This window comes from Pseudomonas sp. BN411, assembly GCF_029871235.1.
Taxonomy (GTDB): domain Bacteria; phylum Pseudomonadota; class Gammaproteobacteria; order Pseudomonadales; family Pseudomonadaceae; genus Metapseudomonas.
In genome coordinates this window covers 1-95,003 of the sequence record NZ_SSOM01000082.1, presented here as the reverse complement: position 1 = coordinate 95,003, position 95,003 = coordinate 1, and the positions used below count along the sequence as shown (strand labels likewise).

The 95,003-nt window shown below is 59.9% G+C and carries 75 protein-coding genes and 4 pseudogenes; 47 read left to right on the top strand and 32 right to left on the bottom strand.

The features are described from left to right. Positions 1-608: 608 nt before the first annotated feature. From rhlB to E8F06_RS25275, 5 genes are all read right to left on the bottom strand, one after another. Positions 609-2,084, bottom strand: a complete 1,476-nt coding sequence (gene rhlB, locus E8F06_RS25295; protein ID WP_280372048.1) for an ATP-dependent RNA helicase RhlB — start codon at positions 2,082-2,084, stop codon at positions 609-611. 98 nt (positions 2,085-2,182) lie between these two features. Beyond that, complete coding sequence (locus tag E8F06_RS25290; protein WP_280372047.1) at positions 2,183-3,340, bottom strand: dipeptidase; 1,158 nt, start codon at positions 3,338-3,340, stop codon at positions 2,183-2,185. Between the two features lie 108 nt (positions 3,341-3,448). Continuing rightward, positions 3,449-4,387: a GGDEF domain-containing protein gene (locus E8F06_RS25285; protein WP_280372046.1), complete on the bottom strand. Its 939-nt coding sequence runs from the start codon at positions 4,385-4,387 to the stop codon at positions 3,449-3,451. 311 nt (positions 4,388-4,698) lie between these two features. Then, a complete protein-coding gene (locus E8F06_RS25280; protein ID WP_280372045.1) occupies positions 4,699-6,600 on the bottom strand; it encodes an acyl-CoA synthetase in 1,902 nt (633 codons plus the stop codon). A 30-nt stretch (positions 6,601-6,630) separates the two neighbouring features. Then, on the bottom strand, positions 6,631-7,290 hold the full coding sequence (locus E8F06_RS25275; RefSeq protein WP_280372044.1) for an alpha/beta fold hydrolase: 660 nt from the start codon (positions 7,288-7,290) through the stop codon (positions 6,631-6,633). Positions 7,291-7,767: 477 nt separating this feature from the next. Here E8F06_RS25275 and E8F06_RS25270 point away from each other — a divergent pair, with 477 nt between their 5' ends. The 4 genes from E8F06_RS25270 (at position 7,768) to E8F06_RS25255 (ending at position 11,973) form a co-directional block, all read left to right on the top strand. Further along, positions 7,768-8,796 (top strand): amino acid ABC transporter substrate-binding protein, encoded by a 1,029-nt coding sequence (locus tag E8F06_RS25270; RefSeq protein ID WP_151132101.1) that lies wholly within the window; start codon positions 7,768-7,770, stop codon positions 8,794-8,796. Between the two features lie 109 nt (positions 8,797-8,905). Then, complete coding sequence (locus tag E8F06_RS25265; RefSeq protein WP_280372043.1) at positions 8,906-10,093, top strand: amino acid ABC transporter permease; 1,188 nt, start codon at positions 8,906-8,908, stop codon at positions 10,091-10,093. Positions 10,094-10,103: 10 nt separating this feature from the next. Then, positions 10,104-11,201, top strand: coding sequence for an amino acid ABC transporter permease (locus E8F06_RS25260; RefSeq protein ID WP_280372042.1), 1,098 nt, complete (start codon positions 10,104-10,106; stop codon positions 11,199-11,201). Positions 11,202-11,211: 10 nt separating this feature from the next. Next, on the top strand, positions 11,212-11,973 hold the full coding sequence (locus tag E8F06_RS25255) for an amino acid ABC transporter ATP-binding protein (protein WP_280372041.1): 762 nt from the start codon (positions 11,212-11,214) through the stop codon (positions 11,971-11,973). Positions 11,974-12,450: 477 nt separating this feature from the next. Here E8F06_RS25255 and E8F06_RS25250 read toward each other — a convergent pair whose 3' ends face one another. The 5 genes from E8F06_RS25250 to E8F06_RS25230 form a co-directional block, all read right to left on the bottom strand. Further along, positions 12,451-13,227: an ABC transporter substrate-binding protein gene (locus E8F06_RS25250; RefSeq protein ID WP_280372040.1), complete on the bottom strand. Its 777-nt coding sequence runs from the start codon at positions 13,225-13,227 to the stop codon at positions 12,451-12,453. Positions 13,228-13,600: 373 nt separating this feature from the next. After that, positions 13,601-14,050 (bottom strand): molybdopterin synthase catalytic subunit MoaE, encoded by a 450-nt coding sequence (gene moaE, locus E8F06_RS25245; protein WP_280372039.1) that lies wholly within the window; start codon positions 14,048-14,050, stop codon positions 13,601-13,603. 1 nt (position 14,051) lies between these two features. Beyond that, positions 14,052-14,300 carry a MoaD/ThiS family protein gene (locus E8F06_RS25240; protein ID WP_028628601.1) on the bottom strand — a complete coding sequence of 83 codons (249 nt, stop codon included), beginning with the start codon at positions 14,298-14,300 and terminating at the stop codon, positions 14,052-14,054. Positions 14,301-14,302: 2 nt separating this feature from the next. Beyond that, positions 14,303-14,773 (bottom strand): cyclic pyranopterin monophosphate synthase MoaC, encoded by a 471-nt coding sequence (gene moaC / locus E8F06_RS25235; RefSeq protein ID WP_190827388.1) that lies wholly within the window; start codon positions 14,771-14,773, stop codon positions 14,303-14,305. Positions 14,774-14,854: 81 nt separating this feature from the next. Next, a complete protein-coding gene (locus E8F06_RS25230; RefSeq protein WP_190827386.1) occupies positions 14,855-16,246 on the bottom strand; it encodes a PhoH family protein in 1,392 nt (463 codons plus the stop codon). A 418-nt stretch (positions 16,247-16,664) separates the two neighbouring features. On the opposite strand from E8F06_RS25230, the gene yaaA reads away from it, so the two are divergent. The 17 genes from yaaA (at position 16,665) to E8F06_RS25145 (ending at position 37,211) form a co-directional block, all read left to right on the top strand. Next, positions 16,665-17,444: a peroxide stress protein YaaA gene (gene yaaA / locus E8F06_RS25225; protein WP_280372038.1), complete on the top strand. Its 780-nt coding sequence runs from the start codon at positions 16,665-16,667 to the stop codon at positions 17,442-17,444. Positions 17,445-18,283: 839 nt separating this feature from the next. Further along, positions 18,284-19,594 carry a GDP-mannose 6-dehydrogenase gene (algD, locus tag E8F06_RS25220; protein WP_280372037.1) on the top strand — a complete coding sequence of 437 codons (1,311 nt, stop codon included), beginning with the start codon at positions 18,284-18,286 and terminating at the stop codon, positions 19,592-19,594. Between the two features lie 67 nt (positions 19,595-19,661). Then, entirely contained in the window at positions 19,662-21,143 is a 1,482-nt protein-coding gene (gene alg8, locus E8F06_RS25215; protein ID WP_280372036.1) for a mannuronan synthase, read from the top strand. A 29-nt stretch (positions 21,144-21,172) separates the two neighbouring features. Next, a complete protein-coding gene (locus tag E8F06_RS25210; RefSeq protein ID WP_280372035.1) occupies positions 21,173-22,333 on the top strand; it encodes an alginate biosynthesis protein Alg44 in 1,161 nt (386 codons plus the stop codon). Between the two features lie 13 nt (positions 22,334-22,346). Beyond that, positions 22,347-23,708 (top strand): alginate biosynthesis TPR repeat lipoprotein AlgK, encoded by a 1,362-nt coding sequence (gene algK, locus E8F06_RS25205; RefSeq protein ID WP_280372034.1) that lies wholly within the window; start codon positions 22,347-22,349, stop codon positions 23,706-23,708. Between the two features lie 140 nt (positions 23,709-23,848). After that, the gene (locus E8F06_RS25200) at positions 23,849-25,294 is read left to right on the top strand and encodes an alginate export family protein (RefSeq protein WP_280372033.1); all 1,446 of its coding nucleotides are present in this window, start codon (positions 23,849-23,851) and stop codon (positions 25,292-25,294) included. A 41-nt stretch (positions 25,295-25,335) separates the two neighbouring features. After that, positions 25,336-26,883, top strand: a complete 1,548-nt coding sequence (algG, locus tag E8F06_RS25195) for a mannuronan 5-epimerase AlgG (protein WP_280372032.1) — start codon at positions 25,336-25,338, stop codon at positions 26,881-26,883. An 11-nt stretch (positions 26,884-26,894) separates the two neighbouring features. After that, positions 26,895-28,316 carry an alginate O-acetyltransferase gene (locus E8F06_RS25190; protein ID WP_280372031.1) on the top strand — a complete coding sequence of 474 codons (1,422 nt, stop codon included), beginning with the start codon at positions 26,895-26,897 and terminating at the stop codon, positions 28,314-28,316. A 16-nt stretch (positions 28,317-28,332) separates the two neighbouring features. After that, positions 28,333-29,430 (top strand): mannuronate-specific alginate lyase, encoded by a 1,098-nt coding sequence (locus tag E8F06_RS25185; protein ID WP_280372030.1) that lies wholly within the window; start codon positions 28,333-28,335, stop codon positions 29,428-29,430. Positions 29,431-29,673: 243 nt separating this feature from the next. Then, complete coding sequence (locus E8F06_RS25180) at positions 29,674-31,167, top strand: MBOAT family protein (protein ID WP_280372029.1); 1,494 nt, start codon at positions 29,674-29,676, stop codon at positions 31,165-31,167. Positions 31,168-31,179: 12 nt separating this feature from the next. Further along, a complete protein-coding gene (locus E8F06_RS25175; protein ID WP_280372028.1) occupies positions 31,180-32,328 on the top strand; it encodes an alginate O-acetyltransferase in 1,149 nt (382 codons plus the stop codon). A 69-nt stretch (positions 32,329-32,397) separates the two neighbouring features. Then, on the top strand, positions 32,398-33,042 hold the full coding sequence (locus tag E8F06_RS25170; protein ID WP_280372027.1) for an alginate O-acetyltransferase AlgF: 645 nt from the start codon (positions 32,398-32,400) through the stop codon (positions 33,040-33,042). 138 nt (positions 33,043-33,180) lie between these two features. Next, positions 33,181-34,623: a mannose-1-phosphate guanylyltransferase/mannose-6-phosphate isomerase gene (locus E8F06_RS25165; RefSeq protein ID WP_280372026.1), complete on the top strand. Its 1,443-nt coding sequence runs from the start codon at positions 33,181-33,183 to the stop codon at positions 34,621-34,623. Positions 34,624-34,729: 106 nt separating this feature from the next. Next, on the top strand, positions 34,730-35,194 hold the full coding sequence (locus tag E8F06_RS25160; RefSeq protein WP_280372025.1) for a multidrug transporter: 465 nt from the start codon (positions 34,730-34,732) through the stop codon (positions 35,192-35,194). Between the two features lie 159 nt (positions 35,195-35,353). Continuing rightward, positions 35,354-36,184, top strand: coding sequence for an SDR family oxidoreductase (locus E8F06_RS25155; RefSeq protein WP_280372024.1), 831 nt, complete (start codon positions 35,354-35,356; stop codon positions 36,182-36,184). A gap of 100 nt (positions 36,185-36,284) precedes the next feature. After that, a complete protein-coding gene (locus E8F06_RS25150) occupies positions 36,285-36,653 on the top strand; it encodes a hypothetical protein (RefSeq protein ID WP_280372023.1) in 369 nt (122 codons plus the stop codon). A gap of 21 nt (positions 36,654-36,674) precedes the next feature. Beyond that, complete coding sequence (locus E8F06_RS25145) at positions 36,675-37,211, top strand: GNAT family N-acetyltransferase (protein WP_280372022.1); 537 nt, start codon at positions 36,675-36,677, stop codon at positions 37,209-37,211. A 7-nt stretch (positions 37,212-37,218) separates the two neighbouring features. Here E8F06_RS25145 and E8F06_RS25140 read toward each other — a convergent pair whose 3' ends face one another. Both E8F06_RS25140 and E8F06_RS25135 read right to left on the bottom strand, forming a co-directional pair. Further along, positions 37,219-37,539: a cupin domain-containing protein gene (locus E8F06_RS25140; RefSeq protein WP_280372021.1), complete on the bottom strand. Its 321-nt coding sequence runs from the start codon at positions 37,537-37,539 to the stop codon at positions 37,219-37,221. Next, the gene (locus tag E8F06_RS25135; protein ID WP_280372020.1) at positions 37,536-38,441 is read right to left on the bottom strand and encodes a DMT family transporter; all 906 of its coding nucleotides are present in this window, start codon (positions 38,439-38,441) and stop codon (positions 37,536-37,538) included. The genes E8F06_RS25140 and E8F06_RS25135 overlap by 4 nt, the downstream gene beginning before the upstream one ends. 148 nt (positions 38,442-38,589) lie before the next feature. On the opposite strand from E8F06_RS25135, the gene E8F06_RS25130 reads away from it, so the two are divergent. Next, a complete protein-coding gene (locus E8F06_RS25130; RefSeq protein ID WP_280372019.1) occupies positions 38,590-39,462 on the top strand; it encodes an AraC family transcriptional regulator in 873 nt (290 codons plus the stop codon). Here the strand turns inward: E8F06_RS25130 and E8F06_RS25125 are convergent, their stop codons facing one another. From E8F06_RS25125 to purL, 3 genes are all read right to left on the bottom strand, one after another. After that, complete coding sequence (locus E8F06_RS25125; protein WP_190827349.1) at positions 39,463-39,780, bottom strand: YqfO family protein; 318 nt, start codon at positions 39,778-39,780, stop codon at positions 39,463-39,465. 156 nt (positions 39,781-39,936) lie between these two features. After that, a complete protein-coding gene (locus E8F06_RS25120; protein WP_280372018.1) occupies positions 39,937-40,197 on the bottom strand; it encodes a CDGSH iron-sulfur domain-containing protein in 261 nt (86 codons plus the stop codon). A 338-nt stretch (positions 40,198-40,535) separates the two neighbouring features. Further along, on the bottom strand, positions 40,536-44,432 hold the full coding sequence (gene purL / locus E8F06_RS25115; RefSeq protein WP_280372017.1) for a phosphoribosylformylglycinamidine synthase: 3,897 nt from the start codon (positions 44,430-44,432) through the stop codon (positions 40,536-40,538). A 166-nt stretch (positions 44,433-44,598) separates the two neighbouring features. Between purL and mltF the strand changes: the two genes are divergently transcribed. Continuing rightward, positions 44,599-46,062, top strand: a complete 1,464-nt coding sequence (gene mltF / locus E8F06_RS25110; protein WP_280372016.1) for a membrane-bound lytic murein transglycosylase MltF — start codon at positions 44,599-44,601, stop codon at positions 46,060-46,062. 58 nt (positions 46,063-46,120) lie between these two features. Here mltF and E8F06_RS25105 read toward each other — a convergent pair whose 3' ends face one another. The 3 genes from E8F06_RS25105 to E8F06_RS25095 form a co-directional block, all read right to left on the bottom strand. Then, positions 46,121-47,377: an amino acid permease gene (locus tag E8F06_RS25105; protein ID WP_280372015.1), complete on the bottom strand. Its 1,257-nt coding sequence runs from the start codon at positions 47,375-47,377 to the stop codon at positions 46,121-46,123. A gap of 275 nt (positions 47,378-47,652) precedes the next feature. After that, complete coding sequence (gene tadA / locus E8F06_RS25100; RefSeq protein ID WP_280372014.1) at positions 47,653-48,144, bottom strand: tRNA adenosine(34) deaminase TadA; 492 nt, start codon at positions 48,142-48,144, stop codon at positions 47,653-47,655. Positions 48,145-48,151: 7 nt separating this feature from the next. After that, positions 48,152-49,516: a multicopper oxidase family protein gene (locus E8F06_RS25095; protein WP_280372013.1), complete on the bottom strand. Its 1,365-nt coding sequence runs from the start codon at positions 49,514-49,516 to the stop codon at positions 48,152-48,154. 207 nt (positions 49,517-49,723) lie between these two features. Between E8F06_RS25095 and E8F06_RS25090 the strand changes: the two genes are divergently transcribed. After that, a complete protein-coding gene (locus E8F06_RS25090; RefSeq protein ID WP_280372012.1) occupies positions 49,724-50,377 on the top strand; it encodes an intradiol ring-cleavage dioxygenase in 654 nt (217 codons plus the stop codon). A gap of 196 nt (positions 50,378-50,573) precedes the next feature. On the opposite strand, the gene guaA is transcribed toward E8F06_RS25090, so the two are convergent. The 3 genes from guaA to E8F06_RS25075 form a co-directional block, all read right to left on the bottom strand. Next, on the bottom strand, positions 50,574-52,151 hold the full coding sequence (gene guaA / locus E8F06_RS25085) for a glutamine-hydrolyzing GMP synthase (RefSeq protein WP_280372011.1): 1,578 nt from the start codon (positions 52,149-52,151) through the stop codon (positions 50,574-50,576). Between the two features lie 80 nt (positions 52,152-52,231). Next, on the bottom strand, positions 52,232-53,701 hold the full coding sequence (guaB, locus tag E8F06_RS25080) for an IMP dehydrogenase (protein ID WP_179061684.1): 1,470 nt from the start codon (positions 53,699-53,701) through the stop codon (positions 52,232-52,234). 188 nt (positions 53,702-53,889) lie between these two features. Then, complete coding sequence (locus E8F06_RS25075) at positions 53,890-54,441, bottom strand: sugar ABC transporter ATPase (protein WP_280372010.1); 552 nt, start codon at positions 54,439-54,441, stop codon at positions 53,890-53,892. Positions 54,442-54,540: 99 nt separating this feature from the next. Between E8F06_RS25075 and xseA the strand changes: the two genes are divergently transcribed. The 9 genes and pseudogenes from xseA to E8F06_RS25030 all read left to right on the top strand — a co-directional run bounded on the left by xseA (position 54,541) and on the right by E8F06_RS25030 (position 64,511). Continuing rightward, positions 54,541-55,920, top strand: a complete 1,380-nt coding sequence (gene xseA, locus E8F06_RS25070) for an exodeoxyribonuclease VII large subunit (RefSeq protein ID WP_280372009.1) — start codon at positions 54,541-54,543, stop codon at positions 55,918-55,920. Between the two features lie 2 nt (positions 55,921-55,922). Next, positions 55,923-56,744, top strand: coding sequence for a peptidoglycan DD-metalloendopeptidase family protein (locus tag E8F06_RS25065; RefSeq protein WP_280372008.1), 822 nt, complete (start codon positions 55,923-55,925; stop codon positions 56,742-56,744). A 108-nt stretch (positions 56,745-56,852) separates the two neighbouring features. Then, positions 56,853-57,518: pseudogene (locus E8F06_RS25060) on the top strand (mechanosensitive ion channel family protein); the annotation flags it as partial. Between the two features lie 79 nt (positions 57,519-57,597). Then, complete coding sequence (locus E8F06_RS25055) at positions 57,598-59,049, top strand: site-specific integrase (protein WP_280372007.1); 1,452 nt, start codon at positions 57,598-57,600, stop codon at positions 59,047-59,049. Beyond that, positions 59,015-60,910: a hypothetical protein gene (locus E8F06_RS25050; protein ID WP_280372006.1), complete on the top strand. Its 1,896-nt coding sequence runs from the start codon at positions 59,015-59,017 to the stop codon at positions 60,908-60,910. The genes E8F06_RS25055 and E8F06_RS25050 overlap by 35 nt, the downstream gene beginning before the upstream one ends. After that, a complete protein-coding gene (locus E8F06_RS25045; protein ID WP_280372005.1) occupies positions 60,907-62,883 on the top strand; it encodes an integrase in 1,977 nt (658 codons plus the stop codon). The genes E8F06_RS25050 and E8F06_RS25045 overlap by 4 nt, the downstream gene beginning before the upstream one ends. A 43-nt stretch (positions 62,884-62,926) precedes the next feature. Then, positions 62,927-63,349: a hypothetical protein gene (locus tag E8F06_RS25040; protein WP_280372004.1), complete on the top strand. Its 423-nt coding sequence runs from the start codon at positions 62,927-62,929 to the stop codon at positions 63,347-63,349. Between the two features lie 359 nt (positions 63,350-63,708). Continuing rightward, positions 63,709-64,068, top strand: coding sequence for a histone-like nucleoid-structuring protein, MvaT/MvaU family (locus tag E8F06_RS25035; RefSeq protein WP_280372003.1), 360 nt, complete (start codon positions 63,709-63,711; stop codon positions 64,066-64,068). Between the two features lie 116 nt (positions 64,069-64,184). Next, complete coding sequence (locus tag E8F06_RS25030; protein ID WP_280372002.1) at positions 64,185-64,511, top strand: hypothetical protein; 327 nt, start codon at positions 64,185-64,187, stop codon at positions 64,509-64,511. Between the two features lie 422 nt (positions 64,512-64,933). Here E8F06_RS25030 and E8F06_RS25025 read toward each other — a convergent pair whose 3' ends face one another. Next, the gene (locus E8F06_RS25025) at positions 64,934-65,635 is read right to left on the bottom strand and encodes a glutathione S-transferase (RefSeq protein WP_280372001.1); all 702 of its coding nucleotides are present in this window, start codon (positions 65,633-65,635) and stop codon (positions 64,934-64,936) included. A 138-nt stretch (positions 65,636-65,773) separates the two neighbouring features. On the opposite strand from E8F06_RS25025, the gene E8F06_RS25020 reads away from it, so the two are divergent. Then, positions 65,774-66,352 carry a TetR/AcrR family transcriptional regulator gene (locus E8F06_RS25020; protein ID WP_280372000.1) on the top strand — a complete coding sequence of 193 codons (579 nt, stop codon included), beginning with the start codon at positions 65,774-65,776 and terminating at the stop codon, positions 66,350-66,352. A 279-nt stretch (positions 66,353-66,631) separates the two neighbouring features. On the opposite strand, the gene E8F06_RS25015 is transcribed toward E8F06_RS25020, so the two are convergent. Beyond that, complete coding sequence (locus tag E8F06_RS25015; protein WP_280371999.1) at positions 66,632-67,288, bottom strand: hypothetical protein; 657 nt, start codon at positions 67,286-67,288, stop codon at positions 66,632-66,634. 667 nt (positions 67,289-67,955) lie between these two features. Here E8F06_RS25015 and E8F06_RS25010 point away from each other — a divergent pair. Continuing rightward, the gene (locus tag E8F06_RS25010; RefSeq protein ID WP_348532268.1) at positions 67,956-68,588 is read left to right on the top strand and encodes an HAD domain-containing protein; all 633 of its coding nucleotides are present in this window, start codon (positions 67,956-67,958) and stop codon (positions 68,586-68,588) included. Here E8F06_RS25010 and E8F06_RS25005 read toward each other — a convergent pair. The 8 genes and pseudogenes from E8F06_RS25005 to E8F06_RS24970 form a co-directional block, all read right to left on the bottom strand. Then, positions 68,586-68,989, bottom strand: a pseudogene (locus E8F06_RS25005) (AbrB family transcriptional regulator); the annotation flags it as partial. The gene E8F06_RS25010 and the pseudogene E8F06_RS25005 sit on opposite strands and share 3 nt — an antisense overlap. Before the next feature lie 49 nt (positions 68,990-69,038). Beyond that, positions 69,039-70,481, bottom strand: a complete 1,443-nt coding sequence (gene gabD / locus E8F06_RS25000; RefSeq protein WP_280371997.1) for an NADP-dependent succinate-semialdehyde dehydrogenase — start codon at positions 70,479-70,481, stop codon at positions 69,039-69,041. 62 nt (positions 70,482-70,543) lie between these two features. Then, positions 70,544-72,187 (bottom strand): acetolactate synthase large subunit, encoded by a 1,644-nt coding sequence (locus tag E8F06_RS24995; protein ID WP_280371996.1) that lies wholly within the window; start codon positions 72,185-72,187, stop codon positions 70,544-70,546. A 70-nt stretch (positions 72,188-72,257) separates the two neighbouring features. Continuing rightward, positions 72,258-73,529 (bottom strand): annotated as a pseudogene (locus E8F06_RS24990) (OprD family porin). 568 nt (positions 73,530-74,097) lie between these two features. Then, entirely contained in the window at positions 74,098-74,811 is a 714-nt protein-coding gene (locus E8F06_RS24985) for a TerC family protein (RefSeq protein ID WP_280371995.1), read from the bottom strand. A 158-nt stretch (positions 74,812-74,969) separates the two neighbouring features. Next, a complete protein-coding gene (locus E8F06_RS24980; RefSeq protein WP_280371994.1) occupies positions 74,970-76,274 on the bottom strand; it encodes a citrate:proton symporter in 1,305 nt (434 codons plus the stop codon). 105 nt (positions 76,275-76,379) lie between these two features. Beyond that, the gene (locus tag E8F06_RS24975) at positions 76,380-77,108 is read right to left on the bottom strand and encodes an ABC transporter substrate-binding protein (RefSeq protein ID WP_280371993.1); all 729 of its coding nucleotides are present in this window, start codon (positions 77,106-77,108) and stop codon (positions 76,380-76,382) included. Between the two features lie 11 nt (positions 77,109-77,119). Continuing rightward, complete coding sequence (locus tag E8F06_RS24970) at positions 77,120-78,166, bottom strand: Ldh family oxidoreductase (RefSeq protein WP_280371992.1); 1,047 nt, start codon at positions 78,164-78,166, stop codon at positions 77,120-77,122. A 191-nt stretch (positions 78,167-78,357) separates the two neighbouring features. Between E8F06_RS24970 and E8F06_RS24965 the strand changes: the two genes are divergently transcribed. The 9 genes from E8F06_RS24965 to mmsB (E8F06_RS24925) all read left to right on the top strand — a co-directional run bounded on the left by E8F06_RS24965 (position 78,358) and on the right by mmsB (E8F06_RS24925) (position 90,589). Next, positions 78,358-79,245 carry a LysR family transcriptional regulator gene (locus E8F06_RS24965; protein ID WP_280371991.1) on the top strand — a complete coding sequence of 296 codons (888 nt, stop codon included), beginning with the start codon at positions 78,358-78,360 and terminating at the stop codon, positions 79,243-79,245. 918 nt (positions 79,246-80,163) lie between these two features. Beyond that, complete coding sequence (locus E8F06_RS24960; RefSeq protein WP_280371990.1) at positions 80,164-81,786, top strand: MFS transporter; 1,623 nt, start codon at positions 80,164-80,166, stop codon at positions 81,784-81,786. A 108-nt stretch (positions 81,787-81,894) separates the two neighbouring features. Next, positions 81,895-83,412, top strand: coding sequence for a CoA-acylating methylmalonate-semialdehyde dehydrogenase (locus tag E8F06_RS24955; protein WP_280371989.1), 1,518 nt, complete (start codon positions 81,895-81,897; stop codon positions 83,410-83,412). 233 nt (positions 83,413-83,645) lie between these two features. After that, a complete protein-coding gene (locus E8F06_RS24950) occupies positions 83,646-84,908 on the top strand; it encodes an OprD family porin (protein WP_280371988.1) in 1,263 nt (420 codons plus the stop codon). Positions 84,909-85,796: 888 nt separating this feature from the next. Further along, positions 85,797-86,771 carry a quinone oxidoreductase gene (locus tag E8F06_RS24945; protein ID WP_280371987.1) on the top strand — a complete coding sequence of 325 codons (975 nt, stop codon included), beginning with the start codon at positions 85,797-85,799 and terminating at the stop codon, positions 86,769-86,771. 57 nt (positions 86,772-86,828) lie between these two features. Continuing rightward, positions 86,829-87,749, top strand: a complete 921-nt coding sequence (locus tag E8F06_RS24940) for a LysR family transcriptional regulator (RefSeq protein WP_280371986.1) — start codon at positions 86,829-86,831, stop codon at positions 87,747-87,749. 382 nt (positions 87,750-88,131) lie between these two features. Then, positions 88,132-89,046, top strand: a complete 915-nt coding sequence (locus tag E8F06_RS24935) for a LysR family transcriptional regulator (protein ID WP_280371985.1) — start codon at positions 88,132-88,134, stop codon at positions 89,044-89,046. A 158-nt stretch (positions 89,047-89,204) separates the two neighbouring features. Beyond that, positions 89,205-89,492, top strand: a complete 288-nt coding sequence (locus tag E8F06_RS24930) for a YciI family protein (RefSeq protein WP_280371984.1) — start codon at positions 89,205-89,207, stop codon at positions 89,490-89,492. A gap of 176 nt (positions 89,493-89,668) precedes the next feature. Beyond that, positions 89,669-90,589 (top strand): 3-hydroxyisobutyrate dehydrogenase, encoded by a 921-nt coding sequence (gene mmsB, locus E8F06_RS24925; RefSeq protein WP_280371983.1) that lies wholly within the window; start codon positions 89,669-89,671, stop codon positions 90,587-90,589. 302 nt (positions 90,590-90,891) lie between these two features. Here mmsB (E8F06_RS24925) and E8F06_RS24920 read toward each other — a convergent pair whose 3' ends face one another. Continuing rightward, positions 90,892-91,815, bottom strand: a complete 924-nt coding sequence (locus tag E8F06_RS24920) for a LysR family transcriptional regulator (protein ID WP_280371982.1) — start codon at positions 91,813-91,815, stop codon at positions 90,892-90,894. A 169-nt stretch (positions 91,816-91,984) separates the two neighbouring features. On the opposite strand from E8F06_RS24920, the gene mmsB (E8F06_RS24915) reads away from it, so the two are divergent. The 3 genes and pseudogenes from mmsB (E8F06_RS24915) to E8F06_RS24905 form a co-directional block, all read left to right on the top strand. Further along, positions 91,985-92,908, top strand: a complete 924-nt coding sequence (mmsB, locus tag E8F06_RS24915) for a 3-hydroxyisobutyrate dehydrogenase (protein WP_280371981.1) — start codon at positions 91,985-91,987, stop codon at positions 92,906-92,908. Further along, complete coding sequence (locus E8F06_RS24910) at positions 92,901-93,188, top strand: DUF1330 domain-containing protein (protein ID WP_280371980.1); 288 nt, start codon at positions 92,901-92,903, stop codon at positions 93,186-93,188. The genes mmsB (E8F06_RS24915) and E8F06_RS24910 overlap by 8 nt, the downstream gene beginning before the upstream one ends. Before the next feature lie 619 nt (positions 93,189-93,807). Further along, positions 93,808-95,003, top strand: a pseudogene (locus E8F06_RS24905) (aconitate hydratase B); the annotation flags it as partial.

Genomic DNA, 95,003 nt, shown 5'->3' with positions numbered 1-95,003 from the left:
CCCGCAAGTGGGAGAGGGGCAGTTCGAGCGTGGGCCCAGCGCCGCGCATCCGACCGTAGGTTGTGGCAGAGCTACGCGAAGCCCAACATGTGGAGTCACGCTCAACCTCGTTGGGCTTCGCTGCGCTCTGCCCAACCTACAAGAGCCCCTCCCCCCAAACCTCTCCCGCAAGTGGGAGAGGGGCAGTTCGAGCGTGGGCCCAGCGCCGCGCATCCGACCGTAGGTTGGGCAGAGCTGCGCGAAGCCAAACATGCGGAGTCACGGTCAACCTCGTTGGGCTTCGCTGCGCTCTGCCCAACCTACAAGAGCCCCGCCCCCCAAACCTCTCCCGCAAGTGGGAGAGGGTGTTGTAGGTGCCAGCGCGCAGCCTTGGCACTTTCCCTGTGGGGGCGAATTCATTCGCGAGATGGATTGGCACCGAGCCCACCGACATCCCCCCGCCCCAGCCCTCTCCCTCAATGGAGAGGGAGCTGTCCGAGCGAGCTCCAATCGCAGTGTTCTGCCTGTAGGGGCGAATTCATTCGCCAAGGAGGCCGCAGGTCTCCCCTTCCCTGCCCCAAAGAAAAAGGCGAAGCACCTGGCTTCGCCTTTTTTCATTCCACTCGACCTCAGTGGTGCTTGCGCGGCACCGACTTGAGCAGTTCGGTGGGGGGCATTTCGCAGTTGATCTTGCGGCCCAGCAGCTCCTCGATCGGCGGCAGGGCGAAGGCATCGTCCTCGCCAGCGAAGCTGATGGAGGTACCGCTGGCGCCTGCGCGGCCGGTACGACCGATGCGGTGCACGTAGTCGTCCGGGTCTTCCGGCAGGGTGAAGTTGATCACGTGGCTGATGCCATCGATATGGATGCCACGGCCGGCGACATCGGTGGCCACCAGGACGCGAATCTTGCCTTCGCGGAAGCCTTCCAGAGTCTTGATGCGCTTGTGCTGAGGCACGTCACCGGACATCTGGGCGGCGCTGATGCCGTCCCTGGTCAGGCGTTCCTCGATGCGACGCACTTCGTCCTTGCGGTTGGCGAAGACCATCACCCGCTCCCAGTTGTTCTGAGCAACCAGGTTGTAGAGCAGCTTGTACTTGTCGCTGCTGGCCACGGCGTAGACGTGCTGTTCGACGGTCTCGCTGGCGACGTTCTCCGGCTCGATCTCGACGATGGCCGGATCGACGGTCCACTGCTTGGCCAGGTTCATCACGTCTTCGGTGAAGGTGGCGGAGAACAGCAGGGTCTGGCGTTCGCCCTTGAACGGCGTCTGGCGGATGATCTGGCGCACCTGCGGGATGAAGCCCATGTCGAGCATGCGGTCAGCTTCGTCCAGAACCATCACCTCGACCATGTCCAGGTGCACTTCGCCGCGCTGGTTGAAGTCCAGCAGGCGGCCAGGGGTGGCGACCAGGATGTCGCAGAAGCGGGATTCCAGCTGCCTGAGCTGTTTGTCGAAGTCCATGCCGCCAACGAAGCTCATGACGCTGAGGCCGCTGTACTTGGTCAGCGCCTGGGCGTCCTTGGCGATCTGCACCACCAGCTCGCGGGTCGGCGCGATGATCAGCGCACGCGGCTCGCCCATATAGCGCTCTTTCGGCGGCGGGGTCTGCAGCAGCTGGGTGATGGTGGAGATGAGGAAGGCAGCGGTCTTGCCGGTACCGGTCTGCGCACGACCGATGGCGTCCTTACCCTTGAGGGTATGGCCGAGGACCTGGGCCTGGATCGGAGTGCAATAGGGGAAACCCAGATCGTGGATGGCGTGCATCAGCGTCGGATCGAGGTTGAAGTCGTGGAAGCGGGTCTTGCCTTCCTGAGGCTCCACCGCGAAGTCTTCGAGCTTCCAGTTATCAACAGGGCGCGCAGCCTTGGCCGGGCGCTCGCGGCGCGGCTTGTCGGATTTGGGCTTGTCGCTGCGGGGCTTTTTCTCACCGCGGGGTGGGCGTTCGCTGGAGCCTTCGGCCTTTTCGCCTGCTTCGCGAGGCGCTTTCTTCGGTGTGGCCGGACGCTCTTCCTTTTCGGCGCGGGCGGGGGCTGGAGCGGTGGGGGCGGGGCTGGCCTGCGGCTCTTCACCCTTGCTGAATATCTTCTTGAGTGCTTTGAGCACGGTGGTCTCGTCGATTGATTAAGGAATGAACGGCCGCCAGTGTAAAGCAAGATGCCCGCAGGGCGAAGAGCTGCGGGCATTTGAGGGCTTGACTTGGACTAAGGAAGCGTCTCCAGCAGCAGTCGGCGGACGTTTCCGCCCATGATGGCGGCGATGTCTGACTCACTGAAGCCGGCTTCCTTCAGGCCCTGGGTCAGTTGCGCCAGGCCGCTGGTGTCGAAGGGCGTATGCACCGCACCGTCGAAGTCCGAGCCCAGCGCCACATGCTGCACGCCGACCTTGTCGGCGACATAGCGGATGGCCTTGACGATGGCCTTGACCGAAGTTTCGCAGACGGCGGTATCCCAGTAGCCGATACCGATCACTCCGCCAGTGGCGGCGATGCGCTGGATATGCGCGTCGGTAAGGTTGCGGGTACCCGGGCAGGTGCCCTCGACGCCGGTATGGGAGACCAGCACCGGACGCTCGGTCATGTTCAGCACGTCGTCGATCAGTGCGCGGGAGGCGTGGGCCAGGTCCACCAGCATCTTTTTCTCTTCCAGGCGGGCGATCACCCGGCGACCGAAGGGCGTCAGCCCGCCCTTCTCCAGGCCATGGGCGGAACCACCCACTTCGTTATCGAAGAAGTGAGTCAGGCCCATGATGCGGAAACCCGCGTCGTACATGCGGTCGACGTTCTCCAGCTTGCCTTCCAGCGGATGCAGGCCTTCGGTGGCGAGGATGGCGGCGACCTGGTTCGGGTCCTTTTCCCAGGCGGCGAGGTAGCGGGCGAAGTCGTCGCGGCTGCGCACCAGGGTCAGCTTGCCCTGGCTGCCGGCGGCGGCTTCCTCGAGCCTCTTGCCCTGATAGAGCGCGCGCTCCAGCAGGCTGTGCCAGGTTGCGCGGGGCCAGCGCTGGGCCATGGCCAGCAGGGTGATGTTGTCGGAGTCGGAACCATTGCGCTCGTAGTTGAGGCCGCGCGGGGTTTTGGTCACCGTGGAGAACACCTGCAGGCCGACATGCCCTTCAAGCAGGCGCGGCAGGTCGCTGTGGCCGAAGTCATGGCGATCCAGCAGGTTGCGGCTCCACAGCAAGGCATCGTCGTGCAGGTCGGCGACGAACAGCGTCTTGTGCAGGTTCTCGGCCTCATCCGAGGCGTGATAGGGCGGCGGCGATTCCACCGTGTTCATCTCGCGGTCGAGTAACACCGGCAAGTAGAAGAAAATCCCCAGGCCAACGGCCACCAGCAATAGCAAAGCGATCAGAAGTTTGCGCATGTCCAGCTTTCCGGCTGTCTTGTAGTGAACGGACTCTAGCAAACAGACGTTTGAGCGGACGGGAAATCCAGGGCCTGCCTCATTTGGGGAAACACCCGCGAGGCTCAGCTACCCGTTCAGTCGATTACGCCCATCGTGCTTGGCCTGGTAGAGCGCGCTGTCGGCCCGAGCGATCAGGCCTTGCAGGCTGTCCGGTTGCTGCATCTCAGCCATGCCGATGGAAACGGTCACGCCGGGCAGCACGCCCAATGGGGAATAGAAGGAGGCGATCTGCTCCAGGCTGGAGCGCAGCCGCTCACCGATAGTGCGCGCCTCATCGCCGTTGATCTCCGGTAGCAGGATGACGAACTCCTCGCCGCCGTAGCGCGCCATGCTGTCCTTGGGCCGCAGCTGGTTGCGCAGGGTGTGGGAGACCAGGCAGAGCGCGTAGTCGCCGGCCAGGTGGCCGTGGCGATCGTTGTAGGCCTTGAAATGGTCCACATCCAGCATGAGCATCGACAGCGGCTGCTCGTTGAAGGCACAGCGGGTGCTTTCGCGCTGAAAGATCTGCTCCAGCCAGCGACGATTGAAGAGCCCGGTGAGGGTGTCGATCTTGGCGTTCTGTTCGGTGTCGAGAATGATCCGGTTGCCCTGGCGCACACGCTCGCAGAGCAACTCCAGCAGGTTCTGCATCAACTGCGGCGACTGCTGGAACAGGCTAACCAGGGACTGCCGGTGCAGGCGCAATACGGTAGTGGGCTCGCTGGCCACCACGTAGGCCGAAGGATGGTCGTTGTCGATGAAGCTGATCTCGCCGGCGCACTCGCCCGCTTCGATGGTGCTCACCGGATTGTTGTCCAGCGAACCGAGATAGACCTTCAGCCGCCCGCTCACCACCAGATAGAGGTGCTGATTGCGGTTGAACGGCGACAGCACAACCTCCCCTGCCTCCAGATCGCAGGCACGGAATTCCTTGAGCAACTGCGCGAGACAGTTCGCGGTGACGTTCTGGAACAGACGCAGTCGGCTCAGCAGAGCCAAGTCTTCTTGCCAGTGGACATGCTTCATGGCTGCAACGCCTCGGATGGCAGTCGAAGCGGACGACACCGCTAACGATCCTTGTCTCAGCTGTAAACCCGGTGTGACAGTATTCCCACACTTTTTACCTGACAATGCCCACCTAAAGTTGGGCCGACAGACGGCAGGATAACGGTAAGGAACGCGACGATTACTGATATTCGCCACAATTTCGCAACAGTTTTCCGGGCGCGCAAAAATGCCCCGAGCCGCTGCGGGCGGTTCGGCGCGAGAGTTGCGAATGTTGCACAGCGCAGAAGGCCGCCCCGTGAGGCGGCCTTCGACAGCCAGTATAGATGGCCTCAGGCCAGCAGGCGGAACTTCACCGCGTAGCCGGCCATGCGGGCTTCCAGCTTGGCCCGCAGCGACTCATCCAGCCCCGGCACGCGGATCTCGGCAACCTGGCCGTGGCGATCGTCGTTGACCACTTCCACCGTCACGCCCGGCGCTATGGCGCCCAGCACCTGCTCCAGCACACGGCGGGTGGCGTCGAAACGCAGTGTCGGCTTGAAGGTCTTGCCCACGGCGGTGACCGGAATGGCGTCGATGATCCAGACATCCTTGGGCACCGCTGCGCGCTCGGGTACATGCTGGGCGGCATGCGCCAGCAGTTCGGCCTCGCTGACGCTGGCGCCGGGCTTGAGCTGCACATAGGCCACCGGCAGTTCGCCGACCTTGTCGTCCGGCTTGCCGACGGCGGCGGCCATGGCCACGGCGGGATGGCGGTGCAGGGCCTCTTCGATCATCTGCGGGTCGATGTTGTGGCCGCCGCGAATGATCAGGTCCTTGCTGCGGCCGGTGAGCCAGATGTAGCCATCGGCATCCATCCGCCCGAGATCACCGGTATTGAACCAGTCGCCATCGACCCAGATGTCCTTGTTCCTGCTGGCTTGCAGGTAGCCGTTGAACACGGTCACGCCGCGCACACAGAGGTTGCCGATCTCGTTCTGTTCGGCATCACGCAAGTAACTACCCTGCTCGTCGAGCACTGCGACCTTCACCTGGCAATAGGGCATGCGCATGCCAATGGAGCCGGGCCGGCGCTCGCCGTGGGCGGGGTTGCCACAGGTGCCGCAGGTGGCCTCGGTCAGGCCGTAGCCTTCGATCAGTTTGAGGCCGGTCTTGGCCTCGAATTGGCGGATCAGTTCCACCGGCATGGGCGCGGCGCCGCATAGGGCATAGCGCAGGCTGGACAGGTCGTGCCCCTCGCTGGGCACCTGCAACAGGCCCGCGTAGATGGTCGGCACGCCGCTGAAGAAACTCACCCGGTAGCGCTCGATGACTTTCCAGAAGTTCTGGATCAGCCGCGTATTGCGATAGCCCTGAGGCGTGGCAATGAGGAATTCGGCACCCGCGAAGATCGGGGCGAGGCCGGTGACCATCACGCCATTGACGTGGAACAGCGGCAGGCCGCAGAGGGTGTTGTCGCCCTCCCCCAGGTTGATGGCGTAGGCCAGGATCATCGCCATGGCCACTTCGTTGCGATGGCTGTGGGGCGCCAGCTTGGGCGTGCCGGTGGTGCCGCCGGTATGGAAGTAGGAGGCGACGTCATCCGGCGCGATCACCCGGCCGCTCTGCAGGTGGTCGGCGGGGAAGCGGTCGAGCAGTTCGTCGAAGTCCAGCACGCCTTCCGGTAGCAGGCCGCGCTGGGCCTTGATGGCGCTGCGCTCGGGCTCGGGCAGCAGGTTGGCCAGGTCGACGGTGACGATGGCCGAAAGCTCCGGCAGCCGGTCACGCAGGCCGGCCACCTTGTCCCAGAGATCGGTGCCGGGGAACGGCGCCAGCGTCACCAGTACCCTGGAGTCAGCCGCATGGATCAGCTCGGCGATGTGCTCGGGCTCCAGCAACGGGTTGATGGCATTGACCACGCCGGCCGCTTCCCCGCCCCAGATGGTGAAATGGGTATGGGGCAGGTTCGGCAGCAGGAAAGACACCGCCTTGCCCGGGCGTACACCTAGATGATGGAAGGCGTTGGCCGCCTGGGTGACTCGCGCCAACAGCTGTGCATAAGTCAGCTCGAACGGCGCCTCTTCGGCATCACCCTGGAGCAGGAAGGTCATGGCGCGTTTGTGCGGATGGCGCTCGGCACTCTGGCGGATCAGCTCATAGGTGCTGTCCGGCATACCGCGTTCTTCCAGCGAAAGGCGTTCGAGTTCTTCGATATCACGCAGGGTGGCGATGGGCGGAGCGGAGGTCTGGGCCATGGTCGGTTCTTGTTCTGTCGGGTTGCGGGATCAGCTGTGCAGGCGCTCCACCAGCCAGGCGCCGATGTCACGGATCTGCTGCGGCAATACCTCGTGGGCCATCGGATAGTCGCGCCACTCCACAGGAACCCCGGCAGCGGCCAGGCGATCGTGGGCGGAGCGGCCCATCGCAGGCAGCACCACGTCGTCGAAAGTGCCATGCAAGCAAAGGACCGGCAGTTGTCGTTTTGTATCCGACAGTTTCATTTCGTCGGCGAAGGTGGGTGCGTAGGTGGACAGCGCCAGTACGCCGCCCAGCTCATCCGCCCAGCGCAGGAAGGCGGTGTGCAATACCACGGCGCCACCCTGGGAGAAGCCGGCGAGGATGATGCGGCGGGGCTCGATGCCGCCGTCGATCTGTGCCTGCACCAGCGCCATGACCTGCTCGGCCGATTCCTCCAGTTGCGCCTCGTTGATCGCACGCTCAGGGCGCATGGCGAGGATGTCGTACCAGGACGGCATGGCCCAGCCACCATTGATGGTCACCGCGCGGGTCGGCGCCTGGGGCAGCACGAAGCGCGTGGTGCCCAGCACTTCCTGCAGGGCCTCGGCCACCGGCAGGAAGTCATAACGGTCCGCGCCCAGGCCGTGGAGCCAGATGACGCAGGCGTCGGCGCGATGTGTGGGCTCCAGGATCAGTGTGTCGCTCATGTGTGGCTCCGTTGTGGTGCTTCTGCACAGTTATGGGGCGATGGCATCAGAAGGGGTGGTTTGATAACTGAAAAAGATGTCGCAAGGCTAAAACTTTACCTATTGACCTATCTGAATAGGCCTACTGGCGTCTTGCTGGTACGGCCTTTGCTAACCAGCAGCTCACTGAAACACAGCCGTGGCACGGTAACACTTGCCCGGTGTGCAACGGGTTGGGCAGCGGCTCCGGCCGAGGCCTTGCAGGCGGTCACCTGGCGTCATTCGTGATGCGAGGGCGGGCGCAAATCCGTCTCCAGCCCATTTGACCAATGGGCAGGGAAAGGTCCGGTGGCGAGCGGAGCAGCGCCAACTAGACTCCTTCCTTAGGTCCGACACCCCGGTTGACCCTTTCCAGTGCATAAAGGGTTGAACCTGCCTCACGAGGGTACGGCGGTGGGATCGAGACTCCAACACCAATAAAAGCAACTGGAGGTTTTAATGAAGATGGTGAAATCCACCCTGGCCGTGCTGACCGCGGCAACCGTTCTCGGTGTCAGCGGTTTCGCGCAGGCGGGCGCCACCCTGGACGCGGTGAAAAAGAAAGGCTTCGTGCAATGCGGCATCAGTGACGGCCTCCCGGGCTTTTCCTATGCCGACGGCAAGGGCAATTACAAAGGCATCGACGTTGACGTCTGCCGCGCAGTTGCCGCCGCCGTGTTTGGCGATGCCAGCAAAGTCAAATTCAGCCCCCTGACCGCCAAGGAACGTTTCACCGCGCTGCAGTCCGGCGAAGTCGACGTCCTGTCGCGCAACAGCACCTGGACCAGCTCCCGTGATGCTGCCATGGGCCTGAACTTCACCGGCGTGACCTACTACGACGGCCAGGGCTTCCTGGTGAACAAGAAGCTCGGCGTCTCCAGCGCCAAGGAACTCGATGGCGCCACCGTGTGCATCCAGGCCGGCACCACCACCGAGCTGAACCTGTCCGACTACTTCCGCGCCAACAACCTGAAGTACACCCCCATCACCTACGACACCTCCGACGAGAGCGCCAAGTCGCTGGAGTCCGGTCGTTGCGACGTGCTGACCTCCGACCAGTCCCAGCTCTATGCACAGCGCATCAAGCTGGCCGCTCCGGACGAGTACGTGGTGCTGCCGGAAGTGATCTCCAAAGAGCCCCTCGGCCCAGCCGTGCGCCAGGGTGACGAGGAGTGGTTCGACATCGTGCGCTGGTCCCTGTTCGCCATGCTCAACGCAGAAGAACTGGGTCTGACCTCGAAGAACGTCGAAGAACAGGCCAAAACCACCAAGAACCCCGACATTGCCCGTCTGCTGGGCACTGAAGGCGAGTTCGGCAAGGACCTGAAGCTGCCGAAGGACTGGGCGGTGCAAATCGTCAAACAAGTCGGCAACTACGGTGAAATCTTCGATCGCAACATCGGTGCCGGTAGCGAGCTGAAGATCGAGCGCGGTCTCAACGCCCTGTGGAACAAGGGCGGTCTGCAATACGCACCGCCGGTGCGCTGACCGTCGCCCGGCGGCCGCATGAAGTGGCCGCCGGGTTCGAGTTCCGTTTCAACGCGAACCCTGGCCGCCGTCCCCCATCCGGGCGGCCAGCGGTTCCCAGAGGGCTGTCATGCAAAAACCTGCCAACGCCCCGCGTGCCCCGAAAGGTTCGTTCTGGACCGATCCCAAGGCACGTGCGTGGCTATTCCAGATAATCGCCGTCATCGCGGTCGTGGCACTGGGCTGGTACCTGTTCCAGAACACCCAGCACAACCTGCAACAGCGCGGCATCCTGTCCGGCTTCGACTTCCTCGAACAGAGCGCCGGCTTCGGGATTTCCCAACACCTGATCGATTACAACGAAAGCAACAGCTACGGCCGCGTTTTCGTCATCGGCCTGCTCAACACCCTGCTGGTCTCGTGTATCGGTATCGTCTTCGCCACCATCCTCGGCTTCCTCCTTGGCGTGGCACGGCTGTCGCCGAACTGGCTGATCCGCAAGCTGGCGACCGTCTACATCGAGACCTTCCGCAACATCCCGCCGCTGCTGCAGATCTTCTTCTGGTACTTCGCGGTGATGCTGCCCATGCCGGGGCCGCGCCAGAGCCTGGCCATCGGCGAGCACTTCTTCCTCAACAACCGCGGCCTGTACATGCCGGCGCCGACCATTGCCGACGGCTTCCTGCCCTTCCTGGTCAGCCTGGTACTGGTGCTGCTGGCGATCATCGCCGTCGCCCGCTGGGCCAAGGTAAAGCGTGAGTCCACCGGCCAGCGCTTCCCGGTGCTGCTCACCTCGATCGTGCTGCTGGTGGTGATTCCCGGCCTGGTCGCCCTGGTCTTCGGCCGCCCGTTCGAGTGGAGCATTCCGGAGCTGCAAGGCTTCAACTTCCGCGGCGGCTGGGTGGTGATTCCGGAACTGATCGCCCTGACCCTGGCACTGACCGTGTACACCGCGGCGTTCATCGCCGAGAACGTGCGCTCCGGCATCCAGGCGGTCAGCCACGGCCAGACCGAAGCCGCGCGCTCGCTCGGTCTGCCCGCCGCCAAGACCCTGCGTCTGGTGATCATCCCGCAGGCCCTGCGCGTGATCATCCCGCCGCTCACCAGCCAGTACCTGAACCTGACCAAGAACTCGTCCCTGGCAGCCGGCATCGGCTACCCGGACATGGTCTCGCTATTCGCCGGTACGGTGCTGAACCAGACCGGCCAGGCGATCGAGGTGGTCACCATCACCATGAGCGTCTACCTGGCCATCAGCATCAGCATTTCCCTGCTGATGAACTGGTACAACAAGCGCATTGCGCTAGTCGAGCGGTAAGGGGCGAACCATGACGACACACGTATTCAAGCCCGACCAGCCGCCACCCCGGATGAGCGTCGGTGTACTGGGCTGGCTGCGCGCCAACCTGTTCTCGAACTGGTTCAACACCCTGCTGACCCTGTTCGCCATCTACCTGGTGTGGCTGGTCCTGCCGCCGCTGATCAAGTGGGCCTTCCTGCAGGCTGACTGGAGCGGCAGCACCCGCGCCGACTGCACCAGCGAAGGCGCCTGCTGGGTCTTCATCAAGATGCGCTTCTCCCAGTTCATGTACGGCTTCTACCCCGAAGACCTGCGCTGGCGAGTGGACCTGGCGGTATGGATCGCCATCATCGGCGCCGCGCCGCTGTTCATCCCGCGCTTTTCGCGCAAGGCGGTGTATGGCCTGAGCTTCCTGGTGATCTACCCGATCATTGCCTACTGGCTGCTGCACGGCGGCTTCCTCGGCATGAGCACCGTGTCCAGCAGCCAATGGGGCGGCCTGATGCTGACCCTGGTGATCGCTGCGGTGGGCATCGTCGGTGCGCTGCCGCTGGGCATCCTGCTGGCACTGGGACGGCGTTCGAACATGCCGGCGATCAAGGTCATCTGCGTGACCTTCATCGAGTTCTGGCGTGGCGTTCCGCTGATCACCGTGCTGTTCATGTCCTCGGTGATGCTGCCGCTGTTCCTGCCTGAAGGCCTGTCCTTCGACAAGCTGCTGCGGGCGCTGATCGGCGTGATCATGTTCCAGTCGGCGTACATCGCCGAAGTGGTGCGTGGCGGCCTGCAGGCGATCCCCAAGGGCCAGTACGAAGCCGCTGCGGCCATGGGCCTGGGTTACTGGCGGATGATGGGCCTGGTGATCCTGCCGCAAGCCCTGAAGCTGGTGATCCCCGGCATCGTCAACACCTTCATCGCGCTGTTCAAGGACACCAGCCTGGTGATCATCATCGGCCTGTTCGACCTCCTCAACAGCATCAAGCAAGCCACCACCGACCCGGCCTGGCTGGGCATGGCTACCGAAGGCTACGTCTTCGCCGCCCTGGTGTTCTGGATCTTCTGTTTCGGCATGTCCCGCTACTCCATGAGCCTGGAGCGCAAGCTGGACACCGGCCACAAGCGTTAGGAGTCATCCCATGACTGAAGCAAGCAAGAAAGTAGCCGGCGAACCGATCATCCGCCTGCAGGGCGTGAACAAGTGGTATGGCCAGTTCCACGTGCTGAAGGACATCAACCTCGACGTGCAGCAGGGCGAGCGCATCGTCCTCTGCGGTCCGTCCGGTTCCGGCAAGTCCACCACCATCCGCTGCATCAACCGCCTGGAAGAGCACCAGCAGGGCCGCATCATCGTCGACGGCACCGAGCTGACCAGCGACCTCAAACACATCGAGGCGATCCGCAGCGAAGTGGGCATGGTGTTCCAGCACTTCAACCTGTTCCCGCACCTCACCGTGCTGCAGAACTGCACCCTGGCGCCGATGTGGGTACGCAAGATGCCCAAGCGCCAGGCCGAGGAAGTCGCCATGCACTACCTGGAGCGCGTGCGCATTCCGGAGCAGGCGAACAAGTTCCCAGGTCAGCTCTCCGGCGGCCAGCAGCAGCGCGTGGCCATCGCCCGTGCCCTGTGCATGAAGCCGAAGATCATGCTGTTCGACGAACCCACCTCGGCACTCGACCCGGAGATGGTGAAGGAAGTGCTCGACACCATGATCGGCCTCGCCCACGACGGCATGACCATGCTCTGCGTGACCCACGAGATGGGCTTCGCCCGCACCGTGGCCAACCGGGTGATCTTCATGGACAAGGGCGAGATCGTGGAACAGAACGAGCCCAACGCCTTCTTCGACAACCCGCAGAACGAGCGGACCAAGCTGTTCCTCGGGCAGATACTGCACTGACAGCCGTTCGCCGCAACGAGAAAGGGAGCCTTCGGGCTCCCTTTTTCTTTGGCTGGTTTCAAAGATTCTCGCGCTGGCCTGACGCGGCCCTCTCCCCCGGCCCCTCTCCCTGAAGAGGAGAGGGGTGACTCTCGGCTCAACTTCGGCGCCCGCACATACCTGTGGGGGCGATTTCAATCGCTATGCAGGGCGCAGCCCTGCCTTTGTAGAAGCGAATTCATTCGCGATACGGCCGAGCACCGAGCCAGCCGGAGCAACCCTCACCCCAGCCCTCTCCCGCAGGCGGGAGAGGGGGCAGACCGTGCAGCGCTCTGACTACTTTCGTCCGGTCCGTAGGGTGGATGGCGCTCTTCCATCCACCAGCGGCGCCAAGCCGGACCTCGAATGGTGGACCGGTGAAGCGTGGTCCACCCTACGACTACCTGCAAAAATGAAAAAGCCGCGCATTCGCGCGGCTTCTTCCCAGCGGCAGATCAATCACTCGCCGTAGATATCGAAGTCGAAGTACTTGGCCTGGATCGCCTGGTACTTGCCGTTCTCACGCAGGGTCTTGATGGCGTTGTTGAACTTCTCACGCAGCTCGTTATCGCCCTTGCGCACAGCAATGCCGGCACCCTCTCCGAAGTACTTCGGATCGTTCAGCACCGGACCGACGAACTCGTAGCCCTTGCCGTTATCGGTCTTGAGGAAGCCTTCGTTGAGCGGGAAGACGTCAGCCAGCACGCCATCCAGGCGGCCGGACAGCACGTCCAGGTAGATCTCGTTCTGGGTGCTGTAACGCACCACCTTCACACCCTTGGGCTCCAGTACCTCGGCAGCGAAGCGGTCAGTGGTGGTGGAGCGCTGGGTGCCGATGGTCTTGCCCACCAGGCTCTTGAACTCGGGGTCGACCACACTGCCCTTCTTCATCACCAGACGCGCCGGGCTGTAGTAGTACTTGCCGGTGAAGTCGACGGACTTCTTGCGCTCTTCGGTGATGGTCATGGACGACAGCACGGCGTCCACCTTCTTCACCTTGAGGGACGGGATCAGGCCATCGAACTCCTGCTCGATCCACTGGCACTTCACCTTCATCTCTTCGCACATGGCATTGCCGATGTCGTAGTCGAAGCCAGAGATCTGGCCGTCCGGCGTCTTGAAGGCGAAGGGCGGATAGGCGGCCTCGATGCCAATGCGCAGGGGCTTGTCAGCGGCGAAAACGCTGGAGGCAAGCAGGCTCAGGGCAAGGCTGCCCAGCAGAACGAGTTTCTTCATGGTGCGACTCCCGCAGTACGGATGGATGCCCGCCACAGGATAGGACGAGCAGGTTCGGAATGGGTTTGCGAGGCAGAAGAAGACACGGCCACGGACGGCCGGGATGGGAATGAGGTGGGTAGCTGGCTGAGGATCATCATGGATGCCGCTAACTTGTACTTATGAGTCCATACTGGACTCAAATGTACAGATCGTCAATCACCCATGAAAAAGCCCGGCGGGTCCGGGCTTCGAGACAACAGGGATAAATATCTGTGGGGGCGAATTTATTCGCGAAAGGGAGCGTAGCTGCCCCTAGGGACTCCAAATGGCAGGCCTGCGGCCTGCTTAGCGAATAAATTCGCCCCCACAGGAAAAGCAGCCCGCACTCGGATTATTCCCAACGCTCGGCGGCGGCCTTGTCGCTGCACCGCCCTTCCACCCAGCGTGGGCCTTCGGCGGTGTCTTCCTTCTTCCAGAAGGGCGCGCGGGTCTTGAGGAAGTCCATGATGAAGTTGCACGCGTCGAACGCTGCCTGGCGATGGGCACTGGCGGTGCCGACGAAGACGATGGGCTCGCCCGGTTCCAGGCGGCCAACACGGTGGAGTATCTCCACGTTGAGCAGCGGCCAGCGTTCCCGTGCCTCTGCCCCGATCTTCTCCAGGGCCTTCTCGGTCATGCCCGGGTAATGCTCGAGGAACATCCCCGCCACTTCCTTGCCGTCATTGAAGTCGCGCACGTAGCCAACGAAACCGACCACGGCGCCAATGCCGACGTTGGCCGCGTGCAGCGCGTTGAGTTCAACACCGGGATCGAAAGCGCCTTCCTGCACGCGAATGGCCATCTCAGCCTCCTGTGACCGTGGGGAAGAAGGCGACTTCGTCGCCATCGGCGAGGGCCTCGTCCAGGCTGCACAGCTCCTGGTTGCGGGCGCACATCAGGTTCTGTTCGGCGAGCACTTCCCACACGCCGCCACGGGCCAGCAGGTGCTGGCGCAGGTCATCCAGTTTCGCGAACGCCGGGTCACAGTTGAGCTGCTCGCCTTCGATGCCGAGCGCTTCACGGTAACGGGCGAAATACTGCACGCGAATCATCATTACTCCCCGGCCTGGTAGTGGCCGCTCTTGCCGCCCAGCTTTTCCAGCAGGCGTACGTTTTCGATGGTCATGCCGCGATCCACCGCCTTGCACATGTCGTAGATCGTCAGGGCGGCGACGCTGGCGGCGGTCAGGGCTTCCATCTCCACCCCGGTCTGCCCGGCCAGTTTGCAGCGGGCGACGATGCGCACGCAGTCGTCCCCTTCCGCCTCCAGCTCTACCTTGACGCTGGTGAGCATCAGCGGGTGACACAGGGGAATGAGGTCGGAGGTCTTCTTCGCCGCCTGGATGCCGGCGATGCGCGCCACGGCGAATACATCGCCCTTGGGGTGGCCGCCTGCCTGGATCATGGCGAGGGTTTCCGGGCGCATGCGCACGCGGGCTTCAGCCGTCGCTTCACGGGAAGTCACCGCCTTGTCGGTGACGTCGACCATGTTGGCGCGGCCTTGGGAATCGAGATGGGTAAGCACTGCACGTCTCCTTGGACAGGAGACAGATTGTATACAGAAACCCGCGTCGGGCGGCAGCTGCCGCCCGACGGGATACTGAGGTCACATATGGGCTTCGGCGAACTCGGCCAGCACGGAACGCGGCACGCCCTGGAGGGTGATGTGCACGCCGTGGGGGAAGTCCTTGAAGCGTTCGGTGAGGTAGGTCAGGCCGGAGCTCGGCGCGGAAAGGTAAGGAGTGTCGATCTGCGCCAGGTTGCCCAGGCAGATCACCTTGGAGCCAGTACCGGCACGCGTGATGATGGTTTTCATCTGGTGCGGCGTCAGGTTCTGGCATTCGTCGATGATGATCAGGCTCTGCTGGAAGCTGCGGCCGCGGATGTAGTTCAGGGATTTGAACTGCAGCGGCACCTTGCTGAGGATGTAGTCCACGCTGCCGTGGGTGTTCTCGTCATCCATGTGCAGGGCTTCCAGGTTGTCGGTGATCGCCCCCAGCCAGGGTTCCATCTTCTCCGCCTCGGTACCGGGCAGGAAACCGATCTCCTGATCCAGCCCCTGCACACTGCGGGTGGCGATGATGCGGCGATAGCGCTTGCTGACCATGGTCTGCTCGATGGCCGCGGCCAGCGCCAGGATGGTCTTGCCCGAACCCGCCGCGCCACTGAGGTTGACCAGGTGGATGTCCGGATCCAGCAATGCGTAGAGCGCCAGCGCCTGGTACACGTCGCGCGGGCGTAGGCCCCAGGCTTCCTGGTGCAGCAGCGGTTCCTGATGCAGGTCGAGGATCAGCAGCTCATCGGCCTTGATGCCCTTGATCCAGCCGACGAAACCCTGCTCGTCGACGATGAACTCGTTGACGTGCACGGCTGGAAGGTTGTCGGTGAGCTGCACACGGTGCCAGGTCCGGCCATGGTCCTGGCGCGTCTCCACCGTGCTCACGCGGTCCCAGAATGAACCCGGCATATCGTGGTAGCCACGGGACAGCAGGGAGACGTCGTCCACCAATTGGTCGGTGTGGTAGTCCTCCGAGTCGATCCCGCAGGCCCGCGCCTTCAGGCGCATGTTGATGTCCTTGGTCACCAGCACCACGGACATGCCCGGCTTGCGGCTCTTCAGTTCCACCAGCTGGTTGATGATCTTGTTGTCGTTGAGGTCTTCAGGCAGCCAGGTGATGGGGGCTGCGCGTTTGCTCATGAGAATCGAGAGGAAGCCGCAAGGGCCGCTTTTCTCTCGCTGGATGGGTACTCCGTGCTCCACTTCCTCGGGGGTTGCGCCACTGAGGATCTTGTCGATGTTACGGATGGCCTGCCTGCATTCAGCGGCAACGCCCTGCTTGCCGGTCTTGAGCTTGTCCAGTTCCTCCAGCACGGTCATCGGAATGGCCACGTGGTGTTCCTGGAAGTTGAACAAGGCGTTTGGATCGTGGATCAGGACGTTGGTGTCGAGCGCGTACAAGGTTGGAGCGGTAGGGCTGGAGCGTCCGTGGTCATCCATACTCGGTCACCTTCTTATAGGGCCAGGCGACGGAATGCCAGATAGGCGCTCCGCCGCGGGGGACCGCCGACCTCCCCGCTCCGGGTCATGCCGGGTAGAGGATGGAGCCAACAAGGTGAGGGCCTATGGCCGCCACCTGTCTGCAGGGTTCGGCGGTCTGTATTTTTTTTACTCCATTCGGGATGACAGAAAAAAGAACTTTTTTGCCTGTTCGGATCTTTTTTCACAGTGCGACAAAAACCCCTTGGCGCGTAGGGGATCGCCCGCTAAAGTCGAAAGTCCCCTCCCTCGAAATTTCCCGAATTTTCCGCCCCAGGCGGTCATTCCGTTCCTGCATCCAGCCTGCCTATCGGCGGGATAGGTGGAGCCAACCGACGCAAATCCCTAGAATCGCCCCGTTCCCGAAGGAGACGATTCGATGCTGTTGGTGATTTCCCCTGCCAAGACCCTGGACTACGAGACCCCGCCGGCCACTTCGCGCTTCACCCAGCCGGAGTTCCTCGACCATTCCCAGGAGCTGATCCAGCAACTGCGCGCACTCAGCCCCGCGCAGATCGCCGAGCTGATGCACCTGTCCGACAAGCTCGCCGGCCTGAACGCCGCGCGCTACGGCAGCTGGCACCCGGATTTCACCCCAGACAACGCCAAGCAGGCCCTGTTGGCCTTCAAGGGCGACGTCTACACCGGCCTCAACGCCGAAGACTTCAGCGAAGCCGACTTCGACTTTGCCCAGCAGCATCTGCGTATGCTCTCCGGCCTCTACGGCCTGCTGCGCCCGCTGGACCTGATGCAGCCCTACCGTCTGGAAATGGGCACCAAGCTGGCCAACGCCCGCGGCAAGGACCTCTACGCCTTCTGGGGTGATCGCATCAGCGGCTGGCTGAACGATGCCCTGGCGGCCCAGGGCGACGACATCCTGCTCAACCTCGCCTCCAACGAATACTTCAGCTCGGTGAAGCGCAAGGCCCTGAACGCCCGCATCATCGACACCGAGTTCAAGGACCTGAAGAACGGCCAGTACAAGATCATCAGCTTCTACGCCAAGAAGGCCCGCGGCCTGATGGCCCGCTACGTGATCAAGGAGCGCCTGCAGGACCCGCAAGGCCTCAAGGATTTCAACTACCAGGGCTACCGCTACTCGGCGGAGCACTCCGGGCCGGACAGCCTGGTTTTCCTGCGCGACGAACCGCAGGAGTGAAATGAGAAAACCCCGCCGACCGGCGGGGTTTTCTTTTTTTGGGGGGCGTATGAGTGGTGTGGCCACCCACGCCAACCCACGACACCTGGAACACGCAACAATTCCCGGTGCCCCGCCCACCGCTTCACCGCCCCTCATCGGCGATCGAAAAATCGCACTCCCCCGCTGGCATCGATCACCGGCCAAACCTGGCACGCATGTTCCGCAAATCCCGCCTCCAAATCGCAAATCCAATATCACTTCAAGATCATTTAGCCTTCAAAACTTACCTTTAGATACTGGCCAACTTAACTTCACGTAGTGGCCAACTTGCAAAATGCAATCACGGAAAAAATTGGAATTTGCACTATCAGGAACTTTTTTAGAACCGCAAAACTCTGAGCATTCCGTCAGAGCGGAATCGTGCGCAGTCAAGATTCTGCAATAAACCAAACCGGGGACGAACGGTAGGAACTATCCGAAAACGCAGATACTCATACCCCCCGATACCTAAATTCCGCACACGTTTTTTCTGTGTGAATTCCAACTGCCTGGATAACTATCGGCGTAAAGCCGAGGGGTAGTTTTTATCTGGTGAAAACCAAAGAAGTTTATTAAGGAGAAGCGCAACAAACTCGACCTACTGGACAAAACCAACGAGCCAGAGCCGTTGCGGCGATCAGCTCAGGACTCTACCCGGGTAAGCAATACCACATACCCAGTTCAGGCGCCCTAAATTTGGCGTCCGGTATTAATCATGCCTGTGCACCGCAAAGTTGCAGTTGCGACATAACGGTGCAAACGGAAGTGACATTTACGTCACATATTAAACAGCGTGCTGAAAGGACGAGGTGAATACGATGCGAATCAGCATCTTTGGTTTGGGCTATGTTGGTGCAGTGTGCGCCGGCTGCCTCTCTGCTCGTGGTCATGAAGTTATCGGCGTCGATGTCTCTCAGACCAAGATCGACCTGATCAACAATGGCAAATCGCCAATTGTCGAGCCTGGCCTTGAAGAACTTCTGCAACAGGGCGTGAAGACTGGCCGCCTGCGCGGCACGACCGATGTTGCCGGTGCCGTGCGCGATACCCAGGTGTCCTTCATCTGCGTCGGCACCCCGAGCAAGAAAAACGGCGACCTGTCGCTGGATTACATCGAAGGCGTCTGCCGCGAAATCGGTTTTGCCCTGCGCGACAAGGCCGAACGCCACACCGTGGTCGTACGCAGCACCGTGCTACCGGGCACCGTGAAGAACGTGGTGATCCCGATCATCGAAGACTGCTCGGGCAAGAAGGCCGGCGTGGACTTCGGCGTAGCGGTGAACCCCGAGTTCCTGCGCGAGAGCACCGCGATCAAGGACTACGACTACCCGCCCATGACCGTCATCGGCGAACTGGACAAGGCTGCCGGCGACGTCCTGGAAACCCTGTACCGCGAACTCGACGCCCCGATCATCCGCAAGGACATCGAAGTGGCCGAGATGATCAAGTACACCTGCAACGTGTGGCACGCGGCCAAGGTCACCTTCGCCAACGAGATCGGCAACATCGCCAAGGCCGTTGGCGTCGATGGTCGTGAAGTGATGGACGTGGTCTGCCAGGACCACAAGCTGAACCTGTCCAAGTACTACATGCGCCCGGGCTTCGCCTTCGGCGGTTCCTGCCTGCCCAAGGACGTTCGCGCACTGAACTACCGCGCCACCTCCCTGGATGTGGAATCCCCGCTGATCGGCTCGCTGATGCGCAGCAACGCCGGCCAGGTGCAGAAGGCCTTCGACATCATCGCCGGCCATGACAAGCGCCGCGTCGCCCTGCTCGGCCTGTCGTTCAAGGCCGGTACCGACGACCTGCGCGAAAGCCCGCTGGTGGAGCTGGCCGAGATGCTGATCGGCAAGGGTTACGACCTCAGCATCTACGACCGCAACGTCGAGTACGCCCGTGTCTACGGCGCCAACAAGGACTACATCGAGTCGAAGATCCCCCACGTGTCCTCGCTGCTCAACAGCAACTTCGACGCCGTGGTGGACAAGGCCGACATCATCGTCCTGGGCAACCGCGACGAGCTGTTCGCCCCGCTGGCGCAACAGGCTCCCGCCGGCAAGCAGGTGATCGACCTGGTGGGCTTCATGCCCAAGGGCACCCAAGGCAACGCCGAGGGTATCTGCTGGTAAGCGCCCTGCCTCCTCCCCTTGCGGGAGGAGGCATGCCCGAAACGACCAGTACAGGACGATCATCCCAATGGAAAAACTCAAAGATGGCCTGCTCGAAGCCTCGGGCTGGCTGTTCTACCTCATCGCGCTGATGCTGCTGGCACTGGCACTGCCCAAGTCCGTCTTCGATCCCGACTCCAAGCATTTCCTGCTGCTGATCGGGGCCGTCGGCATTTGGCGCTACTCCATGGGCGCCCTGCACTTCGCGCGCGGCACACTGTTCCTCTACTTCGTCTACCCCTGGTACAAGCGGCGCCTGGCCAAGCTCGGCAACGCGGCGGACCCGTCCCACGTGTTCCTGATGGTGACGAGCTTCCGCATCGAGGCCCTGACCACCGCCATGGTCTACCGCTCGGTGATCCAGGAAGCCATCGACTGCGGCTATCCAACCACCGTGGTCTGCTCCATCGTCGAGCTGTCCGATGAGCTGCTGGTGAAGAACCTCTGGACCAAGCTGGCACCGCCTGCGCGGGTCAAGCTGGACTTCGTGCGCATTCCCGGCACCGGCAAGCGCGATGGCCTGGCCTACGGTTTCCGCGCCATCTCCCGGCAGCTGCCAGACGCAAACGCGGTGGTGGCGGTGATCGACGGCGACACCGTGCTGGCCGAAGGCGTGGTGAAGAAGACCGTGCCCTGGTTCAAGCTCTTCCCGAATGTCGGCGGCCTGACCACCAACGAGTTCTGCGAGGTACGCGGCAGCTACATCATGAGCGAGTGGCACAAGCTGCGTTTCGCTCAGCGCCACCTCAACATGTGCTCCATGGCGCTCTCCAAGCGCGTGCTGACCATGACCGGGCGGATGTCGGTGTTCCGCGCCAGCGTGGTGACCGATCCGGACTTCATCGCCGACGTGGAAAGCGATCACCTGGACCACTGGCGCCTGGGTCGTTTCCAGTTCCTCACCGGTGACGACAAGTCCAGCTGGTACAGCCTGATGCGCCTGGGCTACGACACCTTCTACGTGCCGGATGCGGCGATCAACACGGTCGAGCACCCGCCGGAGAAGAGCTTCATCAAGGCCAGCCGCAAGCTGATGTTCCGCTGGTACGGCAACAACCTGCGGCAGAACTCCCGCGCCCTGGCGCTGGGCCCGCGCCGCCTCGGCTGGTTCACCACCGTGGTGCTCGCCGACCAGCGCGCATCGATGTGGACCTGCCTGCTGGGCCTGGCCGTGGCCATCATTGCCAGCCTGAAGTACAGCATCGCCTACCTGCTGGTGTACCTGCTGTGGATCGGTCTTACCCGCTTCGTCCTGACCCTGCTGCTCAGCATTACCGGGCACCGGATCGGGCCGGCCTACCCGCTGATCCTCTATTACAACCAGATCGTCGGGGCCCTGGTGAAGATCTACGTCTTCTTCCGTCTCGACCAGCAGTCCTGGACCCGCCAGAACACCAAGCTCAACCGTGACCTCGCCAGCTTCTCGCGCTGGTTCAACACCTGGTCCTCACGCGCCATGACCTTCTCCGCGACAAGCGTATTCATCGCCACGCTGCTGGCGATCGTGTGAGCACAAGGAACCTGACAGGAATCGAAGCCATGAATACAGCCGTCAATCTCAATGTGGTGCATGAATCCGAAGCCCAGCGCCAGCACGCGCGGGTGAAGATCCCCGGCAAAGTCCGCTACATCGCTCGCGGCGAACGCTTCGAAGCGTCGCTGCTGGACGTCTCCGCCGGCGGCTTCGCCTTCACCGGCGGGCGCTCCGGCGCCAACATCGGAGACCACCACAAGGGTCGCCTGATGTTCCAGATCGACGGCCTCAGCCTCGGCCTGGACGTCGAGTTCCAGGTGCGTGCCGTGGATGCGCGCAACGAGCGCGTCGGCTGCGTCTTCCACAGCCTGCAACCGCGCGATATCGCTACCCTGCGCTACCTGATCAGCTCCCACCTTTCCGGCGAGCTGGTCAGCGCCGGCGACCTGCTCAACACCCTGCAGCGCGAGAACTTCACCAAGCCGCGCAAGGGCGGCGCGGGCGGCGGCATGGGCCCGCTGGCGCGTCTGAAGGCGGTCGGCCTCAGCGCCGGCATCTTCGTCGTCGGCGTCACTGCCTTCGGCTACATCCTCAATTCGCTGTACGGCCTGTACTTCGTCACCCACGCCGACTCGGCCATGGTGGCGGTGCCCTCCATGCAGGTCACCATGCCGCGCGAAGGCACCGTGCAGAGCCTGGTGAGCGCCGATGCCACCGTAGAGAAAGGTGCGCCCATCGCGTCCTTCAGCGCCACCATGCTGGAGATGCTCAAGGGCCACCTGACCGACGACCAGCTCACCCCGAAGAACGTCGAAGAGCTCTTCGGCAAGCAGATGAAGGGCACCCTCACCAGCCCGTGCAACTGCAAGATCGTCCGCCAGCTCGTGGCCGACGGCCAGTTCGCCAGCAAGGGCGATGTGATCTTCGAACTGGTCCCCCAGGACACCCAGGCCACCGTCCAGGCGCGCTTCCCGTTCCGCAATATCTCCCAGGCCAAGCCTGGTGCCCGCGTCACCTTCCAGGTGGCCGGCGAGGACCAGGTACGCCACGGCAAGATCCTCAGCAGCAACCTGCACGACGGCAGCATGTCCGCCGACATCCGCACCACCATCCAGCCCGACGAGCCGCTGCCCAGCACCCTCGCCGGCCAGCCGGTGGAAGTCAGCGTCGATCGCGGCCCGTCCCTCGACTGGCTGATCGATCGCGCCCTGGCGACAGGTTTCTGAGGAGGGCGCCGCCATGGCCCATCACGCTACCCCCGTCCTGCTGCTGGCCGCGGCCGTCGCCCTGGCCGGCTGCGCTGGCCTGCCCGACGAGCGCCTCGCCCGCGAAGCCCTGAAGCGCGGTGACAACGCCACCGCCGAGCAGAACTTCCGCCAGCTGGCCGATCTCGGCTATGCCGACGCCGCAGTCGGCCTGGCCGACCTGCAGGTGGCCAGCGGCGACCCCGAGCAGCTCGCCAAGGCCGAGCAGACCTATCGCCAGGCCATGGACCAGTCGCCCCGCGCCAAGGCACGCCTGGGCAAGCTGCTGGCGCGCAAGACCGAGTTGAATCCGGCCGAGCGCCGCGAAACCGCGCAGCTGCTGGAAGAGTCCTTCGCCGCCGGAGAGGAAAGCAGCCTGCTGCCACTGGTGATGCTCTACCTGCAATACCCTCAGGACTTCCCCGAGGTGAACGTGCCGGCGCGCATCGCCAAGTGGCGTGCCGAAGGCCACACCCAGGCCGAGCTGGCGCAGATCCTCTTCTATCGCACCCAGGGCACCTACGATCAGCACCTGGGCGAGATCGAACAGATCTGCACCCGCAACCTGGCCCTGGCCGATGTCTGCTACGTCGAGCTGGCCACCGTCTACCAGAAGCAGGGCAACGCCGATGCCCAGCAGAAGCTGCTGGACCAGCTGATGGCCGGCTACCGCGCCGGGCGCATTCCCGCCCAGCGCGTGGACTCGGTAGCCAACGTGCTGGCCGACGCCGACCTGGGCAAGCCGGACGACGGCAAGGCCAAAGAACTCCTGGAAGCCGTCGCGCCCACCTACCCCGCCGCCTGGGTCAGCCTGGCCAAGTTGCTCTACGACTACCCGGGCCAAGGCGATACCGAACAGCTGCTGGGTTACCTGGAGAAAGGCCGCGCCGCGTCCCTCCCCCAGGCCGAGCTGCTGCTGGGACGCCTCTACTACGAAGGCAAGCTGGTGCCGCTGGACCCGAAGAAGGCCGAGGAACACCTGCTGAAGGCCGCGCCGACCGAACCCCGCGCCAACTACCTGCTGGGTCAGATCTACCTGCGCGGCTACCTGGGTGAAATCGATCCGCAGAAAGCCCTCGAGCGGCTGCTGAGCGCCGCCCGCAACGGCCAGATCAACGCCGACTTCACCCTCGGCCAGATGTATGTCCAGGGCAAGGGTGTCCAGCGCAACCTGGTCAATGCCTACGTCTTCAGCCAACTGGCCCTGCCCAAGAACACCCCGCAGGCCCAGGAACTGGCACAGCAGGTGGCGCAGCAATTGCCACCGGCCGACCGCGCTCGTGCCGAGCAACTGCTGCGTGAAGAGCGCGCAGCTCGTGGCGCTGCAGCTCCAGACACCCAGATGAGCAGCCTATGAATCCCCCTCCGCAGCTCCCCCGCAGGTTGGCGCAGAGCGCAGCGAAGCCCAACAGCGGAGTACGGCAGACGTTGGGCTTCGCACAGCTCAGCCACAACCTACGAAAGGCACGGCTGCGGAACGAGAGAGATGAGAAACCCATGAACAAGAACCCCTGGATCAAGGCAGGCCTCAGCCTGTCCCTGCTAGCCGCAAGCATCGCCCACGCTGCCGAGCCCGACGGCAAGAACTTCGGGCTGGACGTGAAGATCACGGCCCAATCGGAAGACGACCGCGACCTCGGCACCCGTGATGGCGGCGACGTGAATGGTATCGGTCTCGACCTGCGCCCCTGGGTCTATGGCGAGCGCGGCGAATGGAGCGCCTTCGCCATGGGCCAGGCGGTCACCGCTACCGACATCGTCGAGACCGACACCCTGGAATCGAGCGACATCGAAGCCGACGCCGGCCAGCGCAACAACGGCCGCGAGCCGGACAAGAGCTACCTGGCCATGCGCGAGTTCTGGGTCGACTACGGCGGCCTCACCGCCTACCCCGGCGAGCACCTGCGCTTCGGCCGCCAGCGCGTCCGCAGCGAGGAAGGCACCTGGTGGGACACCAACATCGAAGCCCTGCGCTGGAGCTTCGACACCACCCTGTTGCGCGCCCACGCCGGCGTCGCCGAGCGCTTCAGCGACTACCGCACCGACATCGACGAACTGGCCCCGGAAGACGAAGACCGCCAGCACTTCTTCGGCGACATCTCCACCCAATGGCGCCCCGGCCACTGGGTCGGCGCCAAGCTTCACCACAGCCGCGACAACGGCGACTTGCCCAACGTCGGCGAGGAAGTGGATGAACTGGACAAGCGCACCACCGGCGACCTGACCTGGCTGGGCCTGGAAGCCGATGGCGGCTTCTTCGACCGCCGCTCCACCCTGCCGCTGAACTACTGGGCCCAGGCCACCTGGCTGACCGGCGACGTGGACGAGCTGCAGCAGACGCCGGTGGGCAACCAGAACGTTGCCAGCGGCAAGCGCAATGTCGACGTGGATGCCTGGGCGGTAGACCTCGGCCTGCGCTGGAACATCGACGATCAGTGGAAGGTCGGCGGCGCCTACGCCCGTGGCAGCGGCGGTGGCGATAACGACAGCTCCGAGCAGTTCCGCCAGACCGGCCTTGAGAGCAACCGCTCCAACTTCACCGGCACCGAAGCCCGCATGCACCGCTTCGGTGAAGCCTTCCGCGGCGAGCTGAGCAACCTGCAAGTGGCCACCGCCTTCACGTCCTGGCAGATGGGCGAGGACTACGACGCGAGCGTCGTCTACCACCGTTTCTGGCGCGTGGACGACAACCAGGACGTCGGCCAGAGCGGAATCATCGCGCCGCTGGAAGACGGCGAGAAAGACATCGGCCAGGAAATGGACCTGGTGGTCACCCGCTACTTCAAGCAGGGCCTGCTGCCGGCTTCCATGGCCGAGCACATGGACGAGCGTTCGGCCCTGGTGCGCTTCCGTGGCGGCGTGTTCAAGCCCGGCGATGCCTATGCCAGCGGCACCGATTCGGTGATGCACCGCGCCTTCGTCGACTTCATCTGGCGCTTCTGATGGGCATTGGGCGCAAGGGAGGAACAGCCATGAAACGTGGCATGGGAACCACACTGCTGGCGGGGGGCGTCATTCTTGGCGCCCTGCAGTTCGCCTCGCCCTGGGTCCAGGGCGAGGAGCTGACCCAGCAACTCAAGCCGATCAAGAACTACAAGGTGCTCACCGCGCCCGTCGAGCAGTTGCACCTGGACACGCCCAAGCTGCCGGACATGACCGGCTACACGGCCGAGGCCGTGGAAGCGAAGATCGACCGCGGCACCCGCGGCCGCGTGGTGGTCCGACGCATGCTCCAGCAGGATGCGCTGAAGGACTTCATCGGCGGTAACGAGCGCCTGCGCGAATGGGTCCGGCGCCAGCAGGGCATGCCTCAGGCGATCTTCGTCGAGGGCGGCTACGTGACGCCGGAAGACCTGGCCAAGGCCCTGCCCGACAGCCAGTTCAGCGAGACCGAGCCGGGCGTGTACCTCGCCCGCCTGCCGCTGGTGGTGGCCCAGGGCGCGAGCCTGCAGATCGGCAAGGAGACCAAGGACTTCCGCCTCTCCCAGGAGCGCGGCGCCTTCCTGGTCAACGACGGCAAGCTGTTCGTCACCGGTACCCAGCTCACCGCCTGGAACGAAAAGAACAAGTCGCCGGCCTGGTTCCACAAGCCCGAGGAGTTCCGCCCGTTCCTGGTGTCCTGGGGCGGCAGCGAGCTGTACATCGTCGGCAGCAAGGTCACGAGCCTGGGCTACGACAACTCCAAGTCCTATGGCGTCTCCATCACCCAGTACACCCCGGGCCAGGCCAAGCGCCTGAAGCGCACCGCGCCCACCGGCTGGCTGCTGGATTCCGAGTTCGTCGACCACTGGTACGGCTTCTACTGCTTCGAAGCCGAAAACGTGGTCATCAAGGGCAATACCTACCGCGACAACATCGTCTACGGCATCGACCCCCACGACCGCTCGAAGGGCCTGCTCATCGCCCACAACACCGTCTTCGGGACCAAGAAGAAGCACGGGATCATCATCTCCCGTGAGGTGGACGACAGCTGGATCGTTCACAACAAGTCCTACGACAACAAGCTCTCGGGCATCGTCATCGACCGTAACTCGGTGAACAATCTCGTGGCCTGGAACGAGGTGTACCAGAACCATTCCGACGGCATCACCCTCTACGAGAGCTCGAACAACCTGCTGTGGGGCAACAAAATCCTCAGCAACCAGCGCCACGGCATCCGCGTGCGCAACAGCGTGAACATCCGCCTGTACGAGAACCTCTCGGCGGCCAACGGCCTGACCGGCGTGTATGGCCACATCAAGGACCTCTCCAACACCGACCGGAACGTCAAGCTCGACCCCTTCGACACCAAGGTCTCGCTGATCGTGGTGGGCGGCAAGCTCGCCGGCAACGGTTCCAGTCCCCTTTCCATCGACTCGCCGCTGTCGGTCGAGCTGTACCGCGTCGAGTTGCTCGCCCCGAGCAAATCCACCGGCATCAGCTTCGCCGGCGTACTCGGCGAAAAGCAGGACGAAATCCTCGACCTGATGGTGCGCCGCAAGAAGGCGGTGCTGATCGATCCCGTCGAAAGCCAGGCCGAGCTCCAGGACTGAGGTATCCGCCCATGACCAGACTATCCCGCAAGTGGTTCACCCCCTCCGCCCTGGCCGCCGCCCTGCTGGCCGCTGCCCAGGGCGCGCACGCGGCGCCCGAGTACAGCGTGCAGGCGACCGGCCCGCTCTGTGCCGCAGCGCAGAATCCGGCCAACTACAACACCAAGTACCTGAGCTTCTTCACCGCCCTGGTGCAAGGACAGGGCGACTGGCTGTTCCGAAGCGAGAACGACCTGCGTACCGACTTCGGTACCTCGCAGTTCGGCTGGAGCCAGCTGAAGCGCCTGCGCGATGCGCTCAAGACCAAGGGCGTCGAGCTGATGGTGGTCTACCAACCCACCCGTGGTCTGATCGATCGCGAAAAGCTGACCCCGGAAGAGAAGGCTCACTTCAACTACGAGCTGGCGAAGAAGAACTACCTCGCCGCCGTGGACCACTTCCGCAAGGCCGGCATCTGGGTGACCGACCTCTCGCCGCTGTTCGACGAGAAGGGCGTGGACACCGACTACTACTTCAAGGCCGACCACCACTGGACGCCTGCCGGTGCAGACCGCACCGCCAAGCTGGTGGCCGAGACCCTGAAGCAGATCCCCAGCTTCGGCGACATCCCGAAGAAGGAATACGAGAGCAAGGTGGTGGGCCTGCTGCCCAAGGCCGGCACCCTGCACAAGACCGCGGCGCAGTTCTGCGGCACCGGCTACGCGACCCAGTATGTCGACCGCTACGAGACCGAAGCCTCGGGCGACGGCGGCAGTGGCGACAGCCTGTTCGGCGACGAGTCCAACCCGCAGGTGGTCCTGGTGGGCACCAGTAACAGCGGCCCGGCCTACAACTTCGCCGGCTTCCTGCAGCAACACAGCGGCGCCGAGGTGCTCAACATGGCGGTCAGCGGCGGTGGCTTCGAGAGCGCCCTGATGCAGTACATGAGCAGCAAGGAATTCCACGAGAACACGCCGAAGGTGCTGATCTGGGAATTCGCCACCCACTACGACATGGCCCAGGCGAGCTTCTATCGCCAAGCGGTGCCGATGGTGAACAACGGCTGCGAAGGCCGCACCAAGGTCCTGAAGAACAAGATCAAGCTCAAGCCCGGCGCCAACGAAGTGCTGGTCAACAGCAACGGCCTCCCCTTGCGCGGCCGTGACTACCAGGTGGACCTGCGCCTCAGCGATCCGTCCATCCACGAGTTGAAGACCACCGTCTGGTACCTCAACGGCCGTCGCGAAAACTTCAAGCTGGAACAGAGCGACCGCATCGACACCGGCGGGCGCTACGCCTTCGAGCTGCGCAATGAAGCCGACTGGGCCGACCTGAACATGCTCGCCCTGGAAGTCCACAGCCCCGAACCCATGCCCCAGGAACTCAGCGTCGACGTCAGCGTCTGCGCGCGTCCCGGCAATGGCGGCGGCAACCTCACGGCCAACGCCGAGTGAGGAAGAGGAGGTTCCCATGAACACCAGACACTGGCTGATCGCTCCCCTGCTCGCGGGCATGCTGCTCGCAGGGCAAGCCCATGCCGCCGACCTGGTGCCGCCCAAAGGCTATTTCGCGCCCGTCGCGGGCAACGCCAAGTCCGGCGGCACCTGCAAGGCGCCACCGGCGCCCTACACCGCCAAACTGGAGTTCCGCAGCAAGTACGAAGGCTCCGACAAGGCCCGCTCCACGCTCAATCCGGAAGCGGAAAAAGCCTTCCGCGAGAAGACTGCCGCCATCACCGAGATGGAGCGCGGTGTCAGCAAGATGGTCACGGACTACATGCGCAAGGGCCAGCGCACCCAGCTCGAATGCACCCTGCAATGGCTGGATAGCTGGGCCCAGGCCAACGCCCTGCTGAGCACCGAGTACAACCACACCGGCAAGTCCATGCGCAAATGGGCGCTGGGCAGCATGGCGTCGGCCTACCTGCGCCTGAAGTTCTCCGAATCGCAGCCGCTGGCGCCGTACTCCGCGCAGACCCGGGTGATCGAATCCTGGTTCTCACGCCTGGCCGACCAGGTGGTGCACGACTGGAGCGACCTGCCGCTGAAACAGATCAACAACCACTCCTACTGGGCCGCCTGGTCGGTGATGGCCACCGCCGTTGCGACCAACCGCCAGGACCTCTTCGACTGGTCGGTGGCGCAGTTCCGCGTGGCCGCCGGCCAGGTGGACGAGGACGGTTTCCTGCCCAACGAACTCAAGCGCCGCCAGCGCGCCCTGGCCTACCACAACTACAGCCTGCCGCCGCTGGCGATGATCGCCAGCTTCGCCCAGGCCAACGGTGTGGACCTGCGCGAGGAGAACGACGGCGCACTGCGCCGCCTCGGCAAGAAGGTGCTGGCCGGCGTGGATGACCAGGACGACTTCAGTGACAAGACCGGCAAGGACCAGGACATGAGCGAGCTGAAGAAACACAGCAAGTTCTCCTGGCTGGAGCCCTGGTGCTCGCTCTACCAGTGCTCGTCGGAAACCCTCGAACTCAAGGACGAGATGGGCCCCTACAAGACCTTCCGCCTCGGCGGGGACGTGACCCAGGTCTTCCACCCGAAGAAGGAGGGGGGAAGTTGATCCCCGCTCGGACAGCCCCCTCTTTCGCAAGCGGGAGAGGACGCTGAAGCAGCCGGCGCATGTGTTCGGCATGGCACAGATAGCCCCCTCTCCCAAAGGGAGAGGGCTGGGGTGAGGGGAATTGGGCTCTGCACGGAGTTCGGCCCCCTCTCCCCCGGCCCCTCTTCCAAAGGGAGAGGGGAGAAAAAACGCCCCCGCCACCGCAGGCGGGCCTGATATCAAACGTTCAACGGAGAGACTCGGATGGTCTTTTCTTCCAACGTGTTCCTGTTCCTGTTCTTGCCGACATTCCTCGGCTTGTACTACCTGGTCGGGACACGCTACAGAAACCTGCTGTTGCTGGTCGCCAGCTACATCTTCTACGCCTGGTGGCGCATCGACTTCCTGGCGCTGTTCGCCGCCGTGACGGTCTTCAACTACTGGATCGGCCTGCGCATCGGTGCGGCCGGCGTGCGCACGAAAACGGCGCAGAAATGGCTGCTCTTCGGCGTGGTCGTGGACCTCTGCGTCCTCGGCTACTTCAAGTACGCCAACTTCGGCGTCGACAGCCTCAACGCCATCATCACCTCGTTCGGCATGGAACCCTTCGTGCTCACGCACATCCTGCTACCGATCGGGATCTCCTTCTACGTCTTCGAGTCCATCAGCTACATCATCGACGTCTACCGCGGCGACACCCCGGCGACGCACAACCTGATCGACTTCGCGGCCTTCGTGGCGATCTTCCCGCACCTGATCGCCGGCCCGGTGCTGCGCTTCAAGGATCTGGTGGACCAGTTCAACCATCGCACCCACACGGTGGACAAGTTCGCCGAGGGCTGCACGCGCTTCATGCAGGGCTTCATCAAGAAGGTCTTCATCGCCGACAGCATCGCGCCGATCGCCGACCACTGCTTCGCCCTCTCCGACCCGACAACGGGGGATGCCTGGCTCGGCGCGCTGGCCTATACCGCGCAGCTGTACTTCGACTTCTCCGGCTACAGCGACATGGCCATCGGCCTCGGCCTGATGATGGGCTTCCGCTTCATGGAGAACTTCAACCAGCCGTACATCAGCCAGTCCATCACCGAGTTCTGGCGGCGCTGGCACATCAGCCTGTCCACCTGGCTGCGGGACTACCTGTACATCAGCCTGGGCGGCAACCGTGGCGGCACGTTCCAGACCTACCGCAACCTGTTCCTCACCATGCTGCTGGGCGGTCTGTGGCACGGCGCCAACTTCACCTACATCATCTGGGGCGCCTGGCACGGCACCTGGCTGGCCATCGAACGCGCACTGGGCGTGAACGCCGCGCCGCGCGCGCTCAACCCGCTGAAGTGGGCCCTCACCTTCCTGCTGGTGGTGATCGGCTGGGTGATCTTCCGCGCCGAGAACCTGGATGTGGCCTGGCGCATGTACGCCGCCATGTTCAGCTTCGGTGACTGGAGCCTCTCCGAACTCAATCGCGCCCAGCTCACCAGCCTGCAGATCGCCACCCTGGTGCTGGCCTACGTGGTGCTGGCCATCTTCGGCATCCGCCAGTTCTACGCCCAGCCGCTGGCCGGCGCGCCCAAGGCGAAGGCCCGCGATGAGGACGACGGCATCGCCATCAATGCAGACGGCAGCGCCACCCTCACCGTCAGCCGCGTGAAGCTCGGCGCCCTCGCCTTCCACGCCGCCGTGCTCCTGCTGTTCGCCGCCTCGGTGCTGAAGCTCTCGGCGCAGAGCTTCTCGCCCTTCCTGTACTTCCAGTTCTGAGTGGAGCCGACCATGAACAGAACCCTGAACCTGCTCTACATCCTGCTCTTCTCCGCCCTGTTGCTGGCCCTCAGCCTGTGGTCCCTGCGCGGGGTACTGGGCTTCTCCGTGTCCAGTGAAACCAGCGTGCTGGACGGCAAGCTGGCCCAGGCCTTCGAGAAGCGCTACGACGACCAGTTCCCGATCAAGCAACTGGGTACCAACCTCTGGGCGCTGCTGGACTACAAACTGTTCGGCGAAGGCCGCCAGGGCGTGGTCATCGGCCAGGACGGCTGGCTCTACTCGGACGAGGAGTTCGACCCGGTAGCCGAGGGCAATCGCCATGTGCGTGACAACCTGGCACTGATCGGGGGCGTGCGCGACGAACTGGCGCGGCACAACGTGGAACTGGTGCTGGCCATCATCCCGTCCAAGTCCCGCCTCTACCCCGAGTACGTGGGCGAAACCACTCCCACCGCCCTGCGCCAGGACCTCTATGAGCGCTTCCGTGGCGTGGCGCGCAAGGCCGGAATCCTCGCCCCTGACCTGCTCGCCACCCTGGAACAGGCCAAGGACAACGGCCAGGTCTTCCTGCGGACCGATACCCACTGGACTCCGCTGGGCGCCGAAGCCGTGGCCGGCAGCCTGGGCAAGGCCGTGGGCGAGGCCATGAGCCTGCGTGGCACGCCGCAGCAGTACGTGACTGAAATCCAGGGCGAGGATGCCTACAAGGGCGACCTGACCCGCTTCCTGCCCCTGGACCCGCTGTTCGAGAACCTGATGCCGGCTCCGGACCAGCTGCAGAAACGCTCCACCCGCAGCGAGAACGAAGGGTCCGCCGGTGACGACGCCCTGTTCGCCGAAAGCGATGTACCGGTGGTGCTGGTGGGCACCAGCTACAGCGCCAACGACAAGTGGAACTTCGCCGGTGCCCTGCGCCAGGCCCTGCAGCGTGACCTGGTCAACCACGCCGAGGACGGCCACGGGCCGATCCTGCCGATGCTCAAGTACCTCAAGAGCGACGAACTGAAGGACGCCCCGCCGCAGCTGGTGATCTGGGAATTCCCGGAACGCTACCTGCCGATGCTGAGCGACCTGTCCGATTTCGACCCCGAATGGATCGCCGGCCTGCGCAAGGGCGCCGGCACCGATGAACGCCTGGCTTCGCGCTCGGGTAACTGAATCTCCCCTCACGAGGGGAAAACAGGGCCGAAACCGGCCCGATCAAGAGAGCAGATGGAGGAACACCTCATGAACCGACAGAACAACCGCAGCTGGACGTCTTATGCCTGCGCCCTCGTGCTCGGCCTCGGCGCCCTGCAGGCCCAGGCAGATGAAGGTGGCCTGTACGGCCCGCAGGCGCCCAAGGGCTCCGCATTCGTCCGCGCCTACAACGCCAGCAGCAGCGAGCTCAGCATCAACGTCGGCAACACTGCGCTGAACGACGTACCTCCGCTCGGCTCCAGCGACTTCAAGTTCCTCCCGGCGGGCAACTACAGCGCCCAGGTCGGCAGCAGCAACCTCCCGGTGAAGCTGGAAGCCGACCGCTACTACACCCTGGTCAACCAGACCGGCAAGAACCCGCAACTGGTGGAAGAACCGCCCTACACGAACAAGCAGAAGGCCCTTCTGCGCGTGCAGAACCTGTCCGACGCGAAGCTCACCCTGAAGACCGCCGACGGCAAGACCCCGGTCGTCGAGGATGTGGCTCCGCAGGGTCGTGGCGAACGCGAGATCAACCCGGTGAAAGTCGGCCTCGCCCTGTTCGATGGCACCCGCAAGGTCAGCGACCTCAAGCCCATCTCCCTGCAGCGCGGTGAAGTGGTCTGCCTCTACATCACCGGCAGCGGCGGCAAGCTCTCCCCGGTCTGGGTCAAGCGCCCGGCCGAATCCTGAGGCCAGGCCTCAACGGAGCGAGAACCGGCGCGGGATGAACCGCGCCGGTCATTACCCGCCACGCAGAGGGCGGGAAAGAAAGAAATGTGATCGATGGAAGCAGTGCCCTCAAACCATGACAGTTCTAGGAGAAACACCATGATTCCCGTGATCCTCTCTGGCGGTAGCGGCTCTCGCCTCTGGCCTCTTTCGCGCAAGCAGTATCCCAAGCAGTTCCTCGCCCTCACCGGCGATCAGACCCTTTTCCAGCAGACCCTGCTGCGCCTGAACTTCGACGGCATGCAACAGGCCGTCCTGGTGGCCAACCAGGATCACCGCTTCATCGTGCAGGAGCAGCTCGACGCCGTCGGCATCCAGGCCCAGGCCATGCTGCTCGAGCCCTTCGGCCGCAACACCGCGCCGGCCGTGGCGATCGCTGCCATGCAGCTTCTGGCCGAAGGCCGTGACGAGCTGATGCTGGTGCTTCCGGCCGACCACGTGCTGCGTGACCAGCGTGCCTTCCAGCAGGCCCTGGCACTGGCCACCATCGCCGCCGAGAAGGGCGAGATGGTGCTCTTCGGCGTTCCCGCCGAGCGCCCGGAAACCGGTTATGGCTACATCCGCAGCAAGGCCGATGTCCGCCTGCCGGATGGCATCAGCCGCGTTGCCGAGTTCGTCGAGAAGCCGAACGAAGACCTGGCCCGCCAGTACGTGGAGTCCGGCGACTACTTCTGGAACAGCGGCATGTTCCTGTTCCGCGCCAGCCGCTTCCTGGAAGAGCTGAAGCACCACGACGTGGACATCTACGACACCTGCCTGCTGGCCCTGGAGCGCAGCAAGCGTGACGGCATCGCGGTGAGCATCGACTCGGCCACCTTCGCCTGCTGCCCGGACAACTCCATCGACTACGCGGTAATGGAGAAGACCGAGCGTGCCTGCGTGGTGCCGCTCTCCGCCGGCTGGAACGACGTGGGCAGCTGGAGCTCCATCTGGGAAGTGCACGACAAGGACCAGGACGGCAACGTCACCAAGGGCGACGTGGTGGTGCAGGACAGCCATAACTGCCTGGTGCACGGCAACGGCAAGCTGGTATCGGTGATCGGCCTGGACGACGTGGTGGTGGTGGAAACCAAGGACGCCATGATGATCGCCCACAAGGACCGCGTGCAGGACGTGAAGAAGCTGGTCAACAAGCTGGATGCCGATGGCCGCAGCGAAACCCAGAACCACTGCGCCGTGTACCGCCCCTGGGGTTCCTACGACTCGGTGGACATGGGTGGCCGCTTCCAGGTCAAGCACATCACCGTGAAGCCGGGTGCGCAGCTTTCGCTGCAGATGCACCACCACCGTGCCGAACACTGGATCGTGGTCTCCGGCACTGCCCAGGTGACCTGTGACGAGAAGGTGTTCCTGCTCACCGAAAACCAGTCGACCTACATCCCGATCGCCTCCGTGCACCGCCTGGCCAACCCGGGCAAGATTCCGCTGGAGATCATCGAGGTGCAGTCCGGCAGCTACCTGGGTGAAGACGACATCGAGCGTCTGGATGACGTCTATGGCCGCGCGCCGCAAAGCGCGACGGTGCACAGCATCGCCCGCTGACCTGTAGGAGCCGGCTTGCTGGCGAAGGGGCGACCTTTCGCGAGCAAGCTCGCTCCTCGGTTATAGGCACTCTTGCTAGCATGGAAGGCCTCAAGGAGGTCTTTCCATGCTGATTGGCGCCGTTCTCTTCCTGACCTGGCTGATCCTGCTGCTGCGCTACCCGGCCAAGGCCCTGCCGCTGTCCCTGGCGGCCGTCCTCGGCGTGGCCCTGATCGCCCTCTGGGTGCTCTGGGAAGAACGCGGCACGGAACGCCGTTTCTCCCGCCTCGATATCCAGCTCTCCTACGCTCCGCAAAGCTGCCCCTCCGACCGCCCGCTGTCGATCCAGGTACGCAACGGCGGCGACGCGGTCCTGCGTGATTTCGCCTGGCAGGTACAGGCCTTCCGCCCCGGCGACACCATCAACCTGGCCCAGCCCAGCTACGAACGTCCGCGCTACCTCGGCCCTTCCGAACTGCAGCCGGGTGCCCAATGGCAGGACTGCCTCGCCCTGCCGCCCATTCGCCAGGGTTATCGCGCACAATCCCTGGAGTTTCGCGCCGCCAATCTGCGTGGCACATTCGTCGACTGAACCAAGAGCACCCTCTCCCCCGGCCCCTCTCCCGCAAGCGGGAGAGGGGAGACAAACAACCCGCGCAAACCTCGACGGTGGCACGGACGGCTCCCTCTCCCTACAGGGAGAGGGCTGGGGAGAGGGTGAACCGGACGCCACCTCTGCAAAGGACTCGAGATGCCCACCCCCACCGCCCTGATCACCGGTTGCTCCAGCGGCATCGGCCGCGCCCTGGCCAACACCTTCAAGGCCGCCGGCTACAGCGTCTGGGCTACCGCCCGCAAGGCTCAGGACCTGGCCGCGCTGGAAGCCGCCGGATTCACCGCCGTTGCACTGGACGTCAATGACCAGCCCGCAGTAGCGGCCCTCGCCGCGCGCCTGGAGCGGGAGGAAGGCGGCCTCGACGTGCTGGTGAACAACGCCGGTTTCGGCGCCATGGGGCCGCTGCTGGACGGCGGCGTCGAGGCCCTGCGCAAGCAGTTCGACACCAACGTCTTCGCCCTGGTGGACGTGACCCGCGCCTGCTTCCCGTTGCTGCGCAAACGCCGTGGCCTGGTGGTGAACATCGGCAGCGTCTCCGGCGTGCTGGTCACCCCCTTCGCCGGTGCCTACTGCGCCTCCAAGGCGGCCGTGCATGCCCTCTCCGATGCCCTGCGCCTGGAACTGGCGCCCTTCGGCATCGACCTGATGGAAGTGCAGCCCGGCGCCATCGCCTCCAGCTTCGGCGCCAGCGCCACCCGCGAGGCGGAAAACCTGATTGCCGAGGGTTCGCCCTGGTGGCCGGTGCGCGAAGGCATCCGCGCCCGCGCACGCGCCTCCCAGGACAATCCCACCCCGGCCGAAGACTTCGCCCGCACCCTGCTTGCCGCGGTGCAACGCAAACCGCGCCCGTCGCTGGTACGCATCGGCAACGGCAGCCGCGCCCTGCCCCTGCTGGCACGCTGGGTACCGAGATCGCTGCTGGATCGGGTGCTGAAGAAGCGCTTCGGCCTCGGCGTCGAGTTGTGACGCCCCCGTAGGTTGGCGCCGAGCGCAGCGAGGCCCAACGCGACGTGCGTTCATGGCCTCTCAGCTAGAGTTATCCCCGTCCCGGTCCCGAGGAACCACCATGTCGCTCCCCATGCGCTACGCCGTCGGCGGCGTGGCCCTGACCATCGTCCTGAACCTGCTCTTGCGCAGCTTCGCCAAAGTTGGCGGCATTTTCGCCACCCTGCTGATCGCCGCCGCCACGGCCGCCCTGCTGGCCCTGGCCTTCCGCTTCATCCAGCACCGCGCACCGGAACCGGGCGAGCGCTGGCGCATCGTCCTTGGCTACGGCGGCCTGCTCGGGCTGCTATACCTAGGACTGCTGGCGATGATGACCTTGCAGGACACTCCCAGCCCCATGGGCGTCCTGCTGTTGCTGGTGCATTACCTCTGCTATCCGGTAATGGCCGCATTGCTACTGTCGGAACGGGTGTTCGCGAGATTCCGCTGACGCCCCACAAGGATGTCCACGATGAACTACCGTCCCCTTCGCGTACCGGCCGACAGCGACCGGCTCGCCGCATTCGATGCCTCCTACTGCACGTCCCATATCTGGCGGGTCGAGGCCGATGGCCTGGCCCTGCGGCTGGTGGAGGAAGCGCTGCCCGAGCCCTTCCACAAGGCCTATGACGCCAGGGGCTTCCCCGATGACGTGGCCGATGCCGACTTCGCCCTGGCCGCCGAGGCCCGCGACGGCAGCCTGGCCGGTTTCGCCTGCGTGCGCCTGGTGCCCTGGAACCGCAGCGCCGAATTGAGCGCGCTGTTCGTGGCACCAAATCACCAGGGCCAGGGAATCGGCCGGGCGCTCCTGGGCGGTGCCATGACCTACGCACGCAGCCAGGCAATGCGCTGCCTGTGGCTGGAAACCCAGACCAGCAACCACCCGGCCATCGGCTTCTACCAACGCGCCGGCTTCACCTTCTGCGGCCTCAACACCATGCTCTACGACCCGACCGAGGTGGCGCCTGAAGAGGTCGCGCTCTACCTGAGCCATCCTCTCAACGGTTGAAGTCGGACTAGACACTGCCCTCCTTCTCGATCACCAGAATGCGTGCCGCTCCCTTGGGATGGGCGACATGCTCGCAGCCGATTCCGGCGTAGAAGATATCCCCCACGCCCAGCTGGACCCGATGTTCTTCTCCCGCGTCCCGGTAGCGCATTTCCACCTCGCCATCCAGCACCACGAAAACCTCCTGGCCATCGTTGACGTGCCAGATGTAGGGCTGGTCGGTCCAGTGCAGGCGCACCGTGGTGCCGTCGAGGTTGGCGATGTCCAGCGCGCCCCAGGCTCTGTCCGCAATGAAATCGCGGCTGCGCACCACTTGCCCGGCGCTCATACGCGGCCCGCCGTGGCAGTGGCAGGCATGGCCGGCTTGGGCTTGCGGAACACCAGTACGTTGCCGGCCATTACCAGGGCCAGGCCGAACAGCGCTGGCAGGGTCCACTGGTAGCCCTCGACGAAGGCCGAGATGTTCAGCGCCACCACCGGGAACAGCACGGTGCAGTAGGCGGCGCGTTCCGGCCCCATGCGGCCCACCAGGGTCAGGTAGGCGGTGAAGCCGATCACCGAGCCGGGAATGGCCAGGTAGAGCAGCGAACCGATGTAGCGGGTGTTCCATTCCATGTCGAACGACGTGCCACTGACCAGGCACCAGGCGCTGAGCATCAGGGCGCCGTAGAGCATGCCCCAGGCATTGGTGGTAAGCGGCTTGAGACCGGCCTTCTGCTGCAGGCTGGAGAGCATGTTGCCGGCGGAGAAACACAGGGTGCCCAGCAGGGCCAACCCCAGGCCGATGAAAGTTTCACGGCTGGCGCTGTGGTGCGAGAGCTCCGGCCAGAACAGCAGCCCCAGGCCGAGAAGGCCGAGGCCGCCACCGGCGAGCACGTTGGGCGCGATGCGCTGGCCGAAGAAGATGCGTGCATTGAGGGCGTTCCACAGGGTGGCGGTCGAGAACACCACGGCGATCAGGCCGCTGGGGATCCACTGGCTGGCGGTGTAGAAGCACATGAAGTTGACGCAGAACAGGCACAGGCCCTGGGCCAGGCAGATCATCTGGGCGCGGCTGTCGAGCTTCTGCAGGCGGCGGCTGAGCAGCAGGATGGCGAAGAGCACGGCGGCGGCCAGGGCAAAGCGGTAGGCGATGGAGGCGGGAATGGCGACGCTGCCCATCTGCAGCTTGATGGCGATCCAGGTGGTGCCCCAGATCAGGACGGTGAGCAGATAGAGGGACAGGTTCATCACGGTGACTCCGGTTTCGATGGAGCCAGTCTCCGCTCGCCCCCTCTGCCCCGCTTGCACAAACTTGCGCTTATCTCGTCGGGAGACTGCCCGCGCGAATCCACGCGCGTTAGCATGGACCCCATTCGCCAACCGGCCGGCCCTGCCCATGTCCCTGCTCGAACAGAACCAGGTATTCCAGTCCCTCAGCAGTTCGCCCAACGCTCGCCTGGAGCATTGCGCGGAGCTGGGCGATGGCCTGGGCGCGGCACTCTGGAGCAACCACCACGACGCCCGGGACTACCAGGGGCCGAAGGTGCACACGCTGTCCTGCTACCTGGCGGGCGGCACCGGCACCTTCCGCCGCGAGCGTCCGGATACCAAGGGCGCGCCGGACAAGCTGTGCATCCTTCCCGCCGGGCATGAATCCTCATGGGTGATCAACGGTGAAATCCGCCTGGCACACCTCTACTTCAGCGCCGAGCACTTCGCCCAGGCCGCGGTCACCTTGCTGGATCGGGAACCCCGTGAATTGCAGCTGCGCGAACGCACCTTCCTCGACGATCCGCAGCAGGCGCGGAACTTCCGCCAGCTGATCACCCTGGACTGGGATGAGCCCGCCGAACGCCTGCGGGCGACCAGCCTGGCCCACGACATGATCCACCACAGCCTGCTGACCCAGGTCGGGATGCGGGATGGCCTGCGCCTGAAAGGGGGACTGGCACCGGTGCTGCGCCGGCGCCTCATGGAGTACATTGAGAATCGCCTGGCCGAGCCGATCAGCCTGGGCGAACTGGCGACCTTTGCGGCGCTGTCGGAATATCACTTCGCGCGGATGTTTCGCGAGAGCTTCGGCATGCCGCCGCACCAGTACGTGCTGGCGCGCCGGCTGGAGCGGGCGCGCAAATTGTTGCGCGATGGCGAGTTGCCCCTTGGAGAAATCGCCCTGGCCTGCGGCTTTGCCAGTGCCAGTCACTTCAGCAATCGCTTCCGCGCGGCGGTGGGCGCTACGCCGGGGGCCTACCGCGCGGCGTTTCGCTGATCAGAACACCAGGTCGGAGAGGCGCCAGACCTCGAAAGCCGGAGTCTCGTAGGGATGGGCCTTCTTCAGAGCCTTGACCGCTTCGTGGATCAGTTCGTCGGCGACGACCATTTCCACCTTCCATTCGGCTACATGCTCGACGGTGCCGGTCTGGCCCAGGTAGGGACTGCTGCCCTCGAGCGGACGGAATTGACCCTGCCCGAGCGCCTGCCAGCAGCAGCTGTCATAGGCACCGATGCGCCCCCCGCCCGCTGCGAAAATGGCTTTTTTCACAGGTTCCAGATGGCTCTCCGGAACGTAGAAACACAGCTTGTACATCGGGTTCTCCGCGTGGATCCAACGACGGGTTCATACCCAGCAATGATGGCACTTTGACGCCATTTTACCGAGGCCCTGTTCACATACGCGAGTTGGACCCATGGTGCGCAAAAGCGTTCTCCACGGGAAAGTGCATCTGGCGATAAAGGTGAAGCCCTACTCACCTTTCCAGAAGCGCCGCCAACGCTGGCCAAGGCTGGGGGTAGGCGGGCTGTGGCTGCCATCGCACCAGGGCAGCCTCGCGGACTGGCCGCAACGACAGAGCAGCAGGCGCTGTTCGCGGCGGGCGGTCAGGCTGAAGCCGTCGGCGCAGTCGGGCGGGCAATCGGGCAATCGTTCCGAACGGCCGCAACGGCAAAGGCGACATTGATCGCCGGGTTGCAGCAGGCGGACTTCAGGAAGGATCGGGTCCGGCATGGGCGCGGCTCGGAAACGAAAAAGGCGGGAGAAGAGTGCCTTCTCCCGCCTTTTACTGTCGATGTCCGAGTGGGCCAATTACTAGGAGATGGCTGAAACAACCCTCTCCCGCCCTTCGGGCACCCCGCTCTGCGCCCCGGCCTGATCGCTTCGCGCTCAGGCGCTCATCGGCACTGGAAGCAGTGCTTCCAAAGACGTGCCGATGAGCCCCAGAAGGGAGAGGGTCATCAGATGGCCTTCGGCCTTGGGTGTCCCGAGCGGGCGGGAACCACCCTCTCCCGCCCTTCGGGCACCCTCTCCCCAGGGGGAGAGGGCCATCAGATGGCCTTCGGCCGCTTTTAATCCACCCAGACGCGGGCGTTGCGGAACATACGCATCCAGCCGCCGTCTTCCTGCCACTCGTCCGGGCGCCAGGAGTTCTGCACGGCGCGGAACACGCGCTCCGGGTGCGGCATCATGATGGTCACACGGCCGTCGCGGCTGGTGAGACCGGTGATGCCACGGGGCGAACCGTTCGGGTTGGCCGGGTAGGTCTCGGTGACCTTGCCGTGGGTATCGACGAAGCGCATGGAGACACAACCGGACAGGTCGGCTTCCAGCAGCGCCTCTTCGCTCTCGAACTCGGCATGGCCTTCGCCGTGGGCGATAGCGATCGGCATGCGCGAGCCGGCCATGCCACGCAGGAAGATCGAGGACGACTCCTGCACCTGGACCATGGCCACACGGGCTTCGAACTGCTCCGAGCGGTTACGCACGAAGTGCGGCCAGAACTCGGTGCCGGGAATCAGCTCGTGCAGGTTGGACATCATCTGGCAACCGTTGCACACGCCCAGGGCAAAGCTGTCCTTGCGCTCGAAGAAGGCCTGGAAGCCTTCACGGGCACGGGTGTTGAACAGGATCGACTTGGCCCAGCCTTCACCGGCACCAAGCACGTCGCCGTAGGAGAAGCCACCGCAGGCCACCAGGCCCTTGAAGTCTTCCAGGCTGACGCGACCGGCAAGGATGTCGCTCATGTGCACGTCGATGGCAGAGAAGCCGGCGCGGTCGAAGGCGGCAGCCATTTCCACCTGGCCGTTCACGCCCTGCTCGCGGAGGATCGCCACCTGCGGACGCACGCCCTTCTTGATGTAGGGCGCGGCGATGTCCTGGTTGACGTCGAAGCTGAGCTTGACGGACAGGCCGGGGGTGTCTTCTTCCAGCAGTGCGTCGAACTCCTGGTCGGCGCAGTCGGCGTTGTCACGCAGACGCTGAATCTTGTAGCTGGTCTCGGACCACTGGCGCTGCAGCATGCGGCGCTCGCCGCCGAACACGGCTTCGCCATTGAAGCTGATGGCGACGTTGGCGCCATTGAACGGCTGGCCGATGACGGCAACGCAATCACCGAGGCCGGCGGCGCTGAACTGGGCCAGCACTTCCGGCGTGGCGTCCTGGCGAACCTGGATGACCGCACCCAGTTCTTCGTTGAACAGGACGGAGGTCAGGCCTTCACGGTTGTCGGCCAGGGCGTCGAGGTAGAGGTCCAGGCCGCAGTGACCGGCAAAGGCCATTTCCAGCACGGTGGCCAGCAGGCCGCCGTCGGAACGGTCGTGATAGGCCAGCAGGTGGCCATCGGCGTTCAGGCCCTGGATCACGGCGAAGAAGGCTTTCAGGTCTTCGGCGTCATCAACGTCCGGTACCTGCTGGCCGATCTTGCTGTAGACCTGCGCGAGGATGGAGCCGCCCATGCGGTTCTGGCCACGGCCGAGGTCGACCAGGATCAGGTCGGTTTCGCCCTTGTCCAGGCGCAGCTGCGGGGTCAGGGTCTTGCGCACGTCGGTAACCGGCGCGAAACCGGTGACGATCAGCGACAGCGGCGAGGTGACGGACTTGTCCGCGCCTTCATCCTGCCAGCGGGTCTTCATGGACATGGAGTCCTTGCCCACCGGGATGGTGATGCCCAGCGCCGGGCACAGTTCCATGCCCACAGCCTTGACGGTGTCGTACAGGCGAGCGTCTTCGCCCGGGTGACCGGCAGCGGCCATCCAGTTGGCGGAGAGCTTGATATCGCCAAGCTTCTCGATCTTCGAGGCAGCCAGGTTGGTGATGGTTTCACCCACGGCCATGCGGCCGGATGCCGGCGCATTCAGCAGGGCCAGCGGAGTGCGCTCACCCATGGCCATGGCTTCGCCGGTGTAGACGTCGAAGCTGGTGGCGGTGACGGCGCAATCGGCCACCGGGACCTGCCAGGGGCCGACCATCTGGTCGCGGGCCACCAGGCCGGTGATGGTGCGGTCACCGATGGTGATCAGGAAGTTCTTGCTGGCAACGGCCGGGTGGTGCAGCACACGGCTGACGGCTTCCTCGATGTCCAGTTCGGCGGCGGCGAAGTCATCGCCCAGCTCAGCCTCGCGGCTGACGGAGCGGTGCATGCGCGGCGGCTTGCCGAGCAGGACTTCCAGCGGCATGTCCACCGGCTTGTTGCCGAAATGGCTGTCGGCCACGGTGAGGTGAGGCTCTTCGATAGCCTCGCCGACCACGGCGAACGGGCAGCGCTCGCGTTCGCAGATGGCCTTGAAACGCTCGAAGTCAGCAGCGTCCACGGAGAGCACGTAACGCTCCTGGGACTCGTTGCACCAGATTTCCAGCGGGCTCATGCCCGGCTCGTCGTTGGGCACGGCGCGCAGTTCGAAACGGCCACCGCGACCACCGTCGTTGATCAGTTCCGGCAGGGCGTTGGAGATGCCGCCGGCACCCACGTCGTGGATGAACTTGATGGGGTTTTCCGAACCCATCTGCCAGCAGCGGTCGATCACTTCCTGGCAGCGACGTTCCATTTCCGGGTTGTCACGCTGTACGGAAGCGAAGTCCAGGTCGGCGGAGCTGGCACCGGTGGCCATGGAGGAAGCTGCGCCACCGCCCAGGCCGATGAGCATGGCCGGGCCGCCGAGAACGATCAGCTTGGCGCCGATGGAGATTTCGCCCTTCTGCACGTGCTCGGCGCGGATGTTGCCCATGCCGCCGGCGAGCATGATCGGCTTGTGGTAGCCGCGCACTTCTTCACCGTGGGGGGTATCGATGGCCTGCTCGAAGGTACGGAAGTAGCCAGTCAGGGCCGGACGGCCGAACTCGTTGTTGAACGCGGCGCCGCCCAGCGGGCCTTCGATCATGATGTCCAGCGGGGTGACGATGCGCTCGGGCTTGCCGTAGGGCTTTTCCCAGGGCTGTTCGAAGCCGGGGATCTGCAGGTTGGAAACGGTGAAACCGGTCAGGCCAGCCTTGGGCTTGGCACCACGGCCGGTGGCGCCTTCGTCGCGGATCTCGCCGCCGGAGCCGGTGGAGGCGCCGGGGAACGGAGCGATGGCGGTCGGGTGGTTGTGGGTTTCCACCTTCATCAGGATGTGCACGGGCTCCTGGGTGGCGCCGTACTGACGGGTCGCCGGGTTCGGGAAGAAGCGGCCGGCGGTGGAGCCCACGATCACCGAAGCGTTGTCCTTGTACGCGGACAGTACGCCTTCACGGTTCATCTCGTAGGTGTTCTTGATCATGCCGAACAGGCTCTTCTCCTGTGCCTGGCCGTCAATGTCCCAGCTGGCGTTGAAGATCTTGTGGCGGCAGTGCTCGGAGTTCGCCTGGGCGAACATCATCAGCTCGACGTCGTGGGGGTTGCGGCCCAGGTCGTTGAAGCTCTTCACCAGGTAGTCGATTTCGTCTTCGGCAAGCGCCAGGCCCAGTTCGACGTTGGCCTTCTCCAGGGCAGCGCGGCCGCCACCGAGGATGTCCACGGCGGTCAGCGGCTTGGGCTGGGCGTGGCTGAACAGGCCGGCGGCCTCTTCCTGGCCGGCCAGCACCAGTTGGGTCATGCGGTCATGCAGGGTGCTGGCGACGAGTTGTGCGTCGGCATCGCTGATCTCGCCGGCCACGTAGTAGGCGATACCGCGCTCCAGGCGCTCGATCTTGGCCAGGCCGCAATTGCGGGCGATGTCGGTGGCCTTGCTCGACCAGGGCGAGATGGTGCCGAAACGCGGTACCACCAGGAACAGGCGGCCGCGGGGCTCCTGCACCGGAACGCTGGGGCCGTACTTGAGCAGGCGGGCCAGTACTTGCTCTTCCTCCCCGCTGAGTACGCCAGTCACTTCGGCGAAGTGGGTGAACTCGGCGTAAAGTCCGCTGACGGCGGGGACCTTTTGGGTCAATTGCTCGAGCAGTTTGCCGTGGCGAAAAGCGGAAAGGGCGGGAGCACCGCGCAGGATCAACATCTTCGGGACAGCCTCTGGGGAAGGGGTGTGCTTGGAGGCCGTGCATTCTAGCGCAAAGCGCCGCATTCCGGCACCTCTGAAGGTGCCTCGTGTCGCCTGAGAGCTAGCAGAGAAGATGCCCCCTGTCGAGATATGGCGCCCGCCAGGCTTTGCGTATACTCCGTGGATGCTAAATCGACACGTGTTCGGCACACGTCGGGCTTTTTGGGCCCTGGCTACCGGATTCTTCCTGATGCTCGTCGGCTGCAAACAGCCCACTACCCTCGAGCGCATACAGGAGGAGGGTGTGCTACGCGTGATCACCCGCAACAGCCCGGCCACCTTCTTTGAAGACCGCAACGGCGAGACCGGCTTCGAATACGAATTGGTCAAGCGCTTTGCCGACGATCTGGGCGTCGAGCTCAAGATCGAGACCGCCGACAAGCTGGACGACCTCTATTCCCGCCTGGGCCAGGCCAATGGCCCGGTGCTGGCCGCCGCCGGCCTGGTGGCCAGCAATGCGCGCAAGGAAGAAGTGCGCTTCTCCCACTCCTACCTGGACGTCACCCCCCAGGTCATTTACCGCAACGGTGAACGCCGCCCTACCCGCCCCGAGGACCTGGTCGGCCGTCGCATCCTGGTGCTCAAGGGCAGCAGCCACGCCGAACAGCTGGCGTCGCTGAAGGCCACCCTGCCCGAGCTGAAGTACGAGGAATCCGACGAGGTGGAAGTGGTCGACCTGCTGCGCATGGTCGACGAAGGGCAGATCGACCTGACCCTGGTGGATTCCAACGAACTGGCGATGAACCAGGTCTACTTCCCCAACGTGCGCGTGGCCTTCGACCTGGGCGACGCCACCAGCCTGGCCTGGGCCATGGCGCCCGGCGAGGACGACAGCCTCTACAACGAGGTCAATGCCTTCCTCGACAAGGCCCGCAAGGATGGCACCCTGCAGCGCCTGAAAGACCGCTATTACGGCCACGTCGACGTACTCGGCTACGTCGGTGCCTACACCTTCGCCAAGCACCTGCAACAGCGCCTGCCCAAGTACGAGCAGAACTTCCGCCAGGCTTCGCAGAAGAACGAGGTGGATTGGCGCCTGCTGGCGGCCATTGGCTACCAGGAATCCCTCTGGCAGCCCACCGCCACCTCCAAGACCGGCGTGCGCGGCCTGATGATGCTGACCGAGGGCACCGCCAAGGCCATGGGCGTATCCAACCGCCTGAACGCCAAGCAGAGCATCCACGGCGGCGGCAAGTACTTCACCATGATCAAGGACGGCCTCTCCGACGACCTCAAGGAACCGGACCGCACCTGGTTCGCCCTGGCCGCCTACAACATCGGCATCGCCCACCTGGGCGACGCGCGCAAGCTGGCCGAGGCCGAGGGCCTGAACCCGAACAAGTGGCTGGACGTGAAGAAGATGCTGCCACGCCTGTCGCAGAAGCAGTGGTACCGCAAGACCCGCTATGGCTACGCCCGAGGCGGCGAGACAGTGCACTTCGTGCAGAACATCCGCCGTTACTACGACATCCTCACCTGGGTGACCCAGCCGCAGATGGAAGGCAGCCAACTGGCCGAGAACGCCACCCACCTGCCTGGCATCAACAAGACCCGCCCACCGGAAAACCGGCAGGACGAAAAGCTCTGAGCCGTCATTCCGGCCACAAAAAAGCCCGCATCGAAGCGGGCTTTTTCATTTCAGGCGATCACCAGCCGGACGGCAGCAGGTTCAGCGCGCTGCAGATGGCATAGGCGGCGCTGGCCAGGTAGATCATCACAATGAACACCTGGATCAGCGGATGGGCGATCCAGCCACACTGCCAGGCCGGTTGCAGATCGCCATGGCGACGGGCGGATCGCAGCATGAGGATCGGCATGATGGACAGGATCACGCCACTGAAGGCACCGGCGAAGTACAGCGCATTAACGAACCCGACCATGCCGCTGTAAGCCAGCAGGAAGGGCGGCACGCACACGATTCCGAGTACCAGCAGGCGGGTCTTCGGCTGGTGCTCCGGGCCGAGCTTGTGGAACTTGTCGAAGATGTTGGTCAGGAAGCTGCCACCCAGCCCCCAGTAGGAGGTCAGCATGGCGCAGAGGGCGAAGGTGTTGGCGGTGTAGAACGCCCACTGTCCCAGCGCCTGGCCCCACGCCAGCGTGGCGACTTCGGTCTGGTTTTCCAGCCCGTTCAGGGAAATCACTGACATGGGCACGATCGCCAGCAGGCAGAAGGTCACCAGCATGCCTGTGATCACTGCCTTGGGCAGTTGCGACGGAGCATGGCTGAAGCCACGGGCCATCTCCGGGACTATGTACTGCGCGGAGAAGCAGAACACCGCGATGTTGAATACCGGAACCATGTAGATCCAGTCACCTTCCAGCAGGCGGGCGACGTCGGTGTTCTCGTTGACCAGGGTCGCGACCACCAGCACGACGATCATGCTGACCATGCCGATACTGATGAATTTTTCGCCCTTGCCGATCGCGCCCAGACCGAGATAGAGCACCAGCGCCGCCGGCAGGAAGAACAGCACGCTACCGAGCGCCGGGCTGATACCAAGGAAGGCACTGAGGATCTTGCCACTGCCGCTCATATAGGCGATCAGGGCACCGATGCTGTTGACCGCAACCGAAAGGAAAATCGCCCAGGCACCGAACGACCCCACGTAGCGCTGTGCAAGACCGCTCAGTTGGTTGTGGGTACGGGTCCGCAGTGCGGTTTCTGACACATACAGCATGGAAATGGTGGTGAACACGCCCGCCACCGCGAGCCACAGCAGCAAGGGCATGAAGCCGGCCTTGCGGCTGGCATAGGCCATGGAGAGCACGCCTGCCCCAATATTGGTGCCTACGATCATGGCGACCGCTTCAAGGAAGCTCAGCCGATGGACCGCCAGCCCCGACGAATCGACTGGCTCCGCCCCAACCTGATCCTGATAAGACTGGACCCTGGTTTCACTCATAACAGCACCCTCAACAACACATTCTCGTTTTCAGGAGGCCCCTGACCTGAAGCTGCCATGGCCTTTCCGTCAAACGGTGAATCGGGCACTGCGGGACAACGGGATTACGGATGCCTCCTGGCGGTGGCCCCATGCAGGGACCCTCCCCAGCGACTCGCACTCGAGCCGCTCTGGGCCGCCCTTTTCGGGCGGCCGCGCACCTTAGCACAGGAGGTTTCTGGGTCTAGTGAGAAGGGTCCCGACCTTGGTCGAATAGCCTGTCGGAAGTGTCCGAGTCAGACGTCTTTGCGTGCCGCGCGCCGGGCCTGGAAGAACCCCGACAGCATCTCGCTGCACTCCTGCGCCAGCACCCCGCCCTCCACCAGCACCCGGTGATTGAGGAATTCCTGGTTGAAGAACTGGCCACGGCTGACCGCCACGCCTGCCTTGGGTTCGGTGGCGCCATAGACCACGCGGGTGATCCGAGAGTGGACGATGAGCCCGGCGCACATGCTGCAGGGCTCCAGGGTGACGTAGAGGGTGCTGCCCACCAGCCGGTAGTTCTCCAGGCGACTGGCGGCATCGCGCACCGCCACCATCTCGGCATGGGCGCTGGGGTCGTGACCGGTGATGGGGCAGTTGAAGCCGCGTCCGACTATCTCGCCATCCTTGACCAGCACCGCGCCCACCGGCACCTCGCCCAGCGCCGCCCCTTGCAGGGCCAGGGCGAGGGCCTCACGCATGAAGTATTCGTCGCGGCTGCGGTCGATGATCTGGGGTTGGCGCATGGTCGGCTCAGGCTACTTCGATGGCGGCCATCAGGCCGGTTTCCATATGGTCGATGACGTGGCAGTGGAACATCCATATCCCCGGGTTTTCCGCTACCAACGCGATGCGCGCGGTCTCGTTCTTGCCCAGCAGGTAGGTGTCGGTGAAATAGGGAATGATGGACTTGCGGTCCGAGTCCAGCACCTTGAACGCCATGCCGTGGAGGTGGATGGGGTGAAGGTATTGGGCCATGTTGCGCAGCTCGAAGATGTAGTGGCCGTCCTTCTTCAGCTTGGCGATAGGACGGTCGGCGCAAGTCTTGTCGTTGATGTCCCAGGCCTTGCCGTTTATCTGCCAGTAGTTGTTCGGCTGCCCAGCCGCGCTGACCAGGGTAGCGGACCATTCGAAATTGAAGCGCAACACCTCGGCCTTCTCCAGATCGGGCTCCGGCACCGGGTTGGCCGGCAGCGCCGCCGGCCAGTCACCGGGCGCCTCGCTGCTGGCCACGCTCTTCAGGGTCGCCAGACGCAGCGGACCATTGCGCAGCGGCAGCTCAGTGCCTTCGGCCGGCACCTTGATCGCGAGTTCGATACGCATGCCCGGACCCAGCCAGTACTCCTTGCCCAGGTCACGGGGCTCCACGGGATGGCCATCCAGGGAATAGATGCGCACCTCGGCACCCGGCAGGTTGAGCCGGTAGGTGACGGTGTTGTCCAGGTTCAGGATACGCAGGCGCACCACCTGGCCCGCCGGCAGATCCACGGTGGGCAGCGGCTTGCCATTGATGGTGGTCAGGCGCCCACGGGTACCTTCGCGGGCGGCTTCGCGGGGGACGCTGAAGGCGGTGAACGCACCTTCCTGGTCCACGTGCCAGGTCTTCAGGCTGAGCACTTTCTCGTGCCTGAAGCCTGTGGGTTCGCGCTCTTCGACGATCAGCGGGCCGACCAGGCCGCGCCCCAACTGGTGGGCACTGGACAGGTGCGGGTGGTACCAGAAGCTGCCGGCGTCGTCGGTCTTGAAGCGGTAGTCGAAATACTCGCCGGGCAGCACCGGCAGCTGCGACACATAGGGCACGCCATCCATCTCCAGCGGCACACGGATGCCATGCCAGTGGATGGTGGTGGGTTCGTCGAGCTTGTTGATGAAGCGCACCCGCAGCCAGTCCCCCTGGCGGGAACGGAGTTCGACGCCCGGCGCCTGGCCGCCATAGGCCCAGGCAGGTGTTTTGTGGCCGGCGACCAGTTCGAGGTCCAGCGGTGCGGCGATCAGTTCGTAGTCGTGGGTCTTGGCATCCAGGCTGCGGCCCAGCCAGTAGCGGGCGCCGCCGGCACCCAGGCCGACCACGCCGAGGCCAACCAGGCCACCGAGAATCTGTCTGCGAGTGAAGGACATGGGGGTCAGGCTCCTCTGGGGAAGAACGGGGCTGTCCCATCGGCTAATCGAACCAGCCTCTGCCGGGCCGGCTTTCGGGGCGCACAAGATACACCCCGGGCCTGTGAAAGATAAGTGAAAGCATCTGCATTAGCCGCGACCGATGGGCGCAGCCGCCCTTCCCTGCCGGGCGTAGGATGGAGGAATCGGCCAGAGAGGAGCTTGCCCATGCATCCCACCCGCCGCGAAATGGTGCAGTTCTGCATTGGAGGCTTCGTGCTGCTGAACTGGCCTCGCCTGGGCCAGGCCGAAAGTATCGGAGTGTGCCGCCTCAGCCCTGAACAGACTGCCGGGCCCTTCTACCTGGAAGATGCGCTACTGCGTCAGGACATCACCGATGGCAGGCCGGGCACGCCCCTGAGATTGCAGTTCGAAGTGCTGCAGGCAGACGGTTGCCGCCCGCTGGGGGACGCCGCCCTGGAGATCTGGCACTGCGACGCCCAGGGCGCCTACTCGGGCGTCGGCGCCGATTCGGCGAGCCGCTTCCTGCGTGGCGTGCAGATCACCGACGACGATGGCCGCGCGGAGTTTCGCAGCATCCTTCCCGGCTACTATCCGGGGCGCACCAACCACGTGCACCTCAAGGTGCATCTGGGCGAGCAGGATATTCACACCGGCCAGCTGTACTTCCCGGAAGCGGTCATTCGCCCGGCGATGGCAAAACCGCCCTACGCCCACCCCGGCCAGGTCTGGACACCCCGGGAGCAGGACTACATCTATCGCCGGCAGGGCGGGGAACAGTCGGTGGCGGAGCTGATGGAGGACGGTAACGGGTTCATCGCACGGCTTACGCTGGTGGTGGATACCCATGCCAATGCCTGAGCGGATGTGATGACTGTGGGGGCGACTTCAGTCGCTGAGCAGGCCGAAGGTCTGCCAAGGGAGCATCGGGGCAGCTGCGCTGCCCTTGGCGAATGAATTCGCCCCCACAAAGAGCCCGCCCGCAAGCCCCCAAAACAAAACCGGCCAGGCTTTGAGGCCTGGCCGGTTCCGTTTCGCTAGCGCTTGCGCACTCGCATCATTCCCACTCGATGGTCGCCGGCGGTTTGCTCGACACGTCGTAGGTGACGCGGGAGATGCCTTCGATCTCGTTGATGATGCGGTTGGAGACGGTCTCCAGCAGCTCGTAGGGCAGGTGCGCCCAGCGGGCGGTCATGAAGTCGATGGTTTCCACCGCGCGCAGGGCAACAACCCAGGCATAACGGCGGCCGTCACCGACCACGCCGACGGATTTCACCGGCTGGAACACCACGAAGGCCTGGCTGGTCTTGTGGTACCAGTCCGCCTTGTGCAGTTCTTCGATGAAGATGTGGTCGGCACGACGCAGCAGGTCGGCGTATTCCTTCTTCACTTCGCCGAGGATGCGCACGCCCAGGCCCGGGCCGGGGAACGGGTGGCGGTAGACCATGCTGTAGGGCAGGCCCAGCTCCAGACCGATCTTGCGCACTTCGTCCTTGAACAGCTCGCGCAGCGGCTCGACCAGTTCGAACTGCATGTCTTCCGGCAGGCCGCCGACGTTGTGGTGGGACTTGATCACGTGGGCCTTGCCGGTCTTGGCGCCGGCCGACTCGATCACGTCGGGGTAGATGGTGCCCTGGGCGAGGAACTTGATGCCCTGCAGCCGGGTGGCTTCCTCATCGAACACTTCGATGAAGGTGCGGCCGATGATCTTGCGCTTCTCTTCCGGGTCGGCGACGCCGGCCAGGCGGGAGAGGAACTTCTCTTCAGCGTTGGCGCGGATCACGCGTACGCCCATGTTCTCGGCGAACATGGCCATCACGTGGTCGCCCTCGTGCAGGCGCAGCAGGCCGTTGTCGACGAAGACGCAGGTCAGCTGGTCGCCGATGGCGCGGTGCAGCAGCGCCGCTACCACGGAGGAGTCCACGCCGCCGGACAGGCCCAGCAGCACCTTGGACGAGCCCACCTGGGCACGTACGGTAGCGATGGCGTCTTCGACGATGTTGGACGGGGTCCAGAGAGCGGCACAGCCGCAGATCTCCAGCACGAAGCGGGACAGGATGCGACCACCCTGCTTGGTGTGGGTCACTTCCGGGTGGAACTGCACGCCGTAATAAGCGCGGTGATCGTCAGCCATGGCGGCGATCGGGCAGCTCGGGGTGCTGGCCAGGATATGGAAGCCGGCGGGCATGTCGGTGACCTTGTCGCCGTGGCTCATCCACACGTCGAGGCCGAAGACGCCATCGTCGTCCACATGGTCTTCGATGCCGTCGAGCAGGCGGGCCTTGCCCACCACGTCGACGCGGGCGTAACCGAATTCGCGCAGGTCGGAACCCTGCACCTTGCCGCCCAGCTGCTCGGCCATGGTCTGCATGCCGTAGCAGATGCCGAACAGCGGCACATTGAGGTCGAACACGGCCTGCGGTGCGCGCGGGCTGTTGGCTTCGTGAACCGACTCCGGGCCACCGGCGAGGATGATGCCGCGCGGTGCGAAGGCACGGATCGCCTCATTGCTCATGTCGAAGGGGTGGATTTCGCAGTACACGCCGATCTCGCGCACGCGGCGGGCGATCAGCTGGGTGTACTGGGAACCGAAGTCGAGGATCAGGATCCGGTGGGCGTGAATGTCTTGGGACATGGCCATCTCTCGTTACGGAATTCACAAACGACACGGGGCTGAATCAGACAGCCCCGTGACGCACTAGCTTTCAGTCAGCCTCAACCAACGCGGTAGTTCGGGGCTTCCTTGGTGATCTGCACGTCGTGGACGTGGGACTCGGCCATGCCGGCGCCGGTGATGCGCACGAACTGCGGCTTGGTGCGCATTTCCTCGACAGTGGAGCAGCCGGTGTAGCCCATGGAGGCACGCAGGCCGCCCATCAGCTGGTGAACGATGGCGGTCAGGGTACCCTTGTAGGGAACACGGCCTTCGATGCCTTCCGGAACCAGCTTCTCGGCACCGGCCGAGGAGTCCTGGAAGTAACGGTCGGACGAGCCCTGGGACTGCGCCATGGCGCCCAGCGAGCCCATGCCACGGTAGGCCTTGTAGGAACGGCCCTGGAACAGTTCGACTTCGCCCGGAGCCTCTTCGGTACCGGCGAACATGGAGCCCATCATCACGCAGGAAGCGCCAGCCACGATGGCCTTGGACAGGTCACCGGAGAAGCGGATGCCGCCGTCGGCGATCAGCGGGATGCCGGAGCCGGCCAGGGCGGCGGCGACGTTGGCGATAGCAGAAATCTGCGGTACGCCGACACCTGCAACGATACGGGTGGTGCAGATAGAGCCTGGGCCGATACCGACCTTGACCGCGTCAGCGCCAGCCTCGGCCAGGGCCTTGGCAGCGTCGCCGGTGGCGATGTTGCCGCCGATCACCTGGACGTGCGGGTAAGTGTTCTTGACCCAACGCACGCGCTCGATCACGCCCTTGGAGTGACCGTGGGCGGTGTCCACCACCACCACGTCGACACCCGCGGCAACCAGTGCGGCAACACGCTCGCCGGTATCGGCGCCAGTACCCACGGCTGCGCCTACACGCAGGCTGCCTTGGGCATCCTTGGACGCCAGCGGGTAGGTCTTGGCTTTCTCGATATCGCGGAAGGTCACCAGGCCGCGCAGGTAGAAGTTCTCGTCGACCACCAGCATCTTCTCGATGCGGTTTTCGTAGAGCTTGGCCTTCATCTCTTCCAGCGGGGTGCCTTCACGGGCGGTGACCAGCTTGTCCTTGGGAGTCATGATCGCAGCGACGCTATCGCCGACGTTCGGGCGGAAACGCAGGTCGCGGCCGGTCACGATGCCCACCAGCTCGCCCTCTTCCACCACCGGGAAGCCGGAGAAGCCGTATTCACGGGCAATCTGCAGCAGTTCGATGATCTTGGTGGAGGGGGTGACGGTCACCGGGTCACGGACGATGGCGGTCTCGTGACGCTTGACCTTGCGCACTTCGGCAGCCTGCTGCTCGATGGTCATGTTCTTGTGGATGATGCCGATGCCGCCTTCCTGGGCCATGGCGATGGCCAGGCGGGCTTCGGTCACGGTGTCCATCGCCGCGGATACCAGCGGGATGTTCAGTTCGATGCCGCGGGTCAGGCGGGTCTTGAGGCTGACATCCTTGGGCAGAATCTCGGAATATCCCGGAATCAGGAGAACGTCGTCGAAGGTCAGGGCTTCTTGGCTGATGCGCAGCATGGCGGGGGCTCCCAGGCGGGAAAATTGGAAGCGCGCCATTATAACGAGGCCACGGCCACTGCTCAACGCGGCCGACAGGCTACAGATCGGGTTTCTGGTCGTGGAAGCGAATTAATTTCATAACGCAGCCCCGCAAACGACGAAACGAAGCCCTCCACCCCGTTTTGCGACGGAAATCACTCCCTTGGTCACCCGTTCGTCCGAACCTGGCGCACCGTGTATCCAAGTCGCTCACCGAACGCGTCGAGGAAGGCCTGGGTGAAGCGGGTTTCGCCCCAGCCGTTGAAGATGAAACCGAGATTGGAAAAGCCGCAGGGCTGCAGGAAGAGGAAGCCATTGATGTCGTCCTCGAAGCCGCATTCCGGGCAATTGAAGTTGTCGGTATGCCCCGGCCACCATTCTTCCAGGCTTTCGAACAGCGGTTCTCCAACTTCCTGGCGGCATTCGGGGCAGCCCGCTTCATTGAGGAAGTCGCGCGTCGGCGTATAGATGCAGCGCTTGTCCACCAGCTCCAGGCCATTCACCGGCTGGCCGTATGGCAGACGCTCGGGATGCTCGACCACGTTCCGCGCACCGGGGGCGATGGCGTAGGCCATGCGATTGCCGCGCAGGCCACAGGTGCTGGGCAGCGCCTCGACCACCCCGCGCTGCGCCAGCCAGCGCTGCATGCGCCCGGCCAAGGCCTGGTGCCCGGGAACGGTGGATATCTGCGGCACGATGATCAACTGGCTCGATTCCATCTCTGGCTCCTGCTGCGGTGGAAAGGGCGCGCAGCTTAACCATCGCCCTTTAACCGTCAACTATGGCGCATGGCGGCAAAGCCATTATCATTTCCGCCCATGCTCAAAGACCCCTTCCAACGGCTCGGCCTCGATCGCGAGGTGCTGACCGTCAGCCAGCTCAACCAGCGCGCCCGCCATCTACTGGAGGACGTGTTCCCGGAGGTCTGGGTGGAAGGCGAGATATCCAACCTCGCCCGCCCCGCTTCCGGCCATCTCTATTTCACCCTCAAGGATGCCCAGGCCCAGGTCCGCTGCGCGCTGTTCCGACAGAACGCCCAGCGCGTGCGCCAGGCCCTGCGCGACGGCCTCGCCGTGCGGGTGCGCGGCAAGGTCTCGCTGTTCGAGGGCCGCGGCGATTACCAGTTGATCGCCGACACCGTCGAACCGGCCGGCGACGGCGCCCTGCGCCTGGCCTTCGAGGCGCTGAAGGAAAAGCTCGCCGCCGAGGGGCTGTTCGCCACCGAGCGCAAGCGCCCGCTGCCCGCTCACCCGCAGCGAGTCGGCATCGTCAGCTCGCCCACCGGTGCGGTGATCCGCGACATCATCAGCGTATTCCGCCGCCGCGCCCCCCAGGTGCAGTTGACCCTGATCCCCACCGCGGTCCAGGGCCGCGAGGCTACCGCACAGATCGTCCGCGCCCTGGCGCTGGCCGACGCCCAGGGCTTCGACGCCCTGATCCTGGCCCGGGGTGGCGGCTCGCTGGAGGACCTTTGGTGCTTCAACGAGGAAGCGGTCGCCCGTGCGGTGGCCGCCTGCAAGACGCCCATCGTCAGCGCCGTTGGCCACGAGACGGACGTATCCATCAGCGATTTCGTCGCTGACGTACGCGCTCCAACCCCCTCCGCTGCCGCCGAACTGCTGGCCCCGGATGCCAGTGAACTGCAGCAGCGCCTGGACAGCCTGCATCGACGCCTGGTCCTGCGTATGCGGGAACACCTGACCCGCGAGCGTCTGCGCCTGGACGGACTGTTCCGGCGCCTGCGCCACCCCGGCGAGCGACTGCGACAGCAGGCCCAGCGCCTGGACGACCTGGACATGCGCCTGCGCCGGGCTTTCGAGCGCCAACTGCAAATTCGCCACGAACGCCTGGCGCGCCTCGATACCCGCCTCGCCGCGCAGCATCCGGGGCGCACCCTGGCTCTGTTGCGGCAACGGTTGGACAGCCTGGCCGAGCGCCTGCCCCGCGCCGCCCGTGACGCCATCAAGGACCGTCGGCAGAAGCTCGACACCCTGGCCCAGACCCTGCACGTGGTCAGCCCCCTGGCCACCCTCGGCCGCGGCTACAGCATCCTGCTGGACGAACGCGGCCAAGCCATCCGCGCCGCCAGCCAGACGCGCCCCGGCCAGCGCCTGAAGGCCCGCCTCGCCGAAGGTGAGCTGGACGTGCGTGTCGAAGACAACCACCTCACCCCCGTGAACCTCTCCCTGTTGGACTGACCATGCGCCTGCTCGCCGCCCTGCTCCTCTGCCTCGCCCTGCCCGTCCATGCCGAAGGTTTCATCACCCGCCTACTGAACAAGCCGGTACCGGGCGGCGTGGCAGTGATCCAGCTCGGCAGCGCCACCCAGACGCCCACTGCGCGCTACCAGGGCAAACCGGTGCTGGTGGTCAAGGAAGACAGTCGCGACTGGATCGCCATCGTCGGCATTCCGCTGGGGACCAAGGCGGGCCAACAGCAGGTCGAGGTGAGCGATGGGCGCAAGATGGCCTTCAGCGTGGGCCCGCGCACCTATCGCGAGCAGCACATCAAGCTGGCCAACAAGCGCCAGGTGAATCCGCTGCCGGAAGACCTCAAGCGCATCGACCGCGAACTGGCCGAGCAGACCACCGCCTACCGCCGCTTCAGCCCCGGAACGCCGAGCAACCTGCTGTTCGACAAGCCGGTGAACGGCCCGCTTTCCAGCCCCTTCGGCCTGCGCCGCTTCTTCAATGGCGAAGAACGCAACCCGCATTCCGGCCTGGACTTCGCCGTGGGCGCCGGCACGCCGATCAAGGCTCCGGCGGCGGGCAAGGTGATCCTCATCGGCGACTACTTCTTCAACGGCAGGACAGTGTTCGTCGACCACGGCCAGGGCCTGATCAGCATGTTCTGTCACATGTCGAAGGTAGAGGTGAAGCTCGGCCAACAGGTGCCGCGCGGCGGCGTGGTAGGCCGCGTCGGAGCCACTGGACGCGCCACCGGCCCGCACATGCACTGGAACGTCAGCCTCAACGATGTACGCGTGGACCCGGCCATCTTCATCGGTGCCTACAAACCCTGACCGACATCTACGCTTACACCCCAGGCCTGGGGCGGGCCTGGTGGATTTGCTAAGGTCCGGCGCTTTCCGGGGCCCGCCCCGCTCACCAGACTCTCCAAGGGAGCGCCCATGCAGAACGATGTCACCCCCTGGCTCGCCTGGCTGCGGCAGCATGAAGAGCTGCACACCATCGTCACCACCGCGGTCCTCCTCCTCCTCGCGTGGGTTTCCAACTGGATCGTCCAGCGCATCCTGATCCGTGGCCTGTTCCGTCTCACCGGCGTGCACGTCCAGGACCACGGACTGATCAAGCGCCTGGCCAACGTGGTGCCCGCCCTGGTGCTGACCGGCGGGGTGCGGGTGGTGCCGAACCTGCCGAACGCGCTGGTGGAGATCATCACCAACGTGTGCGCCGCCTTCATCATCCTCACCATCGCCATGGCCTTGAGCGCCGCGCTGAACATCGTCAACAGCCTGTATCTGCGCCGCAAGGACGCTCACCTTCGGCCCATCAAGGGCTATATCCAGGTGCTGAAGATCGCCATCTTCGCCATCGCCACTGTCCTGATCATCGCCAGCCTGATCGACCGCTCGCCACTGATCCTGCTCTCCGGCCTGGGCGCCATGGCCGCCGTGCTGCTGTTGATCTTCCAGGACACCCTGCTGTCCCTGGTGGCCAGCGTGCAGATCACCTCCAGCGACATCATCCGCGTCGGCGACTGGGTGGAGATGCCGCAACTCAATGCCGATGGCGACGTCATCGACATCGCCCTGCACACGGTGAAGGTGCAGAACCACGCGTGAGCTCAGCACATTTGACAGATATCGTGAGCTGAACTTGGATGGACAGACACCTTCTTACGAGGCGTCTTCCATGCACGACCTTGAACCAATTGCCACGGCCCGTTACCACAAAGTACCCCTGACAAACGTCAAGCTCTGGGAGCCCTGTTCCCCTGACGAGGCGGTGGACTGGCCAGAATGCTTCGAAGCGGAAGACGCTGACTTCGAGCCTTACCCTGTTAAACCCATCCCCTATCAAGAATCTTCAGCCCCTCTTTTGTACGTCATCATTCATCCTGATGGTGGTATTTGGCTGGAGGGCAGCCTGTATCTATTTGAGCGCATCACAGAACTTGGAACCAAAGCCACCACGGCATCGAACATTGCCGGTGATCTTTCAAACTTCATGAACACCCTCTTGACGGGATGCCGTGACTTCCTGGACTTCGACGGCCCTTCCTTTCAGCGTCCAACTTACTACTACAAATCAGAATTAAAAAAACTGCTTATTAAAAGAGAATTAAAAAGAAGCACTGCAAATAGAAAAATCCTCAGCATGGTTGGATTCTATAGATGGCTTTGCGCAACTCGAAACTTCAAACCAAAACAAGAGATGTGGAAAGACAAAGTTAGAAACGTCCGATACTTAGACAGGCATGGGATTCAACAAAGCAAGGAAATCAGAGGCACCGACCTGACTTTTCGAAGCGCGGAGTCAATCTCTACAGGTCAATACATCAGCGACGGCGGTAAACTTTCCCCTATCAGCAGGGAAAATCAAAAACACCTCTTAGCCACGCTAGTCGCCTTGGGAAATCCTGAGATGATTTTGATCCACATCGTTGCTTTGACTACCGGCATGCGAATCCAGTCAATTCTGACATTGCGCCATGCTTGTATCAAACAAGGGAAAGGTGGCCCAAACGACCCCAGTAAATATGCGCTTTACGGAATAAAAATCGGCGAAGGCACTTTGGTAGAAGCAAAAAGAGGAAAGCCACAGACAGTACTAATGCCCGCTTGGGTGCATTACAAACTGAGCATTTATCTGAACTCAGAACGACACAAGGAGAGAGCCATGAGATCCGCAATAAAAAATGAAGATGATCAATACCTATTTCTGACTCGAACCGGAAGACCTTATTACACCGCAGAGGCAGATCAAGAAGCGTTCGACTATTCGAGCGAAAAAGGGTCAGCCATACGACAGTATTTGAAAACGATTGGCGAAAAACTCAATGAAATGGGCGCCAATTTCAGATACCAGTTCCATGACCTTAGAGCAACTTTTGGCATGAACCTCATCGAAGACAACATGAAGCACGTGGAGAACGGAAAAATGAACCAGCTTGAACTTCTAGATTTACTCAAAAATAGATTAAACCAAGAAGACATAAATACAGCACTTGGATACTTAAAATACCGCGAAGGAAACGAACTGGTTGCTTACGCTCAGTCCGACTTCGAGGATCACCTTCAGAGCGTCATCACCACGGAAATGTTGAGGCATGAAAATATCCGAACGAAACTCCTATCAAGTTGATTTTCAGCTAGTTGATCTGGATGAATGCCAGCGCATTGTAGCGGCTCGGCCTATTGAAGAGCTCATTTTACAATGCACGAGCGACCGTCGAATCGATATTGGCTCCGCTTGCTATTCTGATCGCCGGGCTAATTCTCGAAAGATTCCAAAGCCTGTCACTGAAGCCTCACTGCGCCACGAGCGCTGCATAGGGTTTCGCGCTTGGTGTATCGACCAAATCACCAGTTTTTATACCGGTGCCAGTGGCTACACCGTTTACGGCAAAGCAACAGAAATTATTGGATTTGTCGATTGGTGCGACGAGCATGGCTTTGAGTACTTTCTGACTAGCGCACCAGCTTACAAGCTAGCCCTCAATAGTTATACCCAACATTTGCTTGCTGCGATGAAGATTGAGGGTGGCGTCAAGCCTTTCACCGCCAATCGACTCCAGAGCGAAGTACTGAGGAGCGGCCCCGTATTCTTTCCCGCAACAACTGTAAACTTCCATGAAGATCTTATTATTATTTCCAACGACGGCTCCGTAAAAGAGTCTACTGAAACACCCTCGGAACAGGAAATTTCCGAACACCTCACACCTTGCCAATATTTGTTTGATGGCATAACCGACTTCCTACTTAACCAGATAGAATTTCCGCACCGCATCCCTTTTATGACGGGAGAAGCGCGCCTGCTTCCAGCAGAGTACACAATAACCACAGATGTGATACACGAATTAACACCTAAAATAAACACCAATATCTTCTGGGACTACAAAGTCGGAAAAGTTAATTCACTTGCTGAATGCATGCAAAAGACCAAGCAGTTACCTCACCAGGTCATCCGGCAGAGAAATGAGGCGCTAGATATTTTCGAACGAGCCAACAACGACCCACGACATCCAAAACGGATCTGGTTGGCGAAATTAGCGCAAGACGCATTCCTCTCCTTATTCGTCGCCAATAGCGGCCTCAACGAGACAGAGGTTCGTGATCTACCTTGGGGTGACAGCTACAGTGTTCGCAACAGCATTAACGTAGGCTTTCAATACATAAAAATCCGCGCAGCAGGGAGGGAGGGAGAGGTTGAAATTCAGAAAATATTTATTAAAAAGTTTAAAAAATTCCTCAAACTCCGAGATTATATTTGCGACGGCAAACCGCACCCCTACTTATTTGTTAACATTAGCAAAAACAATATCAGCGAAAAGCCCATTAAGGCTGTCACAATCGGAAACTTCAGCATGCAAATCAGAAGTTTCCTTGACCCAGGCTTCACAGGTCTGAGCTACCGAAAGCTTCGCAAGTATAAGAGTGTTTATCTTCTCTCAAAAAATCACTCCATTGACCTCGTTTCCGCATTGATGCAGAGCAGTGGGTCGACCATCACAAAGCATTACGCCGATGCAGAGGAAAAAAAGGCAATCGATGAAATAAGCACGATGCTGGCGCAACTTATGGAACTTCTGGACTCCAAGGCGGTAATGAGCACACCCGCCGGAGATTGCGCTGGCGTAGATAATCCCTCCTCTGCGATCACTCCGCCGGAAGCCTACGAACCCAACTGTAGAAACTTCGTGGGCTGCTTGTTTTGCACCGAGTTTCGTCTTCATGCCAATCGCGAGTCTATTCGCAAGTTATTAAGCATGAGCTATGTCACGAAGGAATACCTAAGCGCCTGCACCGACGCGAATCAATTTCAGAATGTGCATGGCGAAGCCATTAATCAAATAAATCGCATCTTGGAAGAACTTGTCAATACCCGCCCCGAAATGGGACGGGTTGTCGAATCCATCCGAGATGAAATTGAGCAACAGTACAAATTGACCAGCTACTGGGAACGCATTTACGAACGCCTGATTAAGCTCAAGGTGCTAAAATGAAACAAAAACAACTTGGCATTCATGCAGAAAGCTCAGCTCACCCTCTCAAACCAGAGTTTCTGAGCACTGATATTTATTACGGCATGTCGTTCGCCCGTATTGGGCCAGGGACAGTAATCTCACGGTCGACCGACGGCACTCCGCTATGTTTTTTTGAAGACCAGGAGTGGTACCTACCGGCGTTCGCTTATAACGTTAAAGATAATCCTTACTTCAAATTCCTACCCTTCTACCTAGTGTCGGAGCACCACCCTCAGAACGTCGAACTGTGCAAGAAACTGTTCATCATCAAAATGTTCTCAATCAATCAAAAGTCCGGGAAGCCTTTACGCTTAGCATCTATGCATAGCGTGCATAGTCTTCTCAGCCATCTTTGCACGTACTGTGACAAAAACAAGCTTGATGCATTGGAAGTATTCGGAACCTTCGATACCTTCAAAAAGTTTCAAAAAAACATTCCTACTTGCCTAAACAGGCCGCTAGTCGCCCTTATTCGAACGTTGAATAACATCAACAGCTCAGAGCGAGGACTTTTACTCGACGGCGGCATTTTTCCGTACATGCAAAAAAAATCACGAGAATCTAGGAAGGAACCGCAACAATTTCCTGTCATACCGAGCAGAATACTCTATATCAAGTATCACCAATACAATGGTTGCATTTCTGATTTTTTTGCTTACCACGACAAGATCATCTCATTCTTGCAGGCCGCCGTAGATAACCCCTACTACGGTAGAAACAAAGCCATCCATAGTAGCAAAAAACCTAAAAATTCCTCGCCAGAACAATTGATCTCACACTTACAACAACCGATAAATTTTAAAACTGCTATACGTGCACACGGCCTAGAAAAGCTGCTCACTAAATACAATTGGCACATGGCAAGCAGTGTCACAGCGTTCCTAGCCCTAGTTCAACATTGTGCTAAGAACCTAATCCACCTCTTTACGCTCATGCGTGATCATGAAGTCTCAGGTTTGCGCACCGGGTGCCTGGAACCTGTTAAGGGATGGAACAACGAAGCCTTATACGTAGTGGGCATCACCACCAAAATGCATAGCAGTCCGAAGCCTACGAAGTGGATAACAACTGAGGCAATACTGAAGCCTATTGAGGCGCTGGAGAAAATTAACTCCATACTCTCCCCCCACGCCAAGACTGGAAGTGATTATCTATTTATATCTCCAGCCGCACACCCTATCTGTAACGTCTCGTCTAAATCAAAATCCATCATCCAAAAGGTAAACCTTGAGGAAAAACTCCCCCCAGTGCCAATTACCGAAGAGGACATCCAAGAGCTTGAGACTATTGATCCTTACAGAAACTGGCGTGATGACAAGCGATACCAAATCGGAAAACCCTGGCGGATTACGTCGCATCAATTTCGACGTTCTATTGCAGTCTTTGCAGGCCAAAGCGGGCTGATTTCGCTTCCGGCACTCAAACGTTTGCTCGGCCATTTGACCAAAGTCATGTCTATCTATTACATGCAGGGTTGCTCCGCAAAAAACTACAAATTTTATCTAATAAACCCAGAACTGGTTAAGGAACTCAGGAAAGCGAAACAAGAAGCTGACGGCGCAATGTTTATTCGCGAGGCACTTAATTCAACCGAAAGACTTTTAGGAGCTAGGGGACGCCAGGTAATGGAAGAGCGCCAAAATGTGATCTGGCTGCACGACCCAGAAAGCTATATCCGTGAGCAAGTCAAACGAGGCCTTATCGCTGTGAAGGATACCCCGGTTGGCTCATGCGCGTCTCTTGAACCCTGTGATAAACGTGCTCACGGAGACTTCAGCACCTGTCCTGGCTGCAAGCATGTGATCGGCAAAGAGTCTGTAATGAATGAGACCATCGCTGTAATGAGATTTGACCTTGCACAGCTTGACGTAGGAAGCGTGGAATACAGAGCGGAGAAGCAGAACCTTGATGATTTTATTGCTCTGCGGGATCGTATCATCGCAAAAGGATGATGCCTGTGCTAATTAAAGATTACCCGAAAAAAGGTCGACAACCATGGCAGACGTCAATGAAGATTCAGTCACACTCCAGCCTTACTATGCGGCGTTGAATCGCCTAGTGGCCGGTAAAAGCATGATCGTGCCGAAGGGAAGCAGGATCACCCTCAACGCCGTTGCGTTAGAGGCTGGTAAAACCGCCGGCAGTATCAAGAAAAGCCGGCCGATTTTTGACGCCTTGATCAGAGAGATCCATATCCGAGCAAAACAGCAGGCGGAGCAGAGCGCACCCGGTGCCCTAAAGGTTCGCCAGGCTAATCAAAAGGCTGAAAAGGCGCGGGCGTCGGCCGAAAGCTTTGAGGACAAGTACAAAGCAGCTTTGGCCAGAGAGCTCATGCTGCTACGCGCATGGGATAAAGCCCAGCAACATTTGCGTAAAACGAATAACGTGGTACCACTTAACCCATCCAAACGGAAATGAAGGAAGTGACTTCATGTTCCCGTAGAGCCGATGGGGCCTACACTAATCGTAAAGCGCTCCCTTTCTCCGATGCACGGGCGATGGAGAAAGGGGGAAGGCGGTAAAGCGAAAACGGTGGGTTCCAATGAAGTTTACGCTGCAATGCTTTGACAGTTCCTGAGCGTGGTTTGGGCTCTATGTACAATGGCGACGCGGACTGCTGATCATAACAAGCCCTTGATTGAACACTCGCAAAGAGCCACGTGGCCGTTTTGAACGCCTTTATTACCAGACCGTTTAAAATTCTGGCTATTTGGTTGAATTCCGGCTCTTGTAGTGTGTATCTTATGATTATTAACGGCCCAACCCCGGAATCAATCATGTCCATCATCGCAGAATACAAAGCCCTCGAAGCCCAGATCGCTGAACAGCAAAAGCGCCTCGAAGCCCTGAAGGCCGACGACAAACTCAAGAAAGAAATCGAGTTTGAAACCAAACTCCGTACCCTGCTCGCTGATTACGGTTTCTCCCTGCGCAACGTCATTGCTGTGCTCGATCCGGAAGCCGGCAAAGGCCGCCAGGCTGCTGCTTCCAAAGGCGCTCGCCGTGAGCGCGTGCTGAAGCGCTACCAGAACCCCAACACCGGGGAAGTCGTAGAGACTAAAGGTGGCAACCACAAGATCCTGAAGGCCTGGAAAGAAGAGCACGGCGCTGCAACAGTCGAAAGCTGGCTTCAGTGAGCCTGCCACGGGTACTCGCAATGGGCCGCACAAGCGGCCCTTGTCGTTTCTGATTCCCATGGACGAAAGCAGTAACCAACAAGATGACTCGAGATCAGGAAAGGACAATCTGGTCTATGGCGTTGCTGAAATACGGAGCGCCGGACGTTGAGCAATTGGCCAACCAGCACATCGCAATACTGTTGGCCAAAACTGTCGATTCCGAATTGCCACGCCAGGTGAGCGCTGAAGGACTGTCTCAGTTGGTGGGGTTGCTGCTCCATGACATCGCGTCGAACGAACGCCCGCTCATTTCTGGGCTTCGCTCCATGAACCGCTCACACTTCCAGATACTGCGCCAAATGCGTACTGGACTATCACTCGCCATCCTGGCCGACCTTCCTGCTTCGCTGCTTCCCCCGAATTTACGCAGGCTCAGAGCTCAGATCGATTTCGGCGTGTAGTCTGTTGGAGCACGGGCGAGGCCCGGTATGAGTGATAGTTTTCCGACCCCGTACATCGAATCCTTCGAGTAAGTCACGTCGCCCTTCTGCTCCTGAGACCAGTGTCGGTCAAGTCGTTCTATTAGTATCCATCTGGGCCCGATGTGAGATGCCCGCGCAACAAGAGTCGACTCGACGGGCATGTAAAAGACGGTAGGGCCTCACCAATTAGTTGCCTCATGAAGCGTGATGCGTGACGAGGGCCCTGTATTGGGCAGCTGCTACGGTCTGGGAGTCTGGCGGGGCACTCTTGGAGTCCAGCGGCGGCTGGCAGTAATCGCGCGCTGTCAGCTATAGAATGAAGGGGGACGGGGTAGGCTGTTACCAAGTGTATTTGACCCCGCCATCAATCGATATCGATAGCGGGGCTGATGCTAAAACGCTTAGCTGAGGGGCTTGCCTCGCTTCACCATAGCTGACCATTCCTGAACGCTTGGGCGCGATTGCACTTTTGCATGCCATGCCCGAAGTGCGATGCATTCCTCTGGCACCGGCAGCTTGACCAAAGAGGCAAAAATCATACCTCCTAAGACAGCAATATCAGCCATTGAGAACTTCTCTCCGGCCACATACGGTTGCTTCGACAATACCTCATTAAAATAAAGCATTCCTCTAACAGCTTTGTCTCGCATGCGTCCACCCCACTCAGGGTTCTGATAGAGCTCGACCTCCGGGCCAAGCCCGGGAGTGGCATGGTGAAAATACACGCTGACTGCGTCTAGAAACTCAATTTCTGCACGTTTGGTCATCATGTGAATCAACCCTTTCTCAAGCGGCGTTCTGCCGGTGAGCGTCGGATTGCCATCCAGATCGTCTAAGTACTGGGTAATCGCAGTGCATTCTGCAATGAGAGTTCCATCATAGAGTTCGAGTACTGGCAGCGTACCGGAATAGTTAATTGCCAGGAACTCAGGCTTCTTATGTTCCCCCGTCCAAAGATTGACCGACACGAAGTCGACGCGTGATTGCATTTGTTTCTCTGCTAGCGCAATGCGCACACGAGCCGGGTAAGGGCCGTCGTACCAGTCATAGATTTTCATCATGGGAAGCCCTGATGTGTCGAAAGGAGAGTTTTGAGTGGCCATTTTTGTACCTACCTGTCAGTTGGTAGGTAAACCATATCGGCAGCTGCCGCCACCGTCAAGCGCCACCTGCCTACCAGTTGGCAGGTTTTCCGGAGGCCGCTAAAATAGCGGTGCAGAGCCCGAACCTGAGGTGACGACATGAGCAAAAATGCGCGGGAAGCGATCTTGGCGGAAGCTAAAGTCGCCGCTCAACTACATGGCTATAGCGGTATCAATTTCCGTACAATTGCAGAATCAATTGGCATAAAAAACGCCAGTATTTATTACTATTTCTCAAGTAAAGCTGAACTCGGCGCTGAAGTGGCTAAGCGATATTGGAAGGACACAGAGGCGCTTTTGGAACGCTTGCAGGTTCAGTTTCCCGACCCGTATCAGCGCTTAAATCAATATCCCACAATCTTTCGCAGTTCACTTGAAGATGGAAACAGGCTCTGCCTGTCTAGCTTCATGTCTGCCGAATATGAAGATCTACCAGAGGAGGTAAAAAACGAAGTTAGGACTTTTGCGGATATAAATATCGCCTGGCTCACAAAAGCCCTCATCGAGACAGGGTTGGATAGTTTGGCAAGCGAACGGCGTGGTCGCGGAATCTTTACCGCCATTGCCGGTGCCCAGTTGATTTCTCGCACCCGCTCAGATCTACATTTATTTGACGAACTTATTCAAAGCTACCGAGAGGCTGGAATGATCCCAGCTATAAACCTGAATTGTGAATAAATCCCCTTTTGTATTAGCGCGCCGGGTTCGGCTTATGGAAACTCTGAAGAAGACTTCCTGTTTCTGGTGAAATACGCCGACCCCGTTTTCGGATGAAACCACCAGTCTCAACTTCGCCGTTTGCTGGCGAAGCTCGAATTAGCGGCTTGAATTTTGGCGTTGAACAGTGGCTACGTGGGTGCCCGTTGATTACAGTGCGAACGCCCTCTTCCAGACCGTGCTTCTCCAGCAGTTGACGGAAATGCTTGATCGACGACTCTTCCGGGATTCTGCCCTGGTTCAGTGTGCGGGTTCGGTGGTGCGCTGATACGGCGGGTTGATGGGCGGGAAGCAATCTTCGAACTCGCTGTAGATTGCGCTCATCTCGCCGGCCTCTGCGGGGATGCCTGCGATGATCAGCAGAAGGTTGCTCGCGAGCCCTAGGAGGCCGTTGGAGTGCCTAACCTGCATATAGGCGAGCTCCAGTGGGAAACCCCTGCCATGTCGGTTCACGGCATGGATACCGCCATGGACGAATGAGCTCAGCGGCTTCCATGAGTAGTGCTTGAACTCTTTCAGATGGCTCACCGGGACGTGAGGGGCGTTCTCTTCAATCTCCACCAACATCTGACTGAGCATGGGAATCTTACTGGCCTGCTTCGCAGTCTCACGGGTCAGTTCCGAAAGCATCAGATCCACGTCCTTATCCGATGCGCAGTGGTGCATCCATATGGCCCGGACAAGCGATTCGTACTGCACACGCAGCAGTGCCGCTGCGGAAGTACCGAGCCCTGCGGCGGTTAGCAGCTTGAGGCTCTGGGCATGCTCGAAGCCCAGACTCGCCATGGCCCGAACGGCCTTAAGTCGGTTGGTCTCGTCGAACAGCGGCAGGCCGAAAAAACTGGCAAGGCGCTCTTCCAGAAGCGCTGATCGCATGAGTAGTTGGTCTAGATCCATGACGGCCTCAGTGTGTTAGGTAAGGCATATCCATAGGGGTGTCTTCCTTGAGCAAATTACGTGCCTCGATGTAGCCAATGCACAGCTAGGCAGAACTGCCCCTGACGTTGGAGGGACTTCTTATCTTGCTTGGTAGCCCCTACTCTTACGGTGTGTCATCTCAGCACATGAGCGTACGGAGATCGATGATTTCATCTGAGTCCCCCACTCCACGCGTACAGTCCCTGTCCGACCTTCCGCCAGGCGGCTCAGCACTGGTGGAAGCGGTGCAATCGGGATTCCCTGTCGAATGGGTCGACGAGGTTGCTGCCCGCCTGAACCTAACCAAGCGCTCCTTGGCTCCGTACCTGGCGGTCTCGGATTCGACCTTACGCCGTCGGGCTTCGCAGGGGCACTTGAACGCCAACGAGAGTGACCGGCTGTATCGCCTGGCATCCACCTTGGATCTATGCACCGAACTCTTTGAAGGGAACGCTGACGCCGCTGCGAGTTGGATGCTCCAACCGCAGTTTGGCCTCAATGACCACCGCCCCGTCGATTTGCTATCCACCCACCCCGGCTGTGAAGCGGTCAGAGACCTCATAGGCAGATTGGAGCACGGTGTAGTGGTCTAGATGCCCCATGAGGACTGTATGCTTCACGTGGCCCCTTTTACGCTAGACCCCACATGTCCGACTCTGACTCAGGTACTCCTCACGCCACGGGAACATCCGCGCGGCTCCAGCCGATGACCGAGCATGAGCGTCACGTGACGGGCCAGCTGCGAGGCTCTGATCAAGTGCTATTCCTGGACTACGACGGAGTGCTGCACCCCGACGCAGTGTTTCGAACGAAACGAGGTCTCGAACTTCGCGCGCCGGGTCATTTGCTGATGCATGCCAGCATCCTTGCCGAGATCTTGGCGGACTTCCCGGCTGTACGCATTTCGTTGAGTACGTCATGGGTCAGGACGCTCGGCTTTCGCCGAGCTAGAGCGGTGCTGCCGCCTGCGCTTCAAGCCCGGACAGTATCGGCAACTTGGCACTCATCGATGCTTAGAGCCCCCCTCCTCGGCTACGACCTGCAAACGCGCTATGAACAAATCCTTAGCGCTGTTGCAGCAGCCCGCCTGACATCTTGGCTGGCTCTCGACGATGATCCTCAGGGGAGCTGGCCCGAGCATGACCCGCGCCTGGTGCGCTGCAATTCACAGCACGGCCTGGCCGATACGCATGTGCAAACCGAGTTGTATAACCGGCTGAGACAGATGGCAAAAAATAAGCGCGACAGGTCTGATTGGCCACCGGGCAGTATCCAATAAAGGTTCATCGAGAAAAAGAACGAGCAGTATCCGCAGGGTTTGCATAGCTGTTACCAATGGCACTGCCAAGTGCAGTGTTTCAGCCGTCAGACTCATCTCTGCAATGCCTCCCCAGGCATCATGCCCAGGGCTAGGGCTAGGGGTCTGATGTCACCAGAAATCAACCATCCTATCCCGGCAGCTGCCAAGGAGGCAGTGAAGGCCATTAAGCAGGTAGCGATAAAACTACGAGCAAGAAAAGCAGGGGCATAACGGAAGAATGATCGTGCGAAAAAGCATCCCAGACTGCTCCCTATCAGCAATTGCCCTAGCTGACTTGCTCCGAATGGTAAGCCTATGTGCAGATCAAACCAGGTGCTCGCTACGCCGGTTACCAACAGCGGCCCGAACAACCACGGATTACATATCCTACCAACTTGCCATCAGACAGTTTGTTCAACGATCCTTTTGTCAAACGCTCAAACAGAGATATTTGATTTCCAGGTAATCTTCGATGCCGTACTTGGAGCCTTCACGGCCCAAGCCCGAAGATTTAATACCGCCGAATGGAGCGACTTCGTTGGAGATCAGACCAGTGTTGATGCCTACCATGCCGTATTCCAGAGCTTCGGCCACACGGAACACGCGGCCCAGGTCGCGAGCATAAAAGTACGAGGCCAGACCGAACTCGGTGTCATTGGACATCGCGATCACATCGGCCTCATACTTGAAACGAAACAGCGGAGCCAATGGGCCGAAGGTTTCTTCCTTGGCCACGGCAGCATTGTTCGGCACGTTGGTCAGAATGGTCGGTTCGAAGAAGTTGCCTTCGATGGACTTGCCGCCGGACAGCACGGTGGCCCCTTTGGAAACGGCGTCAGAGATGTGCTCTTGCACCTTGGCCACGGCTTTTTCGTCGATCAGCGGGCCAGTGGTGGTGCCGTCTTCCAGACCGTTGCCGATCTTGAGTTTCGCCACAGCCACTTTTAGCTTCTCGGCGAACGCGTCGTAGACCGAATCCTGAATGTAGAGACGGTTGGCGCAGACGCAGGTCTGGCCGTTGTTGCGGTACTTGGAAATGATCGCGCCTTCGACGGCCTTATCCAGATCCGCATCGTCGAACACAATAAACGGCGCGTTGCCGCCCAGTTCCAGGGACACTTTCTTGATGTCCTTGGAGCATTCGGCCATCAGCTGACGACCGATTTCGGTCGAACCGGTAAAGGACAGTTTGCGCACGATCGGGTTGCTGGTCAGCTCGCTGCCGATGTCGCCGGCGCTGCCGGTCACAACGCTGAACACACCAGCTGGAATGCCGGCACGTTGCGCCAGTTCAGCAAGGGCCAGGGCGGAGAAAGGGGTTTGCGAAGCAGGCTTGAGCACCATGGTGCAACCGGCAGCCAGGGCTGGGCCGGCTTTACGCGTGATCATCGCGGCAGGGAAGTTCCACGGGGTGATGGCTGCGGTCACGCCGATTGGCTGCTTGATCACGATCAGGCGCTTGTCAGGCTGGTGGCCGGGAATCACGTCACCATAGATGCGCTTGGCTTCTTCGGCGAACCACTCGATGAAGGAAGCGGCGTAAACGATTTCACCCTTCGCTTCGGCCAATGGTTTGCCTTGTTCCAGGGTCATCAGGCGAGCCAGGTCTCCCTGGTTCTCGATCATCAGTTCGAACCAACGACGCAGTTTGCCCGCACGCTCTTTGGCGGTCAGCGAGCGCCAGGCTGGCAGCGCCTTGTCGGCAGCTTTGATCGCTCGGCGGGTTTCGGCAGCGCCCATTTTCGGCACGGAGCCCAGAATTTCACCCGTTGCCGGGTTGTTGACCTTGATGGTCTGGCCATTGTCCGCATCGACCCAAGCGCCATTGACGAAGGCTTGCTGGCGGAAGAGTTGCGTATCGTTGAGTTGCATGGAGCGATTCCTGTGCATGTGAAAAAGCACCCGGCCCACCTATGGGCCGATGCTCACGAAAGTCAGATCGACAAGCTTCGCTCACGAAGTTCGACGTTAAGGATGCGATCATTTTCTGAGTAATCGACAGGACAGTCGATTACATGCACACCTGGAGTGTTGATGCACTTTTCGAGTAATGGAAGCAGCCCCTCAGCGCTTTCCACGCGGTGCCCCTCGGCACCATAGGATTTTGCGTACTGCACGAAGTCCGGATTGCCGTAGTCCAGGCCGTAGTCAGCAAACCCCATGTTGGATTGCTTCCAGCGGATCATGCCGTAGCCATCGTCACGCAAGATCACCACCGTGAGGTTCATCTTCAGGCGAACCGCAGTCTCCAGCTCTTGGCTATTCATCATGAAACCGCCATCACCACACACCGAGATGACAGGGCGATCAGGGTAGACAAGATGGGCGGCCATAGCCGATGGAAGACCGGCCCCCATAGTTGCAAGCGCATTATCGAGCAGCACCGTGTTGGGCTTATAGGCTTTATAATTGCGTGCAAACCATATCTTGTAGATACCGTTATCCAACGCAACGATACTCTCGGATGGCAGCACGCGACGGATGTCGGCCACCAGTCGCTGTGGGTAGATTGGGAAGCGGTCGTCGTCAGCCCCTTCGACAATCTGCACCTCGTTAGCCTCGCGGATCGTCATCATTCGCGTGAAATCCCAATGCGAGGTTTCAGAAAGGGCTTCTCCGATCTGCCAAATAGCATTGGCGATGTCGCCGATCACTTCGACCTGAGGGAAGTAGACCGGGTCTACTTCGGCAGAGCGGAAGTTGATGTGAATGACTTCAGTACCACCGCGAACCATGAAGAAGGGCGGCTTCTCGATGACGTCGTGGCCAACGTTCACGATCAGGTCTGCCGCTTCAACCGCACGGTGTACGAAGTCGCCGGACGACAAAGCAGCATTGCCAAGGAAGCGAGGGTGACGCTCGTCAACAACCCCTTTACCCATCTGTGTGGTAACAAACGGGATGCCGGTCTTGTCGATCAGCTGCCTGAGTACCTTGGCAGTCATCTTGCGGTTTGCGCCGGCGCCAATTACCAGGATCGGGCTACGAGCTAACTGCAATTTTTCGACAGCGGCCTCAATGGCCTTGTGCTCAGCGAGCGGGCGACGATGCAGGCTTGGTGGTATCGGCAGGCTGTCAGTTTGCTCGGCGGCAATGTCTTCAGGCAGTTCAAGATGCACGGCACCAGGCTTCTCTTCCTCCGCCAAGCGGAAAGCTTCGCGCATTCGGGACGGTATGTTGTCCGCCGAGGCCAACTGATGGGTGTATTTTGTCAGCGGTTGCATCATGCCGACCACATCCAGAATCTGGAACCGGCCCTGTTTGGACTTCTTGATCGGCTTCTGGCCTGTGATCATCAGCATCGGCATGCCGCCAAGGTAGGCATAGGCGCCTGCGGTAACCAGGTTCGTTGCGCCGGGGCCGAGGGTCGAAAGGCTAACGCCGGTTTTGCCAGTCAGTCGCCCATAGGTCGCTGCCATGAAGCCTGCTGATTGCTCATGCCGAGTTAGCACCAGCTTGATTTTGGAACGTCGAAGCGATTCGAGAAGATCAAGATTCTCTTCGCCTGGGATACCGAAAACATACTCGACGCCTTCACTTTCCAAACACTGAACAACGATGTCCGCCGCCTTTGCCATTTTCTACATACCTTGAAGTAAAGAGGACGATAATCGCCCTACATGTCCGAATAGCCACGTGTGACGCTTGTTAGAGAAGTGAGATGCTGTAGTTTACAAACACCCGGTTCTGATCTTGATCACGAGCGGCTTCGGTATTGGATTTACCATTACGCCAGCCGAAGCCAACACCTTTGAGCGCTCCCGACTGAAGGACGTATTCCAGACTGGTATCCCTTTCCCATTCTTTCTGATTGTCGCCGGATTTGGTCTTGATATTGTCCCCGGAGACATAAATAAGCGAGGCTTTCAGGCCAGGGACACCCATGTCGGCAAAATCATACGCGTACTGACCGAATGCTGTGCGTTCCACTGCTCGAGTGAAGTTCTTGATCATACGATCTGTATTGAGATACAGACTTGAGCCACCAGCGCCTTTGTCTGCCAAGCTCCCCTGATTGAGTTGAGTAAAATTGCTGCCATCCGAAACGCTTTGATATCCCGCCGTAACAGCGTGCCCACCCATGGTGTAAATCAGTGCGGCACTCCAGGTGCGATTATCGATCTCCCCATCGCCATTTTCAGTGAAGCCACTGATTCTGTAGCCAGAGGTGCCGGAACTATTCTCACCTGACGAGTCAGTTTTGAAGTATCGCAGGTCGGTTTTCAGGGATTGGTTATCCGAGAACGCACGCGTGTGAATCAGTCCGAAAAACTGTTGGGTATAGTAGTTCTCGAGATGGGCATAGTAGTACTGCGCCGCCAGACCCTTGGTGACTTTCCAGTCGCCCCCGTTGAAGTCAAACTGGTTGCTTTCACGTGTTCCGCCTACAGCGGCCAGCCCCGTCTGATCAGTTGAACCGCGACCTGTTGCAGGTTCGATTCGTCCACCAATCAGGGTCAGATATTTGAACTCGCTCGATGTGATTTGACCGGCTTGGAACGTCTGTGGCAGCACACGCCCATCGTTAGCGACAAAAATCGGAAGATTCGGAATCAGCGCGCCGTAGCGCAATTCGGTCTTCGATATTTTCGCCTTACCAGTCAGCCCCAACCGACTCCACTCATCGACTGCATGATTGTCACTCTTTGAAGGATTCATGGTGCGGCCAACGTGCTGACCTTTACCGCTGTCCAGGGTTACGCCCATTAACCAAAGGGTATCAATACCAAAGCCAACGAGCCCATCGGTATAACCGGACTTGTAATCCAGCGTAAAAACCTGAGCCCACTCTTCGATTTTCGAAGGCGCCGCAGTGCCATCACGGCTGTCGTTATTGAAGTAGAAGCTTCTCATTCTCAAGGTGGCTTTGCTATCACTTAGAAATTAAGCATGCGCCTGGGTACTCAGGGCAAAACTGATAAATACTTAAGCTGCAGCAATCCTCTTAATGCTGACTTATAACGCTCCGCTTTTCTTGTTCGAGCAACAAGCACAAAAAAATCCATATATCCATGCGACACACATGAAGGACTGAAATTTAGCTTTTTAAAATACTTCGATGCGAGCCGTATTAATGTGCGAGCCTTATATTGAGATCGTGGCACTGATGATATCTACCCCTACTTCGATGTAGCAGCGCGCAATGCAAGACCCAAAACCACCAATCGCATATATAAACAATTACTATTGCAATACCCCCTACTTAATATTGTTTCTGTCGGCCTAGGCGGTTAATTCGCTTACCTGCTTTAAGTGGATTTCGCAGTATTCACAGCACATGCTGACAAGCGTACTAGCCAAACAGGGGGCTAATACCTCGTCCACATAGGCTTTAACCACCGTTTCATTAGCGCGGTGAGTGACCCGCCGTATTCGGGCTAAAAATTCCTGGTAGGGCCGGATAGAAGGAGATTCTGCGTCTCAACGTTCCGGATGTTAAATCTTCGCTTAGGCAGTAAATCTCCACGCACATCTGCAATATCGAAACTCATAACTGCTCACCTCTTTCAGAATTTGGAGGCGACTGACAATCAGTCTGCTGGCGGCTCTTCACCAGCATTCCCACGATCAAGACCGATACCGCCCCGGCACACCCAGCTGCGTAATGCGACCAAGATGGAAGACTTGGTAGGCTTATGTCACCGATAGCCATGCTGCCGGCGATCCAACCCAGCAACGCCGCTCCGAGAGTGATGACCAATGGAAATCGATCCATAAAGTGAAGTACCAGCTTGCTGCCCCAGATGATGATTGGGATGCTGATGGCGATGCCAAAAATCACCAGTTCTAGGCTTCCGTTGGAGGCTCCCGCGACCGCAACAACGTTATCCAGGCTCATGACGGCGTCAGCGACAATAATCGTTTTGATTGCTCCCCACAGCCGTGGGCTGGCAGCAGGGTTGTCATGCGCATCCTCCTTTTCTGGAATCAGCATCTTGGTAGCAATCCACAACAGCAGCGCCGCTCCAATGAGCTTGAGGTAGGGCAACTCCAACAATTGCAGTGCAAAGAAAATCATCACGATGCGAAGCACTATCGCGCCCAGTGCACCACCGATAATGGCGCGATTACGCTGAGCCTCTGGTAACTTACGGCACGCCAATGCAATAACCACTGCGTTATCGCCTCCGAGCAAAATGTCGATGGCGATGATTTGCGCCACTGCCAACCAAAAGGTTGGCGAGTTTACAAACTCGATCAAGATAAGCACTCCAAGCATCTGCACATCAGCCCGTCAGGCCGTGCGAAAAACCATGTAAAACTGGTTGCTGTATTTAATCGTCAGGCCATTCGCTGCAAAAGAACTACTGGCGTAATTGATGCGCCCACTCAAGCCTGGTTCCATGCTTCTGATTAGTGTCACGTAAACAGCGTGATTGCTCCTGTAAGCAATGACACACAGGTCATCAGCAGCGACAGTAATACCGCCCATTTGATCGTGCTTTTTTGGAAGTCACCGAGATCCCGGTCAATCATGCCTACCAGTAGCAATGTGGAGGCCACCAGCGGGCTGATTTGGTGAACTGGCTGACCGAGCACCGAAGCCCGAGCAATCTCAATAGGGTCGATTCCGTATGCGGTGGCAGCATTGGCAAGTATCGGTACGACACCAAAATAATAAGCATCGTTGGATAATAGAAAAGTCAGAGGCATGCTGGTGATCGCAACCACCAGCGGGAACAGATGCCCCCAAGAAGGTGGAATGACATCCACAAGTAGCTGCGCAATCGCGTCTACCATCTTCGTGCCCGAAAATATCCCAGCAAATATGCCAGCAGCAAAAACCAAGAGCACTACTACCATGGCGCTGCCCGCATGAGCGAGCATCCGCTCCTTCTGCAAGTTCAATTGAGGGTAATTCATCGACAAGGCAATAATGAACCCGAGCATGAAGCTGATCACGGAATGCAGGAGCCCTGTAACCAGACACACCATTACCAACAGAACCAGTACCAAGTTGGGGATCACCATCTTGGGGTTCTTGTTCACGCTATGACCCACGATTGATTCGATGTAGCAATCATCACCACCGCTGGTCAGGGTCACATTCCCAATAATTTTTCGCTCGCGCCGCCCCAGCAAAAACGCCGTGCACAGCACACCCAACGCACCCACGGCCATCGTCGGGAGTAGCGGGATGAAGAACTCCCCCGCATCCAGACCAAGAGCTGCTATCACCCGAGTTGCCGGGCCGCCCCAAGGCGTCATCCCGCCCATCACGCTGAGCGACAGTACGCAAATGCTCGCAAGGATCATTGGGTTAAGGCCGATGCGTTTGTAGAGGGGCAACATTGCCGCACAAGTGATCATGTAGGTCGTTGTGCCATCGCCATCCAGCGCGACGGTCAACGACAGAATTGCTGTGCCAACGGCGATCTTTACCGGATCGCCATTCACTTTCTTCAAGATAAATTTGATCATCGGATCAAAGAGTCCGGCATCAAAAAGCACACCGAAGAAGAGAATAGCGAAAAGCAACAACGCTGCGGAGGGCGCTACCATCTTGATGCCGTCGAGCATCATCTTGTCAGTGGTAAGGGCAAAGCCGCCGATTATTGAAAACACTACTGGCACGACGATCAACGCAACTATTGGAGAAAGCCGCTTCGCCATTATCAGGTAGGTAAATACCACGACCATCGACAATCCGAGAAATGCCAACATGTTAGATACTCTTGTTTTTATAATGAATTAGCAGCTGGCCTGCGGGCGACGCGCTAAAAGGCAGCGTCCCCACAGACGGCTTTGACTTTTTTGAAGTCGACGCTTTCAGCCTGCGACGGTGGCACCGACGATGCCGTGGTGTTCTAAAGCTTCTCCCACGAACCCGCTGGCCTTCGCCCACTCAACGAATTGCCTTAACAAGTTAGCCGCTTCCTCTCCATACGTGTGAGGAATCCCCATGGCTTGGCGGATTTCCATGAAGCGACCTGGCAACAATCGCAAGCCCGAAAAACGCTCTGCATCGAATTCCAGTTGTTGCTTTACACCAGCAGCCACATCGGCATTTTCAGCGAGGAATACATCGACGACAGTCGGGGAGGTAGGTGAACGAACAATCGTCGCTGCCTTTAATTCACGGGTCAGGTGCAGATCGTAGGCGCTCCCTGTACCGACAACTACCTGGGTATGGGGACGATCAACCTGAAAGTTGTCTGTCAGTGGTGAATCGACACGTACTAGGTAGCAGCCCTCGATCAGCACGTAGGGTTCGGTAAACGCCAGTTGCTCACCTCGTACAGGGTCAATTGCGAAAAAACCAAAGTCTGCCTTGCCGGCTGATACAGCAGCGACCGATTCCCCGGCGCTTTTGAACACGCAAAGCTCCAACGGTAAGCCTGTCTCCCTAGCGAAAGCAGTTGCCAGATCAACGGAAACACCAACCGCATTGCCTTTCTCATCAAGCCGAGCAAGGATCGGGTTTCCTACGTTGATCGACGCACGGAGTTTACCGGTGGGGGCTATTACGGCTGCTAGTTCTGGATTGATTAGTTTCATGTCGAGATCCCTTAGGCCGTCCGGCTTGCATAGCGGTCAAGAAGTACCTTGGTTGCTTGATCCACAGGTACACCGTCGCGCAAGTACCGCTGCATCTTTTTCAATTCAATCTCACCAGGCACGATGATCGGCGAATTGCTATCTACGGGCGGGCTCGCATGCAGGATAGAGGCAAAATCAGTCATCCGATCCTTAAGCCAACTCGTCGATCCTAGGCGTGTGGTATCGATAATGATGAAAAAATGGCCCAGGTTTTGTGGTTCATCCGGGGCGTCGACCCAAGACTTCACATGAGTGAGGTACGCCGCATCGGACAGTAAACCCGCGAACAGATCCACCATCAATGCCAAGCCGTAGCCCTTGTGGCCGCCAATGGGAAGCAGAAAACCGTCCAGCGCTGCGCGGGGATCAACGGTAGGTTTGCCATGCGCGTCTGTCGCCCAAGTGTCGGGGATGTTTTCTTGGCGTTTGAGCGCATTTCGGATCTTCGCACGGGCCACCACGCTCATCGCCATATCCAGCATGAAATGCTCTCCACTTGGGTGTGGAATGCCGAACCCGAGAGGACTATTACCTAGCCGCGCGTCACTGCCCCCCGTGGGTGCAATTGTGGTAGTCGCGTTGCTGCCAATAATGCTGGCAAAACCTTGTTCGGCAGCGATGTAAGAGTACGGAGAAATCGGCCCGAAGTGGTTGCTTCCTTTGGCAAGTACCAAGCCGATTCCGTACTGCTTTGCGAGGCTCATACCAGCTTCAAGCGCGGCCATGCCCACCAACGGGCCGACAGCGTTCTGACCGTCAACTTGAGCAATAGCCGGTGCAAGCGCTTTCACCTTGGGTACTGCCGAAGCGCTGATACCGCCTGATTCAAGTCGCTCACCATAAGATTCGACGCGACTCAAACCATGAGTAGTCAGTCCGAATAGATCGGCCATCACTAATACGTTTGCAACTTGCTCGGCATTCAACGCCGTAAGACCAAGCCCTTGAAACGCAAGGCTTCCCAATTGACGGATATCATCGACAGAAAGCAAAAGAATTTCATTTTTATTGTTCATATAATTAAGCTCACTCCAATTCCAGGCAATATTATGCTCGCGGGCGTAATCGCCAGAAGTTCAGCAAATAAAATGTTTTTAATCGGACAGGACAAACTCGAGGTTACTTCGTCTTCCTGCGAGTTGACAGAATGGGAGATGGCGATTAAAAAGTAAATTGCAAATAACCGTTCAATTTATGAGCATTACGCATGAATTTCGATCTGGCAGATCTCCGAGGATTTCTTGCGGTAGCTGACCTTGGCAGTTTCAGCGCCGCAGCCCAGGCAATGCATCTATCCCAGTCCGCGCTATCCCGCAGGGTCGACAAGCTGGAAACAGCGCTAGGCGTTAAGTTGTTCGAGCGCACCACGCGCAGGGTCGAGCTATCCACTATTGGGCGGGGCTTTGTGCCTCGCGCAAGAAACGTGGTGAACGAACTCGAGAATGCGCTAATTGGGTTTCACGACCTTTCCCACCGGCTCTCCGGCGAAGTCACCATCGCTTGCGTGCCTTCCGCCGTTGCGTATTTTCTGCCGGACGTGATCGCTCAATACCATGCCAAGTACCCCGGAATTCGGATTCGGGTCATCGATGAATCGTCATCCACCATATTGACCGTGGTAGCCAGGGGCGAGGCGGACTTCGGCCTTACCTACATCGGCACCCAAGACTCGGAGGTGGTTTTTCAACCATTGCTGGAAGAAGATTTCATCGTTGCACTTCGGGTAGGGCACCCGTTAACCGCGCGCCAATCGCTGACTTGGGACGATCTCTCGGGCTCTGATTATATTAGCTTGGCGCAAGGCAGCGGCAATCGGTTCTTGATTGACCAAGCACTAGCAAAGCGCGATGTTTGCCCACGATCTTTTTGCGAAGTTAAACATGTACCCGCCTTGGTGAGCTTGGTAGAGGCTGGACTGGGGATCGGAGTGGTGCCCAAGCTAGCAATGCCCGCTGATGGTCATCCCACGCTTGTCACTCGTCCATTGACACAACCCTCTATCAGCCGAACCCTAGGGCTCATATCACGCCGGGGGCGTGCTTTATCACCTGTAGCACAACTTCTGTTTGACCTTCTTATGACGAGGAGAAAGTAGTCAGTTTAAATAACAGTTTCTGACTTTTCCCTCTTCAGATACAGGATCAGAGAGCCCTAGCACAACGTATAGAGTGGCTCTCATTTTCACGATTGCTGTCCAAACGATCTCAAAACAAAAAGGCCCTTAAGGGCCATTTGTTGTACTCAAACCAACATCACTTGATCGGCCAGGACTCAACTGCGCTGAGCCGTGCCAGGCCTTCCAGGACTTTTGCTACGCTCAGAGATGTTGGAATCAGCCCCGCTTCCAACTCCATCTACTCAAACTTTAGAATCTGGGTGGCATCAGCCACGTTGTCTGCCACATACACAGAAGACCACCATTAGTCAGCAGAATAGTGCTGGCACGACTGCGCGATTTGCCAGTAGTGTCCCGTGACGTTGACTTGCGTGCCGTGTAAACCGTCTGTCTCCGGCCTCCATTTGCTCATTCCGCCCTGTTCCGCCCCCCGGACAAACGGCGCAGCCCCGTGCCAGAACCAGCCACTGAACAATGCATCTGTGACCTGCACAGCGTGCAGTAATTGGTAGCACCTCTGCCATTTTGACTCCCCCCCCTCTAACCCGCGTGCTAGAGGCGCTCAACCGCTAGCGCCGCTTCAGCACGGTGCAATTTTGCACATCCATTGGGCGATTCCTCCTCTGCTCCTATCGCCACGAGACTCATAAGATCTGGCGAAACAGCGGCTTATTGCCCCGCCAGGCAACTAGCTTATTTCAATCTCGTACTCACCGGGGCCTTAAATAACCCCGCGAATATCCGGAGGAATAGTTTTAATAATAGCGCGACTGAGTCCCGCGCCAAATGAAAGGCCTTACTGATCAGCATCAGTAGAACTTAAAAGTTCGCACAGTCATGCATCAGTAAGAAAACAAAAATAAGTACTGCGACCCACGAGGGTAGAGGAACTCAAAGATGCCAGAATATATCGACGAAAAAACAATCGTCTCCGCCCAACCCAAGCCCAATGAAGGGCGCAAAATACTGTTCGCCTCCTGTCTCGGCACCGTTTTCGAATGGTACGACTTCTTCCTTTACGGCGCCTTGGCTGCAATTATCGGAAAACAGTTCTTCGCCGGTGTAAATGACACCACTGCTTTCATCCTGGCGCTGATGACATTTGCTGCCGGATTCGTTGTTCGTCCTTTCGGCGCCCTGCTATTCGGCCGCCTTGGCGATATGATCGGCCGCAAGTACACATTTCTGATTACCGTAGTTCTAATGGGCTTGTCTACGTTCTTAGTAGGCCTATTACCCACGTTCGAAAGTTGGGGTATCGCCGCCCCGATTATTCTCGTATCGCTTCGGATGCTTCAGGGACTGGCGCTCGGAGGTGAATATGCCGGTGCTGCTACCTATGTGGCCGAGCATGCCCCCAAAGGAAAGCGCGGACAAAATACCGGCTGGATCCAAGCCACGGCCAGCATGGGACTTCTGCTCTCGCTGATGGTAATTTTGGTCTGCCGGTACATTACCGGTGACCAGTTCGATACTTGGGGTTGGCGCCTGCCTTTCCTGCTATCCATCATCATGGTCGCCATTTCCGCCTGGATTCGTCTCAGCATGCACGAATCACCTTCCTTTGAAAAAATCAAAGCGGAAGGCAAGCAGAGCAAGTCGCCTATTCGTGATGCCTTTGGTTCGTGGGCCAACCTCAAGGTTGTCCTCACTGCGCTTTTCAGTATCAATGCAGGCCAAGCCGTAACCTGGTATACCGCGCAGTTCTATGTACTGTTCTTCATGACTCAGTTCTTGAAGATGGATCCAGCACAAGCGAACCAGTTGCTGATCATTGCGGTCGTCATCGGCGCTCCGTTCTTTGTGCTGTTTGGTGTGCTCTCTGACAAGATTGGCCGGAAGCCGGTTTTAATGACCGGACTGTTGCTGGCAACCTTGCTTTACTTCCCTCTGTTTAACGCGTTGAGCCAATTCGGAAACCCGCAGATCGATGCTGCGACTCGCCAGTCGCCGGTCACCGTTATTGCCGACCCTGCTACTTGCACGTTCCAGTTTGACCCTGTTGGCAAGGCTAAATTCGATAGCCCCTGCGACAAGGTAAAAACCTACCTTGCCAAGATGGGTGTGCCCTACAACTCTGAGCACGCAGCACCTGGCAGCTCGGTTGTGACTACCGTGGGCAATCAGCAGATTCAAGGCTTCGACGAAGCAGTTATTCGAAAAGCAGTAATCGATGCTGGTTATCCGGAAAAAGCTGATCCGACCAAGGTGAACCAACCCATGGTTGTATTGGTCATCCTCGGACTAATGCTCATTGCCTGCATGACCTACGGGCCACTGGCAGCCTTTATGGTTGAACTGTTCCCAACTCGTATTCGCTACACCTCCATGTCGCTTCCTTACAACATCGGCAACGGCTGGATCGGTGGGTTCCTGCCAACGGTGTCTTTCGCCTTAGTTGTGTACACCGGCAACATCTATTACGGGCTTTGGTATCCGGTAGTGGTCACCGGCATCAGTTTTGTAGTAGGCACTCTCTGCATTAAAGAAACGAAGGGCGTCGACCTAGACAAAGTTTGAGCTTTAAATATTAATTCAAGTAGAACGCACTTCGCTTACAGACTAACGATACGGCAAAAGCCCTTCGCATGATCGGTCTGCCTAGACTATTCTCTACAGGAGAACACAATGAGTACGTCGTCCAAAGAACAATTCTCCCAGGTTAAACTTTTGATTAACGGGGAATGGGTAACCTCGCAAACCAAAGAGTGGCTAGATGTTGTAAACCCTGCAACCCAGGAAGTGCTTGCAAAGGTTCCGCTTGCCACCGCTGACGAGGTCAATGCAGCCATTGCAGCGGCAGAACGCGCCTTCGCCACCTGGAAAGACACTCCGATTGGCGCACGCATGCGCATCATGCTCAAGTATCAGGCCCTGATCCGTGAACACTCGAAGCGCATCGCTGCCGTTTTGAGCGCGGAGCAAGGCAAAACCCTCGCTGATGCCGAAGGCGACATATTCCGTGGCCTGGAGGTGGTCGAGCACGCCTGCTCCATCGGCACTCTTCAGATGGGCGAGTTCGCCGAGAACGTTGCCGGTGGCGTTGATACCTATACGCTCCGCCAACCCATCGGCGTTTGTGCCGGCATCACCCCGTTCAACTTCCCCGCGATGATCCCGCTCTGGATGTTCCCGATGGCGATTGTCTGCGGCAACACTTTCGTGCTGAAGCCTTCGGAGCAAGACCCGCTGTCGACCATGATGCTGGTGGAGCTGGCAGTCGAGGCCGGCGTTCCTGCTGGTGTGCTCAACGTCGTTCATGGCGGCAAGGACGTGGTCGATGCACTCTGCACCCACAAGGACATCAAGGCAGTGTCGTTCGTGGGCTCGACCCACGTAGGCACCCACGTCTACAACCTGGCCGGCCAGCACGGTAAGCGCGTTCAGTCGATGATGGGCGCCAAGAACCATGCGGTCATTCTGCCCGATGCCAACCGGACTCAAGCCCTAAATGCCATCGTTGGCGCAGGCTTTGGCGCCGCCGGTCAGCGCTGCATGGCCACGTCGGTGATCGTACTGGTAGGCGAGTCCAAGCAATGGCTCCCGGACATCAAGGCCCTGGCTCAGAAGCTGAAAGTGAATGCTGGTTGCGAGCCTGGCACGGACATTGGCCCCGTGATCTCCAGACGTGCCAAGCAACGCATCTTCGATCTGATCGAGAGCGGTATACGCGAGGGCGCCAAGCTCGAGCTCGACGGCCGTGACGTCGTGGTGCCCGGCTACGAGGACGGCAACTTCGTCGGCCCGACCCTGTTCTCCGGCGTCTCGACCGACATGCAGATCTACACCCAGGAGATTTTCGGGCCAGTTCTAGTAGTGCTGGAAGTGGATACCCTCGATGAAGCCATCGCCCTGGTCAACGCCAATCCGTTCGGCAATGGCGTTGGTCTGTTCACCCAGAGCGGCGCAGCTGCCAGGAAATTCCAGAGCCAGATCGACGTCGGCCAAGTCGGAATCAACATTCCGATCCCGGTACCCGTCCCCTACTTCAGCTTCACCGGTTCCCGTGGCTCCAAGCTGGGCGACCTCGGCCCCTACGGCAAGCAAGTGGTGCAGTTCTACACCCAGACCAAAACGGTCACTGCCCGCTGGTTTGACGACAAGAGCGTAAACGAGGGTGTTAACACGACCATCAACCTGAAGTAACGAAACCCAGCGCTGCCTGATGACCTGTCACGGCAGCACTTCGTATAGGGGCACATCAACAGTGTGCCCCTATTTTTACGCCCCGCCGGCACATCCCTGGTGACCTAGTTCACCAGGATTTGCAGCGCAGCGTCGCCGGGCAAAGGGGCTGAAAAAGGCTGGAGTTAACCCTCTCATTCCGAGCCCACAACTCACACCAACTTCGGCTGACAACAAAAACAAGAGGATTCACCATGCACCGCAATTCCGTAACTATCGGTCTGCTCGTGGCCGGTGGCGCCCTCGGCTTGTCCGGCACTGCCGCAGCGGAGTTCGTCAAAGACAGCAAGGCCAGCCTCGAGCTGCGCAACTTCTACTTCAACCGTGACTTCCGCCAGGACAACGCGCCGCAGAGCAAGGCAGAGGAGTGGGCCCAGGGCTTTCTGCTGCGCTATGAGTCGGGCTTCACCGAGGGCAGCATCGGCGTTGGCTTAGATGCCATCGGCCTGCTCGGCGTCAAGCTGGATTCGAGTCCCGACCGCGCCGGCTCCGGCCTGCTTAAGCGTGACCGCGAGGCGCCCAAGCGCGCCCAGGACGAATATGGCGAGGTCGGCCTGACCGCCAAGCTGCGTGCCTCGAAGAGCACCCTCAAGCTCGGCACCCTGATGCCCAAGCTGCCGGTGCTACTTGCCAACGACTCACGCCTGCTGCCGCAGACCTTCGAGGGCGGTCAGCTCAATTCCCTGGAGCTCGATGGCCTGACCTTCGATGCTGGTCGCCTGCGTCAGGTGAACCAGCGCGACTCCTCCGACTACGAGGACATGAGTATCACCACCGTCGGTGTGAAGAACATCCGCGCGCGCAACACCACTAGCGATGCCTTCGACTTCGCCAACCTCAGCTACAAGTGGAACGACCAACTCACCACCGGCTACGGCTTCGGTCGGCTGGACGACTTCTATCGCCAGCACTATCTGACCCTGAATCACCTGCTGCCGCTGGGAGATGGCCAGAGCCTGAAGAGCGACTTGCGCTTCGCCCGCTCAACCGACGAGGGCGGCAGCAACGTGGACAACAAGGCCTTCGGCGCAATGTTCACCTACGGCATTGGCGGCCACGCTCTGGGCCTGGGTTATCAGAAGATGAGCGGCAACACCGGCTTCGCCTACGTCAACGGAACTGATGCCTACCTGGTGAACTTCGTGCAGATCAGCGATTTCGCCAACCGCGAGGAACGCTCCTGGCAGGCGCGCTACGACTACAACTTCGCCGCCGTGGGGATTCCCGGCCTGACCTTCATGACCCGCTACCTCAGTGGTGATGGCATCGAGCTGGGTGCCGGCCGCGACGATGGCAGGGAATGGGAGCGTGACACCGACATCGCCTACGTGGTGCAGAGCGGGCCGCTGAAGAACCTGGGGCTCAAGTGGCGCAACGCAACCGTGCGCTCGACCAACTTCGGCAACGACCTGGACGAGAACCGCCTGATCCTGAGCTACACCTTGCCCCTCTGGTAAGACTGTAGCGTGACCGGGCCATCGGCCCGGTCACTTCTCTCCTTGCGAGTGCATACGACTGCCACCATTGCCTCGACTGCCCCCTTGGCGCGACCTGCTCACCCTGGACTTACGCACGCCCCTGCCCCGATTGATACATGTCATAGGCACCAGTTCAATCAATTGGCTTCGGAAGCACTCAAACTTCGATTCGCCTCGACTCTATCGAGCACGGCCGAATTCTCCTCTGCCCAGTCATACTTCGCCGCCGGGGGCTTCACACACTCCGTCCCCAGGTCGGTCGCGAGTACTCCACCATCAGCGGCATCAAGTCGTAGTCCTTTCGATTGACCAGACCGTCCATTTCCCGCCCGCGTATTGTCTGGCTCAGCATATTCTTAGAAACACCCGGCATAACCCGGTGAAGCCGGCTTGTCCGCAGCGGGACAAAGCTCAGGATATAGATTGCCAAGGATGTCCACCTGGATGAGAGCAGTGTGTGAATGCACCTTGGTGGGTAGCTCTCAAGGACTATCACTGGCAAGGCGACTGGTTGGTGCTCATGACAAACTCCGTAAAGCAAATGATGGATGTCCTCGTTAACTACTGTCGTCAGCATCATAAGGGACAGGCTCAAACAGCCCATAACCCTATCAAAAGAACCGCTATATATAGCTGCACCAAGCGCACTTCTTAAATGCTCTGACGGCATCTATTCAATTCAGTACCCGCGATCAGGCTTTCATCACCCTCGCCTCCCGCACCAACAGTCAGCGTCAGCAGGCCAGAAACTCCGATACAAAGGATTGCTGCATGGCATACATGCTTCCGCTGCATCAAGGGCCACTACTCACCTTCACCAGAACTGCCTAAGGTCGAACCAACCTTCAACTGCGGAGAATATCCACGATGGCTTTGGTAGTTCGCTTAACAGAAACCGGTGGTCTGGACACACTCAAACTGGTCGAGGAGGAGAAGTCTGCCCCTGGCTACGGCGAGGTCTGGATCGAGCAGCATGCAATTGGCGTCAATCCGCTTGATGTGAGCCAGCGGAAAGGCGCTGTACCATTGAAACTGCCATCGGGTCTCGGCCTTGAGGGGGCAGGAGAAATCACGGCGGTTGGCCCTGGCGTGGAAAACTTTCTTGTCGGTGATCGAGTGGGATATGCAACGGGGCCCGTTGGCGCCTATGCCAGTGGCCGCATCTTCCCCGCAGAGCGCCTCATCCTACTGCCAGACTCGCTGAGTTACGAAGGCGCAGCTTCATTGCTGTTCAAGGGCATCACTGCGCAATACCTGCTGAAGACAACCTTCCCGGTCACGAAAGGCTCGCGAATCTTGGTCTATGGGGCATCGGGTGGGGTGGGTCAGATCATGGTTCCATGGGCAAAGTACTTAGGCGCCCAGGTCATCGGCGTTGTTTCCAAGCAATCAAGCGTTGAGCGAGCCAAGCGTGCTGGGTGCGACGAAGTTTTGGTTTTCGACGCTGCTTCGCTACCGGAACAGGTAATGGAAGTCACTAGCGGCCACAAAGTCGACGTTGTGTACGACGGTGTGGGCCGCGCGTCCTTCGAAGCCTCGCTGAACAGCCTTCGACCACGTGGACTGATGGTTTCCTACGGAATGACCTCCGGCGCACCGTTGGCCGTGGAGATTGCTACTTTGAATGCAAAGGGCTCCCTGTTCCTGACCCGCCCCTCTCTTGGAGCGCATACAGCAACGGCAGCGGAATACCAGCGACGAGCAGCGGATGTGCTTAAAGCCTACGCGGATTGGATCATCAGACCCAATCCTTGCCACGAATTTAAGCTCAGCAACGTCGCACAAGCTCATGAGCTGCTGGAGAGTGGCAGCAGTCAAGGTGCCGTTATACTCAGGTCTTGACCAACTAGGAACGAAAGCCCTCTGGCTGGCCGCCCGCCGCCAGAGGCGACCACCAGCATGAACCCTTTCGAAAGCCATTACGCCGATCAGATCGCGGCGCTCCTCGCCCTCAGTGACGGTGGCTCCTTCGTCGCTGCGGGTAAAGCATTACAACGTCACCCGACCATCATCTCCAAGCGTGTCGCGGAACTGGAAACCAGGCTTGGCATACGCTTGGTGGAACGAACGACCCGGCACTTGCGCTTTACCGAGGCAGGAACGCTTTACGTCCAGCATCTTCAGAGCGCTCGAGACGTCTTGCTGGACGCCGAACAGGCCGTGACAGCTAGCGCCGACCACGCAACAGGCACGCTTCGGCTGGCTTTGCCGGCGGCTCTTGGGCGGACATGGTTGGCACCGATAATTGCCGAATTCACCGCGCAGCACCCCACGCTAACGGTTCACGCGGAGTACTCGGATCTTTTCGTCGATATCATCACAGAAGGCTTCGATGCCGCGATTCGGGTCGGAGAATTGCCTGACAGCCGCCTGAAAGCGAAAAAGCTGTGCGACAACCACCGGATCCTTTGCGCCTCCCCTGATTACCTGGCCAAGCACGGTACTCCGAAAGAACCAGCTGACCTGGCGACACATAACTGCTTAGGCTTCACCAATTTGGCCACCTACCCTGCGTGGAAACTCTCCAACGGTCGCCAGAAGAAAACGGTACTAATCAAAGGCAGCTTGACAAGCAACGACAACGAGGCCCTGCTCGATGCAGCACTTCAAGGGCTCGGGGTGCTAGCCGGAGGCGACTGGCTAATGAGTCGGGATCTGCTCGCTGGGCGCCTGGTTCACATTTTGTCCGAATGGAAGCTGGACATTCGCTCAGGTATCTATTTCGTCCGCCCCTCAGCACGGAATGCACCGGCGAAGACCAAGGTGTTCAAGGAGTGGATCGAGCGAAAATTTGCCGCAGGGCCACCTTGGTCTACATGATGGCTCAGCCAGAATAGGAGGTGTCACCAGACACCTCACCGCAATCGGATTGCGAGCCCATTTCGGCAGATGGGTGAACGGAGTAGCTGCCGCCAAGCCCAGCTTATACCACCCGGCCGCGCACAATAATCTAACTGGGAAGAATCCCATACTCTTCCATGAACACCTGGCAGCAGTGAGGCACATCGCTAAGTGTTTCCCAGCCTTCATGCATCCCGGCATGAAAATCACGCGCAGCACCAGTGCTGATTGATGCAGTTTTCTACTGCACCAAGTGCAGCAATTTCACGATAAAGATTTGATAAAATCGCTAATGAGCAAGGTAGCCCGCGTCTCCCCTGAGGGCCCACCAATAAGTAATAACTTGCTCGGGAGTACTTTCATGCCACGCAAAACTCAATCAGACAATTGGGATCACCTTCGTTATTTTCTTGCTGTTGCACGATTCGGAACCTTATCCGCAGCGGCTGAGCAACTCGGCACCGAGCACACTACCGTCTCCCGACATATTGGCTACTTGGAAAAAAAGCTGAATATTCGCCTTTTTCACAAGAGCAACACGGGTTACTCCCTCACCAGCGCAGGCGAAACGATGTTGGAGTCCGTACAGCAAATTGAGGGAATTGTCGTCGCCTCCCAGAACGCCATCAAAGATCCCGAAACCATTGAAGGCACCGTAAGGGTCGGGGCACCCGATGGTTTTGGAAGTTTATTTCTGGCCCCGCTTGTTCAGGGATTGCTAGCTAAGCACAGCAAGCTTGATGTCGAAATATTTGCCGCCTCCAGAATATTCAGCCTAGCAAAGCGAGAGGCCGATATTGCGATAGGACTGGCAAGCGCCGAGCACTCCAGAGTAGCTTCGCGCAGACTAACCGACTACAAACTCCTGGTGTATGCATCTAGACGCTACTTAGCGAAGTCGCAGCCGATAAAAAATCGAGCTGACCTGATAAACCATCCATTTGTTGGGTACGCTGAAGACTCTCTATTTGCACCAGAACTCAAGTACTTCGACGCACTCTCGCTAGACACTATCCCACGATTAAGGAGCACGGCACTTCTAACCCAGGTCTTTGCTACGCTCAAGAGCAATGCCTTGGGTATTCTGCCCTGCTATATCGCCTCCGAGTTCCCCGAACTGATTCCCATCCTGCCTGACGAAATCTCCTTGACGCGATCCTTCTACATGCATGTACATGAAGATCACCGTCGTGCAGCGCACGTGAGAATGGTCGCCAATTTTATTGCCGAGCAAGTTCATGACAACCGTGCCATGTTCATGGGTGAGAACCTATAGCCCATTTAAGATAGGCTGGTGGCAACCATAACTGCCCCTGGGGCTGTGCATTAACACAGAATGGTTGTGCACTTATATCATTGATCGAAATTGCATTTTGCCAATTAATTCCATTCGCGTCACTTGTCAACAAGCACAATTACCGCGAGGAAAACAAGATGCTATTCGCCATTCACTGCCTGGACAACCCGAAGACTCCTGACCTTCGTGAAAAAAACTACGACGCTCACAGAGGTTTTCTGACCTCTCCGTCACTAAGAATCTTGATGGCTGGCCCTCTGCTCGACGAAGTAACCAAGGCAAAAATAGGAAGCCTTCTGGTCGTTGAGGCAGAAACCAAAGAACAAGTTCTTGCCTTCCATAAAGCTGACCCTTTCGCCCAAGCTGGTGTTTGGAAAGATGTCAGCATCCACGAATTCATCGTCAACGTTGGCGATAAGAAATAGCCATCAGACGTACGCGGATACAAGGCTCGCGGGCAGCTGTGCGTTTCTGCACAACCATTGATTGCCGATGCCATTGTGACGACTTCGTAATCCGAGAAAACTGTTCTGGTCGGCTGCTGGAGTTGTGACAGACATCCACTCCAATCGACTACGTTCTTAATTGCAGGAGTACAACAATGAAAACTGTCGCCTGGATTGGTCTTGGTTTCATGGGCAACCCCATGTCCAAGAACATGATTAAAGCTGGTTATACTGTTCGCGGTTATGACATCGACCCAGATGCCATTTCTCGTGCCACCAAGAACGGTGTGATCGCTGCCTATAGTGTCGCCGAGGCCGTCAAAGGCGCTGAAGTGATCTACACCATGCTGCCGACCGGCAAAGAGGTCAAGGAAGTACTGACCGGCCCGAACGGCGTGTTCGCTAACGCGGCTCCGGGCGCCCTGGTTATTGACTGCTCCACCATCGGTATCGACACCGCTGGTGAAATCCATGAAAGCGCTGACGCCTTTGGCGCGCGCTTTGTCGAAGCTCCGGTGTCCGGCGGCACCGAAGGTGCTCGCGATGCAACCCTGACGTTCATGATGGGCGGCAAAGACGAAGACATCCCCCAAGCCGCTGAAATGCTGAAACCCCTGGGCGAGTACATCGCTCATGTGGGCGGCCCTAAGGCTGGCCAAGCTGCCAAGGTCGTGAACAACCTGATCATGGCCGTCTGCCTGACCGTCAACTGCGAAGCTACTGCTCTGGCCGAGCGCCTGGGACTGGATCTCAAGGCCATGTTCGAGATCATCATTCGCTCCTCCGGTGACAACTGGACGTTCCGTACCTGGAACCCAGCACCGGGCGTCGTGGCAGAAGCCCCCTCCTCGCACGAATTCAAAGCTGGCTTCAAGACCTGGCTGCTGGCGAAGGATCTCAGCCTCGCTCTGACTGCCGGTCGCAGCGTCGGCCTGAACATCTCCACTGCTGAAGCAGCACACGCGCTGATGAGCAATCACGTACAGAACGGCGGCGCCGACATGGACGCGACTTCCCTCGTGCTGACCATGTCCACCGAAGCCCAAAAGGCCACGCAGAACAAGGCAGTAGCCTGAGTCCCAGCCCGGTCTACCTCCCTTAGTTCTTTTTCCCTCAGCCAAACCGAAAGGTAAGGCTGGGGGCTTTTTTTATTGGGATGTAGACAACGAGATAGACTTCGCCCCTCCCAGTCATGGCTGGATGCTCACCAGGGACAGATACCCAGCCTATCTTCAGCCGCCAAACCGCATTTTAGTTACGTCTGCGCTTCTTAAGGGCCAACAGAAACGAGTGAATAAATCAGGCCTTTACGTGCACGCAAAGGCAAACTTCACCTAGTCCCCCTCGAAACCAATCCTGAAGTCCAACCCAACAATTGTTAATCGGTACCTGGGGTATTTTTTTGCAGCGCAAGTGCGAGCGCGGAAGCCTGGCCAAGCTCACTTTCAGCCATTTCCCTTAGCTGATTCCACACTGTCCTGAAACGAGATACGTTACGCAGAGAAGAGTGCATAGTTATCCAATAACTCTTATGCAGAACAACCTCCCCTGGCAATACCCTGACCAACCCAAGTGATTGCGCCGCCACATAAATGGGTAAAATCACAATCCCCAACCCCGATTCAGCAGCCGCCTTCTGACCCAATATGCTAGTGCTCCGGTACTTGATTCTACCAGGGGCAGCATAGTCTGCTGGCTTAGGTACGTTTTTTGCCAAAACCATCTCCGATACATAATCAATAAAATCGTGACCAGCCAAATCATCGACGGTGTTTATTGACGAATGCATTGAGAGATATCCTGGAGATGCATATACCCCCAGTTCATAGTCAGCAAGCTTTGACGCGATGTAAGGGCCTCGCTCTGGCCTATCTATACTGATAACGATATCAGCCTCATTGCGCGGCAACGGAATAGCCCGAGGCAGCGCGAGGACTTCCACACGAAGTTCCGGATATTTTGCCATTATCTCCGCCACATGGCGCGGAATTATCTGAGTTCCGTAGGCCTCGTTACAACCAATACGAACCAGACCGGCCACATCAACGTCTTCGTCGATGCTGGAAGTGATATGGCCATACGCAATCTCCATGTCCTCCGCGCTTTCTAAGATGCGGCGGCCCCGCTCGGTAAGCGCATAGCCGGTTTGGGAGCGAACGAACAACTGGGCACCAAGAGAGGTCTCCAAGGCCTGAATTTTCCTCGCTACCGTCGTGTGCTCGACACCGAGTCGCCTGGCTGAAGCGGTCAGCCTTCCGGTTCTGGCCAGATCGAGAAAGAACCTAAGGTCATCCCAGTTCATCGTTTCGCCTCATGTGCACAGATGCACACACGCTGTGCGCACGCCGTGTCTTCAATGTTCATTACAGCGCTGATATATATATATTCCAACCCCAAACATGATAACAATCTCCCGCAAGATTTTATAATTATTTGCGAGGAGCCAACGATAAAAACAATGAGGTGTCATTATGTCCTCCGTAGGATTTATTGGGCTCGGCAACATGGGATTACCCATGGCAGTTAATTTGCTAAAAGCAGGGCACGACGTCAGGGTATTTGACCTTAACGCTGTCGCACTAGAGGCCATTGTAAGCAAGGGTGGAGTTCGAGCAAAAAGTGCAGCGCTAGCCGCTAAGGGTGCTGACGTCGTCATTACGATGCTCCCCAACAGTGGCGTCGTGGAGTCAGTCTATCTTGGCGCTGAGGGCATTCTGGCACAGAGTAACGATAATTCGATCTTCATCGACTGTTCCACGATTGACCCTAAGATGTCACAGAAAGTCGCTGCGGCTACCGAGAAGATGGGAAGTTCATTCTTGGACGCACCGGTTTCAGGTGGAGTAATGGGCGCACAGGCCGGAACTCTCTGCTTCATGGTGGGTGGAAAAGTAGAGGTTTTGGCTCGAGCGTCAGATCTACTGGGGCAGATGGGAAAGAAAATTATCCATACTGGCGACCACGGTACAGGTCAACTCGCCAAGATCTGCAACAACATGATGGCCGGAATACTCATGGCTGCCACTGCCGAAGCTTTAGCTCTTGGCATGCGAAATGGTCTAGCCCCTTCTGTTCTCAGCGACGTAATGCGAAACAGTAGCGGGGGCAACTTCATGGTTGAGAAGTGGAATCCATGGCCAAACTTAATGGCAGGTGTGCCCGCAAGCAATGATTATCACGGAGGCTTCCAAGTTCAGTTGATGTTGAAAGACTTGGGACTCGCAATTGATTGTGCCCAATACTCCAGCGCCGCTGTACCGCTTGGCGCCGCCGCTCGCAACGTCTTCGCTCTTCATGGCGCAGCCTCAAGCGATAACCCCTCCCTGGATATCTCAAGCATCCAAAGACTCTATTTTCCTCACATCCAAAACCAAGGTGGAAGTAACAATGCCTAAAGCCTACTGGGTTGCCCGCGTCGATGTTGTTAATTCAGAACCCTACTCGATCTATGCCAACCTTGCGAGCTCTTGCTTTGCCAAGTACGGAGCCAACGTATTGGCCCGAGGCAGCCGATTTGAAAGCCTTGAGGGGGAAGCACGCAAGCGCAACGTGGTTATCGAGTTCGAATCGATGGATAAGGCACTTGAATGCTACCATTCAACGGAATACCAAGCGGCAAAGAAACACCGCGAGGGACATGCCTTCGCCGAGCTGTTGATTGTTGAAGGCGCTTAGTCTCTCAGTCATCTATAGGAGGCGTGGCCTATCGGCCGCGCCATCCCTGTTAACTATCACTGATGACGTACACGCACTGCTGGTCAACGGAAGCGCAATACTAGGAAATTGTGCCACGTTGTACCAAGCACAAAATCTGGGCGATCTCACTAGACAACCGCGAGTGGCCTCCGCGCATTCGCCTCACCTTATGGGCAAGGAAATCTCCATCGACGACAAGTTTCGATCCCATACGCCGCTTCTGACTGTAGGGACGGCATGTTTTCCAGCGTAGTTCTTAGCGCTCGGCCAGTTGCTCGATCCAAATTACTTCTATTGCATTCTAAAGACATAATAGATAGTCATCAAAATATGCACACTCGATGTGCATTTATCCCGCTCCCCCTAAAACTAAAGCGATGCTAGATTCCAGTTAAAACAATCTACCCAGCAAGTTTTCGCGCTGCTTCAAGTGTGCAGACACGCGTTCTCACTTCAAGATACCCAGATAAACAGCAGCCATTTCTACGGCAAATCCAGAACCACCAAATAACACGCACACCTACATAACCAGCCCCTTATTTATCCTTCTAAATGTCCCGGCAAATCATTTCACGATCTTATGAAAATGGTGAACACAGTGCTTGATGCCTATCGCAATCACTCAAACACGCGAGCCACAGAAGGATTGCCGCCTCTGGCTCTTAACGCCGAGCAAACCGCAGGCCTAGTCGAGCAGCTGAAGAATCCCCCGGCTGGTGAAGAGGAGTTCCTCCTCCATCTGATCACCAACCGTGTACCGCCGGGTGTGGATGAAGCCGCCTACGTCAAAGCCGGTTTCCTCTCCGCTATCGCAAAACTCGAAATCACCAGCCCGCTGATCTCCAGGCAGCACGCAACTGCGCTACTGGGCACCATGCAGGGCGGCTACAACATCGCCACCCTGGTCGAGCTGCTGGAGGATGCCGAACTGGCCACCGTTGCCGCCGCACAACTGAAGCACACCCTGCTGATGTTCGACGCCTTCCATGACGTCGCCGAGCACGCCAAGAAAGGCAACGCTTGCGCCCAGGCCGTGCTGCAATCCTGGGCCGACGGCGAGTGGTTCACCGCCCGTCCGGCCATCGCCGACAAGTACACCCTGACCGTGTTCAAGGTGCCCGGCGAAACCAACACCGACGACCTGTCCCCCGCCCCGGACGCCTGGTCGCGCCCCGACATCCCGCAGCACGCCCTGGCCATGCTGAAGATGGCCCGCGATGGCATCGAGCCGATCCAGCCGGGCTCCGTCGGCCCGCTGAAGCAGATCGAAGCCGTCAAGGCCAAGGGCTTCCCGGTGGCCTACGTCGGTGACGTGGTCGGTACCGGTTCCTCCCGCAAGTCCGCCACCAACTCCGTGCTGTGGTTCTTCGGCGACGACATCCCGTACGTGCCGAACAAGCGTGCTGGCGGCTTCTGCTTTGGCAACAAGATTGCGCCGATCTTCTACAACACCATGGAAGACGCTGGGGCACTGCCGATTGAGTTCGACGTTGCCAATCTCAACATGGGTGACGTCATCGACGTCTATCCCTACGCAGGCAAGGTCTATAAACACGGCACCGAAGTGCTGCTCGCCAGCTTCGAGCTGAAGACCCCGGTCTTGCTCGACGAAGTCCGCGCCGGCGGTCGTATTCCGCTGATTATCGGCCGAGGCCTGACCGAGAAGGCCCGTGCCGAGCTGGGTCTGGGTGCTTCCGACCTGTTCAAGAAGCCGGAATCCCCGGCTGACAACGGCAAGGGCTTCACCCTGGCCCAGAAGATGGTTGGCCGTGCCTGCGGTCTGGCCGAAGGCCA

Bases quoted from the DNA above. Each gene is read 5' to 3' on its own strand.
- mltF (WP_280372016.1), top strand. From the start codon at position 44,599: ATGCTAAATCGACACGTGTTCGGCACACGTCGGGCTTTTTGGGCCCTG.
- E8F06_RS25040 (WP_280372004.1), top strand. From the start codon at position 62,927: ATGGCAGACGTCAATGAAGATTCAGTCACACTCCAGCCTTACTATGCG.
- E8F06_RS25090 (WP_280372012.1), top strand. From the start codon at position 49,724: ATGCATCCCACCCGCCGCGAAATGGTGCAGTTCTGCATTGGAGGCTTC.
- E8F06_RS25265 (WP_280372043.1), top strand. From the start codon at position 8,906: ATGCAAAAACCTGCCAACGCCCCGCGTGCCCCGAAAGGTTCGTTCTGG.
- E8F06_RS24965 (WP_280371991.1), top strand. From the start codon at position 78,358: ATGAATTTCGATCTGGCAGATCTCCGAGGATTTCTTGCGGTAGCTGAC.
- E8F06_RS25045 (WP_280372005.1), top strand. From the start codon at position 60,907: ATGAAACAAAAACAACTTGGCATTCATGCAGAAAGCTCAGCTCACCCT.
- E8F06_RS24960 (WP_280371990.1), top strand. From the start codon at position 80,164: ATGCCAGAATATATCGACGAAAAAACAATCGTCTCCGCCCAACCCAAG.
- E8F06_RS24975 (WP_280371993.1), bottom strand. From the start codon at position 77,108: ATGAAACTAATCAATCCAGAACTAGCAGCCGTAATAGCCCCCACCGGT.
- E8F06_RS25065 (WP_280372008.1), top strand. From the start codon at position 55,923: ATGCGCCTGCTCGCCGCCCTGCTCCTCTGCCTCGCCCTGCCCGTCCAT.
- E8F06_RS25180 (WP_280372029.1), top strand. From the start codon at position 29,674: ATGGTCTTTTCTTCCAACGTGTTCCTGTTCCTGTTCTTGCCGACATTC.
- E8F06_RS24950 (WP_280371988.1), top strand. From the start codon at position 83,646: ATGCACCGCAATTCCGTAACTATCGGTCTGCTCGTGGCCGGTGGCGCC.
- E8F06_RS25105 (WP_280372015.1), bottom strand. From the start codon at position 47,377: ATGAGTGAAACCAGGGTCCAGTCTTATCAGGATCAGGTTGGGGCGGAG.
- E8F06_RS25135 (WP_280372020.1), bottom strand. From the start codon at position 38,441: ATGAACCTGTCCCTCTATCTGCTCACCGTCCTGATCTGGGGCACCACC.
- E8F06_RS24945 (WP_280371987.1), top strand. From the start codon at position 85,797: ATGGCTTTGGTAGTTCGCTTAACAGAAACCGGTGGTCTGGACACACTC.
- E8F06_RS24930 (WP_280371984.1), top strand. From the start codon at position 89,205: ATGCTATTCGCCATTCACTGCCTGGACAACCCGAAGACTCCTGACCTT.
- E8F06_RS25160 (WP_280372025.1), top strand. From the start codon at position 34,730: ATGCTGATTGGCGCCGTTCTCTTCCTGACCTGGCTGATCCTGCTGCTG.
- E8F06_RS25145 (WP_280372022.1), top strand. From the start codon at position 36,675: ATGAACTACCGTCCCCTTCGCGTACCGGCCGACAGCGACCGGCTCGCC.
- mmsB (WP_280371983.1), top strand. From the start codon at position 89,669: ATGAAAACTGTCGCCTGGATTGGTCTTGGTTTCATGGGCAACCCCATG.
- E8F06_RS25210 (WP_280372035.1), top strand. From the start codon at position 21,173: ATGAATACAGCCGTCAATCTCAATGTGGTGCATGAATCCGAAGCCCAG.
- E8F06_RS25280 (WP_280372045.1), bottom strand. From the start codon at position 6,600: ATGGCCCAGACCTCCGCTCCGCCCATCGCCACCCTGCGTGATATCGAA.
- E8F06_RS25075 (WP_280372010.1), bottom strand. From the start codon at position 54,441: ATGGAATCGAGCCAGTTGATCATCGTGCCGCAGATATCCACCGTTCCC.
- E8F06_RS25185 (WP_280372030.1), top strand. From the start codon at position 28,333: ATGAACACCAGACACTGGCTGATCGCTCCCCTGCTCGCGGGCATGCTG.
- E8F06_RS25285 (WP_280372046.1), bottom strand. From the start codon at position 4,387: ATGAAGCATGTCCACTGGCAAGAAGACTTGGCTCTGCTGAGCCGACTG.
- E8F06_RS25125 (WP_190827349.1), bottom strand. From the start codon at position 39,780: ATGTACAAGCTGTGTTTCTACGTTCCGGAGAGCCATCTGGAACCTGTG.
- E8F06_RS24980 (WP_280371994.1), bottom strand. From the start codon at position 76,274: ATGTTGGCATTTCTCGGATTGTCGATGGTCGTGGTATTTACCTACCTG.
- E8F06_RS25025 (WP_280372001.1), bottom strand. From the start codon at position 65,635: ATGGCCACTCAAAACTCTCCTTTCGACACATCAGGGCTTCCCATGATG.
- E8F06_RS25120 (WP_280372018.1), bottom strand. From the start codon at position 40,197: ATGCCGGACCCGATCCTTCCTGAAGTCCGCCTGCTGCAACCCGGCGAT.
- moaE (WP_280372039.1), bottom strand. From the start codon at position 14,050: ATGGCCATTCGCGTGCAGGAAGGCGCTTTCGATCCCGGTGTTGAACTC.
- E8F06_RS24995 (WP_280371996.1), bottom strand. From the start codon at position 72,187: ATGGCAAAGGCGGCGGACATCGTTGTTCAGTGTTTGGAAAGTGAAGGC.
- E8F06_RS25175 (WP_280372028.1), top strand. From the start codon at position 31,180: ATGAACAGAACCCTGAACCTGCTCTACATCCTGCTCTTCTCCGCCCTG.
- algG (WP_280372032.1), top strand. From the start codon at position 25,336: ATGGGAACCACACTGCTGGCGGGGGGCGTCATTCTTGGCGCCCTGCAG.
- purL (WP_280372017.1), bottom strand. From the start codon at position 44,432: ATGTTGATCCTGCGCGGTGCTCCCGCCCTTTCCGCTTTTCGCCACGGC.
- E8F06_RS25260 (WP_280372042.1), top strand. From the start codon at position 10,104: ATGACGACACACGTATTCAAGCCCGACCAGCCGCCACCCCGGATGAGC.
- yaaA (WP_280372038.1), top strand. From the start codon at position 16,665: ATGCTGTTGGTGATTTCCCCTGCCAAGACCCTGGACTACGAGACCCCG.
- E8F06_RS25190 (WP_280372031.1), top strand. From the start codon at position 26,895: ATGACCAGACTATCCCGCAAGTGGTTCACCCCCTCCGCCCTGGCCGCC.
- E8F06_RS25230 (WP_190827386.1), bottom strand. From the start codon at position 16,246: ATGGATGACCACGGACGCTCCAGCCCTACCGCTCCAACCTTGTACGCG.
- E8F06_RS25095 (WP_280372013.1), bottom strand. From the start codon at position 49,516: ATGTCCTTCACTCGCAGACAGATTCTCGGTGGCCTGGTTGGCCTCGGC.
- E8F06_RS24910 (WP_280371980.1), top strand. From the start codon at position 92,901: ATGCCTAAAGCCTACTGGGTTGCCCGCGTCGATGTTGTTAATTCAGAA.
- mmsB (WP_280371981.1), top strand. From the start codon at position 91,985: ATGTCCTCCGTAGGATTTATTGGGCTCGGCAACATGGGATTACCCATG.
- guaA (WP_280372011.1), bottom strand. From the start codon at position 52,151: ATGTCCCAAGACATTCACGCCCACCGGATCCTGATCCTCGACTTCGGT.
- E8F06_RS25150 (WP_280372023.1), top strand. From the start codon at position 36,285: ATGTCGCTCCCCATGCGCTACGCCGTCGGCGGCGTGGCCCTGACCATC.
- E8F06_RS25255 (WP_280372041.1), top strand. From the start codon at position 11,212: ATGACTGAAGCAAGCAAGAAAGTAGCCGGCGAACCGATCATCCGCCTG.
- gabD (WP_280371997.1), bottom strand. From the start codon at position 70,481: ATGCAACTCAACGATACGCAACTCTTCCGCCAGCAAGCCTTCGTCAAT.
- algK (WP_280372034.1), top strand. From the start codon at position 22,347: ATGGCCCATCACGCTACCCCCGTCCTGCTGCTGGCCGCGGCCGTCGCC.
- E8F06_RS25010 (WP_348532268.1), top strand. From the start codon at position 67,956: ATGTCCGACTCTGACTCAGGTACTCCTCACGCCACGGGAACATCCGCG.
- algD (WP_280372037.1), top strand. From the start codon at position 18,284: ATGCGAATCAGCATCTTTGGTTTGGGCTATGTTGGTGCAGTGTGCGCC.
- E8F06_RS25290 (WP_280372047.1), bottom strand. From the start codon at position 3,340: ATGCGCAAACTTCTGATCGCTTTGCTATTGCTGGTGGCCGTTGGCCTG.
- E8F06_RS25165 (WP_280372026.1), top strand. From the start codon at position 33,181: ATGATTCCCGTGATCCTCTCTGGCGGTAGCGGCTCTCGCCTCTGGCCT.
- tadA (WP_280372014.1), bottom strand. From the start codon at position 48,144: ATGCGCCAACCCCAGATCATCGACCGCAGCCGCGACGAATACTTCATG.
- alg8 (WP_280372036.1), top strand. From the start codon at position 19,662: ATGGAAAAACTCAAAGATGGCCTGCTCGAAGCCTCGGGCTGGCTGTTC.
- xseA (WP_280372009.1), top strand. From the start codon at position 54,541: ATGCTCAAAGACCCCTTCCAACGGCTCGGCCTCGATCGCGAGGTGCTG.
- E8F06_RS25020 (WP_280372000.1), top strand. From the start codon at position 65,774: ATGAGCAAAAATGCGCGGGAAGCGATCTTGGCGGAAGCTAAAGTCGCC.
- E8F06_RS24940 (WP_280371986.1), top strand. From the start codon at position 86,829: ATGAACCCTTTCGAAAGCCATTACGCCGATCAGATCGCGGCGCTCCTC.
- E8F06_RS25130 (WP_280372019.1), top strand. From the start codon at position 38,590: ATGTCCCTGCTCGAACAGAACCAGGTATTCCAGTCCCTCAGCAGTTCG.
- E8F06_RS24935 (WP_280371985.1), top strand. From the start codon at position 88,132: ATGCCACGCAAAACTCAATCAGACAATTGGGATCACCTTCGTTATTTT.
- E8F06_RS25055 (WP_280372007.1), top strand. From the start codon at position 57,598: ATGCACGACCTTGAACCAATTGCCACGGCCCGTTACCACAAAGTACCC.
- E8F06_RS25250 (WP_280372040.1), bottom strand. From the start codon at position 13,227: ATGAAGAAACTCGTTCTGCTGGGCAGCCTTGCCCTGAGCCTGCTTGCC.
- E8F06_RS25200 (WP_280372033.1), top strand. From the start codon at position 23,849: ATGAACAAGAACCCCTGGATCAAGGCAGGCCTCAGCCTGTCCCTGCTA.
- E8F06_RS25275 (WP_280372044.1), bottom strand. From the start codon at position 7,290: ATGAGCGACACACTGATCCTGGAGCCCACACATCGCGCCGACGCCTGC.
- E8F06_RS25140 (WP_280372021.1), bottom strand. From the start codon at position 37,539: ATGAGCGCCGGGCAAGTGGTGCGCAGCCGCGATTTCATTGCGGACAGA.
- guaB (WP_179061684.1), bottom strand. From the start codon at position 53,701: ATGCTGCGCATCAGCCAAGAAGCCCTGACCTTCGACGACGTTCTCCTG.
- E8F06_RS24970 (WP_280371992.1), bottom strand. From the start codon at position 78,166: ATGAACAATAAAAATGAAATTCTTTTGCTTTCTGTCGATGATATCCGT.
- E8F06_RS25050 (WP_280372006.1), top strand. From the start codon at position 59,015: ATGAAAATATCCGAACGAAACTCCTATCAAGTTGATTTTCAGCTAGTT.
- E8F06_RS25240 (WP_028628601.1), bottom strand. From the start codon at position 14,300: ATGATTCGCGTGCAGTATTTCGCCCGTTACCGTGAAGCGCTCGGCATC.
- E8F06_RS25035 (WP_280372003.1), top strand. From the start codon at position 63,709: ATGTCCATCATCGCAGAATACAAAGCCCTCGAAGCCCAGATCGCTGAA.
- E8F06_RS25170 (WP_280372027.1), top strand. From the start codon at position 32,398: ATGAACCGACAGAACAACCGCAGCTGGACGTCTTATGCCTGCGCCCTC.
- E8F06_RS25155 (WP_280372024.1), top strand. From the start codon at position 35,354: ATGCCCACCCCCACCGCCCTGATCACCGGTTGCTCCAGCGGCATCGGC.
- E8F06_RS24955 (WP_280371989.1), top strand. From the start codon at position 81,895: ATGAGTACGTCGTCCAAAGAACAATTCTCCCAGGTTAAACTTTTGATT.
- E8F06_RS25030 (WP_280372002.1), top strand. From the start codon at position 64,185: ATGGCGTTGCTGAAATACGGAGCGCCGGACGTTGAGCAATTGGCCAAC.
- E8F06_RS25015 (WP_280371999.1), bottom strand. From the start codon at position 67,288: ATGGATCTAGACCAACTACTCATGCGATCAGCGCTTCTGGAAGAGCGC.
- E8F06_RS25270 (WP_151132101.1), top strand. From the start codon at position 7,768: ATGAAGATGGTGAAATCCACCCTGGCCGTGCTGACCGCGGCAACCGTT.
- E8F06_RS24920 (WP_280371982.1), bottom strand. From the start codon at position 91,815: ATGAACTGGGATGACCTTAGGTTCTTTCTCGATCTGGCCAGAACCGGA.